The sequence below is a fragment of the Vibrio hepatarius genome (assembly GCF_043642085.1).
GTDB lineage: Bacteria > Pseudomonadota > Gammaproteobacteria > Enterobacterales > Vibrionaceae > Vibrio > Vibrio hepatarius_C.
This window is the reverse complement of the sequence record NZ_JBHZSA010000011.1, coordinates 1-101,554: the sequence shown is the minus strand read 5'-3', so window position 1 is coordinate 101,554 and position 101,554 is coordinate 1. Positions and strand designations below refer to the sequence as shown.

The 101,554-nt window shown below is 45.0% G+C and carries 82 protein-coding genes and 4 tRNA genes; 47 read left to right on the top strand and 39 right to left on the bottom strand.

The genetic code is table 11. The features are described from left to right. Positions 1–633 precede the first annotated feature (633 nt). Positions 634–1,899: a Rid family hydrolase gene (locus ACHUFZ_RS17745; protein WP_394128187.1), complete on the top strand. Its 1,266-nt coding sequence runs from the start codon at positions 634–636 to the stop codon at positions 1,897–1,899. Positions 1,900–2,008: 109 nt separating this feature from the next. Here ACHUFZ_RS17745 and ACHUFZ_RS17740 read toward each other — a convergent pair whose 3' ends face one another. Further along, positions 2,009–2,257, bottom strand: a complete 249-nt coding sequence (locus ACHUFZ_RS17740; protein ID WP_394128188.1) for a hypothetical protein — start codon at positions 2,255–2,257, stop codon at positions 2,009–2,011. Between the two features lie 238 nt (positions 2,258–2,495). On the opposite strand from ACHUFZ_RS17740, the gene ACHUFZ_RS17735 reads away from it, so the two are divergent. From ACHUFZ_RS17735 to ACHUFZ_RS17700, 8 genes are all read left to right on the top strand, one after another. After that, positions 2,496–3,140 (top strand): hypothetical protein, encoded by a 645-nt coding sequence (locus ACHUFZ_RS17735; protein WP_394128186.1) that lies wholly within the window; start codon positions 2,496–2,498, stop codon positions 3,138–3,140. Between the two features lie 9 nt (positions 3,141–3,149). Beyond that, positions 3,150–3,833, top strand: coding sequence for an ABC transporter ATP-binding protein (locus tag ACHUFZ_RS17730; RefSeq protein ID WP_394128185.1), 684 nt, complete (start codon positions 3,150–3,152; stop codon positions 3,831–3,833). Next, positions 3,821–5,080 (top strand): ABC transporter permease, encoded by a 1,260-nt coding sequence (locus ACHUFZ_RS17725; protein WP_394128184.1) that lies wholly within the window; start codon positions 3,821–3,823, stop codon positions 5,078–5,080. The genes ACHUFZ_RS17730 and ACHUFZ_RS17725 overlap by 13 nt, the downstream gene beginning before the upstream one ends. Next, positions 5,073–5,837, top strand: a complete 765-nt coding sequence (locus ACHUFZ_RS17720) for an outer membrane lipoprotein-sorting protein (RefSeq protein ID WP_394128183.1) — start codon at positions 5,073–5,075, stop codon at positions 5,835–5,837. The genes ACHUFZ_RS17725 and ACHUFZ_RS17720 overlap by 8 nt, the downstream gene beginning before the upstream one ends. Beyond that, positions 5,838–7,100, top strand: coding sequence for a hypothetical protein (locus ACHUFZ_RS17715; RefSeq protein WP_394128182.1), 1,263 nt, complete (start codon positions 5,838–5,840; stop codon positions 7,098–7,100). Between the two features lie 32 nt (positions 7,101–7,132). Continuing rightward, on the top strand, positions 7,133–8,134 hold the full coding sequence (locus ACHUFZ_RS17710) for a sensor histidine kinase (protein ID WP_394128181.1): 1,002 nt from the start codon (positions 7,133–7,135) through the stop codon (positions 8,132–8,134). A gap of 12 nt (positions 8,135–8,146) precedes the next feature. Next, the gene (locus tag ACHUFZ_RS17705) at positions 8,147–8,941 is read left to right on the top strand and encodes a LytR/AlgR family response regulator transcription factor (protein ID WP_394128180.1); all 795 of its coding nucleotides are present in this window, start codon (positions 8,147–8,149) and stop codon (positions 8,939–8,941) included. A gap of 88 nt (positions 8,942–9,029) precedes the next feature. Next, positions 9,030–9,644, top strand: coding sequence for a DsbA family protein (locus ACHUFZ_RS17700; protein WP_394128179.1), 615 nt, complete (start codon positions 9,030–9,032; stop codon positions 9,642–9,644). 9 nt (positions 9,645–9,653) lie between these two features. Here ACHUFZ_RS17700 and ACHUFZ_RS17695 read toward each other — a convergent pair whose 3' ends face one another. After that, positions 9,654–11,432 (bottom strand): alpha-amylase family glycosyl hydrolase, encoded by a 1,779-nt coding sequence (locus tag ACHUFZ_RS17695; RefSeq protein ID WP_394128178.1) that lies wholly within the window; start codon positions 11,430–11,432, stop codon positions 9,654–9,656. Positions 11,433–11,708: 276 nt separating this feature from the next. Here ACHUFZ_RS17695 and ACHUFZ_RS17690 point away from each other — a divergent pair, with 276 nt between their 5' ends. Beyond that, on the top strand, positions 11,709–13,145 hold the full coding sequence (locus ACHUFZ_RS17690) for a serine hydrolase domain-containing protein (RefSeq protein WP_394128177.1): 1,437 nt from the start codon (positions 11,709–11,711) through the stop codon (positions 13,143–13,145). Positions 13,146–13,352: 207 nt separating this feature from the next. Beyond that, positions 13,353–13,547: a hypothetical protein gene (locus tag ACHUFZ_RS17685; protein ID WP_004412124.1), complete on the top strand. Its 195-nt coding sequence runs from the start codon at positions 13,353–13,355 to the stop codon at positions 13,545–13,547. Between the two features lie 62 nt (positions 13,548–13,609). Here the strand turns inward: ACHUFZ_RS17685 and dgcA are convergent, their stop codons facing one another. From dgcA to ACHUFZ_RS17670, 3 genes are all read right to left on the bottom strand, one after another. Continuing rightward, positions 13,610–14,575, bottom strand: coding sequence for an N-acetyl-D-Glu racemase DgcA (gene dgcA / locus ACHUFZ_RS17680; RefSeq protein WP_394128176.1), 966 nt, complete (start codon positions 14,573–14,575; stop codon positions 13,610–13,612). Between the two features lie 9 nt (positions 14,576–14,584). Continuing rightward, entirely contained in the window at positions 14,585–15,589 is a 1,005-nt protein-coding gene (gene dgcN / locus ACHUFZ_RS17675; protein WP_394128175.1) for an N-acetyltransferase DgcN, read from the bottom strand. Between the two features lie 90 nt (positions 15,590–15,679). Further along, the gene (locus ACHUFZ_RS17670) at positions 15,680–16,549 is read right to left on the bottom strand and encodes a LysR family transcriptional regulator (protein WP_394128174.1); all 870 of its coding nucleotides are present in this window, start codon (positions 16,547–16,549) and stop codon (positions 15,680–15,682) included. A 151-nt stretch (positions 16,550–16,700) separates the two neighbouring features. Here ACHUFZ_RS17670 and yegD point away from each other — a divergent pair, with 151 nt between their 5' ends. Next, on the top strand, positions 16,701–18,053 hold the full coding sequence (gene yegD / locus ACHUFZ_RS17665) for a molecular chaperone (RefSeq protein WP_394128173.1): 1,353 nt from the start codon (positions 16,701–16,703) through the stop codon (positions 18,051–18,053). A gap of 246 nt (positions 18,054–18,299) precedes the next feature. After that, a complete protein-coding gene (locus tag ACHUFZ_RS17660) occupies positions 18,300–20,210 on the top strand; it encodes a methyl-accepting chemotaxis protein (RefSeq protein ID WP_394128172.1) in 1,911 nt (636 codons plus the stop codon). 60 nt (positions 20,211–20,270) lie between these two features. On the opposite strand, the gene ACHUFZ_RS17655 is transcribed toward ACHUFZ_RS17660, so the two are convergent. Continuing rightward, a complete protein-coding gene (locus tag ACHUFZ_RS17655; RefSeq protein WP_394128171.1) occupies positions 20,271–21,476 on the bottom strand; it encodes an MFS transporter in 1,206 nt (401 codons plus the stop codon). Between the two features lie 95 nt (positions 21,477–21,571). On the opposite strand from ACHUFZ_RS17655, the gene soxR reads away from it, so the two are divergent. Beyond that, on the top strand, positions 21,572–22,039 hold the full coding sequence (gene soxR, locus ACHUFZ_RS17650; RefSeq protein WP_394128170.1) for a redox-sensitive transcriptional activator SoxR: 468 nt from the start codon (positions 21,572–21,574) through the stop codon (positions 22,037–22,039). Here soxR and ACHUFZ_RS17645 read toward each other — a convergent pair. After that, positions 22,010–22,885: an AEC family transporter gene (locus ACHUFZ_RS17645; protein ID WP_394128169.1), complete on the bottom strand. Its 876-nt coding sequence runs from the start codon at positions 22,883–22,885 to the stop codon at positions 22,010–22,012. The genes soxR and ACHUFZ_RS17645 overlap by 30 nt on opposite strands. Before the next feature lie 159 nt (positions 22,886–23,044). Next, positions 23,045–23,524: a peptide-methionine (S)-S-oxide reductase gene (locus tag ACHUFZ_RS17640; RefSeq protein ID WP_394128168.1), complete on the bottom strand. Its 480-nt coding sequence runs from the start codon at positions 23,522–23,524 to the stop codon at positions 23,045–23,047. A gap of 259 nt (positions 23,525–23,783) precedes the next feature. Between ACHUFZ_RS17640 and ACHUFZ_RS17635 the strand changes: the two genes are divergently transcribed. The 3 genes from ACHUFZ_RS17635 to ACHUFZ_RS17625 all read left to right on the top strand — a co-directional run bounded on the left by ACHUFZ_RS17635 (position 23,784) and on the right by ACHUFZ_RS17625 (position 26,939). Beyond that, on the top strand, positions 23,784–24,782 hold the full coding sequence (locus ACHUFZ_RS17635) for an ABC transporter substrate-binding protein (protein ID WP_394128167.1): 999 nt from the start codon (positions 23,784–23,786) through the stop codon (positions 24,780–24,782). Between the two features lie 3 nt (positions 24,783–24,785). Further along, the gene (locus tag ACHUFZ_RS17630; protein ID WP_394128166.1) at positions 24,786–26,153 is read left to right on the top strand and encodes a diguanylate cyclase domain-containing protein; all 1,368 of its coding nucleotides are present in this window, start codon (positions 24,786–24,788) and stop codon (positions 26,151–26,153) included. A gap of 177 nt (positions 26,154–26,330) precedes the next feature. After that, on the top strand, positions 26,331–26,939 hold the full coding sequence (locus ACHUFZ_RS17625) for a YitT family protein (RefSeq protein ID WP_394128165.1): 609 nt from the start codon (positions 26,331–26,333) through the stop codon (positions 26,937–26,939). Between the two features lie 101 nt (positions 26,940–27,040). Here the strand turns inward: ACHUFZ_RS17625 and gltS are convergent, their stop codons facing one another. Beyond that, entirely contained in the window at positions 27,041–28,240 is a 1,200-nt protein-coding gene (gene gltS, locus ACHUFZ_RS17620; RefSeq protein WP_394128164.1) for a sodium/glutamate symporter, read from the bottom strand. A gap of 659 nt (positions 28,241–28,899) precedes the next feature. Between gltS and ACHUFZ_RS17615 the strand changes: the two genes are divergently transcribed. The 4 genes from ACHUFZ_RS17615 (at position 28,900) to ACHUFZ_RS17600 (ending at position 35,155) form a co-directional block, all read left to right on the top strand. Further along, entirely contained in the window at positions 28,900–29,985 is a 1,086-nt protein-coding gene (locus ACHUFZ_RS17615; protein ID WP_394128163.1) for an efflux RND transporter periplasmic adaptor subunit, read from the top strand. A 1-nt stretch (position 29,986) separates the two neighbouring features. Beyond that, a complete protein-coding gene (locus ACHUFZ_RS17610) occupies positions 29,987–33,043 on the top strand; it encodes an efflux RND transporter permease subunit (RefSeq protein WP_394128162.1) in 3,057 nt (1,018 codons plus the stop codon). Between the two features lie 187 nt (positions 33,044–33,230). After that, positions 33,231–34,217, top strand: a complete 987-nt coding sequence (locus ACHUFZ_RS17605) for a LysR family transcriptional regulator (RefSeq protein ID WP_394128161.1) — start codon at positions 33,231–33,233, stop codon at positions 34,215–34,217. Positions 34,218–34,219: 2 nt separating this feature from the next. Then, positions 34,220–35,155 (top strand): LysR family transcriptional regulator, encoded by a 936-nt coding sequence (locus ACHUFZ_RS17600; RefSeq protein WP_394128160.1) that lies wholly within the window; start codon positions 34,220–34,222, stop codon positions 35,153–35,155. A gap of 63 nt (positions 35,156–35,218) precedes the next feature. Here ACHUFZ_RS17600 and ACHUFZ_RS17595 read toward each other — a convergent pair whose 3' ends face one another. Beyond that, positions 35,219–36,523: a MipA/OmpV family protein gene (locus ACHUFZ_RS17595; protein WP_394128159.1), complete on the bottom strand. Its 1,305-nt coding sequence runs from the start codon at positions 36,521–36,523 to the stop codon at positions 35,219–35,221. A 280-nt stretch (positions 36,524–36,803) separates the two neighbouring features. On the opposite strand from ACHUFZ_RS17595, the gene ACHUFZ_RS17590 reads away from it, so the two are divergent. After that, complete coding sequence (locus ACHUFZ_RS17590; protein ID WP_394128158.1) at positions 36,804–37,736, top strand: LysR family transcriptional regulator; 933 nt, start codon at positions 36,804–36,806, stop codon at positions 37,734–37,736. Positions 37,737–37,790: 54 nt separating this feature from the next. On the opposite strand, the gene ACHUFZ_RS17585 is transcribed toward ACHUFZ_RS17590, so the two are convergent. Continuing rightward, a complete protein-coding gene (locus tag ACHUFZ_RS17585) occupies positions 37,791–38,744 on the bottom strand; it encodes a DUF2860 family protein (protein ID WP_394128157.1) in 954 nt (317 codons plus the stop codon). A gap of 429 nt (positions 38,745–39,173) precedes the next feature. Here ACHUFZ_RS17585 and ACHUFZ_RS17580 point away from each other — a divergent pair, with 429 nt between their 5' ends. Further along, positions 39,174–39,332, top strand: a complete 159-nt coding sequence (locus ACHUFZ_RS17580) for a hypothetical protein (protein ID WP_394128156.1) — start codon at positions 39,174–39,176, stop codon at positions 39,330–39,332. A 91-nt stretch (positions 39,333–39,423) separates the two neighbouring features. Here ACHUFZ_RS17580 and ACHUFZ_RS17575 read toward each other — a convergent pair whose 3' ends face one another. Together ACHUFZ_RS17575 and ACHUFZ_RS17570 are read right to left on the bottom strand one after the other, a co-directional pair. Continuing rightward, positions 39,424–39,927: a flavodoxin family protein gene (locus tag ACHUFZ_RS17575; protein ID WP_394128155.1), complete on the bottom strand. Its 504-nt coding sequence runs from the start codon at positions 39,925–39,927 to the stop codon at positions 39,424–39,426. A gap of 74 nt (positions 39,928–40,001) precedes the next feature. Beyond that, the gene (locus tag ACHUFZ_RS17570) at positions 40,002–40,475 is read right to left on the bottom strand and encodes an HAD family hydrolase (RefSeq protein ID WP_394128154.1); all 474 of its coding nucleotides are present in this window, start codon (positions 40,473–40,475) and stop codon (positions 40,002–40,004) included. Between the two features lie 169 nt (positions 40,476–40,644). On the opposite strand from ACHUFZ_RS17570, the gene ACHUFZ_RS17565 reads away from it, so the two are divergent. From ACHUFZ_RS17565 to ACHUFZ_RS17555, 3 genes are all read left to right on the top strand, one after another. Further along, positions 40,645–40,718: transfer RNA gene (locus ACHUFZ_RS17565), tRNA-Cys, on the top strand. Between the two features lie 61 nt (positions 40,719–40,779). Beyond that, a tRNA-Leu gene (locus ACHUFZ_RS17560) sits at positions 40,780–40,866 on the top strand. 32 nt (positions 40,867–40,898) lie between these two features. Then, a tRNA-Cys gene (locus ACHUFZ_RS17555) sits at positions 40,899–40,972 on the top strand. 111 nt (positions 40,973–41,083) lie between these two features. Here the strand turns inward: ACHUFZ_RS17555 and ACHUFZ_RS17550 are convergent. The 4 genes from ACHUFZ_RS17550 to ACHUFZ_RS17535 all read right to left on the bottom strand — a co-directional run bounded on the left by ACHUFZ_RS17550 (position 41,084) and on the right by ACHUFZ_RS17535 (position 45,004). Continuing rightward, positions 41,084–42,106 (bottom strand): DUF4382 domain-containing protein, encoded by a 1,023-nt coding sequence (locus ACHUFZ_RS17550; protein WP_394128153.1) that lies wholly within the window; start codon positions 42,104–42,106, stop codon positions 41,084–41,086. 165 nt (positions 42,107–42,271) lie between these two features. Next, on the bottom strand, positions 42,272–43,480 hold the full coding sequence (gene emrD / locus ACHUFZ_RS17545) for a multidrug efflux MFS transporter EmrD (protein WP_394128152.1): 1,209 nt from the start codon (positions 43,478–43,480) through the stop codon (positions 42,272–42,274). Between the two features lie 211 nt (positions 43,481–43,691). Further along, positions 43,692–44,000, bottom strand: a complete 309-nt coding sequence (locus ACHUFZ_RS17540) for a cysteine-rich CWC family protein (RefSeq protein WP_394128151.1) — start codon at positions 43,998–44,000, stop codon at positions 43,692–43,694. Positions 44,001–44,077: 77 nt separating this feature from the next. Beyond that, a complete protein-coding gene (locus ACHUFZ_RS17535) occupies positions 44,078–45,004 on the bottom strand; it encodes a DMT family transporter (protein WP_394128150.1) in 927 nt (308 codons plus the stop codon). Between the two features lie 146 nt (positions 45,005–45,150). Between ACHUFZ_RS17535 and ACHUFZ_RS17530 the strand changes: the two genes are divergently transcribed. Further along, the gene (locus ACHUFZ_RS17530; RefSeq protein WP_134836419.1) at positions 45,151–45,621 is read left to right on the top strand and encodes an Lrp/AsnC family transcriptional regulator; all 471 of its coding nucleotides are present in this window, start codon (positions 45,151–45,153) and stop codon (positions 45,619–45,621) included. Here the strand turns inward: ACHUFZ_RS17530 and ACHUFZ_RS17525 are convergent. Next, on the bottom strand, positions 45,599–46,654 hold the full coding sequence (locus ACHUFZ_RS17525) for a GGDEF domain-containing protein (RefSeq protein WP_394128149.1): 1,056 nt from the start codon (positions 46,652–46,654) through the stop codon (positions 45,599–45,601). The two genes, ACHUFZ_RS17530 and ACHUFZ_RS17525, sit on opposite strands and share 23 nt — an antisense overlap. A gap of 91 nt (positions 46,655–46,745) precedes the next feature. Continuing rightward, positions 46,746–47,222 carry a MarR family winged helix-turn-helix transcriptional regulator gene (locus ACHUFZ_RS17520; protein ID WP_004412088.1) on the bottom strand — a complete coding sequence of 159 codons (477 nt, stop codon included), beginning with the start codon at positions 47,220–47,222 and terminating at the stop codon, positions 46,746–46,748. Between the two features lie 367 nt (positions 47,223–47,589). Here ACHUFZ_RS17520 and ACHUFZ_RS17515 point away from each other — a divergent pair, with 367 nt between their 5' ends. Continuing rightward, a complete protein-coding gene (locus tag ACHUFZ_RS17515; protein ID WP_394128148.1) occupies positions 47,590–49,161 on the top strand; it encodes a BCCT family transporter in 1,572 nt (523 codons plus the stop codon). A gap of 85 nt (positions 49,162–49,246) precedes the next feature. On the opposite strand, the gene ACHUFZ_RS17510 is transcribed toward ACHUFZ_RS17515, so the two are convergent. The 7 genes from ACHUFZ_RS17510 to ACHUFZ_RS17480 all read right to left on the bottom strand — a co-directional run bounded on the left by ACHUFZ_RS17510 (position 49,247) and on the right by ACHUFZ_RS17480 (position 58,773). Next, positions 49,247–49,966: a 3'-5' exonuclease gene (locus tag ACHUFZ_RS17510; RefSeq protein WP_394128147.1), complete on the bottom strand. Its 720-nt coding sequence runs from the start codon at positions 49,964–49,966 to the stop codon at positions 49,247–49,249. A 7-nt stretch (positions 49,967–49,973) separates the two neighbouring features. Continuing rightward, positions 49,974–51,863 (bottom strand): DUF294 nucleotidyltransferase-like domain-containing protein, encoded by a 1,890-nt coding sequence (locus ACHUFZ_RS17505; RefSeq protein ID WP_394128146.1) that lies wholly within the window; start codon positions 51,861–51,863, stop codon positions 49,974–49,976. Positions 51,864–52,000: 137 nt separating this feature from the next. Next, positions 52,001–53,749 carry a formate--tetrahydrofolate ligase gene (locus tag ACHUFZ_RS17500; protein ID WP_394128145.1) on the bottom strand — a complete coding sequence of 583 codons (1,749 nt, stop codon included), beginning with the start codon at positions 53,747–53,749 and terminating at the stop codon, positions 52,001–52,003. A gap of 243 nt (positions 53,750–53,992) precedes the next feature. Next, positions 53,993–54,181 carry a hypothetical protein gene (locus tag ACHUFZ_RS17495; protein ID WP_394128144.1) on the bottom strand — a complete coding sequence of 63 codons (189 nt, stop codon included), beginning with the start codon at positions 54,179–54,181 and terminating at the stop codon, positions 53,993–53,995. A gap of 38 nt (positions 54,182–54,219) precedes the next feature. After that, positions 54,220–56,577 (bottom strand): fatty acid cis/trans isomerase, encoded by a 2,358-nt coding sequence (locus tag ACHUFZ_RS17490; RefSeq protein ID WP_394128143.1) that lies wholly within the window; start codon positions 56,575–56,577, stop codon positions 54,220–54,222. A 109-nt stretch (positions 56,578–56,686) separates the two neighbouring features. Further along, entirely contained in the window at positions 56,687–57,694 is a 1,008-nt protein-coding gene (locus tag ACHUFZ_RS17485; RefSeq protein WP_394128142.1) for a DUF2955 domain-containing protein, read from the bottom strand. Positions 57,695–57,705: 11 nt separating this feature from the next. Beyond that, positions 57,706–58,773, bottom strand: coding sequence for an HlyD family secretion protein (locus tag ACHUFZ_RS17480; protein WP_394128141.1), 1,068 nt, complete (start codon positions 58,771–58,773; stop codon positions 57,706–57,708). Between the two features lie 100 nt (positions 58,774–58,873). Between ACHUFZ_RS17480 and ACHUFZ_RS17475 the strand changes: the two genes are divergently transcribed. After that, positions 58,874–59,734 (top strand): LysR family transcriptional regulator, encoded by an 861-nt coding sequence (locus tag ACHUFZ_RS17475; RefSeq protein ID WP_394128140.1) that lies wholly within the window; start codon positions 58,874–58,876, stop codon positions 59,732–59,734. 33 nt (positions 59,735–59,767) lie between these two features. On the opposite strand, the gene ACHUFZ_RS17470 is transcribed toward ACHUFZ_RS17475, so the two are convergent. The 3 genes from ACHUFZ_RS17470 to ACHUFZ_RS17460 form a co-directional block, all read right to left on the bottom strand. Continuing rightward, complete coding sequence (locus tag ACHUFZ_RS17470) at positions 59,768–61,387, bottom strand: VRR-NUC domain-containing protein (protein ID WP_394128139.1); 1,620 nt, start codon at positions 61,385–61,387, stop codon at positions 59,768–59,770. 64 nt (positions 61,388–61,451) lie between these two features. Continuing rightward, positions 61,452–62,684 carry an L-lactate MFS transporter gene (locus ACHUFZ_RS17465; protein WP_394128138.1) on the bottom strand — a complete coding sequence of 411 codons (1,233 nt, stop codon included), beginning with the start codon at positions 62,682–62,684 and terminating at the stop codon, positions 61,452–61,454. 337 nt (positions 62,685–63,021) lie between these two features. Continuing rightward, positions 63,022–64,482 carry a DUF3360 family protein gene (locus ACHUFZ_RS17460; RefSeq protein WP_394128137.1) on the bottom strand — a complete coding sequence of 487 codons (1,461 nt, stop codon included), beginning with the start codon at positions 64,480–64,482 and terminating at the stop codon, positions 63,022–63,024. A 366-nt stretch (positions 64,483–64,848) separates the two neighbouring features. Between ACHUFZ_RS17460 and ACHUFZ_RS17455 the strand changes: the two genes are divergently transcribed. After that, entirely contained in the window at positions 64,849–67,398 is a 2,550-nt protein-coding gene (locus tag ACHUFZ_RS17455) for a DUF294 nucleotidyltransferase-like domain-containing protein (protein ID WP_394128136.1), read from the top strand. Between the two features lie 27 nt (positions 67,399–67,425). Here the strand turns inward: ACHUFZ_RS17455 and ACHUFZ_RS17450 are convergent, their stop codons facing one another. After that, on the bottom strand, positions 67,426–69,084 hold the full coding sequence (locus ACHUFZ_RS17450; protein WP_394128135.1) for an electron transfer flavoprotein-ubiquinone oxidoreductase: 1,659 nt from the start codon (positions 69,082–69,084) through the stop codon (positions 67,426–67,428). Between the two features lie 107 nt (positions 69,085–69,191). Between ACHUFZ_RS17450 and ACHUFZ_RS17445 the strand changes: the two genes are divergently transcribed. Together ACHUFZ_RS17445 and ACHUFZ_RS17440 are read left to right on the top strand one after the other, a co-directional pair. Further along, positions 69,192–69,944 (top strand): electron transfer flavoprotein subunit beta/FixA family protein, encoded by a 753-nt coding sequence (locus ACHUFZ_RS17445; protein ID WP_394128134.1) that lies wholly within the window; start codon positions 69,192–69,194, stop codon positions 69,942–69,944. 9 nt (positions 69,945–69,953) lie between these two features. Next, positions 69,954–70,913, top strand: a complete 960-nt coding sequence (locus ACHUFZ_RS17440; RefSeq protein ID WP_394128133.1) for an electron transfer flavoprotein subunit alpha/FixB family protein — start codon at positions 69,954–69,956, stop codon at positions 70,911–70,913. 14 nt (positions 70,914–70,927) lie between these two features. On the opposite strand, the gene ACHUFZ_RS17435 is transcribed toward ACHUFZ_RS17440, so the two are convergent. The 4 genes from ACHUFZ_RS17435 to ACHUFZ_RS17420 form a co-directional block, all read right to left on the bottom strand. Then, complete coding sequence (locus ACHUFZ_RS17435; protein WP_394128132.1) at positions 70,928–72,064, bottom strand: dihydrolipoamide acetyltransferase family protein; 1,137 nt, start codon at positions 72,062–72,064, stop codon at positions 70,928–70,930. Next, positions 72,061–73,044, bottom strand: coding sequence for an alpha-ketoacid dehydrogenase subunit beta (locus ACHUFZ_RS17430; protein ID WP_134836400.1), 984 nt, complete (start codon positions 73,042–73,044; stop codon positions 72,061–72,063). Before ACHUFZ_RS17430 ends, ACHUFZ_RS17435 begins: the two co-directional genes overlap by 4 nt. Further along, positions 73,037–74,143: a pyruvate dehydrogenase (acetyl-transferring) E1 component subunit alpha gene (pdhA, locus tag ACHUFZ_RS17425; RefSeq protein WP_394128131.1), complete on the bottom strand. Its 1,107-nt coding sequence runs from the start codon at positions 74,141–74,143 to the stop codon at positions 73,037–73,039. Before pdhA ends, ACHUFZ_RS17430 begins: the two co-directional genes overlap by 8 nt. 474 nt (positions 74,144–74,617) lie before the next feature. Then, a complete protein-coding gene (locus ACHUFZ_RS17420; RefSeq protein ID WP_394128130.1) occupies positions 74,618–76,165 on the bottom strand; it encodes an alanine/glycine:cation symporter family protein in 1,548 nt (515 codons plus the stop codon). A 558-nt stretch (positions 76,166–76,723) separates the two neighbouring features. Between ACHUFZ_RS17420 and ACHUFZ_RS17415 the strand changes: the two genes are divergently transcribed. The 6 genes from ACHUFZ_RS17415 (at position 76,724) to ACHUFZ_RS17390 (ending at position 85,586) form a co-directional block, all read left to right on the top strand. Next, positions 76,724–77,263, top strand: a complete 540-nt coding sequence (locus tag ACHUFZ_RS17415) for a DUF3332 domain-containing protein (RefSeq protein WP_053439852.1) — start codon at positions 76,724–76,726, stop codon at positions 77,261–77,263. A 216-nt stretch (positions 77,264–77,479) separates the two neighbouring features. Then, positions 77,480–79,480 (top strand): HAMP domain-containing methyl-accepting chemotaxis protein, encoded by a 2,001-nt coding sequence (locus ACHUFZ_RS17410; protein WP_394128129.1) that lies wholly within the window; start codon positions 77,480–77,482, stop codon positions 79,478–79,480. A 147-nt stretch (positions 79,481–79,627) separates the two neighbouring features. Next, a complete protein-coding gene (locus tag ACHUFZ_RS17405; RefSeq protein WP_394128128.1) occupies positions 79,628–80,986 on the top strand; it encodes a transporter substrate-binding domain-containing diguanylate cyclase in 1,359 nt (452 codons plus the stop codon). 139 nt (positions 80,987–81,125) lie between these two features. Beyond that, positions 81,126–81,200: transfer RNA gene (locus ACHUFZ_RS17400), tRNA-Gly, on the top strand. A gap of 440 nt (positions 81,201–81,640) precedes the next feature. Next, positions 81,641–84,967 (top strand): ImpA family metalloprotease, encoded by a 3,327-nt coding sequence (locus ACHUFZ_RS17395; RefSeq protein ID WP_394128127.1) that lies wholly within the window; start codon positions 81,641–81,643, stop codon positions 84,965–84,967. Between the two features lie 259 nt (positions 84,968–85,226). Then, on the top strand, positions 85,227–85,586 hold the full coding sequence (locus ACHUFZ_RS17390) for a hypothetical protein (RefSeq protein WP_394128126.1): 360 nt from the start codon (positions 85,227–85,229) through the stop codon (positions 85,584–85,586). Positions 85,587–85,737: 151 nt separating this feature from the next. Here ACHUFZ_RS17390 and ACHUFZ_RS17385 read toward each other — a convergent pair whose 3' ends face one another. From ACHUFZ_RS17385 to ACHUFZ_RS17365, 5 genes are read right to left on the bottom strand one after another with little or no spacing between them, the layout of a single operon-like run. Further along, positions 85,738–86,631, bottom strand: a complete 894-nt coding sequence (locus ACHUFZ_RS17385) for a hydroxymethylglutaryl-CoA lyase (RefSeq protein WP_394128125.1) — start codon at positions 86,629–86,631, stop codon at positions 85,738–85,740. Positions 86,632–86,638: 7 nt separating this feature from the next. Further along, a complete protein-coding gene (locus ACHUFZ_RS17380) occupies positions 86,639–87,439 on the bottom strand; it encodes an enoyl-CoA hydratase-related protein (protein ID WP_394128124.1) in 801 nt (266 codons plus the stop codon). 9 nt (positions 87,440–87,448) lie between these two features. Further along, positions 87,449–89,050: a carboxyl transferase domain-containing protein gene (locus ACHUFZ_RS17375; protein WP_394128123.1), complete on the bottom strand. Its 1,602-nt coding sequence runs from the start codon at positions 89,048–89,050 to the stop codon at positions 87,449–87,451. 10 nt (positions 89,051–89,060) lie between these two features. Then, the gene (locus tag ACHUFZ_RS17370; RefSeq protein ID WP_394128122.1) at positions 89,061–90,230 is read right to left on the bottom strand and encodes an isovaleryl-CoA dehydrogenase; all 1,170 of its coding nucleotides are present in this window, start codon (positions 90,228–90,230) and stop codon (positions 89,061–89,063) included. Positions 90,231–90,288: 58 nt separating this feature from the next. Then, positions 90,289–90,666: a MerR family transcriptional regulator gene (locus tag ACHUFZ_RS17365; protein WP_134836391.1), complete on the bottom strand. Its 378-nt coding sequence runs from the start codon at positions 90,664–90,666 to the stop codon at positions 90,289–90,291. Between the two features lie 209 nt (positions 90,667–90,875). Between ACHUFZ_RS17365 and ACHUFZ_RS17360 the strand changes: the two genes are divergently transcribed. The 9 genes from ACHUFZ_RS17360 to ACHUFZ_RS17320 all read left to right on the top strand — a co-directional run bounded on the left by ACHUFZ_RS17360 (position 90,876) and on the right by ACHUFZ_RS17320 (position 101,437). Continuing rightward, a complete protein-coding gene (locus ACHUFZ_RS17360; RefSeq protein WP_394128121.1) occupies positions 90,876–92,087 on the top strand; it encodes a thiolase family protein in 1,212 nt (403 codons plus the stop codon). A 29-nt stretch (positions 92,088–92,116) separates the two neighbouring features. Then, positions 92,117–93,610 carry a CoA-acylating methylmalonate-semialdehyde dehydrogenase gene (locus ACHUFZ_RS17355; protein WP_394128120.1) on the top strand — a complete coding sequence of 498 codons (1,494 nt, stop codon included), beginning with the start codon at positions 92,117–92,119 and terminating at the stop codon, positions 93,608–93,610. A gap of 9 nt (positions 93,611–93,619) precedes the next feature. Beyond that, a complete protein-coding gene (locus tag ACHUFZ_RS17350) occupies positions 93,620–94,774 on the top strand; it encodes an acyl-CoA dehydrogenase family protein (RefSeq protein WP_394128119.1) in 1,155 nt (384 codons plus the stop codon). Between the two features lie 11 nt (positions 94,775–94,785). Next, entirely contained in the window at positions 94,786–95,574 is a 789-nt protein-coding gene (locus ACHUFZ_RS17345) for an enoyl-CoA hydratase (protein ID WP_394128118.1), read from the top strand. A gap of 17 nt (positions 95,575–95,591) precedes the next feature. Next, a complete protein-coding gene (locus ACHUFZ_RS17340) occupies positions 95,592–96,722 on the top strand; it encodes an enoyl-CoA hydratase/isomerase family protein (RefSeq protein WP_394128117.1) in 1,131 nt (376 codons plus the stop codon). A 52-nt stretch (positions 96,723–96,774) separates the two neighbouring features. Continuing rightward, the gene (gene mmsB, locus ACHUFZ_RS17335; RefSeq protein WP_394128116.1) at positions 96,775–97,671 is read left to right on the top strand and encodes a 3-hydroxyisobutyrate dehydrogenase; all 897 of its coding nucleotides are present in this window, start codon (positions 96,775–96,777) and stop codon (positions 97,669–97,671) included. A gap of 10 nt (positions 97,672–97,681) precedes the next feature. Then, complete coding sequence (locus ACHUFZ_RS17330; protein WP_394128115.1) at positions 97,682–98,440, top strand: SDR family oxidoreductase; 759 nt, start codon at positions 97,682–97,684, stop codon at positions 98,438–98,440. 223 nt (positions 98,441–98,663) lie between these two features. After that, positions 98,664–100,976, top strand: a complete 2,313-nt coding sequence (locus ACHUFZ_RS17325) for a methyl-accepting chemotaxis protein (protein ID WP_394128114.1) — start codon at positions 98,664–98,666, stop codon at positions 100,974–100,976. A gap of 113 nt (positions 100,977–101,089) precedes the next feature. Further along, positions 101,090–101,437: a HopJ type III effector protein gene (locus ACHUFZ_RS17320; RefSeq protein ID WP_394128113.1), complete on the top strand. Its 348-nt coding sequence runs from the start codon at positions 101,090–101,092 to the stop codon at positions 101,435–101,437. The last annotated feature ends 117 nt before the right edge of the window (positions 101,438–101,554 follow it).

Below are 101,554 nucleotides of genomic sequence, written 5' to 3'. Positions count from 1 at the left end.
GGCTACGATGATTAACTGATGTAGCCGATCAGATCGTAACTTCCTGATTTAGTTCCATCGAATTACGCAACAAAGCCCTTTGATACCGCACTGACTATTAACAAGAAATAAATAACGTCCACATGCTCTCAGTACATTTGATGGTGGCGAATATCAGAGCCACTGTTGTTAAGTCTTTGGGGTGAATGTAGAGAGACTGTTTAAATAGCCGACGTAAAGTCGGCTTTTTTGTATCTACGATATTTCACACAAAAATCTATTCACTAAATGCGGTTATCAAAGCACTCTATTTGGTGGGGAGCTACTCGTTTGTTTAGTATGTTGTGAAGCCGCCGTCACATTTGAACATTTCATCTTAAATAAACCGCATATTTTAAATGCTATATATTCATTTTTAGAGAATGAATACGCTTGTTAAAGAAATATAGTGAGATTTAGCCTAGCTTGTTTGGATAATTAGTCTTGCCCTGACTAATTATCCAAAGAGTGCAGGGGTGCTAGTAAAATTGAATTTTGAATTTCATCACACTCACGAAAATAGCCTTGAATTACCATCAGTTCTCTTAGAAAGATAAGCCCTAAATAATAACTATCAAAATACCCTACAAATCTATTATAAGGATACCTATCATCATGAGCGGTAAGATCATTAAGCTGTCTAGAAATACAGACCAAGCGCCAATCAATGCACTATCTACTCAAAGTGTTGCTTTCTCTCACTACAACAATATTTCGGCACAGCTGCCGATTGATCCAACAAGTGGTGAGCTGGTGGTCGGGGACATCAAGGCGCAAGCTAAGCAGTGTTTTGAAAACATCAAATCTATCGTAGAGAGCATTGAGCACGTGATGGATGATGTGGTTAAAGTTAACGTATTCCTCAAGAACATTGATGATGCAGAAGCGGTAAATGAAGTGATGACGACCTTCTTTACGGAATACTTCCCAACTAAAACAGTGTCTGCAGTGGCTGAACTACCAAACAGTGATGCACTGATCCAGGTTGACGCTTTAATCTCTAACGGTGAAGGTACTCAGCCTCAAGAACCATGCGCGTTGATTAAACAGGTAAGAAACTGCGATAGTGTGACAACAAGCGTGACATCGACTCATTCGGTTGCGTTCTCGCACTACAACAACTTATCTGCGCAGCTGCCAATTGACCCTAGTACAGGTGCTTTGGTTGAAGGTGGAATCAAGGCTCAAACTGCTCAATGTTTGCGTAACCTAAAGACTGTTTTAGAAAGTATTGATGTGCCGTTTGACGATATTGTTAAAGTGGGCATTCAGGTAACAGACCTTGCCGGCATTGAACTAGTGAACGAAGTGTACATGACTTTCTTCCCTGATTCGGCTATCGCTCGCAGTGTAGCTTATGTTCCAGCGCGTACAGTTACCCAAGCGGCGGGCCTGCCTATGAACGCATTGGTTCAAATTGATGCAGTGATTTCTCATGGCGACGGCACACCACCACAAGAAGTGGAAGATAGACACGGGATTGTGATTCGTGCGAACAATACGGATTCAGCACCGACTAGCACGCTTTCAACGCAAACTGTTGCTTTCTCTCACTACAACCATATCTCAGCTCAGCTTCCAGTCGATGTACAGACAGGGAATCTTGTTGAGGGGAATACTGGTGAGCAGGCTAAGCAGTGTCTAACTCACATTAAGTCCATCGTTGAAAGCATTGGCCATGAAATGGATGACTTGGTGAAGGTTAATATTCAGCTAACCGACATGGCTGACCTGAATATGGTTGATGAAGTATACACGACGTTTTTCAATGGTAAGCTGCCTGCGAGAACAGTGATTGGTGTTGAAAAAATTCAGTCAGGTGCATTGATTCAAATTGATGCTGTTGTTTCAAATGCTGAAGGAACACCGCCAGCAAAATAATAGCATTGAGTTTGCCGCTTTAAATCCTGATAGATAGCTATAGCTAGTAAAACATCGGGAAAGTGAAAACAAAAAAGGAGCCAATGTCGGCTCCTTTTATCTATTGGGTTTAGTGCTTGCGCTTTGGGCCATTTTTCACTAAGTCTTGGCCAGTTTGGAACACTTCTTCCGTTACCCAGCGGCCTAACAACAGTTGGTTGTTGTCGTCTAATACTGCGACAAAGCGGCGACCGTCGGCATTACTTGTTGCCAATACGATACCTGCAGCATTGTTTAGACCTAGCATGCCACTTTCAACCGCCACCAGAAACGATTCTAGCTCTTCCAAATCCGAAATAATTCGGTCGTCTTTGATCATCATAATGTTCTCTTATTTCTGCTCCTGTATCTGTAAGGAGCCACAGCAAATTACCGGCTACTTTAACGATCATAGTGACGAATTGCCACATCTGCACGGTGATGAGTTGAACAATTAACACCATTCAATCCATATTTCTTCCATTCACTCCTTAAATTGCCCGTTTATCGCAATCATCAGCGAGTTGTTTTTGTCCGGAGTATTGTTACAGCATCAAAACAGACAAGGACAGATTCAGATGAAAACCAATACGTTAGCAAGTCTATTCGCCGTAAGTTTACTGACAGTCACGCAGGCGCTCGCCGCACCTTCAGAAGCAATCATTGCTCAGTACAATATGGCCGCTGAAGGGGATGAGGACAAAGTTGAGCTTGTTTATCAGCAGTTGGATGAGCAGATAAAAAGTGACGGCGCGGATCCGCTTAGTTTGGTGTATTTGGGCAGCACTCAAACACTAATGGGACGTGATGCGTTCATGCCTTGGAATAAGATGAAATACACCGAGCAAGGTCTTGCGACAATCAGTAAAGGGCTTGATTTACTTAATAGCCAATCAACGCCACTTGAAAGCCAGCAAATTCGTCAGGGTCTACCTGAATCGCTTCTGGCTAAATCAATCGCAGGCGCAACCTTTACCTCGTTGCCAGACATGTTTAATCATTTTGACCGTGGTTATGACATCTTCCTTGAGCTTCTTTCAGATGAGTCTTTCTCAGCTCAACATTACGATGCCATTTCATGGGTTTATATCTACGCCATTCAGGCTGCTTTGCGTGCAGAAGATAAGCCGCAAGCGCAAAAATGGCTCGCTGAAATGCAAGCGCACAATGCCAATCACCCAATGACGATTCAAGCTCAAGCCATTGTCGATAAAGCTGCTTAAGGGGGCGTTATGATTCAGTTTAACCAGATCAGTAAGCAGTATCAGATGGGTCAGCAGCAAGTTGCGGCCCTTAATCAAGTCAGCGGCGAGATCAAGCAAGGTGAGATGGTCGCTCTATGTGGCCCTTCAGGTTCAGGCAAAAGTACATTGCTCAATATTTTAGGGTTACTTGATATGGACTATCAGGGAGAAATCTCACTATCAGGCAAGGCTTACCCCAAAGATCCTAAGCAAGCAGCGTTATCGCGTCGAACTCAGCTCGGGTTTGTGTTTCAAAAATTCAACCTTGTGCCAGTAATGACTGCTTGGGAAAACGTCGCCTATCCATTGATGCTAAATGGCTACTCAGTCAAAGAGCAAAAGATGATGGCGAGTGAGTTGTTAGAGCAAGTTGGATTAGCAAATTTTAAAGATCATCGACCAGATAACTTGTCGGGCGGTCAGCAGCAGAGAGTCGCAATAGCAAGAGCTTTGGTCCATAAACCACAGCTTGTGATTGCCGATGAACCCACCGCCAGCCTAGATAGCCGCACCGCAGGAATCGTGATTGATTTGATGAAAAACTTAGGTCATCAAATGGGCACGACGTTTGTGGTCGCCACCCATGACTCGCGTATGGCGTTGCACTGTGACCGTTCGATTGATCTTGTTGATGGCCGCATAAATGAGGAGGCAATCAAATGGGCAAGTTAATTCCAGACTCACTACGCATTGCCTTTCTTAACCTGAAGAGAAACGGACGTCGTAGCACCTTATCCATCTTGATCGTAGCGATTGCGATTTTTGCTCTTACATCGGCGGGTGGCTTTGGTCTATATACCTATGACTCACTGAAAGAATCGACCGCTCGCGATACAGGGCATCTAACCATTAGTCAGCCAGACTACTTTGAAAAAGATGAAGAGATGCCGCTCGCAAATGGATTAGCAGGCTCAGCGAGTATTACCCAGCAGCTTATCGCCAATGAACACGTGCGCGGCGTGCAGCCAAGAATAGACTTCACGGGCTTAGTGTCTAATGGCAGTAAATCGACCATCTTTGTTGGTATTGGCGTCAACGAGCGTGAGTTCGATATGAAAGGGCCGTTCCTTGATGTGCGTGAAGGTAAAACATTGTCGAGTCCTCAATCATCGAGTTATGACCCAAGTGAGCCGCAAGTGATGTTAGGTGTCGATCTAGCAAGAAACTTAAGTGTACAGCCGGGGGATTGGGTGACGTTATTAGCAACCACCAGTGATGGCGCATTGAACGCGTATGACTACAAAGTGCGCGGTATTTACTCTACAGGTGTGCCGGAGCTCGATAAGCGTCAGCTGTATATTCACGTGACTTCGGCGCAAGAACTGTTATCTAGCGATAAAGTCAGCACCTTATCGGTGTTCTTATTCGATACTGCCTTAACGAACACGATGCAATCTTGGGTTGAGCAAACTCTGGCTCAAGTTGACTTATCACAAGCGGTTGAAGTGACCCCTTGGCAAGAGCGTGCCTTCTTCTACACCAAAGTCAAAGACTTGTATGACCGTATCTTTGGCATCATGGGCGCGGTGATGGCAATGGTGGTTTTCGTGGCACTTTTCAACACTATGACCATGTCTGTGACAGAACGCACTCGTGAAATTGGTACGCTGTCAGCGCTTGGAACTTACCCTCGAGAGATCGTTTTAGGCTTTGTCAAAGAGTCAGCCTTGCTAGCTTTAATTGGGGCAGCCATCGGTGGACTATTAAGCTTGTTAACCAGCGGATTACTAATGATGGTTGATGTGCAAATGCCACCGCCACCAGGGCGCAGCGACGGATATCCACTTAACATCTATTTCTCTCTTGAGTTATTTGCTGTAACGGCGTTAGGCGTACTGCTGATCTGCGTGGCAGCGGCATGGTTGTCGGCATCAAAAGGCGTTAAAAAACCAATCACCGAGGCACTTATCTATGTTTAATCGAATTCAATCTATTCTAGTGTTGAGCGCCTTACTTACCTCAACAGTTACCTCAACCGTGTATGCCAGTGATGTTGAGCAGATGGTCAAGAATGCTGATAAATACCGCTTAGAATCTAAGTCGGCCAAAGTGGTGTCATTGGTGAGCTTGTACGAGAACGAGCAATTAGACAAAACCCGTCAATACAGCGTATACACACGACCAAACCGAGAATCTCTAGTTCTGTTCAAGTCGCAAGTCGAAGCAGGGCAGAAAATGCTAATGCTTGGTGATAACTACTGGTTAGTGATGCCAAAAAGTCGCCGCCCAATTCGTATTACGCCGATGCAGAAGCTGTTAGGCGAGGCGTCGGTGGGGGATATCTCGACCCTAACTTGGAGCGAAGATTATCAACCGAGCCTAATTACTACCGAAATGGTTGAATCTGAAGGGCAACAAATCGAAACCAATCAACTGCAGCTGAAGGCGACCACTAAAGGGGCGAGTTACCACCGAATCGATTTATGGCTCAATCAAGCCAACGATTTCCCGGTTAAAGCGGATCTTTATCTGCGCTCAGGAAAACTGGCAAAACAAGCTTGGTTTACGCAAGGGGAGCGCGATGGCCAAACGCGTGTCGTGGCTATGACCTTACTTGATCAGATCCAACCGGCGAAAAAGACCGTGATTGAGTACCAAGAGGTGACCGACGCTGCGTTAGATGACAAGTACTACAACCCAGCTTACTTAACTCGTAACGCATTGTCGGAGCTATAAATGAAGATCAAAGCAGCGTGCGTCGCTGGGCTCATCTGGTCAGCTTCAAGTTATGGCCAACCAGTGACATTCGCTTGGGATTACATGCTAAGTGCCAGCACCACAAACCATCGAGATTCACAACTACTGGGCGCAGCGGCAGCATCCAACAGCCAAGTGGTTGATGCGCTGCTTGATGTTCAGTTTGAGGGTTACGGAGTGACGGGTTTAGTGGCACTGAAAGCCAATGACATCTATCACTCGGACTCGCAACGGTCATACGATGATGAACTGATTGTTCAAGAACTGTTTTGGCAAGGTAGCGTGTTTGATAGCAATGTCGATGTGACCTTAGGTAAGGTTCGACTCGATTGGGGTGTTGGTTATGGCTATCGACCGCTCGATGTGTTTAAACCGTACCGTCGTAATCCCGTAGGCATACAGGTTGAAGAAGGCACGGGCACCGCGATGGCCTCTTACTTTGATATGGCGGGTGAGTGGTCACTGGTCTACACCGATTCGAGTTGGACCCAGCAAGAAGGCAGCGAGTTAGAGCAAGCTTCGGAGCAGCAAGGGGTAGGCCTTCGTCGCTACGCGTTATTGGACGATTCTGAGTGGCAGGCACTGGTTTACTATGATGACGTTCGTGAAGGTTTAGTCGGCGGGTCTGTGGTAACTGTGCTTGATCCAGCTTGGTCGGTTCATGGCTCGGCGCTGTATCAAAGAAAGTATCTTGGCTATCAACAATCGTCATTGTATCAGCCAGTATCGCTAGAGACAGAGAAAAATGGTTATCAAGCATTGATTGGTTTGAACTGGGCTAATGCTATCGGAAATAACGTCATTTTAGAGTATTGGTATGACAGCAGAAGTTGGGGAAAAAGTGACTGGCAGAATGGTTTTGAACGCGTCGAACAGCTGACAGCTACTCAAACGTGGGCTTCACTGGCGAACTCATATGCGCAAGGCCTAAACAATGCCAATTTAGTTGAACACAACATCATGTTTCATTGGTCGCTTGATTCAAGCAGTTGGAGCCAATGGGATTGGTCGCGTGACTGGTTGTGGCTAGGCGATCTGACTCCAACGTTTGACGTGCTTTACTCGCCACAAGACCAAGGTGTTATTGCGACCCAGTGGCTTGAATATGCATTCTATGACTCCGGTTCCGCGTCGTTTGTTGCTGAGTTTGCAGCACGTTTTATGACAGGGGATAGCGACTCGTTGTATGCAAATCTACCTGATAAGCGTATGATTTTTATAAACCTAAAAGGGAAGTTCTAATGGCGACACAGTGCAACACAAGATTAGAGGTAATGAAGAGTTTTGTATACACAGCCGCTTTTTGTGCCGTCATTGCTTTTGTCACTCAGACAATATGGCCAAGTGCGTACATAGAGCACCTTGTGATCAGTCTCGGCTATGGTTTTAGCTCTGTTGTTGGTTCCATTACTATTAGTCGTTGGAAGCCTGACTTATCCGCAAGATTAGTTAACCTCTTTTCGTTGACGATTGCGATGTTAGTCGGGACATCAAATGCTTACTTTTGGCTCAATAGTTACGATAACTTCAGTGAATTGAGTCAGCTAAAACCGATCGCGGTTCTCGGCCTGATTTTCACTATTACCTGCTTTTCATACTTTTACATTTATGAACAAAAGCTGCTGGCGCAAAAAGAGTTAGAGAAAGCCAAGCGACTACAATCCGAGCAAGAAAAAGCTTTGGTGCTAAGTCAGTTACGTCAATTGCAGAGTCAAATTGAGCCTCATTTCTTGTTCAATACGCTCGCCAACGTCAACGCCTTGATCAGTCATGACCCAAAAGCGGCGCAGCATATGCTAGACAAGCTCACCGAGCTGCTTAGAGGGGCGTTAATCAACAGTCGTCAAGAAAACTCATCGGTTGGCGCTGAACTGAGTTTGGTTGATGCGTATCTTGCGATTCAAAAGATTCGCTTAGGTGACCGTTTAGAATACCGAATTGATAATCAGCTTACTGAACCAATGATGTTAGCGCCGTTACTGATCCAACCCTTGGTAGAAAATGCCATTCAGCATGGGATTGAACCTAAGGTTGATGGCGGTGAAATTGATATAAAAGTCTCACAAAAAGAACAGCTTGTATGCATAGAGGTCAACGACTCTGGTGTAGGATTAACTCAAACCCAAAATAGCAGCGGCCATGGTATTGGTTTACAAAATACCAGAGAAAGAATCGCAGCGTTGTATGGGGAAAGTGCAGAGTTGTCGATAAAGCAATCTCACCTTGGTGGTGTGATATCGTCGATTTGTATTCCGGCTGAAAGCTTACGCGTATAGGGAAGTAAAGTTATGGTGGATAAGGGGTACCGCGCAGTTATCGCAGATGATGAACCATTGTTGCGCCATCATCTTAATAAGCTCCTTGCTGATGCGTGGCCTGAGTTAGATATTGTCGGTTTAGCGAAAAACGGCCAAGAGGCGCTTGAACTCATCGAACAGCATCAACCAGAGGTGATATTTCTCGATATCAAAATGCCTCAGCTCGATGGCATGTCAGCGGCGAAAGCCATTGCCAAGAGTGGCAGCGAGGCTCAAGTTGTTTTTGTCACCGCTTACGATGAATATGCTTTACAAGCGTTCGAAGCCAACGCCGCCGATTACCTGCTTAAACCCTTGTCTGAACAACGCCTTGATCAATGTGTCGATAAGCTTAAACGTCGCTTGAATAGTCAGCAGGCGCCATCCTCTCAGCCAGATGTCTCTGCGCTTATCAATCAAATACAGCAGCTTGGTAGCCAAAATACGCCAAGCTATCTGAGCTGGTTACGCGCAAGTAAAGGCGATGATATCCACCTTATTGCTGTAACAGATGTACTCTATTTTAAAGCGGAAGATAAATACGTCTCTGTTTTTGCTAAGAGTGGCAACAAAACAACAGAATACTTGCTCAGAACCTCTCTCAAGGAGCTGATTCAGCAGCTCGACCCGAATCAATTTTGGCAGATTCATCGCTCAACGATTGTGAATGTTTCGGCGATAGAAAAGGTCAAGAAAGTGATTACTGGAAAAATGGTGGTGATGGTGGGTAATGAAAAACTGCCTGTTAGCCGCGCAATGCAGAGTCAATTTACCAATTTATGGTGATGATGACGCACTTTTTGGCGCTCGTTAGTAGAGTGAAATACTCAACTCGAAGTATGCTGGAACGATGCTGACCAAAAGGAAAAAACTCATGAATCAGGCCAATAAACTCTACTACGTCTATGACCCTATGTGTTCTTGGTGCTGGGGGTATAAACCCGTTTGGACGCAGATCATGGCTGCGCTGCAAGATAAATTAGCAGTGCAATATGTGGTGGGCGGTTTAGCACCAGACTCAGATGAGCCGATGCCTGAAGCCATGAAACAGCAGATCGCTTCTTATTGGAAAAAGATTGAAAACTACCTTGGTACCGAATTTAACTACGATTTCTGGACCCAATGCACGCCTAGGCGTTCGACGTATCCTTCTTGCCGTGCGGCATTGGCAGCCCGCAAGCAAAATGCAGAGCAGCAAATGGTTGAGGCGATTCAGGCGGCCTACTACCTAGAGGCGAGAAACCCAAGTGATAGTGATGTGCTTATCTCAGTGGCGAAAGAAATCGGCTTAGATGCCACGCAGTTTGAACAAGACTATCGTTCACCCGAACTCAATCATGCATTTGCTCAAGAGCTGCGCTTTGCGCGCAGTATTGGTGGGAATAGCTTTCCCTCGCTGTTTCTGCAAACTGAGTCTGGCATCGTCGGGTTACCAATAGATTATCAATCTGCCCAAGCGACACTTGAGCAGATTGAAACCATGCTTTAACGGCTGTCATTAAGCAGGGAGAGGCAGGCAAAGAAATAGGGTTGCCAGTGGTGTAAAGCGCAATGCAATTCGTCCTTCTCCCGCCTTAACGACAAGTTGGTGATTGCATTGGTTGAGTTTATCACGCAAGGTGTAGTCGCCATCGTTTAACAGCCAATGAGCGATAAGTTCTTTTGGTAGAATCAATTCGATTTCGCATGCTTGATTGCCGCTAAAGTTAGTGGCAATAACGAGTGCTTGATGGCTATCTGAGCGTGCAAAGGCATACAGTTTGTCCTGCATATGACCGAAGTTATCATAGTTAGCCGCATACAAATCATGATATTCCCCAGTCAACGCTGAATGGTTTAACGCTAGGTTAAGCAGCGTTTGATAGTACTCTCTTAGCTGTTTTTCACTTTGGCTTAACAGACCGCCATCGAAAGCCCCATCGTTCATCCATCTCTGATGAGCGGGTACGCCGATGTAATCAAAAATGGATGTGCGCGTTGGAAGCCCAAAGCCTGCATTTTCTTCCGCCTTTTCTCCCACTTCTTGACCGAAGTAGATCATCGTTGGGGCAGAAGATAAGCATGCTGAAATCAACATTGCGGGCTTACCGTTTTCGCCGCTGCCGGCAAACTCAGAGCAAGCGAGTCTTTGCTCGTCATGATTATCTAAAAAATGCAGCATGTGATGCTCAATATCGCGCAGTTGATATTCAATTCGGCCAATCTCTGCGGTGGATGCTTGGCCGCGAATAATGGCTTTTAAGGTGTCGTAAAGATCGACCTTATCGTAGAGGTAATCCATTTTGCCAAGCTGGATATAGTCACGATAGAGCTCGGGTTGGTATACCTCTGCCATTAATAACGCGTCAGGGTTGTGATACTTGATGGATGCGTTTAGGTAGCTCCAAAACTCAACGGGCACCATCTCCGCCATGTCATAGCGAAATCCATCAACCCCTTGTTCTAGCCAATAGAGAGTGATGTCGCGAAACTTGCGCCATGAATCGGGTACCGATTTATTTAACCAGAACTGGTGGTGCTGCTGCGAAGGTAAAGTTCGAAACTCATCCGGCAAGGTATCAAAGTCTTTGGTGCCATCAGGCTTAATGCCGTAGTTGACCTTAACGGTCTCATACCAATCATCATGGTTCGGTTTCGCGAGTCGAGAGCCATTGCCCGTCCATTTCGCCGGGGATTCAAGGTAAGGCTCCTTCAGCAGAGGGTGCTGTTCCCCACCAAGCGGCGGAAACTGCGTTAGTGCATCGGGAAGCTCAAATGCCTGCTGCGGGATGTAGTAAAAGTTATTGTCACGGTGATATTCAACCTCGGTATTGTCACCAGCGCCAAAATCGTCGACACCGATTGGATTATTTAAACCTTGATAAACACGAGCGATATGGTTGGGCACAATATCGATGATCACTTTCATTCCGGCGTTATGGGTGCGTTTAATGAGCTCAGCAAACTCATGATGTCTATTCGCTGGGTCATCGGCCAAGTCTGGATTGACGGAGTAATAGTCTTTGACCGCGTATGGAGATCCTGCACGCCCTTTGACAATACTCGGGTGATCTTGGCTAATGCCATACTTTGAATAGTCATTAATTAAAGCGTGATGAGGGACACCGGTATACCAAATGTGAGTGATACCGAGTTTGTGTATTTCATCTAATGCCGTGTCGGTGAAGTCACTGAATTTGCCAACGCCATTTTCCTCTAGGGTGCCCCAAGGTAAATTGACTTGTTTTTTATTGCCAAAGAGTCGGGTGAAGACTTGATAGATATTGTGCTTTTTCATCAAGGTTAGCGCTAATAAAGTCGGTTTATTTAGGCTAGTTTAATCGCTACAAGGTTAACTCATCCCTAGCTGCTTAATTTGGGGCGTAGTGTTTGAAAGTGTGAGCTTAATGGCATATTTGCTTCCAGTTCAATTACTCTGTTTTAGATTTAAGAAAGATAGGTTTATACCCTATACATAGTGAGGTCTTTGTCGCAATCACGATTTCTAACCTATTGTATTTATGTTGGATTTTATAGAGTGTGAGCGAAGTGATTTCAAAATGGAGTTAGGCTTATGCTTACAGCTAAATGTCGTATTACTCGTCACATAAAAGCCATCGCTGTCACTGGTTTTAGTGTGTTGTTTGCCCATCCTTTATTCGCTGCGCCTGATGATGCTCATCATGGAACCTATGAAGCAGGCGTCTCAGATGCACAGAATGTCTATTTCTACGAGCAAGGTGACCAGCAGTACCTCTACAGTATGTGGGGAGTCGTTCCTATTGTTGTGAACGACAACGCGGAGTTTAAAGCAGTTAACCCGGAACTCGGCTTAAGTGGTAACTTCTACCATCTCGATTCAGGGGAATACCAATCAGGCAAGCTAAACTACAACAGCTTCAGCATGACTTTTGGTCGAATTAAGGATTTGCCTGACGAGGAGCGTATTGCGACGCTGTTTGATGATGCTTTTTGGGACTCGATTAGCTCATCGCAAACTTGCCCACATAATGACTGGAAACGTGCAACCAAAGTCGCTTTTGACCGTTCTTTGATCAAGGGGCTTATTGAGGCTTCGCAGCAACAAGGTTCTAAGTATTCTGACACCAATAGCCTTTTGATCGCTAAAGATGGCAAGTTGGTTGTCGAAGAGTATTTTAATGGTTGGCAGCCAGAATTCCCCCATATGATCCAGTCGATTACCAAAAGCCTAACATCGTTGGCATTGGGAGCCGCCATTCAAGATGAATTGATCTCAGGTTCAGAGGCCAAAATGGCCGAGCTAATGCCAAATTACAGCGCACTACTAAAAGGGGACAAGGCGCAGTTATCCATGCACCATTTCTTAACTATGTCAGCAGGTCTTGATTGGGATGAGTGGAACATTCCTTATGAAGACCCGAACAATGTCCGTCAGCAAGAAATCGCGAGTATTAAACCAATCGATTTTATTCTAGATAGAGAGCTGATTAGCAAGCCGGGTGAGCAGTTCCGCTACAATGGTGGTTTGGTGACGGTGGTTGGTCAGGTCGTTGCTGACAAGAGCGGCCATGACAATCTTTCCGGTGTGCTACGTGAAGAAGGCTTGAATAAGCTCTGTCTGCAAAGCGCGTACTTAATGAAGCAAAATGGCGAGGTCAGTAACGCTGCTGGTGGCGCTTATTTACGTCCGAGAGACATGCTTAAGCTCGGCCAGTTAGTCGCACAGAAAGGTCAATGGCATGGCAAGCGGATTGTCTCACAGCAATGGATAGAACAATCGGTTAAAGGGTATGTTTCAACTGGCGTAGGGCCGCACAGTTACGGCTACTACTGGTGGACGAGTGATGCCTTTATCGATGGCACTGTTTATCCGATTACTTATGGACTTGGTTATGGTGGTCAAGTGGTGGCGATTGTTGATGAGCTCAACCTTGTGGTGGCGAGAACAGCCAATCACTTTTCTGGCCCTACACCAAATCATGAGATGATGAAGGAATACATCATTCCTGCATTTTTGTCTGCAAACTAGAGTGACGTTACCAATTCTACTGGGGAAAGGCTCACAGAATTACAATCTCTGTGAGCAGTGTTATTGATGGTTTTTTCTTATAACTATCTGATTTCAAGTCATTATTTACTAGGCTGTTGGTTTTTTTGCTCCCAAAGTTAACTTTGACAGCAGCCGACCTCTTCCTAAGCTTAAAGTGGTACAACGTCAGCTGAAAAGGAGAACATAATGGCGAAATTCCAGCAGGATATTCCCAATCGAGTCACTGTTTATCATGATGATATCGACCAAGAGAAAGCACTCAAAAATGCCATGTTGCCTGAGAAACCACGCTACTTTAACGGCTCACCAACATACGAAGCGTCTAGCGTTGATGAATTCAAAACCAAACTCAGCCAAATTGGAATGTCTTTTGATGGATAAGGCTTAATTAATAAAACAAATAAAGGCAGCGATAGGCTGCCTTTATTTTTTGTTGGGAGTGATTATAAGCGTAAAGTACCGTTCAAGTATGTGAGACCATTTTCTACGTCTTGGCCGAGCAACACTGGCCCATCTAAGTCGACGATTTCTGCTCTGGTCGCGATAGGTAGGGCCGCCTTCATTGCCAAAGATGAACCAAGCATACATCCCACCATAACCGAGAACCCTAGCGCTCTTGCTCTGCTTTCTAGCTCAAGTGCCTCGGTGAGCCCCCCTGTTTTATCAAGCTTTATATTGATCATTTCATAACGTCCAATCAGCTCGGAAAGGTGTTCTGCTGTGTGGCAGCTTTCATCGGCGCATAATGGAATAGGGTGCGTGACGTCGGCTAACCTAGCGTCGTTATTTGAAGGAAGTGGTTGCTCGATCATGGCAATATCGTATTGCGTGAGCATCGTAAATAGCTCATCAAGATCTAACTCTGACCAAGCTTCATTGGCATCAAGAATGATTTTGCATTTTGGCGCGGCTTGACGCACCGCCGCGACTTTCTCAATCACTTGCTCTGCATCCAGCTTAACTTTTAGCAGGGTAGCACCTTGTTCTGCGTAATCTCTAGCTTGTTTAGCCATTGACTCTACGTCACCAATTGACACTGTCATCGCCGTTTCAATCGTTGGTGAAATATCAAAATAAGGGGCAGGAAAGCGGCTCCCCTCCATTTGTCCGATAAGCTGCCATAGAGCGCAATCTACCGCATTTCGAGCAGCGCCAGCAGGCATCATTTGTAACTGCTGCTTTGCTTGGAAAGGCGACATATGTTCAAGCTCGGGGCTCCAGCTAGAAATTTGCTCCATGACAGACTCAACACTTTCACCATATCGTGCGTAAGGGGTACACTCTCCAACCGCTTGCCACTGGTTATGTTGGATTGTCACTCGCACAACATGGCAATGTGTGCGTGCACCGCGAGAAATGACAAAAGGCGTGGCGAGCTTGATTGAGTGAGAGTGAGCCTGTATTTGCATGAACTTTCCTTAGTAAGATGACAGTGCATCCGCGATGGATTGAATACCAAAACGAACGGGATCAGTCACTGGGACTTGGTATTTTTCCTGCCAATCTGCACATAAAGCCTGAGCCTCTTCCTTATCGATTGCAGAGGTATTAAGGCTGATCCCGGCGAGCTTGACGTTTGGATTGGTTAAACGTGCTGCATTTAGATTGGCTTCGATGCTAGCGGAAATCGATGGCACCTTACAGTGCGGCAGGTGACGTATATGAGCACGGTTCAATTCATGGCATAAAACCAGAGCATCTGCTTGAGCGCCGTGCAATAAACCTAAGCTGACGCCAGCAAAAGAAGGATTAAACAAGGAACCTTGCCCTTCGATGATATCCCACTCATGGTCATCGAAACTTGGGCTGATCGCTTCCGTAGCGCCTGAAATGAAATCGGCTACTACAGCATCAATGGAAATACCACTGCCTTCGATCAATATCCCAGTTTGTCCGGTCGCTTTGAATCGAGCGTCCACTCTGTTGGACTGCATCGCTTTCTCTAACGCTAGAGCAGTAAACATCTTCCCAACGGAGCAGTCTGTACCAACGGTCAGGATTCTTTTTCCTTGGCGTGGCTTTCCATTACCGACAGCCAAAGGCGCATCATAATGGCGAACATCATGTAAACGGGTCACTCCTGCCTCCGCGAGTTCGGCGAGCTCAGGAATATCGCTTAAGCGAGTATGCATTCCCGAAGCGATCTCAAAGCCCATTTTAGCAGCTTCGATAAGGGTATTACGCCAAGTTTCAGGAATGACGCCTCCAGCATTCGCTGTGCCAATCACTAAGGTCTTTGCGCCTAAGTCTTGCGCTTGCTGTAGGCTTAAGTCTTTGAGCCTAAGCGAGACAGTTTCGTCTGTGAGTCTAAGCTGACCAATACAGCTATCAGGTCGCCAAAGCGCTATTCCTCGCGCCGTTTTTGCTGAAATAGGGTCAGTGACATCGCCAAGAAAAAGTAGATAGGGTTGAGCAATCGACATAAGCATCCTTGTTACAAAATAGGTGGTTTTAGATATCCTACTCTGCGCTAAAAACTGCGACGAATGCTTATATGTTTGTATAGTATAACGTTAGGTTATGGCTTGAGTAAGTTGGTCAACAAACCATTTCGCGGCGATGCTAAGTGGCCGATGTTCGGCATGCAGCAAAGAGACTGAGACATTAATGGTTGGCTCTAGTCGATGTCGATTCACCTTGTGTTGGTATTGGTTCGCCGTCCATGGGTCAACAATCGCATTCCCAGCACCTACAACGACCAACTCTGCTGCGGCGCTATAGTTTCGCATCGTGACTTTTGAATGATAACTAGGATCTAGAGCATGGATAGCTTGATGAAGGTACAAGCCAAGTGGATCGCGGGTGTCTAGGCCGATTAAGGTGGTTTGTGATTCTAGAAGGTCGCTCAATGTTAACGGGCCATTCAGTGGACTCGATAGCGGCGTTAGTACCTCAAGCTCGGTGTCCAATAGGGTTTGCTGGGCAATAGACGCCGGGGCTTCATCGCCAAAGCCGATGGCAAGGTCGAGCTTGTTTTTAAGTAGAGCATCGCATAGCTCATCGCGGTTAGCGGTCGAAACTTCAATGGTATAGTCAGTCTCGTGACAAATTTTGGCGATCAGTGGTGCAAGTAATCCTGCAGCCAAAATGGGCGGAGCACCCACCATCAAATGTTTTTCGCCTGCTTTTATTTTGTTGGTCAAGTTTCGAAACTGGCCAAGTTGCTGATAAACCTTTTCCGCCTCAGGTAACAGTAATTGTGCTTCCTGAGTGGGGATTAAGCGACCTTTTACGCGCTCAAACAAGGCAAAGCCCAATTGTAGCTCGGTATGTGATAGCACCCGAGTGACATTGGGTTGTGAAACGTGCAATTGCTTTGCTGCACCCGAAACCGTGCCTGATTTCATTACTGCGTAAAACACTTCGAGTTGTCTTAGATTCACCGCCAATCCCCAATTTCCTTTTGAACGCTATTACTCTAAAGGAAATCAGCGATTTAAAAAAGAATGCGAGCAAGCGGTTGACCCATCTACTTGTCTAGGCTTTACTATGCGACCCCAAAATAAGGTCAACGAGAAAAGAGAGGTCAATAACATGTCTATCGGTTTTGATTATGGCACAGCTAACTGTTCGGTAGCTAAATTAGTCAATGGACAAGTCAAGTCAATCCCGTTGGTCGGGGAAGATTACTACATTCCTTCAACGCTTTGCGCCCCAACGTCAGAAGCGGTCTCTGAGTATCTGTTTCGTGTTTTAGATATTAAGCCGTTAGATTCAGTAGGTGAGAATGTCTTAAGACGTGCGATTCGAGTCAATGATGAGGAAGGGCTTGATATTCGCAGTGATGATGTCAGATTTGGCCATGAAGCGCTGAATCTTTATCTTGAAGACCCAAAAGATGTCTATTACGTAAAATCGCCTAAGTCCTTTTTAGGCGCGATGGGCCTGCGTGATGTTCAACTGTCATTTTTTGAGGATCTGGTATGCGCGATGATGGCGAACATCAAACGCAACACCGAGCGTGCGTTAGAGCAAGACGTTACCCAAGCCGTAATTGGTCGCCCTGTTAACTTCTTAGGCCGCGGAGGCGAAGAGTCCAACATCCAAGCGGAAGGTATTTTGCGCCGCGCTGCAAATCGCGCAGGTTTTAAAGATGTTGAATTTCAATTTGAACCTGTTGCAGCCGGTCTAGACTATGAAGCGTCTTTAACCGAAGACAAAAACGTGCTGGTAGTGGACATTGGTGGTGGTACGACTGACTGTTCGTTTCTTCGTATGGGGCCTAGTTGGGCGGGTAAGCTAGACCGTCGTGACTCACTTTTAGCGCACTCTGGGCAAATGGTCGGTGGTAACGATCTTGATATCTTTACCGCTTTCAAACGCTTTATGTCTGAGTTTGGTATGGGCACACAGACCTTAGCAGGACTAGAGATCCCGACCACACAGTTTTGGAATCCGATCGCGATCAATGACGTTCAAGCGCAGCGTAAGTTCTATGCACATGACAACTTGAAGCAGCTTAAACTGATGCTCAAAGATGCTAAACAGCCAGACAAACTGCGCCGTTTGATGGAGCTTCACCAAGGCACTATGGGTTATGCGGTAATTCGTGAAGCGGAGCAGACTAAGATTGCTTTGGGTGAACAAGAAAGCTATCTAGCCAACATTCAACTTCTCAGTGAAGCGGTATCCATCCCAGTTCTTAAGTCTCAAATGGAAGAGGCGATTGCGATACCAACCGCTAAGATTCAGGCCTTGGTTGAAGAAGCGATTGACCAAAGCGGTATTAAGCCAGATGTGGTTTACATGACCGGCGGCTCTGCGCGTTCGCCAATTTTGACCGGTGCGGTGAAAAATATCCTGCCAAATACTGAGATTGTCAGTGGTAACTACTTTGGTTCAGTAACTGCAGGCTTAGCGCGATGGTCGAGTTTAATTTATAGTTAAGCCGTAAATGGTGGCATTGTTCGTTTGTAAACCACCATCACCAATCCCTTATGATATTAAGCGCTCCCTCTAATAAGGAGCGCTTTTTTAGTGTCTGTTGTTTTTCTTTCTTATAGGCATCCTGAGCAAATCATGCACCTGACTGGATTTTTACCATATAAACGCCACACTTACTGATATAAAAGTTAACAGCAAACTTTCGAACCACAATTGCTGAAAATAGGGCTCACAATAAGGAATTGGGTCATGCGAAACCTAGGATTTAGAAAACTACTATTGATCTCAATTGTAGCGCTGGTTGTCGTCTCGGTATCGGCATCTAGCTACATTGCATACGTAAAGCAGAAATCAAATCTGGTTAAGTTGATCACTCAGACCAATCAAGAGTATGTAAAAAGCGAAGCAGAACAAATCGCGGCACAACTGAACGAAAAGGTGCACGGCCTTGATAAGTTAGGTCAGCATTTTGACAATAAACCCATCACCGGGACTGAAGAAGACTTCATTGAACTGACTCATCTTTTTTCTAAGGCAATGAACTTAAATAGCTCAGTGGTTGCGTTTACTAATGGTGATGCCTACTGGAATCAGACGGCTAAAACTTGGCCTAACCACAAATTTGAAGGGGATGTTACGACTAGAGGTTGGTATCAACTCGGTCGACAAAGTCCTTCCGCCGCGATTTCAGAGCCTTACCTTGGCAGTGAAGGCGATGTTTATTGGGTGTCGATTGTGCGAAAAACTATGAGTGGCATGATTTCAGCGGACATGCAATTAGGTTTCTTAAATGACATTGCTAAAAATGCCAATGAGATACCAGGGGCAGTAGCGGTAATCCTTAATCACGATACAACCGTGCTTGCCTCATCGTTCAGTGAGGTAAAAGCGGGTACCAAAGCTGACAGTGTCGATTGGCTAAATACCGTTGCAAAACAAGTGATTGGTAATGTTGATACCGTGTTTGATGGTGCGATAGGTGACAAGGATGAGCTGTTTTTCTCTCACCAAGTCAAAGTCGCCGATAAGAATTGGTATTTTGTTATAGGGATTGAAAAAGCCGTCGCGTTTTCGGCGCTCGCGTCTGCCAAACAAGCGGCAATAACGACGGCAATCATTGCGACCGTTATCAGCATCATTCTTGCTCTTATCATCATGAACATACTTTATCGCCCAATCCTTGTATTGAAAGAGACGGTCATGGGGCTTAGCGAAGGTAATGGAGACTTAACGCAACGTATAGAAGTGAAAACTCACGATGACCTTGGCCAGATTTCTGAAGGGGTCAATGCCTTTATCGCTAACCTTCAATCCATGATGCTTGAGATTCGGGAGGTGACAAACCACCTTAATGAGAATGTCGATCGGATGAAAGATCAGAGCCAGAGAAACAGCGTGATCCTTCAAAACCACGTTCAAGAGACGGAACAAGTTGTTACTGCGATTGAAGAGATGAATTCTACCGCCGAATCGATGGCAACCGATGCCGCTAATACTGCTCAACTGACGCATAAAGCGAGTGAAGCCGGTAACGCGTCAAAAGATACCGTAACTCAAGCGCAGAACAACGTAAATGAGCTGGTAGAAGATGTCGGTGTTGCGTCTGAAAATGTGAACAGTATGGCCTCTGAGACAGATGGTATTAACACCATCTTAGGGGTGATAGGGGATATTGCGGAGCAAACCAACTTACTTGCATTGAATGCGGCGATTGAAGCGGCAAGGGCGGGTGAGCAAGGACGAGGCTTTGCGGTGGTTGCGGACGAAGTTCGTAACCTTGCAAGCCGCACTAAAGCTAGCACCGAAGAAATTGAGGCCGCATTGGCGAGCTTATTAAAAGGCAGCCAGTCGGTTGTTGATTCTATGGACTCGACCAAAGAGAAGTGCGCGCAAACCGCAGAGGGAGCCGGAGAGGTTGCCAGCAGTCTCGATGTGATGACCGACTTTGTCACCGATATTAATGATCTCAGCACACAGATAGCGACTGCGGCGGAAGAACAAAGCAGTGTGACTCAGGAACTGAGCCGAAACATGACTGCGATTAATGACATCGTTGGTGAGCTTGATGCCAATGGTCAAACAGCGCTAGAAGAGGCTCAAGCCATATCGGATATGAATCACACCCTCACGTCGATTGTTGGGCGATTTAAGCTCTCCTAACCGGTGAAATATCCATGAAGCTTGAACATAGTCTGTTCAGGCTTCTTTCTCTCAAGTCTGTTACGTATAAACCAGCTGTTTTTGCCCGCTCGTGCGACCGAGTAGCGCCATTATGACCACTGCAATCATGACGATGAGCGCAGCGATGGCAAAGCCATACTGAGTCGCATCAAAGTGCGCCAGTATCGCGATAACAACGTAGCTCAGGCTTTGGACTGAAGTCGAAAACATCGCTAGGCCACCTTCAACTCTGCCACGTTGACCAACATCAATGGTGTGGTGCATCCAGTTTGTGCGCGCAATACGGTTAAGTGCATTAAAGAATCCAAAGAATAGTGTGAACAAAAGAATATACCCTGGGTGTGTCGACAGACTCATGCCTATCAAGGTTAAACCGACGACTGCCATTGAATATTGAATCGTTGCTTTGTGTGTCGTCAACGCCAACAATTTAGCCAAGAAAACACCCGTAAGCAGCGAACCTAAGCCAAAGGTAATGTTATAGCCTGCGTACCAATCTCCTGACACGTCGTTCTCAGAAAACCAGATTGGCACCAGCTTACCCAAGAAGGTAAGAATTGGGTAAGAGAGGCAAGAGAGCATAAGAAAGGCGTAGAAACTTGGTTGTTTGGCGAAGATATCCTTACTCTCTTTCAGTTGCTGGAGAAACGGTGTGGACAGACTGTCTCTAAGTTGCTGTCTATATGGCGTGACGATGTAACTTATCATGGCGATGAACGAAGCCGCCGCAGCGAAAACCGCAAATTCCAGCATCCCCCACGTCTGAAGAAGCACCACCCCCAATGCTCCCGCGCCTAGGGTTGTCGCTTGCATGACTATCTCTTGCTTACCTGAAATGGAGGCATACTCATGTTGATCATAGTTCTCTTGCGTGAACGCATTGTTAGTTGACCAAGCCAAGTTACTGGTGACCCAAAAAACCATTTGAGCCGCGGCAAGTAACCAAGGCGAACCGGATGAAAAGTAATAGATGATCAAAACGGCAGCAGCGGTTGCCGATTGAATGCCTTGCACCACGACTAATAACGTTTTACGCGAGTGTCTGTCGATCAAAGTTGAGAAAAATGGAGTTAAGACAAACGAAGTCGCGGTACAGGCAAGCGCTGTCATGGCAACAAAAGTGCCCATGTTTGGCTCAGCTAAGATGATCCAAGGTAGTGCCATCATGAATAAGCCAGAGGAAATCCCATCAAAAAAGCGTCCAGAAAGGTATGGGAGAGTTCTGTGTTTTGAGAGTCGCATCATTATTATTCCTTATCTAACCTGCCAACTTGGTGCTACTCTAAAACCTCAAGTTAACTTTAGGTAAAGTGCTTTTTGAACACTTTTTGGAGTAGATAATGGAAATGAGCGTCGGGGAAGTCGCAAAACGCGCGGGAGTAAAGGTCTCAGCACTGCACTTCTATGAGCAAAAAGGGTTGATCCACAGCTGGCGAAACCAAGGCAATCAGCGGCGTTATGATCGCAGTGTATTAAGGCGTATAGCCGTAATTAAAGCGGCGCAAGAGGTTGGTTTGACCCTAGAAGAGATTGTCGATTCGCTGTCTTATTTACCCAAGCACCATGCGCCGAATAGAAAGGAGTGGGAGCAGATGGCCTCCGGCTGGAAGGCATTGCTTGAGCATCGTATTCAACAGATGAAAGCATTACAAGAAGATCTCGGTGGCTGTATAGGTTGTGGCTGTTTGTCGATGGAATCCTGTGCCATCTACAACCCGCAAGATATTCGTGCGGAAACCTTTAAAGGCAAAACCATGCTGACTAACCCTGAGGAGTGGTCACAAGGAGAGGGCGAATCCAAGCAGTAACGGCAGCGTAATGATGCTAAAGAAGTTACCAAACAACACCATAGAGGCGACTTTGGTAGGTTCAATTTGAAAACGCTCCGCGAATAGATAGTTCATCACTGCGGGTGGCAGCATGGTAAACAGCACCATCATTTGCAGTTGCATGGTTGGCAGAGGAATAAAGAAGTAGATAACACTAAACGCGATCGCTCCGGTGAAGAGTGAAAGCATCGTGGAGACAACGCCAACTTTTAATCCGCTTAGACGCATGTTACACATTTGAGCGCCGAGAGATAGCAACATCACAGGTACCGCAGCTTGGCCTAATAAACTGGTTGCCTCATAAAGTGGCGCCCACACTCCAATACCTGATAGGTTGAGTAGCAAAGCGGCAGAAGCAGCAAGGAAAATTGGCATTCTGACGATTTGTTTAATTGGGTTACCTTCGCTAAGGAGTGCAAGTCCAATACTGATATGAAGACAGGCGGAAACGACAAACAGTAATACCGCAGGAGCAAGGGCGGTGTCACCAAAGGTGTAGGTGAACAGAGGTATCGCCAAATTGCCGCTATTACGGAACATATGTAAAGGCGCCCAAGCTTTAAATCTGACCTTCATGGCATAGCATAATGGCACCATCACCAACCCAGGAACCAACACTGCGACAATCGATGCACTTAATAAAGGTACTTGCTCAGTATCCAGTGGCATTGCCACGAGTGATGAGAACACCAGTGCGGGAGTAAACGCATCCATATTGATTCGGTTGATTGGCTTAAAGTCTGGTTTCAACCAACGACCGACCGAAAAGCCGACAGCAATTAAGGCAAAGACTGGGAAAAGAATACCGACGACTTGTTCTAACATGCTGACCGTAAGGAAGAGTTTATTGAGATTGGTGATTCCAAGTTAACGGATTCTTGGCTAATTAAACAGCGAAAACATGCCTGATTTGGTGATTTAGTGATGTTAAGACAAAGGTCGATAGGTCAGTTGCCTATCGACTTGATATGGACAGCAGTAAAGCTAGTCTTGTTGGCGATACTTATGCAGTAAGTCAATTGGGATATGGCAGTAATCATCAGGGCAGCGCGTGAGGCGGTCTTGATGTTCTTCATCGCTCTTTACATAGTTGATGAGTGCTCTAACTTCGACGGCGATCTTATCTCTATCTGGTCTACTATCGATATAGTGCTGAGCTTGCTCAAGGTGCGCTGTCACTTGGCTGTAGATACCTGTGCGGTACTTCTCACCAATATCTTCACCTTGCTGGTTAACACTGTATGGGTCAATGATCTCAAACAGACAGTCCATCAATTGACTGACCGACACTAGGCTCGAATCAAACTGAGTACGAACACATTCGGCGTAACCATCATAAGGCGCTGATGTGGTATCACTTTGTCCATTAGCTCGGCCTGCTTCAGTCTCAATCACTCCGGGAATATGTTTGATGAACTCTTGTACTCCCCAAAGACACCCGCCTGCAATATAGATTTCTTCCAATGCTCTATCACTCTTAAGACAATTAAGTTATTCGACTATTAGAGCAGATCCTGTTGCCAATCGACAGTATAAAGGCGGTGTTCTCTGCTGATATACGTACTGCCTCGTTCAATAATTGACCGAATAAATGTGACAAAGTACATACTTTTAGTGTGTATATATCAACTTTCTCTAAATTAATGAGTTTCTGATGCCAGTTTGTATAGCCATAGTCTAAGTTTATATGTGCTAGGTTTCTTATTGTTGGGGTGAACAGAACGTGCCGGTTGTGACAAAACCAAAATTGGTGCTTCTAGTCTCTGTCATTGTGTTGTGTGCGGTGGCTTGGAGCTTATTAACAAAGCATAACAAAACGCAGTATCAGCCATCGTCTCAGATCAAAATAGGCGTGTCGCTTACGCCTTTGTCATCTCCATTTCTTATTGCCGATCAGCTTGGGATATTTAAAGAGTTCAATCTCGATGTCACTCTCTACCCATGTTCTAGTGGTGCTGCCTGTACTGAATTGATGATTGAGCGCAATGTTGACTACGCAACCGCCTCTGAATCTGTGGTGATGTTTCAAAGTTTCGAAAGAGATGATCTTTCCTTGCTCGCGAGTTTTGTTGAATCAGACAACGACCTAAAGCTATTAACCTTGGTTCCTTTTAAAATAGGGGGAGTGAAAGATTTAGCGGGTCGAAAGGTTGGGGTGGTCAAAGGTACCGCCAGTGAGTTTTATCTCGATTCCGTACTTATCAGCAATAATGTTGAGAAACAGCTGATCGAAAAAGTCTATTTGCAGCCTCATGAGTTAGTCCCAGCGTTATTGTCTTATCGGGTCGAAGCGATTTCTGCATGGGAACCGATGGGTTTTCAGGCCGATCTTCTCTCTGTTGCTGAAGTGACTAACCTCGGTGTAAAAGGTATCTATCAACTCTCTTTTAACCTTATCTCTCGATCACCCTATTTGGAGTTTGTTGGTGATGAACCAGTGCGACTATTGCAAGCGCTGGATATAGCAATAGAGTGGATCAACACCAACCCTGATGAAGCTCTGAAGATGATTGCGTCGCGTTTAGATATTCCGCATAACCAAGTCGAATGGTCTTGGGAAGATTATCTATTCCGCTTGTCGTTAGGTAACTCGCTACTTTCCAACCTTCAACTGCAAGCTCGGTGGGCAATTGAAAGCGAACTTGTCTCGGCAGATCCTCCGGATTTCAGAGAGGTTTTTTATAACTATCCCTACCAACAGCTTATTGCACAAAGAGATTAGATTATGTTGGATTCACTGTTTAAGAAAATGTTTATCTTATCGACGACAACCATGATGTTGACTCTGTTTATCGTGATTTCATTTTCCAAGATTAACAGCCAGCAAAATACGACTAAGCTGGAGTTGGACCAAATCATCGATCTGCAACTGTGTGTCGACTTATTAAGAAGCCAACTGTGGGTGTTCAAGCAGTTTGGCGATCAGCCGAGTTTAACGCAGGTTGAACTTGCTCAAGCTGAGCTAGATACAAAACTTACGGCATACAAAAATAGCAATATTCAGCTAGATAATATCCAACGTATGAACAGAAGTTTGCATACCCTTATCCATCAAGAAAAAGGATTGAACTCATCAGCGGTCAGCGATGTGACGCGCGCATCAGACTCGAACATTAACGCCAGAGGGTTACTTCACTCGCGGTACAACATGCTCGTTCAGAATATGACAGAGGAGCTCGCTTATGTGCATCAGGCCGTGTTGAACCGCAACGCTGAGAACCTTAAGAGTGTTATGTCGACGGCGGCGGCTTGGTTGATCATCTGTTCAATTTTAGTCAGCGTCACCGCATGGTTGATTTTGTTTAGGTTTAAGTCGGGCGCAGAAGCGATGAAAACCGCCATTTTGGGTTTAGCAAAAGGCCAGTTAGATACCAAAGTCGAAGCGGTGAAAATGGACAGCGAGTTTAGAGTGATTGCGAGTTTCTTCAATCAAATGACGGTTTCATTACGCCACTCAACCGTTACCAAGAAAGAGCTCGAAGAAGAAGTCCTTCGCCAGACGCAGCAATTAAAGCACAAGCAAGAGCAGCTGATATTTTTATCTGAACATGATCCACTGACCAACTTAGTCAATCGACGCGCGTTCGATAAGCAGTTAGAGAGCGCGATTGTCAAAGCCAATCGAACCGAATGTAAGCTGGCCCTGTTGTTTATTGATTTGGATGACTTTAAACAAATTAATGATACTTATGGCCACGATGCTGGCGACTTTGTCCTGATTCAAGTAGCGAACCGTCTATCAGAATGTGTTAGAGAGTCAGACTTTGTCGGCAGGTTAGGCGGTGACGAGTTTGTTATCTGTCTCGATCTGCTCAATGACTTTAGTATCGTATCTGCCAAAGTGGCTCAAATTGAGCAAGCGATACGCCAGCCTATTACTTTCCACGACCGCACACTGCAAGTAGGAGCGAGCATTGGCGTGAGTCATTTCCCTGATGATACCAAAAACAAGGACGCACTCATTTGTTTGGCCGATGAGGCGATGTACAACTCGAAAAATGATACCCATCAGGGAGAAGTGCAACGTGAGTGCTTAGGCTCAAGTTTTACACAAAGAGAGAACGTGATTAATTTGGTTTGGCAGAATAAGTAATCGCTATATCAACGGATGATTTTATTGGCCACTTAATCAGCAAGTGTAAAATTCGCTTAACACTCCAAACTTGAGGCATTTAGGCCCATTTCTCGACATTTTTATCAATTATCCGCATCTTATGCGTGTTTGATTCACATCAACTTTTAGTGAATCGTAAGGGATAGGAAGTCTAAAATGGATAAAGAACATAGCCTACGCGAGAACATGCTCGCGTTAATCTTAGGTAGCGCGCTGGTTTCTCTTGGCGTTATCTTCTTCAATAAAGTCGGTCTTCTAACTGGCGGTACTGCGGGTCTAGCCATCTTCTTAACTAAAGTCAGTAGCTTTAGTTTTGGTCAGATCTTTTTCGCGTTAAATCTACCTTTCTACATTTTATCTGTGGCTCGTATGGGGTGGCGCTTCACGCTCAATACCTTTATTGCGGTCACCATTGTTTCGTTTGCAGTAGACCATTTGCATCACGTGATTGAGATTGCTCGAATTGACCCGTTTTACGCAGCTTTGCTAGGCGGGGGAATGATCGGTATTGGCATGCTCGTTATCTTCCGTCACAAGATGAGCCTAGGTGGATTCAATATTCTTGCGCTGTTCCTTCAAGATCGCTACGGGATCCGAGCGGGTAAAGTACAGATGGCGTTAGATTGTACGATTGTAGTGATGTCGCTATTTATCGTTGATATTACGCTGATCCTGCTTTCGATTGGTGGCGCTGTGGCGACAAACTTAATCTTGGCCATGAACCACAAACCAGGTCGATACCAACCCCAAGCAACAACGGCTTAGAGTGATTCAAGAATAAATGATAAGGCTTAGCGTGATGCTAAGCCTTTTTTTATTAGATGTTTCTAAGTTCTGCCTGTCCATGTTGAGCTTGTTACTTTGTTTTACAGCCCGCTGGTTATGAAGGCGTTAATGATTAGCGCGTTTGCGATATCAATGAAGAAACCACACACCAAAGGCACAATGATAAAGGCTTTGTGGGCTGCACCGTGTTGCTGTGTTACTGCGGTCATGTTGACGATTGCCGTTGCTGTTGAACCTAAGGTTATACCACCAAATCCGGAGCCGATAACCGCGGCTTCATAATCTTTGCCCATAAAACGAAACACAACCCAGATGGTAAAAGCAATAGACATCGTGACTTGGAAGAACATGACGGTTGCTAGGAAGCCGAGAGTACTTTGTAATTGCCAAAATTGTAGTCCCATTAAGGCCATCGTCAAAAACATCCCCAAACAAATATCAGAGATCAGGGCGTGACCGAGTTGTACATTCTTACTCTGAGTTTTTCTTAACAGCAATGATTTTCCGTTACCAATTAGTATCCCCGCGACTAAGCATGCGACAAACATAGGAAGCTGCAATCCGATAGCCTCAAAGCCTATATTGACAAAGTGACCTAGTATTAAGCTTAGATTTAGCATCAACCATGCGTACAAATAGCCAAAGTGATCCAATTTAGTCGTTTCATTGTGGCAGACACCGATGTCCAAATTATGATCAGGGTTTGGGGTGAGTTTGTGGCGTTTTATTAGGTAATTTGCAATAGGTCCGCCAATCAAACACGCTGCAATCAAGCCTAAAGTATTAGCAGCAAGCCCTACTTCGGCGGCTCCATCAATTCCCATCTCTTCAAATGTCGGAGACCAAGCCATTGTCGTTCCGACTCCTCCAATTAATGAAATTGAGCCCGCAAGCAACCCAAGCAATGGCTCCAAACCCAACATAGAAGCAACGCTTACTCCAATTACGTTTTGTAGAGCAATGTAGATTATTGCAAGTAGGGTAAGAATAAGGAGAGGTTTCCCGCCTGAAACTAGCGTTTTGAAACTTGCACTCAACCCGATTCCCGCAAAGAAATAGAGCAATAAAGTGTCTCGAATAGCGAGATCAAACTGAGTCGTTATATCAAAAAAGAAATATAGGATAGCGACGATTAGGGCGCAAATGAAACCGCCGATAACGGGTTCGGGAATGCTGTACTTCCGTAGCACTTCATATCGCATGGTGGCAAATTTGCCAATAAACAGCAGAACGATGGCGAGAGTAAATGAGATAAACGCATCTATTTCAATAACGTGCATATTTAATTTACCAGTCTATAACCTGTAGGTGTGGAATATTAGTTAGGACAGTGAAGTCGCAATGCCAAAAAAGAACATGCAGTAAGCAAAAAATAAAAATATTGCAGAGACGTAACCTTTCATATTGAACTCCAGCTGAGATAGTGATGAACAGTTTGACGTAACTTGACTCTTGGCAAAATGAATAGGAGGTATTCATTTTTGAATTTAACTTGATGCCAAATATGAATATCTCTAAACCATAGTTTCTACCCTTGATTGTCATTTAGTCTTCTCTTATTCCAACGAGCTCTGTTTATTAAGAGGGGTAGAACATGCAGTCTTTGAAAAATCTAATCTCGACTCTTGCATCGGTGATATACAACAGTGGAAGCAATGAGTTGCTTGATGACCACTTATTACCGTCGTACACCGCATTTGGGGCTAGAGAGCCTCTCTCAACTAAGCAGGACGCTAACTTGGTAAAGGAAACTGAGTTGAGCTCTTATTTGTGCAGCAAATCATTAACAGCGAAAGGGAGTTATTCAGAAATGAATAACTCTTATCCGTCGAGTTAGTCAGTACGCATAAGTACACTGCTCAGCAAAGGAAAACGGTCAAAGGGACGAATAGCGTGAATAGCACGCGTGGATAACTAATTAACTCATCGGGAGATGATTGTGAAATACTCAAAAACCTCAACAGAAAAGAAATTTCGACCAGCAGCGCTGGCGCTGGCGATGTCTTTAACGGTCGTTCTTACTGGTTGCAAATCCGATCAATCCCTTGCTATTTCAGAGCCTGTTATTCGTCCTGTATTTGTTGAAGTTGTATCCAATATTGACGTGGCAGATTTGTCATTTAATGGCACTATCCACTCTGCAAGTCGCGCGGATTTATCATTTAAAACAGGTGGCCGCTTAGTAGATATGTTAGTTCAAGAAGGTGACTACGTAGAGCAAGGTCAGACAGTGGCAAGGTTAGATTCTGCAGACGCTAAAATTGCCCACACTTCAGCGAGAATCGAACGTGATAATGCACGTGCAGAGTACCAACGTGCAAAAAAGCTATATGAAAGCCGTCAATCTATTTCTAAAAGCCAGTTTGAGGAATTAACTCTACGTTTTCACTTAGCTCAAAATCGTTTTGAAGAGGCTTCTCGCCGTTTAGATGATACCAACCTCATCGCACCATTCTCAGGTGTTGTGAGTAGAACATTTGTGAATAATCATGTATTAGTTCAAAGCAATCAAACGATTATTACCCTACATGATCTCAATGAACTTGAGGCGGTGATTCATGTTCCTGAAAGTGTAATGATGCGCAATTCGACTGCCGAAAAGGTATTTGCTCAAGCAACGACGGCGCCGTATCAGATTTACAATCTGACACTGAAAAAGTTTGAGACCGAGCCAGATCCGGTGTCAGGAACTTATGCGATTACTTTTAATGTTGAAAATGCCGAGACACCTCAGTTATTACCAGGCATGAATGTTCAGGTCTACTCAAGTACAGTGAAAAGTGACTCTCAGTCGATTCAAGTGCCTCTAACAGCGGTGAGTCCAGATAATATGGGCAACCAGTTTGTCTGGGTAGTGGATGATGAAAACCGACTACACAAACGCAATGTATTTACAGGCACTCTCAATGGCCAACGTGTAGAAATTACCTCTAGCTTGCGAAAAGGAGAAGTAGTCGTTGTATCAGGGACACAGAATCTAGAAGAAGGATTAGTCGTTCGCCCTAAGACAGTAGAGGTTTACTAAGATGAACATCGCTCAATATACAATTGCAAAAAGAACCAGTGTTTGGGTCATTGTGGCATTGATGCTCATAGGTGGTTACATCAGTTACCTAAAGCTTGGACGATTTGAAGATCCAGAATTTGTTATCCGACAGTCAGTCATTGTCACACCTTATCTGGGTGCGACCGCACAAGAAGTTGCGGACGAAGTGACTGATGTCATTGAAGGTGCGGCGCAGTCGCTACAAGAAGTCCTAGAAGTGACCTCTGTATCCAAGCAGGGTGTGTCAGAAGTTACGGTTGAGATAAAGCGAGCGTTTTCTAATACTGAAGCTGAGTTGCAGCAAGTGTGGGACAAGCTGCGAAGAAAGATTGAAGATGCCCAACGCTCATTGCCTCCTGGAGCCGCCCCTTCGATTGTTAATGATGATTTTGGCGATGTTTACGCTCAGTTTTACGCAGTGACGGGTGACGGTTTTACTGACAAACAGCTTCAAGATTATGTGGATAAGCTAAAGCGAGAGTTGGCGCTTGTACCCGGAGTTTCAAAGACCGCGACACTAGCAGAAAAACAAGAAACGATTTTTGTTGAGATCTCTAGCGCTCGTTTAGCCAGCTTTGGTGTGTCTGCACAGCAAGTTTACCAAGTGCTTGAAAAGCAAAATGTAGTCACAGTAGCAGGATCGTTGGACAGTGACGGTATGCGAGTATCGGTTATGCCTCGCGCAAACATTGGCTCGTTTGAACAGCTCAAGTCGTTGCAAATTGCAGTGGGTGACAACAACACCATCATGCGCTTGCAAGATATTGCGACGGTAACACGTGGCTATGAAGAGCCAGCGTCTGTGCTGATGCGATACAACGGTGAGCGTGCGATTGGTTTAGGTATTTCGAATGTTGCTGGTGGTAATGTTGTACAGATGGGGGATGCAGTAAAAGCTCGCATTGCTGAGTTAGAAAGTCAGCGTCCCCATGGTATTGAGCTGCATGAAATTTCAATTCAGTCAGACTCAGTGCGAGATTCAGTCTCTGATTTTATTAATAACCTAATTGCCGCTGTTGTTATCGTATTTGTCGTGCTCTTGCTCTTTATGGGAGTCCGAACTGGCGTAGTTATTGGCTTTGTACTTACGCTTACGGTAGCGGGCACGCTGGTGGTGATGCTGATAGACGATATTGCAATGCAACGTATCTCTCTGGGTGCATTGATTATTGCCCTAGGTATGCTTGTCGACAATGCGATCGTTGTGACTGATGGTGTGATTACGCGTCTACAAAAGAATCCAAAAGCCGATAAACAAGCCGTCATCAACAGCATTGTTAATGAAACGAAATGGCCTTTGTTGGGTGGAACGATTGTTGGTATCTGTGCATTCAGTGCGATAGGCCTGTCACCGTCAAATATGGGTGAATACGCTGGCTCGCTATTCTGGGTAATCTTGTACTCAATGCTATTGAGCTGGGTTCTCGCTATCACGGTAACACCATTGCTATGCCATGACTTCTTAAAAATCCAGGCCAACAAAAAGGAGAAGGCGCCGAGCAAAATTTCAAACTGGTACAAATCAGTATTGGAATGGGTTCTGAGTAACCAGAAAACAGGCCTTGCGATTGTGGTGGTGGTATTCGTTTTAGGTGTGAAAATGTTTAGCTACGTGCCGCCAGGCTTTATGCCTGAATCGCAAAGAGAGCAGTTTGTCATTGATGTATTCTTGCCTCAAGGTACGGATATTCGCACAACTGAAAGAATGATGTTGGACATTGAGCGTGATGTGCAAAGTAAAGAGGGCGTAACAAATACAACCAGCTTTATTGGTTCAGGTGGTTTGCGATTTATGCTGACTTACTCGCCTGAAGCACAAAATACAAGTTATGCGCAAATGCTGGTTGATGTTGATGACTTTGGTGTTATTGAGCCTCTAATTGCAGAACTACACGTTGAATTGAATGATAAATATGAGCAAGCCTCTATCAATGTTTGGAAGTTTGTATTGGGTCCTGGTGGCGGTAAGAAAATAGAAGCAGCTTTTAGCGGACCAGATAGTGTTGTTTTAAGACAGCTCGCGGAGCAAGCAAAGCAGTTGATGAATGAAACTCACGAATTAGTGGCAGTTCAGGATGATTGGAGACAGCAAGTCCCGGTTGTAAGACCTGTTTATGCTTCAGAACGAGCTCAACAGTTTGGATTAACAACTCAAGAATTAAACCAAGCATTAGAGCAATCATTAGTGGGTAAGCAAGTCAGCGTTTATCGAGAAGGTCATGATTTGATTCCAATCGTTGTTCGCTCACCAGAACATGAGCGTAGCCATGATCGCAGTATTGAAAATACACAAGTGTTTAGTCCTACTGCAGGCCGCTATTTGCAACTATCACAGTTTGTAGAGAAAGTTGAGCTCGACTGGCAAGACTCTATGTTGCGCCGCATTAACCGAGTGCCAACGATTATGGCTCAGGCTGACCCTCAAACTGGTGTTTTAACCTCTGAGGCTTTGGAGGTTATCAAAGCGAAAATTGAAGCGATGCCGCTACCGGTTGGGTATCAGTTGGAATGGCATGGTGAATATAAAGATGCAAAAGATGCGGATGAAGGCTTAAAAGCTTCAGCGCCATATGGGTTCGCTGCGATGGTGTTGGCTGTCGTGTTTATGTTTAACGGTATTCGCCAGGCTCTCGTTATATGGTGTACGGTGCCACTTGCTGTTTTAGGTGTTGCCGTGGGGCTTGTTCTGTTCCAAACACCGTTTGAATTTATGGCGACATTAGGGTTCTTAAGCCTTATCGGAATGATGGTGAAAAACGCAATTGTGTTGGTTGATCAAGCTGAAAATGAAATTTCTAATGGTAAGTCAGAGTACGATGCCATTATTGATGCAGCAATGAGCCGTGCTCGTCCGGTAATTCTGGGAGCAACGACAACCATCCTTGGTGTTGCGCCACTGCTTGTTGATCCGTTCTTCAAGAGCATGGCGGTAACAATTATGTTTGGTTTAACATTTGCGACTGTTTTGACGCTAGTCGTGATTCCATTGAACTACGCGCTATTTTTTAGAGTAAAACCAAAAATGGCGAATGCTTAAGTCATAATATTACGTTAGAAAGCCCACACGAACAGTGGGCTTTTTTGTTTCCAAGCAATAACTTAGTCAAGAATCAGGGAGAGACGTCTTAGCACTAAATTCCCTTTTTTAGAGCCACATCAGAAAATAGTGTCTCGTATAATTAGTGCGTTAGGGAGATTGGTTCGAATAGATTAGAGTTTATACGTTGTTTATCGATACAGGGTCTACTATTAGTAGAGTTCGTAATGTTGAGGGTAATGCTATAAACATCAAAGATTTAGATCTAAACCTTTTGAAAATTCTGCAAGCTGTAGTGGAAACGAGAAGTACAAGCTCCGCTGCAAGTGTTCTCGGCATCTCTCAGACTAGTGTTAGTCGTGGTGTTGTGAAACTCAAAGAGTGCTTTGGCCCGCAGTTGTTCGTACGAAAATCTCATGGCTTGGAGCCTTCAGAGTTGGCCATCAAACTCGCCCAAGCATCAAGTGAAATGCTCATCCCCGTAGAAAAAGCCGTTGAGGCTTATCTTGACTTCAATGCGGAACGCTATACCGGGCATCTAACTATTTTAGTTAACACGTTTTTGCTCGAATTCTTTGGGGCCGATTTAATTCTCTCGCTAAGACAATCTTTCCCTAAAGCCACGTTTAATTTTGCACAGTGGCAAAAAGACTCTCTGCACGACACGCTCAAAGGCCATGTTGATTACGTGATACAGTTTGGTCACTATACTTTTCCTCATCAGTTGCATTCTCATCGGTTGGCGAAGATTGAAAATTCGATTATTGCTCGAAAAGATCATCCAGTTTTGTCAGAAGGGAATGAATGGGAGAAGATAGGGACACTGCCAATCACGCGTTTGTTTTTAGAGGGCATCAATCCAAATAAAGGGGCTCTTGAAAGCATTTACGAGCAAAATGGCTATCAGGCTAAGTTTTTATTAACCACGCATAGCATTAGTTCCGCGGTTGCCGTGTTGAAAAATAGTGACGCTATTTTGTATTCCAATACCATTATCAGTGCTCGTGACTCTGAATTGAGTCATTATCCTCTTCCTTTGAATTCAGATCCCCTGAGTTTCTTAGATATTAGTGGATTGTATCTACAGACGCGCAGAGGTAACCCTCTAATTCAGCACCTTCATCAAACGATTCAGACGTTTTTTGATACTCAGTATTCGCAACAGGAGTATTAAGGATGAGACTACAAAACTTGGATCTCAACTTGCTCAAGTATCTCGAAGCGATAGTGGAAACTGGCAGCACCGCAGGGGCTGCAGAAAAGTTGGGGGTATCTCAAACGAGTGTGAGCAGAGGGATGGCCAAACTCAGAGAGACGTTTGGGGATCAATTGTTTATTAGGAGGGCACACGGCGTCGAACCGTCAGATCTTGCGATAAAGCTAGCAGAGGCGAGCGAAGAGATGCTTAAGCCTCTAAATCAAGTAATTGAATCCTATCAGCAATTCGATGCTTTACAATTTAGTGGCAAGATAAAAATAGCGATGAACATTATCATTCTTGATCTTCATGGCGACGCGATATTCACTAAGTTAAGAGAGGCATTCCCTAAAGCTGATTTCGAGTTAGTGTACTGGCAAGAGAACTCTCTAGGAGATGTATTGAGTGGCGACATTGATTATCTTATTCAGTTTGCTTCTCATGTGCTGCCACAAGAAGTGTATCGACACTCTCTAAGAAAAGTTGGCCTATGTTTGGTGGCAAGGAAAGGTCATCCGATCTTGAGTTATAGTAGTCTATGGGAAGATATCCACCATCTACCGCTGGCGAGGGTCATTATTGATGGTGCGAAAACCAAACACACACTGATTGAAGATTACTATTGTTTTAAAGGCTTTAATGAGCCCCGGATATCGTTAGCAACGCATAGTATTCGAGCCATCTGTACTAAGCTTGTTAATTCTGATGCCATCATGTTTGGTACGCAGTTCGTGAGTATGCTCGACAACAGGCTTCAGAGTTACTCTTTACCGCCGTTACCCATTGAGTTGAGATCGAGTGAAGTGTGCGGAGGATACTTGCAATCAAAGCGAGGCTATCCACTCAATATGGCACTGCAGCAAGCGATTCAGGAATATTTTCAAACGATCCCTAGTTTTGATAGTAGTGATTAATAAACGAATCTAGAAGCTAAAGAAGCGGCTTGTATCAAGCCGCTTATTCATTTCAGTGAACAGTTAGAAATGCCATTGAAGATAGATAGAATTGTAGTCACTCCCACCTTTAATTCGTCCAAAAGCGGATGTTGAAGTAAAGATCCCCGACCTGTGATGCAAACTGTAACCTAGCCATAAATCTTTGATGGAAGAATTATTGAATACGTCTCCGAGATTTACATCATAACTAAAATCTAAGTAGTTCATTAATTTACTGGGTTCATAGTCATGCTTCCCGACGCTTTCTCGTTCAATATGGCTAATCTGGGTACTATAAGAAACCCCTTCGGCAAACCCGAGTCGTGAACGGATTGGCCAGTTAAAGGTATAGTATCCTTTGATGGCCATTACGTACTCTCCGAATGTTCCTTGAACATCAGAGCTATGATGCTGAACATAACCTGGCGTCAAATAGAAATCGATCGGAAGGTTAAATACGGTTCCATTGAGTGGGTGGCCGTAAAACACGGACGTCATTGAGTTTCTATGTGGGTCTGTTTCGTTATTAAATAGAAATATGTCAAACGGTCCTGACTGAGTCGCTATACCATGTGCGACTCTCATGTAGGCACCTTTTGGGATCTCTGGCTGTTGCCATGTATTGGCCGAGCCAAACATTGCAATGCCTAAGTAGCTTTCGAGTTGGCCATGGGAATCCATGTATTGGCTCGAGTAAGTCTCATGATCATAAATCGTTGCTCCTAAGTGGCCAACGGCGTATAGATTCTGATAGATCTGTTTTCGTCCTTTGAAGCCTATTTGATAATCGATTTGTGCGCCAAGATCCTCCGTTTGAAGGCCATAGTAGGTGTTATTAAATCGAGAAGATTTTGCTCTGAGTGATGCATACATTGAACTACTCCAATCCTCGCCTGAGAGTTTGTATTCACTCGTTAGCAGAGAATAAACTCGACCATCATGGTCACTAAGTACGTCGAATTTAAAATCAACGCTGTCAGAGTAGTGCCAGGTCATATTCCCGCCAACATCTAATTGCGTACCTTGTATCGTATTTTGCGCATTACGAGGAATATCGAAAAAACGAATTTGAGCAATTGGGCCTGCACTAACATTATCGCTTAAACCGAACTTGTACCCGCCAGAAAATCCATCGAGATAAAAGTTTTCTCCTTGATAAAAAAGTAGAGGAAGAACATCATGTACGGTGTCATCTCCCGTCTGGAAAGGGATAGTAGCGCTGCGAAATCCAATCCCAACACCCCATTCAGGAGATGTGGTTGTATTTGGCATATTAGCGGTTGCGGATTCTTGAGCTTGAAGAGATGATGCGGACACTAATAGAGCTAAGGTCAATGTGTGTTTCATAGTTTGCACGTCTTCTAAAAGGTTGAGTGCTGAACGGTGTGGCGCACCCAAAGTAAGTTCTCGTTCTCCTTTTTCCTGCTTCGATAAGAAGTGCCTATCCATCGACGGATCTAATTTTATTTGCCTCAGGCAACAAATGTTATGTTTTACAGTTATTCATATTTGCAATGCATTTCAGTTTGTCGGTATACATTTTGTTTCTATAAATCAGTTACGTATTTTCTACGAAAGCGTTTATTCTAAGGTGAGGTGAATAGCGATAGAGAGTAGAAAGTGCAGTATGGAAAATAATCTTGATAGCCTAGATTTAAATTTGTTACGTCTTTTGAAAGTGGTGGTTGAAACGAGAAATACCTCTGTCGCTGCAGAAAAGTTGGGTATCTCTCAAACGAGTGTGAGTCGGGGGATGGCGAAACTTAGGGAAACGTTTGGCGATCAACTCTTTATTAGAAAAGCTCATGGCGTTGAGCCTTCTGAACTGGCAGAAAAGTTAGCGGAAGCTGCCGAAAATATGCTGGTTCCTTTCAGTCAGGTATTGGAATCTTATCAAGAGTTTGAGCCAAAAGAGTACACAGGAGAAATCGTAATCGCGTGCGAGTTGACTCTGCTAGATGTATTTGGACGAGGGGTGTACCAATCACTGATTAAAGCGTTGCCTAATGCGCGATTCAAATTAGTTTACTGGCAGCATGGATCATTACAGCAAATGTTAGATAAGAGAGTGGATTATATGATTCACTACACAATGTTTCCGCTTCCGCAAGATATATATACCCACCATTTATCCAATATCGAAATAAACCTCGTGGCGCGAAAAGATCACCCGGTGCTGAGTCAAGGTTCTGATTGGGATGAAGTGAAACACTTGCCTTGGGTTAAGTATGCAACGGATTCGAGTGTCGGTAAATATGACATTTACGATGAATTAATTATTAATGAAGGTGTTGAGCCTAACATAACCTTAGTGAGTCATAGTGTACCCGTCATGGTCGACAAATTAGTCAGTTCAGATGCCGTTGCATTTAGCTCTAGTTACCTTCTTAAACATAATGAAGCGCTTGCGTGTTACCCGTTGCCGAAAATGCCAGAAAGGCTGAAGAATATCAGTGTTTCGGGAGGTTACTTACAATCAAGGCGTGGTTACCCTCTCAATCAGTGTGTCCATCAGGCAGTACAAGATTTCTTTAATACCATTGTTCAGCCATCAATATAGCTATAGTTAAGCCTCTATAATTTTTTAACAGAATATAGAGGCTTAGTTTTTAGATTAGAATTTGTAGCTTAGACCGACCGAGGCTAAGTAGTCTTCACTTTTATAGAAATTAATATTTGAGTCTGTGTAGTTTACGCCTGCAAATGAGACAAAATTCCAATTGTCGAATCCAGGGATATTAGCGTACTCGTAAGCGACGAACAGTTTGTGCTTATTATCTGCGCGAGTCTTATTGTAAAGCGAATTGTGACCATCATAATCGCGGTATGCATAGCTACTTGTTACCGCTAATGAATGGGCATTCATGTTCATAAAATAGGTCATTTCTAGTTCATACTGATCAAAGGTTTCTGCTTTACCCTCTGCATCGTTATGTAAGTAGCCTAAGCTTGTACTGAGACCCATACTCGGAGTGAAATAAGTGACATAGCCACCTTTCATGTAGTACCTGTTACTATCACGCAGCAGTTCTTGATTGATGATTTGTTCATCATCAACCTCAGTGTTTGCGTACGCCATATCAAGTGAGAAATTCGAGCCAAATATATTGCCTAATTTCAATCGGTAAGCTTCGCCATCGACATCGGTCTTTGTACGATGTCCTTCCAAATATGGGTTGGCCCAAGCTTCACCGGATAAGACGGTTGGTAAGTAAGCAATATCAATGTGTGTGCCATTTAGCATACTGTATTGGTAACCAATTTCGAAAGCGAGGTCACCTACGGCTAAGTCATCACGAGATGTACCTAAATAGACTTTTTGATTGTTATTGCCCCCAAGTTCGTAAGCAACACTACCTAATGGCACGACAATAAAGTCATCATTGTGAGAGCCTTTTTGGTTTCTATCATTTAAGAAAGCCTCACTTTTTGTACTCAAATTAGAATTGGTCGATACGTAACCGGTACCTAGCATTAGCTCACCACTTAGACGTGAAGCGTCAAATGCGAACGCGCTTGTAGTTACTGTTGATAGGATTGCTACTGATAAAATGCTTTTTCTGTTCATGTTTATATCTCTCTTTCAATATATAACTCCTTTTTTCTGTTCATCCCTTTGACGAGATGAATATTAAATAGATTTATTTGAGAGGGGTATGGATAACAGTTATGCATATTTGCACGTTATGGCCGCAAAATGGAATATCTCATATTCATATTCAAAAATGAGTTAGTGACCTAGATTAAATGAACGAAGAGGTATAGAGAGGTTTTAATCTTGGAGACTATGATATTTGAGAATCAATACAAAAAGACAATCTATTTAAATGATCGGCCCTATGACGTGCTAGATGTTGGTGAGGGGCGGTGCTTAGTTGTTGTTCAGAATAATAATGAACTGACTCGAACTAGGGGAGTTAGTTCAACGAGGCATTGTCGTACTATCTATGTTGATATATCAAGGCTTTGGCTAATCCATTCAGAGCAGGTGTCAAGCTTGGAAGAATATCTAGAAAGTGATTTGCATTTACTGTTTGATGTTTTTTGGTTGGAAAAAATTGATTTTAAGTCTGAATTAAAAGGTGTAGATCTTGATAAAGTGCAGCGAATGGTCGCTCTTAGAAACAGAGCATATTTAGCGGATGATGTGCAATGACATTGGAAAATCACAAAGAGAATTGCTATCAATTTACAGTTAAGGCTTAGCGTGATGCTAAGCCTTTTTGTTTTTACTGAGTTTGTTCCGTTTACTGAGCTAGAGTTTGGTTAAATCCTTCCAACTTCGTTGGTTCAACGTAAAAGCCTTCACGGCACGGTGCGTGTAATGTACCTGCTAATTCCATATTGAAGTACTTAAACACGTTCTTGAAGAATCCGTGGTAAATAGGGCAAATCTCTGGGCTTGCTGAACTTGCCATTATGTAGCCGCGTTTTCCCTCTAGTTGACGCGCTTTGGGTTTAAGTTCAGCCACATCGAGAAGTTCGGTCATACGGTCGATTAACGCTTTCATTGGCGCGGTGACAGAGTGCCAATAAACGGGGGAGGCAAATACTAAGTGCTCGGCGGCCAGCATTTTCTCAACCAGTGGATAGAAATCGTCGCTAGGGTAGTCGTTGTTGTAGTTGTAAGGCGTAATACTGAGAACATCGATGTCAATGACTTCAGTTTGGTGGCGTGCAGAAACCTCAGAAACCAGTTGTGCCGTATTGCCTTGTTTGTTGGCACTTGAGAATAAGACTAGGGTTTTCATTTATGATCCTTTCAAGAGAGTAAAGCGTTAAAAGGACTATAAAACCTCAACCTAGGTAGAGGTAAAGAGTGAATTTACAGTTGTTTTATGAGTTGTCGTAAGCAATCAATATGTACGGTATCTTCAGGTAACACTGACGCCGGAGTATGGAACAATACGGTGTTTAAGCCCACTTCTTTAGCTGGGTAGATATCTTTCTCTAAACTATCACCAACCATCGTGACATCACTTGCTGGTTGGCCAACAGAATTAATGATAGCCCGATAAAACTCAGGATCTTGTTTCTCTAGTCCGAGATTGGCTATGCAGAAATAGCCGCTGATATATGTGTCTAGACCGACACGTTGAAAGGCTTGCTGTATTTCAGACTCACTTGAATCTTGCGCGCTGGTGGCAATGTAGATAGCTGAAGACTGACTAAGGTGTTTTAGTGTTTCTTCGGCTCCTTCGACGGATTCGACATGCGGCCATAGATACATTTTCCCTTCTTGACCGGGGAAATCGATCATTAATGTATCCCCCCAATCGAACAAATAGACCTTACTCATAGAGACTTCCTTGTAGTAAAAACCAACAAACGCGATCAAACAACCATCATATTGCTTCAAAACCCATCAAACAAAAGAAAAACGCATTTTTTTGTTTGACTCTCAAGGCTTAATCCGTAAAGTATGCAGCGAACGCAGCGGTGGGTAACCTAACGCGTTGAAAGAAAAGGGCGCCTTGGCAGAGTGGCTATGCAGCGGATTGCAAATCCGTGGACCTCGGTTCGATTCCGGGAGGCGCCTCCATTCTTTATTCAATTTTAGATGGTGTTTATTGTTCTAAACGGCATCACAAAGAAATTTGTGTGCCCTGGTGGTGGAATTGGTAGACACAAGGGATTTAAAATCCCTCGACGTTCGCGTTGTGCCGGTTCAAGTCCGGCCCGGGGCACCATCTCAATTTAGCTCTAAGAGCAACCAAATAATGGCGCCTTGGCAGAGTGGCTATGCAGCGGATTGCAAATCCGTGGACCTCGGTTCGATTCCGGGAGGCGCCTCCATTATTTCGATTAAACCAGCCTAGCGCTGGTTTTTTTGTATCTGCTGTTTAACAAGCAAATAAAAAAGCCACCTGCATACACAAGTGGCCTTAATCTGAAATATCGGTGATGTTAGAAGTTAACTGTGGTCTCTGAGCCCGCAATAACACTTAAACCACTATTTGCAGCGTGGATATCAAAGTTTCCTGTTAGGCCTTCTTCTGAATCATTATTTGCGGTACACGTATAGCCCACTGAGTATGTGCCCGGTTTTACAAAGCCAAACTCATATTCGTAGGTTACGCCATCACCATCTAGTGTTACGTTTGCAGCCGTAATTGGTGCTACCGTGTTTGAATTACCAGCAAATGAATCCATTTCTGCTTGAGTTACATTGCCCTCATATAAGTAAACAGCGTGGCTGTAAGCAGACGAAGAAGTACTGCTTTCACAGGTCCCCATTGTGCTACCCGCAACATTGCCAGCAATCTCGCCAACTTCAGTCGTATTCACAAGTGCAACAGAGGTGCGTTGGATTGTATAGGTATCAGAGCTGTTCTTAGGCTCTTTTAGGCCGCGACGTAAATCAAATTCAACTACATAGTCATTGTTGTCGTTGTTTACAGTGAACGTGTCGTTGAAGTACAGCACACCCGCATTGTCGATAGAGCCTACGCCTTGAGGGCATTTACCTTCGCCTTGTACGGTTAAAGGGTGATTACCAGTACCAACTGCTTCGACGTAAGAAGGGTATGTAGGGTGGTCGCCGTCATTGGCAAACAGGCACAGTTTGTAATCTCCCGTCGGGATGTTTTGGTTTTCAATCAGCTCTTGAGCATCGCCACCTTGGAAATCAAGTAGGTTAACGCTTAATGGGATTGGGTCTTCGCCATCAGGAAGAGGGTTACCATTTTCATCAACTGGATTCCCTTCATCATCGGTTTTATAGACATCAAATAGGATAGGTTTATCGGAACCTAGCGGTAAAAATGCAACTTTGCTGTAGGTGACCACAACTTGGGATACCTCATCAACAGGCGCATCAGAGACAGATAGCGTGACCGGAGTGGTACCTGATGACGAATCATCTGAGTTACACCCAGATAGAATTAGAGCGATGGAAGCGCTGAGTAAGCCCAGTTTAGTAAGTTTCATTCTATTTGACCTCATTGGTTTTGTTGCGCGGCAGTATACAGTGAGGTCTAGGATGCGATAGTGAGCGAAAAGTTAATAATGACGGCGAAATGTCAGGGAAAAGTGGAGAAAAGTCCTACATTGATGACCGTTCCAACCTAGGTAGCTGGAACGGCACTTATTACACTAAACGGCTAAAGGCATTTGATCATTAGACTGATCGTGCTTACGGTAGACGCGAATCAACCCGATTAACGCCAATAGCGACATTAGTAGCATGAGTGCTCCTAGTGGCATCTGGTCCGTAGTAGGAATCACTGAAGCTGTAAGCGTTGCTAGGCCAGCTCCAAGGTTTTGCATACCGCCAAGGACGGCGCCGCCAGTACCTGCGTGATACGGTAAAGGAGAAAGCGCACCTGTGGTCGCAGCTGGGAACAAGATACCAGCACCCAAAAAGTAAATAGTTGCACCGCCAATTAAGGTTAGTGCGGTTGTTTGCCCCATTAAACCAGGGATAAGAACAATCAATGAACCCGCCATGGTGGCAAACAGTCCAAACGTGAGTGCACTTTTTTCGTTCTTTTTCGCTGCAATGATGCTAGAAAGCGCTGCGCCAACCAAATAACCCGGAATTGGCAATACAAACAATAAGCTGACTGTTGTTGCAGGTAGCTGCAGTACGCCACCTAGCAGTACACCAGCTGCTGCTTCAAAGATTGCGACACCCGAGAAGATTGCAACTAAGCAGATCAAGTAACCCTGAAAGCGACGATCTGACAATACATAACGGTAGCTGTCTGTTACACGTTCGTAGCGGCGGTTTTCTTTTGGTAATGTCTCTTTAAAGCTCGTCATCATGGTGATCACAACAGCGATACCAAACAAGGCTAAAAACATGTAGCTAGAACGCCAGCCAAATGCTTCAGATAAGTAGCCACCTAATACAGGTGCAACCAATGGTGAAAAGATCACGCACATGCTGATTAGGCTATTCACTTTATGCAATTCCGAGCCAGAGAAAACGTCACGCGTTAATGTACGCGACATCGCGCCGCCACAGCCGATACCAAGACCTTGAATAAAGCTACCAGCAAGGAACCATTCGTACTGGTGCGCGAATAGGGCTATGAGCGTACCAATGATATAGATAAACAGGCCAACAACGATGATGGGCTTGCGGCCCAAACGATCAGACAGCGGCCCATAAACAAACTGAGATAAGCCGTAAGGGATTAGGTAACACGCCATTACTGCTTGCAAAGCGGCTGGTGATTCCAAAAACTCACTTGCCATGTAACCAATAGAAGGTACATACATGGTCTGAGTCATTTGACCAACGGCAGTCAAAATAGCGATTAAGAATGTTAATTTAATGACTTGGGAAGAAGCGGACATTTCCAACCACACCTAAATTTAAAGCGCAAAAACGGCTAGCTTTGCGGTAACAAAGCTAATAAATAAAATATAAAAGGGAACTTTCAGGCGCGAGATATTAGAGGGAGTTGGAGATGCGTGCAATGAAAAAGTGTGATCTTACGCAGGATAAATATTTTGGTTTTGGATTAGAAAAGCTAATCCAAAATTTTATCATTGAAAACGCCAATAATTATGCGGTTGGAAGCTTTGATAAGCATTTTCGACACAGGCAAGTGCTGTTATTTGGCAAAGCTGAAGTATCCCTTTTCTCGATTGAGAAACACCAACAAGTCTCTTTGCCTTGGCTAATATCGCATTGCGCTGGTTGTTGACAAGAAGGGCATGTATGACTTGAAAGAGTGCCATTAAGCTTATTGATGGCTTCTTCTCGTTCATCATCAGTGATGTGACGCCAGTTAACAATTTCATCCATCGTTCTGTGGCAACCACTGCAGATTCCATCGTTATTTTTGCATGCCGCAATGCATGGTGTTTTCACGTTACATCGTCCATCTCATTTAAAGTTGGTGGGACTATACCTCTATTATGGACACACAGCAAAGTGTGCCCGGCTGGTTACTTTTCAAAGCTAGGTGGCTGATAGTGCAGCGAGCGATCTTGTTTCATAAATATGTTACTCGCAATAACGCTCCCCAAGCTGATAAGGGTCAATGCTAGCCACACGGTACTACTTGGCTGTTCTGCGAAAATCGGCATGGCAAGTAATGTTGCAATAGCCGGTGTTGCAGCGCCGAACGCTGCGGTTCGCTCTGCGCCTAGGACGGATATTGCATGCAGGTAGGTAAAGGCGGCGATTAAGCCCGCTCCTACACCCTGAAGGAGGGTATGCCCTAATAGTTCTTGTAAAGGCCAAGAAGAGAGCTCAGTCGTTAGGAGATGGCTGTCTAACACGCCAGTGAGCGTTAGGAGAAGCAAACTACACAGTGACATCAGTGATACTAGGCCAGACGTTACAAGTGGGTTTAAATCAGAAACGCGGGCACAAATGGTAAACACAGCCCACATCGCGCTCCCAGTTAGAAACAGTAGATGCCCCTGTAATAACTGAGGTGACGGGTTAGTGATGCTATGAGAAAGAAACGTACCTATACCAACTACGACTAACCCAAGACCAAAGATACGGTGGGAGCTAAGAGGCTGTTTAAACAAAATGATTGCTATGCCAGATACAAATAAGGGTAGCGTTCCAGGGATAAGTGCACTGCCGTCGGCAACTGGCGCAAAACTCATGCCCGTACCGGCAACAAGAAGATAGGGAAGCCCGCTACCAATGAACATGCCTAACAGGTAACGTTTAGGCACCGCAGCGATAGCTTTGCGTGACTTAATTACAATCGGTAGCAGGATAAGGCAGGGGATCACAAAGCGTGTAAACGCAATATCTGATGTAAGTAACTCTGAATGAGCGCCGCTACGTAAAGAGAGAAAAAAGCCAGACCACAATAATAGCGTGGCGGCCATTGCCAAGTATCCAGAAATCATGTTCATCCGTGAGCTATGTTTTAGTTCTTACTATTATGATGCGTAAGCGAGGGTTAAATCTGGCAATATTACTCATGTAATGATTAAAGTGTGGCTGAAAACATCAATAGAAATGGTAGTTGCGCTAGAAACGTGCGGTATAGGGTATGGATAAAATAGATAAACACATTTTGAGTCTGCTTCAGCAAGACGCTCGACAATCAACGGCAGACATTGCAGATAAAGTGGGGCTGTCAGCGTCACCTTGCGCAAGAAGAATAAAGCGGTTGGAAGAGTCGGGGATCATTGCCAATTATCGAGCTAGCTTAAACAAAGAGCTGATTGGGGTTGGAATGACGGTTTTCGTTGAAGTCAGTCTCAATAATCACCAAGCAAGCAGTATCGATGAGTTTGAATTTGCTGTGAGAGAAATGGATGAAGTGATTAGCTGCCACGTTGTATCTGGCGCGTATGATTATTTGTTGGAGGTGGTGAGCCACGACCTTGCAGGATACGAGTCATTTACTCGCAAACTGCAACGGCTTGAAAACGTCAAAGACATTCATACCCATTTGGCGATTCGCCAAGTAAAAGGGGAGAGTGAACTGCCAATTTTTAAGTCGAGCTCGCGTGACTAATGGTATTTTGCTCGCAAAGTTCGAACGGTGGCTCAATATGGCTTACGTTGACAGAAGTGCGATCTCTACCTTGATGTTTTGATTGATACAGCGCTAGGTCAGCACGTTTCATCCACTCTTTTATCTCTTCGAATGGTTGTGATTGAGCAATGCCAGAGCTAATGGTCATGGATAGATCTTGTGGGTATTCTGCCTGGCGAATTTTTTTATTCAGTCGATTCATCAAGGTCAGCACCGAATCTTGTTCTTGCCCTTGCACAACCAGCAAAAATTCATCCCCACCAAGCCTAAACAATAGCTCTTCGTCACTCGTATGAGCTCTGATGATGTCTACGATACGGATAATCACTTTGTCACCGACATCGTGGCCGTAGTGATCATTGACGGCCTTAAAGTTATCAATATCGATGATGACAATACACGAACAAGGATGCTTCTTGAGAGTGCGAGTGAGGATCGTTGGCAGTTCATGGCGATTGTAAGCGCCTGTCATAGCATCGGTTACCAGCAGACTTCTAAGTTCTTGCTGAAGATTACGAATAGCACCTACGACCACGTGAACGATAATTGCTGTTACGATCAGGGAAAACACGTAGCGGATCGTTATGGAGAAATCTTGATGCATCAGCGCGGCAAAACCTGAAGCAGTAATCATAATAAAGTTAGCGGTAATGGCTTCACTTCTGGGCAACAGAAAGATAATGCTGATTATGATGGGGTAGAGCCAATAGGTCGCCAGTGTGCCGAACACTTTCACTGATAAAACTGCAGAGAAGACCAGAAGGGCAAGTGGTATGTAATGCCCAAACAAGGTTTTCTTATTGTAGATGAGAGCTGTGATTTCTAGCAGTAATGAGATCTCAAAAGTAAGCAGAACCAAGCCAAGCATAATCTCCCCAATCAGAATGTTTTTAATTCCAAGGGGGATAAAGACCACTAGGGTTATTGAAGCGATAATCTTAAGTACTTGCTTTTGCTGCTGTACGTCGAGAATCGCTTCATCATTTAGGTTTTCTAATCTGCTTTTTGTCATTCATGACGCCTTTTTAGCGCGTGGAACAAAGAGGGCTGTTACCTAAATAAACGTAAGCGTAAAAACACAGTTAGGCAAATAAACTATAGGACTACTCGGGCTTAGTAATACTGCCTAGTTCTAGCACTGGAGCTACATCGATGTCTTCTGCATTCATCATTGATGAGATGCGCTGTACTGACGAAAGCAATAGAGACTGCTCCCACTCTTCGAGGCGTTGAAACTTAGTAATAAAGCTTTGCTGTAACGGTGTCGGAGCACTATTTAGTAGCTCTTGGCCTTGTTCGGTAAGGTAGGCGTGTACTTTTCGCTTATCTTTACTGCTGCGAACACGCTGAACTAACCCGTTACGCTCTAAGCGATCGAGGATGGTTGTAGCGGTCGCTTGACTCATATTGGTATGGTCGGACAATTGTCGAATTGTCACTTCCCCTAACTCACGGATAGAGCGCATTAATATAAGCTGCGGGCCTGTTAATCCTGACTCTTTACTTAACTTTTTAGAGTGTAGGTCGATTGCTCGAATGATTTGGCGAATCGATATAAGGACTTCTTCGTGCTTTTCCAATGCGCTGCCTTTATTAACTAGTGATGAGAAGTAGGCGAAAATACATCAAATGAGTGATGAAAAAAAGCCTCATACCTAACAAAATTTGATAGCGGTTATCCCACCATGATGGAAAGTCTTAGTAACTTACTTAGAGTACGAACGGTATTGTTGAAATAGTGTAGAACGCATTGTTGGTTATTCCATCACTTGTGTGGCAATTTTCTGAAAATATGGCTAAAAAACAGCTTATTACTGGAACAATGCAGCAATAAGCGTACAATAATGAGAGGTGTATCAGGTTATTGTGTTTAGATAATCATTTTTAGCTCTAATGATTTGTTTATAGAGAGCTGATACCAAATAGGAAAAATGCTAGAGAGGAACGATGACTAAAGGCATAGATAAGTACAGTATCGATAGTACCGATTATACAATCGGTCAAGATAACGTACAGAAGTGGGGATTTGACGTGCACAACCCGGTGTTTGGGTGGAGTGCAGGTCTTATAGCAGTTTTCTTAATCGCCGTTTTGGTTATGGATGCCGAGTCAGCCAAAGCGACTTTAGATGGCATAAAATGGCAAATTATAGGCAGCTTTGACTGGCTGTTCATTTGGTCTGGCAACATCTTTGTTATTTTCTGTTTAGGCTTGATCGTATCTCCATTAGGTAAAATTCGCCTTGGTGGTACTGACGCGACAGCAGATTACTCATACGTATCGTGGCTATCGATGCTGTTTGCTGCGGGTATGGGTATTGGTCTGATGTTTTGGAGTGTGGCAGAGCCTGTCGCTTACTTCACCGGTTGGTACGAAACGCCACTGGGTGTTGAAGCGAATACTCCTGAAGCGGCTAAATTGGCTCTGGGTGCGACTATGTACCACTGGGGCCTTCACCCTTGGGCAATCTACGGTGTAGTAGCGCTGTCATTGGCATTCTTTGCTTATAACAAAGGCTTACCTCTTTCAATCCGCTCTATTTTCTACCCAATACTTGGCGATCGCGCTTGGGGTTGGGCGGGTCATATCGTTGATATCTTAGCGGTACTTGCGACACTGTTTGGTCTTGCGACCTCATTAGGTCTAGGTGCTCAGCAGGCAGCAAGTGGTATTCACCATGTCTTTGGTATTGAATCTGGTCTTGGCTTGCAGGTTATTGTTATCACAGTTGTGACGCTACTTGCGGTTGTCTCAGTACTACGCGGTATTGACGGCGGTGTTAAGGTCATCAGTAACATCAACATGATCGTGGCGTTCTTGCTACTGATCTTAGTTGCTTTGATTGGTTACGCGATTGTGGTTGGTAACATTGGTACGACATTGATGGCGTACGTTGAAAACCTAATCCCATTGAGTAACCCGCATGGTCGTGAAGATGAAGCGTGGTTCCAAGGCTGGACAGTATTCTACTGGGCTTGGTGGATCTCTTGGTCACCATTCGTAGGTATGTTTATTGCGCGCGTTTCTAAAGGTCGTACAGTACGTGAGTTCATTACAGCGGTTCTACTTGTACCGACAGCTGTAACGCTACTTTGGATGTCTACATTCGGTGGTATGGCGATTGATCAGGTTGTTAATGGTGTTGGTCAATTGGGCTCTGAGGGCTTAACGGATGTATCACTGGCGATGTTCCAGATGTTTGACGTGTTGCCATTTGGCTCAATTCTATCAATCATTGCGGTGGTGCTAGTACTGGTATTCTTTATTACTTCATCGGATTCAGGTTCACTGGTTATCGATAGTATTACTGCTGGTGGTAAAGTCGATGCGCCAGTGATCCAGCGTGTATTCTGGGCCTTCATGGAAGGTGCGATTGCGGTGGCACTACTATGGATTGGTGGTTCTGAAGCAGTACAAGCGCTGCAAGCGGGTGCAATTTCTACTGCATTGCCGTTTACCATTGTTCTACTGCTGATGTGTGTTAGCTTGATTCTTGGTATGCGTACTGAGCGTCGTTAATATTAGCTATCAGATGAATAAAAAAAGGGACGTTAATCGTCCCTTTTTTATTGGCTTGTTTTCAAAGACTAGAGCCGCCTAATGATTACAGCCAGAGTTGCTTAATTGGCATCTTTCGATCGTAGTGATGAGCGATCTGCGCTTGCAACAGTTCAGCGGTTGCAACGGCGTCAGTTAAGGCGTGGTGAGGCGTATACTGCGGCAGTCCGTAACGAGTTCGGCTTGCGCCTAAACGAACAGACTCGGGCTTTTTACCCAGGATCTTATTAAAAATCCCTCCGGATTGCTTCTGTTGGAGCTGAGTTTCAATATGCATGGTATCAACAACCGGAAACTCAATGCCTTCCTTAATCCGTGCGATAAGTGCTTTATCGAAAAACTCCCGTTCAATACGCTGATAATGAACCACCATAATCTTGCCCGACATTTGCTCTAGCACTTGCTCATAGATGCCAGAAAGGTCAGGTGCATCCAAAACGTCTGAGTGAGTAATCCCATGAATCACGACCGACTCTTCAGCCAGTTGTTTACGCGGTCTTACCGTCCAGTGTTGAGCTTGGTTGATAAAGATACGATTTAAATTAAAAGGTACGGTACCTATGGTAATGATATCGTCGTTATCGGAATCTAACCCTGTGGTTTCAAAGTCCATCGCAAGAAACACAACATCTTCTAGCGGCGTGTTTGGATCAGGCAAACCAGCATCGTAGTAGTTTCTTAAGCCGCTATCTTGCACGACTTCTAGCTTACGACTGAACTTAGTAGGCCAGTCGATAGAGGGCGCTGACATAAGTTTATTAATCATTGACGCCTCACTTAAAGTTATTGCTAGCTTGGTAGCGGAACTTTAGGAAGTTTTGCGCGTTGCTTAAAATCTGGAACGCATCCTTAAGGTTACGGCGCTCAAAATCGGATAAGTGCTCTGGCTCGATGTTGTTATCTGGTTCGATTTGGTTCTCAACATCAAGCGCTTGGTGCCTGATACGAACCATTGAAATGAACTCAAGAGCATCACTTAAATCGCGCGCTTTGCCTTTAGGTAAGATGCCTGCTTCATTAATGTCATCAAGGCGCTCAAATGAGTTTTTCGAACGCGAGCCTACCGCGAGTGCATGAACGCGGATCAAATCGGCCAGTGGGGCAGTACCGCGGCGTTTAAGGTTGATGGAGTTTTTATGCTGACCATCTTTCTCCATCACGAAGTCTTTGAAGAAACCGAGTGGAGGGGTACGGTTCATCGCATTACGAGCTAAACAAGCCAAGAAACGGTTGTTCTTGCGCGCACGTCTGACAATAAAACCATTGAGCTGCTCAGCCCATTTTAGGCGGCCATAGACGCCGTCAAGGTCGAAAAAGATCGAAGCATTAAGTAGTGCTTTCGGGTTTGGGTTATCAATCCAATCGGCGAAACACTCTTCCCATTCAGAGCGTGTCATGCGCCAATCTGGGTTTGTCGCCATAATATCGCCAGTGCAGTATGTGTAGCCACACTTATCGAGTCCATCACAAACCAGCGCGGACAGCTTGGCAAAGTAAGTATCATGCTCTGCTTTGACATAGGTGTTGTCCAAGATAATGGCGTTGTCTTGGTCGGTCACCAGCAGTTGCTCATCTCGGCCCATTGAACCTAATGCCACAAAACAATACGGCACAGGAGGTTCACCAAGCTCCTCTTCTGCCAGCTCAATAATACGCTGCTTGAAACTACGACCGATAACCGACATCGCACTACCCACCATGTGTGAGTTAGCGTCTTCGTTAACCAAGCGCACAAAACTGTCTTTCACCTGCACAGATAGCGCGGAAAGTTCTTCAATGGATTGCTGCTGGAAGATACTGCTCACCAGTAATAGCGAGTTCTGCGATTCATAGCGAACAATATCGGTTGCTTCAATAATGCCGATAGGTTGTTTATCTTTAAGTACAGGCAGGTGATGAACGTTGTAGCGCAGCATGGTAAGCATGGCTTCATACACATATGCGTTGTGGTCAAGTGAAATGACTTCAGTGGTCATGACGCTGGATACATCATCGTTAGGGTCTAGGCCCTGTGCGAGTACTCGAGTACATAAATCTCGGTCAGTAATGATACCCACGAGCGGATTGTTATCATCTTCATCATCGTCGGCTACTTCTGGGTCAATAACGAGCAGAGATGAAACGTTCTCTTCTGCCATCTTAATTGCCGCATTTTGAATCGATTCTGTTTTTGGAATCGATGCTGCTTCTGTCGTAAGTAGCGTTCGAACTTTAGACGTGGTTAAGTCGTTTTGTTCATTGCTGTTTGAAACGGTCTGACGCAAGCGCGCATTGTCTTCCACCTCGACAAAGTCGGCAAATGACTCATGGTTGTCATACAGATCTTGGAATACTTCCGCAGGAATGCAATAGAGCAGGCTATCCTTGGTCGCCTTAGCAGGAAAACGAACCTTATTGTTCGTTAATAGGCCCATTTGACCAAATAGGGCACCTTCATCTAAACGGTTATAGAGTTCACCTTTACGGCGATACACTTCAATAACGCCACTTCTCACCATGTAAAGGTCACGAATTTCATCACCAAAGTGGATCACTGGGGTGTCTTCGCGATAGTAGGAGATTTCTACGTGTTTGGTCACGTAGTTAAGGACGTCATCTTCAAGTTCGTCAAATGGAGGGTGTTGGGAAAGGAAGTTCTTAATTTCCAGTAGCTCTGCTTCCATGAAAAATCCAATTCTTCGAGGGTGTTACCTCAATGGTACATGATCTTAGGGCTAAGTTCATGACTTGTCCGTGTCGGAAAAATAAAAGAGGCTTAACCTGACAAGTTAAGACTCTAACATTGGGTATGGATGAGTGATTAGCTTAGGCCGATGATATTGCCGTTGTCATCAAGATCCAAATTCATAAATGCGGGTTTTTCTGGTAAGCCTGGCATGGTCATGACATTGCCACATAGAGCGTAAATAAAGCCCGCACCCGCGCATAATTTTAACTCGCGAATAGAGACATCAAAGCCGCTTGGCGCACCTTTAACACTGCCATCGGTAGAGATGGACAGAGGCGTTTTCGCTAAGCAAACGGCGAGTTGGTCGTAGCCATGCTCCTTTAGACTCTGAAGTTGCTGCTTGGCAGTGTCGCTCAGGGTGATGCTGGCTGCACCATAGCCTGCTTCTGCAACCGCCATCAATTTCTCTTCAGCGGCTTGTTCAAACTGATATAGAGGGGCGAAGTTCGGGGTTGTTGAACATTGAGCGATCACTTTTTCAGCGAGCTCTAATGTTCCTTCACCACCTTTGGCAAAGCCCTCGCTGATCGCCACTTCAACGTTATTCGGTAGAGATTCCACCAGTGCTTTTAGCTCTTGCAGTTCCGCATCGCTATCTTGCGGGAAACGGTTAATCGCGACGACGGCAGGCACTCCGTATTTATTGACGTTGTTAATGTGCCATTTGAGGTTTTCAAAGCCAGCTAAAAGCGCGTCTGAATCGTCTTCGAATAATGAATCAGGTATCGCTTGCCCCGGTTTAAGATCGTACCGACCAGAATTGGCTTTTAGGCCGCGTAATGTCGCGACGATGACCGCACAATCTGGCGCTTTGCCTGACACTTGCGCTTTGATGTTACACGCTTTTTCAAAGCCCATATCTGAGCCAAAGCCACCTTCAGTCACCGTAAACTCACTTAACTTAGTCGCGATATTATCGGCAATGATTGAAGAGTTACCATGGGCAATATTGGCAAATGGACCGGCGTGAATAAGGGTAGGGACGCCTTCAAGAGTTTGCATTAATGTTGGCTCAATGGCTTCCTTCATGCTGACTGCCATTGCACCGGCAACTTGTAGATCTTCTGTCGTGACAGGTTTTCCATCAAGATTGTAAGCAACGACAATTTGGCCGATGCGTTTGCGAAGATCTTTTAAGTCGTTAGCCAGAGCCAAAATCGCCATCAACTCTGACGCCGCAGAAATATCAAAGCCATCTTCACGTTCGTAGCCGTTAATAAGTTTGCCTGGTTCATTGTGACCAACCGTTACCATACGTAGTGCTCGGTCGTTATGGTCCATGACTCGCTTCCATACGACGCGTTTAGGATCAATACGCAGCGCAGTTAATCCACTGCGAGCTTCAAAGTCGTCATAGCCATTACGCTGTTCATGATAGATTCGAGCATCAATCGCGGCTGCCGCTAGGTTGTGAGCCGCCGTCACTGCATGAATATCACCCGTAAGGTGCAGGTTGAGCTCTTCCATCGGCGCAACTTGAGAGTAACCACCGCCAGCCGCGCCACCTTTTACACCAAATACAGGGCCCATTGACGGCTGACGAATACAGGCAGTCACGGTGCGATTCAGTTTAGCTATACCTTGAGCTAGGCCAATGGTGGTGACTGTTTTGCCTTCGCCAAGCGGAGTAGGAGTGATGGCCGTGACGAGTATTAATTTACCCGTATCGCATTGCTGCAAACGTTCTAGGCTTTTTAGCGATACTTTAGCTTTATACGCACCTTGGCTTGCGAATTCTCCTTCGAGTAATCCTACACGGTGAGCAATATCAGTGATTGGTGACAGTGGTGTGTTTCGACAGATATCAATATCAGACAGCATAAAACCCTCGAAGTAGACACGGAATAAAGTTAAGCAAACGTTTGCGCAAAGATAATATCGACAAATTTGTCTTTGTAAAGTGGGGTGAAGCAGTTGGTTGTCTTTGTGGGGGATTATACGTTGTACATCTGATCTAAATCAAAAGAAACGTGCGCTGTTTCGAATAAAGCGCACGGTTTCTTTGGAAGTGTATAGATAGAAAAAGTGCCCATGGATGGGCACTTTCTTGCGTAAATTTCGGCGTTAAAACCAATCGTCATCAGGGAAGATCTTCCCTTCTGGAGCGTATGGATCATCATCAAAAGGATGTGATGCTTTACTTCGTAAGCTATCCAGTTGATGTTCAAGCATTTGGACGGTGTCATAATCACCTTCAGAACAAGCAACATATATCTGTTGCTCCAATGCTCTGATGCTATCTTCGATACCCATAGTGTCCTCCCTATGCGTTACCAGTGCCTTAAGCGGTTCTACCTATTCTCAAATCTATTGTAGTCAAGCAGGCCGAATTCGATAGGTTGATTTTCCTTATACCATGCATGAACTCTGTCACTGAATGGCCAGAACTCTTCAGAGCTGCGTCTAATTGCAAAGGTATCCAACAACTTAACGTAATCTTGTTCGGTTTTAATATTTTTCAGCATAGTGACCAGTTTTGGAATCTCTTTCTCATCAAGAGATAGATACGCGGCTGGGTAGCTTCCGATCACACCGCGGACCAAGGTTAAATCGTCATTCATAGGATCGCGATTACTCTCTTCGTCAAATAAGCTAGAGATATTGGTGTGCGCATTGTTGTGCAGTAGGGTGAACAATTGGTCTTCACCTTGTTCCGATTTAATCATCATCATTACGATTTGAGGGATATAAAATAGACCTTCACCTTTAATCGAATCGATAGAGCGCAGCAGTGCTTCATTACTGTGGCTAAAACCGGTTTGCTCGATTTGGTAGCGGTTAGTCAGTATTGGACTCATTTGCGTTTTAATGATGTCGTAAAGCTCAGCCTTAGGATCGTCAGTTTGATAAGGAACCTGAGTTGGCTGATCGAACGGCTTAACATTGCGTTGTAAAAAGTCACTCATTTGTGAACTTTGGTTCTGATACCAGCTAGATTGCTCGATGTGACGTACGTCACGCGGCAGTAGGGCAACAAAATTACTCTCGCCTTCAAGGCGCAAGAAGTCCATAAACATACGAGTAATCAACTGATGACCAAAGTTGCCATAAACGTCAAAGCCTGCCACAAGTAGGTAGTGAATGCGCTCGATCAAAGCATAATCGAGAATCCATGCCGTCTTAGGTGGCTTACCAATCATCCCTTGTACCACTGAGGCACTGTCGAAGTGTCTAAATACAGTCAGCGCCGCATTATGATTGGTCCCGTTACCTGTCCAAAGCACATCTGTGGTTAGGTATTGGCCACCTTCAAACCACTTGTTGATAAACTTAGACTTCGCTTCTAAGTAACGTGCTTGCTGACGAGAATAAGAGACCCAGTTTGAAATAGGTAAGGTGTTACTTTCTAGTTCGCCAGGCAGTTTCAAATTATCCGCTTGTGAGTGATAAAACTCGTTAATTTCCGGAAGATCAGCCTTTTCTGGGTCAATAAAGAATACCCAGAAACGATCGTTGATAACGTTTAGCGCTAGCTGACCACGACAAACAGGGCCTTTGATAAAGGCATTGATGGTGTTTTGCGCATTATCAAGCATGAACTTGAAGCGCGCGTTCACAGGCAGCTCAATAAACGCTGTCATTGGGTTGGCTGCTATCTGCGGTTCATATCCCGGTAGCTGAGCGACATGGTAGTCTGCATTAATAAACCACTCTTTCCAGTTTCTCATTCGTTGTTCATTCAATGCGAAAGGCATATGCGTTTTATCAACGATAGTGCCTTGCTCTGGGATCAGACGATAGTAAACACGATTAACACCTGGGTCATCGTAAGGACGTCTTGTGGTAATACGTTTAACTGGTTCGCCCGGTGGCGTACTTGAACGCACTAAGGTGAAGAATCGAGGTGTCGCTTCGTTTAAATCCGAGAAATAGAGGTGCGATAAGAACAGATGTTCGTAGATGTAGCGAGCCGTCAATTGAACTTTGCGCGATCCTTTATTCAGTACCGTCTCGTACTCGTTCACTAATGCCTGTTGCTCCAGCGTCAGTGGGATCTGCTTGTTCATGATGGCGCCATTTTGCAGCCAATCCATCAGCGTTGCGTACTCATTACTTGTCAGGTTAGGCATACCATAAGGCATTCCCCAAGTTGGGTAGTCCTGCGCATACTGATCGTATTCTTCGATCGTTGGGCAGACCTGACTGCGGTCAACGGCGAAGTCAAAACCTTCTAACTGTGTCTGATCTGGTAACGGGTGCGCTTCTTTTTGCTCAAGCATACGAGCAATAAGGCCAGCCTGCATATTGGCGGTTGGGTTTTGAATGCGCTCGTTCAGAATTGGGTGAAAACCCATCTCTCGCCATTGTTCTGTTGTTTCTGCGTCTTCAAATAGACGACTTGGTGTCGCGGCCGTTAGACGAGTTCCTTGATACACCAGCTCTTTACTTGCCCCGCGGTCGATGCCCTCAACAGAAGACATCTTAAGCTGACAAGGCGCGTCATAACAGGCATGGCAAACCACGCAGCGATTATCAATAATCGGTTTTACATCAGTTAAGAAAAGCTCACTTTCAGGGCTTAATACATCCACTCTGCGCTCACGGACTTGCTCCTGGCCGAAGAGTTGGTCGTAATTTAAGCCTGCGTAGGTTGCACATCCTGCGAATAGGGTGACCACTGCTAGCATCAAAAAGGTGCGTAAATTCATAACTATAATGGCTCTTTTATTGATTTTATCATGCACCAAAATGATAGACGTTTCGCAAATAAAACACCATGCCTTATTGTGTTTGAGGCTCTATACATGTAAAGGGTGTCTATTGATGATGGGCGTGTTTTAGTAAGCTCACACGTATGCTGTGATGAACGACCCACATCACCATTGCTGTTAGCGTAACAGCGACAAAAATTGAGCTAAAGCGATACAAGATGGAGAAAAACGCATCCTTTTGTTCTGGGACGAGAGAGGTTGTAAGCGGAACCGCAAGCGCAGACATCGCAGAAAAAGCGATTGCGGCTTTAGCTTGCCCTTTCGTCATCCACAGACAAAACGGGCCTGCGGCGATGGTGAAAGCCAGCCAAAATAGCAGGCCCTCACTGAACCAGCGTCCAAGGATAAGCTGAATAATCATACCCGCCAAACAGCCCAAGAAAGTGCCCAGTACACGGATCTTTGCAATCGCCATTGAGCCTGCAAGCGTCATGGGAGTTAGTACAATAAGGATCGACGCTTGCGCTGATAACGAGTCGTATAAGTCGGCGACTTGAAACAAAACAAAGGCCGCCATCGCGACGACCCAGCCCATTGCCACTTGGCTGATGTAATCTATGTCGCTTTTGACCGGAGTGGTAGGCAACTCGCTGATGTCTGACTTTGTTTCAGGCTCAGGGAACAGCCAATAGGCGAGGGCACAGACCGCAATGTTAGCGATAACAATCACCCATAGATTAACGTTAAACTCTTCAATGTCGATAAAGTCATAGCTGGCAAAGTTAAGCACAATCGCTCCCACTAACAGGCCCATATAACCAAACAAGTAGCTTTGTGGACGCATCATCGCGATACACTTCATCAGCATCATAATGCCGACTGCGACGAACATCAGCGTTGGGTGAAACTGCAAGTATTCAACGATAAATGTCGCTTGTAAGGTGGTCCAGATGGCCGATACCACCACCATCAATAAAGTCGGGAGGTGAAAGCGATCAGCGCGGCTCAATACAAACAGCGGCATCATCACTGCGAAAAAACCGTAAGACCAACCGAAGATCATGCTCAGCGCTAAGCCTAACGAGCATCCGAACCAGATTCGCATTGTTTTCATGCTAACACCCGTTAGTAAATGTAGTGGAACCAGCTTGCGATATGGATTTGTATCTTAGCTAACCAACGCCACAACGCGCTTTCTTGCGGATAAAGAACCACAGTGGCACGTGAGCCTACGAATAGGGCTGAAGGCAAGGTTTGCTCTGTCGCTAAGTTGACGCGTGTACGTTGTGCGTCACGAACCCAGCGGTTATTGACTTCAACTTTGGTTAACGCACCGTTAGGCGTTTGCTGAGCTGCCGCGACGCCGTAATCACGACTTGCTAGGGTGAAAGGGTAGACATCACCAGGCATAGCATCAAAAGCGACTAAGGCTTGATAGTCTTGATTGACGTTAGCGACCGATTTTTCACGAAAGTCAGCTGCGACCCATAAAGAACCAGTAGGAACAAAGGTGACTAATGGCATATTACTGTTGGCCATGGTACCGACATCGACCTGAAGGTTAGTCACCACGCCATCTTTCGGTGCTAAAACTAGAGTATTGCTCAAATCCAGCTCGGCCTTTTCAAGTGAGTTTTTCGCCACTTGAACTGGTGTGCTCTGGCCTTTACCGTTGCCAAGCTGCGCTTCAATCACCACCAAATTCTGTTGCTCAGCTTTAAGTACGGAGCCTGTCACTTGGTATTGCGCTAAGGCATTATCAAGCGCCGACTTTGAAGCGAGGTTTTGCTTTGATAACTTCTGCAGGCGTTGGTACTCACGGTGGGCATTGTTGTAAGTAGCCGAAGCGCGAGCAATATTAGCCAGTGCTGCTTCACGTTGAGCATAAAGAGTTTGCTCCTTCTCGTATGCAGAGTCGAGAGAGAGTTCAGCCTGCTTAAGCGCCAGACGATACTTACGATCATCAATTTTAAATAGCACATCACCTACGTTTACGTGTTGATTGTTTTGTACCTCAACATGGGTCACTTTGCCTGACACTTCTGGCGCTATTTGTACAACATAGCCTTGCACGCGGCTTTCTGTTGTTAAGGGAACTTGTCGGTCGGCGACAATAATATAGGCAAATAGAACTACGAATAGGACAATTAATGTACGCATCCATAAACGGAACTTTTGATCGGCTGTGGTCATGATAAGGCACTTATAGGTAAAACAAGCTTGAGATTATAGAGAAAGTGCTGTGCTTCGAGTAGAATGCAAGAATGAACACTTGTGCGCTAAAAGTAGGACAATGAAAGCAAGCTACGATGATCTTTATCTGTTTACTCAAACGGTTCTACATGGCGGGATTAGCGCCGCGGCGAATGCCAACAAGCTCCAGCGCTCTAAAGTGAGCCGACGACTACAGGAATTAGAGCAAGCCATTGGTTGTCAGTTATTGATTCGAACCACCAGAACCATAGAGCTAACTGAGAATGGCCAACGTCTGTTTGAGTTGGTTAATCAACCGCTAGAGCACATTCAACAGGGGCTTACCATTGTTGAGGAGTATCAGAAGGAGTTGGCCGGTACAGTCAGGCTCGCCATCCCATCAGCATTGATGACCTCCATTGCGTTTAATAGCATCATTTCTGATTATGCTGAGCGTTTTCCTGATATTTGCGTGGAGATAGAGAACCACCAAGAAAGTGTCGACCTAAAGCGTCAAGCGTTTGATTTGCAGCTATTGCCAAGTGTGGTCAAAGTGGCGGACGACAGCTATGTTCAATTTAGTCTGCTGCATTATCGTAGCCATTTGGTGGCATCGAGAAGCTATTTAGAATCTAACCCGACAATAACTCAGCTTGCTGACTTAGCTGGCCATAGAGTGATGACCAATCGCTACAACTCAGAGCTTATCCCAGATGAGATACAAATATCATTAAAGTCGGATGACCTTAATCTGCTGCGTTCAATGGCCATTTCGGGGGCAGGGGTTGCGCTACTTCCACAAGTACACTCAAAACCGGCTTTGGAATCAGGTGAACTTGTTGAGGTGCTGCCAGGGCTAGAACATCCACTTCAACACCTCACGCTTATCTATCCTTCGGCGGCCTTTTTGCCGAATAAGGTCAGAGTGTTGATTGATCTGTTTAGAGAGAAATTTCTCTAGCCTAGTTAGTTGAGCAAAATGGCTTGGCTAACGCTATGCCTCACTGTGTTTGACATAGCAAACACTGAAATTGATGCCCAGGCGGTTAAATTGCGCTATCCAACGCCACTGGTTATCTTGCAACTTATCGCCAGGACCTTTCACTTCGACCCATTGATAATCGCCATCTTTAAACAGCATCAAATCGGGCATGCCGTTTCTAAATAGCTTAAGGTCTTGCAGCATTACTTTGAAAAGCTCGGCGATTAATTGTTTTGGCATGGATTCGATACAAGTATCGAGCAGCGTTTTGCTAAACAAAGACCAGTGGACAAAAGGATTACTCAAGCCATATTTCTGCTCATACACCGAGCAGAGATGGTCAAAGCCATCTTGTTGAATAGTGTGTAAAACTTCTTCGATCTTCTCTTTTCGCTTAGCAATGAAATCCGAATGATAGAGATCCAAAGGACGATGTTGATATTGGTTGATGAATGCACCTTCGACGGGAGCAAAGATCGCATCCCAGAAGGCGAGTCCAAATAGGCCATTGAGTAGCATGTTTTCGGCGTAGAAAACTTGATAGCCCTGTTGCTCAAAATACTCTTTTACTGCGAGTTCAACTCTCTGTGAAGAAAGGTCTAGCTCTAAATGGTATTCCGATAATACAGGTTTCTTGTCTCGTGGTATTTTTTCACCTTGCTTGCGTTTTAGGCGCTGTTCCAACTTGTGTGCTACTTCGAGTTCTGCAATGTCGTGCGGGTGCTGCAATATGCTAGTGACAACGTCAACCATGCTGGCAATGTCGTCGAGTTTATCGTAGATGCGAGCCAGTCGCTCTTTCGCTGGGGGAAGTTTGGTTTGATTAAACCAGTAGATAGAATGCTCGTACTGCTCTAGGCGCTCAAGGTCACGAGCAATGTCATTAATAAGATGCTGCCTTTTTCGTTCAATGTAATGATGCTCTATCTCATGGGGAAGTGATTCTAGGAGAGCCAGCAAGTAGTGAGCATCTTTACGGTTTCCTTCGGCGTATTGGCTTTGCATATCCGCAAGCAGCAATAGCTGGTCTATTTCACTTCGAGCGGTAAAGAAGCGTCTTGTTTTACTTAACGGGTAGTTTTCAAATTGATGCAGCCTTAAATCATCCAAAACAAATTGGCTCAAGTCTTGATGGGTATTTGCAAAAAACAGTGTGAGTAGCAGCGAGATGATCTTTGGGTTGAGTAACTCAATGACATCAAACTCTAGTGATTCGAAATCCGAGTAGGGCTGTGGCGACAATTCAGCAATGAGTTGTTCCTTACGTAATGATTTATTGAGCGGAACAAACAGACTGACTAGCTCAGTTTTGGTTAACAATACCCGCCCAAGGTCTTGCTCAGATATTGTCGAGTTAATCGCGATAAAGCTGCTCAGTTCTAGCTGTTTAAGTGCGTCAGTTAGGTTGGGGATTTCATTGTATTGGAGTTTGTCTGAACGAAACCAATGCCCTCGGCGAGAAAGCAGCCTAACCAGCAAACATTGCGCGTAGTGTTCGAGTTGGTCAAATTGAGTTAACCACTCTGATTCGTCTGGTGAGAGGAAATCTGCATACCAATCCAGTGCGTGTTCGGTGAGCTTTTTGAAGTTATTGAGATAGTAATCTGCGGCAAGGTCGATAGGGTCAGACATAGGGTTTCAGATACAAAAAAGGCCTAACCCTAAGGTTAAGCCTTTCTCATCGTAATTCAATTAATTAAGCGTGCTTTAGCTCAGCAATTTTCGCTTCAGATAGCGGCTTAGTGATGAACGCAAGTACGATACATACTGCCATCATTACTGCTGATACTGTGTACGCTAGGCTGTAACCTTCGCCTGCAGTCATAGAGAAACCAACCACTGCTGCGCCGATTGCACCACCGATACCCCATGCAGTGTAAAGTACACCGTAGTTAGTACCGTAGTTCTTAAGGCCGTAGAACTCAGCGGTTAGAGTAGGGAATACTGCTAGAAGCGTACCGTAACCAATCGCAGCAATTGCTGTACCGATGATTAGCGTGAATTCAGTTTTGAATGTTGCAAACAGAACCATGTTGATGCCCTGAAGAACGAACGCTAGAAGTAGAGTACGAACGCCACCAATCTTGTCAGCAAGCATACCAGCAGCAACACGACCGCCTGAGTTAAATACCGCTAGGATAGACGCTAGGTAAACCGCGTTTGGTAGGTTTGCCTGAACACTTGCGATAGTTGTGATGTTACCGATGATCATAAGACCAACAGAAGCTGCGAATGCGTACATGATCCATAGTGAGTAGAACTGTGGAGTTTTAAGCATTGCTTTCCAAGTTAGGTCGTCAGATTTCTTAACCGCTTTAGGTGCTTGGCCTTCTTTTACTTTAGGTTCAGCAGGTGTGTAGTCTGCTGGTGGGTTATTGATCGTTGCCGCTAGCGGAACTGCGATAGCTAGGATACCCACACCAAGGATCATGAAGCTTGTTTGAATGCCCATGTTAGTAATAAGAGCAGACGTTACTGGCGCTAGGTAGATAGCTGCAAGACCAAAACCTGCTGCGATAATACCGTTAACCATGCCTTTCTTAGACGCGTGGAACCACTTCATTGCTGAAGGAGATAGACATGCGTAGCCGAAACCGATACCAGCACCTGTGATCACACCGAAAGTGATGTTTAGCATCATCGGAGTGTCAACGAAGCCAGATGCAATCATACCTAGACCTGTAAGAACAGTACCTAGGATTAGGATCAGACGTGGCCCCATACGGTCTTGAAGGATACCTGCTACAAGAAGACAGATAGAGAATGTGATAGTAGCAGTCGCGTAAGGAGCAGAAGCTTCCGCAGCACTCCAGCCAGACTCAGTGACTAGCGCTTTGTTAAATACACTCCAAGCATACAGGATGCCAAGACACAGGTTGATACAGAAACCTGCTAGCAGAATGCGCATTGCTTTATCAATCTTGCTCATTTTTCTTCTCGTTTGTCCCCTAAAAAGAGGATGGGTTAACTGGTCATTTTTTCAAATTAAGTTTGCGTTTATCAACATAAAGCGCAATGGGCGCGAATTATAACCAATTAAAATGTGATTGGAATCTCTTTTTAAACGAATTCTGACATTTTTTTGAATTGTTATTTTTATGTTTCTTGTTTGGGTGAAAATTAGGCTGGCTTATAACAAATAACTGAATGGTTATTATGGCTTTTTTAAGCAGGGAATTGAGCCTAAAGTTGAGATGAATAGTGGGATTGTAGATATGAAAAGGACGCATCGAAATGCGCCCTTTTAAGTAGAAAAAGAGGTGAGATTAATTGCCAATCAGCGCAGGAATACCCGGTAATTGACCAACAATCGCAAGTGAACCAACACAGATAACGAATGCTAAACCAGGGATAAGGTATTTATCTTTTACTGACAGCTCTTTTGCACGTTCGTGATCGCCAATAAGACCCATGTTATCGAGTAGCATTGTTGTTGCCCAACCAAATACTGGGTTAACGAATGCACATGCGAAGATACAGATGCCCGCACTTAACGAGTCTTTGTGTTTGTGGATCATCTGCATACCTGCTTCAAGCAGTGGCAAGAATACACCGACGATAAGCGCGACACGCAGAACAGGTTCCCACATGGCAAGATCCATTGGGTAACCAATAACCGCGGCTGCGATACACATAATACCGGTTAGCAGTGCGCCACCTGGGATAGGGCGCTTAGCGATAGCCGCAGGGATCATGTAAGTACCCCATGAAGACGCTAGGTTACCACCGCCAAGGAAAGAACCAATACCTTGACGAATTGACGCAACCATCATGGTGTCATCGACGTCCATAAGCACGCCTTTTGCGTCTTTAGGGTAGTTCAGTTCTTGGAATACGCGGTGACCAAGGTAGTCAGGTGACCACATCGCAACCGCTAGCAAAGCAAATGGCGTAACGGCGATGAAGTGTTCCAGATTTGGCCAACCTAATTGCCAACCGGTATCTTCACCCCACCAGTAGAATGGGCTGAAGTGCGGAAGACCTGGCTCGGTAGTAAAGGCGAACTCTGCCCCTAATACATAGGCAACAATACCTGCGATAAGAGAACACAGAGGGATAGCCAGCCAGCGTTTATTAATTTTAGCTAGGTAGGCATAGACGGCTAGGGTCACCCCAATGACGGCAAACGAGATATAGCCTTGATCGGTACTTGAAGCCCAAGCTTCGGTCTTATTGATCTGACCAATCAGACCTACCGCCCCTAAGTAGATAAGCAGACCGCCCCGAACGCCAACGCCAGTGAGCGTCATCAGTTTCGAGCCCCCTTTGGTATACGCAAGGATAAAGCCAAACATACACACCATGATACCCAGAGCCAGCGGGTGTCCTCCCGCAGCGGCAATCAAGGGTATCAACGGGATCATTGGGCCGTGAGTTCCTGCTAGGTTAGAGTTTGGGTTCAAAATGGCAGAGAAAAGGATAACAAACAGGGCACCAGCGATCAGGAGCTCATAACGGACGTTTTCTGCAACAAACTCTGGAGATAAGCCAAACTGTGCGGCAAAGACTGCAACCATCGCGGTTACCATAACGACTTTACCGATTGTTGCTGCGAGTGCTGGAACTAAGTCTTCAAGCTCAACACTGTAATCGCGTGAAGGTAAGTGAATCCCCCAACGACGAAAGCTCATGATTTTAAGATCGTGGTTTAGAAACTCCTCTCGGCTATCAAACTCCTGCGCTTTGCGGCGCATATCCCTATAAAAGGTCTTACTTTTGTTAGACATCGTGTCTTCCTATGTAATGTGCCGAAGTTGAACCATGTCAATTAGGGCTCCGCTTTCGCTTGGTATACTAGCCTTCGACTAGTACGAGACGACATCCCAGACGCTACCAAACATCTCTATCTTATTGATAAAGAGGGAAAACATGGCTTTTCTTCGGTGATGAAAACAAGATGAACGACTCGTCACCTTGTCAAAATTCGAATCAAAACAATGGACACATACTAGGAAAGTGGCAGTTTATAAATATTGATTTGAATTAATTAACGGGTCGGCACTATAGGCGTGGTGATTGGTGGTTAATAAAAATGCAACGCACATCACGTTATGAGTGTTTTATCAATATGATGCTAGGTTAAGTGAAACTGAATGAAAATTTCTGAACATGCAGATCGTACTGAACGACTATTTGGTGTACGTGGCGAAGATATTCACCGCTGGATCGATGGCTTTTTTGACCATAATGGCCAAGAGCATGGCGAAACCATGGCAAAGGAGCTTGATTTTGATCCGTACTCCCACCGCCGTTTCCGTCACTGTAAAGAGGCGTTCTCTGAAGCTATCAAGGAATTTGGTGGCAAATACACGAATCAACAAATCCGCGATGTCTTTGAAGCTCATATACGTGATGATTACCATGGATATTTACCTAGCCGAGCTGACTTTGAGAATGGCTCGTTTGCCGCGAAATACCACGATGTAGACCAAGATGAAGCATTAGGTGATGTGCTTGATGAGAGTGAATTGGCGGACTATTTTAACGGACTAAGTCGAGAGGATGACGAACCGAGCACGCCTTTGAGTCAGTTCAACTTGCGCATTATCTTGCCGACCATCACAGCTATCGTGCTATTCATTACCGCGATTGTTTACGTGATTCTTCCTCTTGTAGAAAACTCAATGATGAGTCAAAAGCGTCAGATGCTGCAAGAGCTGACCTCAACAGCGGTAAGTGTGATTGATAGCTACGTCGCTCTAGAGCAGCGCGGCATCTTAACCTTGCCAGAAGCACAGCAAAAAGCCGCCATGGAAATCAAATCCATGCGCTATGGACCTGAAAATAAGGACTATTTCTTTATCACTGACATGCAGCCGAAAATGGTTATGCATCCTTATCGTAGTGATCTCACCAATCAAGATTTAACTCATTATGTTGGCAATGACAGCGGTCGCTCAATTCCTGTCTTTGTCGAAATCACCAAGCTCGTCAGAGCGTCGCAACATGGATTTATTGAGTACCAATGGCAATGGAAAGATGACCCAACCATCACCGCACCAAAGATGACCTATGTTGAAGGGGTAGAGGAGTGGCAATGGATCGTCGGAACAGGGGTCTACTTTAATGACGTTCAGCATGAAATAGATAAGCTTGAAGGGACTTTGTTCCGCATTTTCGTCGCAATTACGCTTGGGTTAGTGGCGATCATGTTTTATGTGATTGGTCAGTCAAAGGTGATAGATCGCCGTAAAAAGCGCGCAGAACGTGCTTTGCATGAAGCGAAAAACCGCTATAAAGCCTTAGTTGAGTCGTCAAATGAAGGCTATATCCTAGAGGCAGACGGAAAAATCATCTTTTCTAACAGTCGTTTACACCAACTGCTTGGTTATACCGACACGGAACTGAAATCGGGGTCAATTTGGCAGGAGCTGTTCTCTGACTTACCGCAAAATAGCCGCGTATTACGTCATTTAATGAAGCTGTTTAATCATGAAACTGAGCCTGCTGAATTCGAGGCGCAGATCGTGACTAAAAGTGGCCGCACCATCGACATTATTTTGAGTACGTCACGTATCTTTTTGTCGGAAAAGCTTGGCCATGTAATTTCATTTCGCCCAATTGTGCGCAAAATTTACGGTGGCAGCTTTGGCTCGGTAAATCCTACATCAGATTATCAAAAGACCAGTGCCAGTATCGTCGTCGACATCGAACAAGGTGAGAGTCACAGCCACGTCATTGAATCTTTGAATCGATTGACGGACTTAATCCGAGAGATGATTTCCGCCGGTACTCGTCCAGATTATCTACGCCGTTTGATTGGCAGTACCTATGATGCTGCCATATGTCGATTTATTGATTTAACCATTGAAGAGATCGGCGAGCCTCCGGTACCTTTCTCTTTTCTATCCTTTGGTAGCAATGCGCGCCACGATATGACGCTGTTCTCTGATCAAGACAATGCGATTGTGTTTGAAACGCCGGATGATCAAGACTTGAAAGCAATACGCCGCTACTTTTTGCACTTAGCTGAAAGAGTCTGTGCGATGCTCAACCAAGCAGGTTACAGCTATTGTGACGGATTGATCATGGCGTCTAACCACCAATGGTGTTTAAGTGAAAAAGAGTGGAAACACAACTTCAGCCAATGGATTGAGCAAGCGACACCCGACTCGATCTTAGAACTTAATGTGTTTTTTGATATTCGCTCGACTTATGGCGAAAGCGTGTTGGCTGACAATATTCAAACTCATATACAACAGACACTTAAAGACACTCCTAGCTTTTTACTGACCTATGCACAGCACTGTTTAGCGCATCAAGTTCCTACATTGGATGAGGCGGGATCTACAGCCATTAACCTTAAAGAGTGTCTAAGGCCAATTGAACTGTTTGCTCGCTTATATGCGTTAAAACTCAATATCAGAGAGAGCAATTCGTTATCACGCTTAAAAGGTGTACTTGCCGCGGGTGAAACAGATGCCAAGATATATCGTGAAATGGTTTACTTGTTTGATCATATTTGGCAGTTACGCTTTATGAACCAAATCATTGAATACAGCGACTTACGTCAAGTGAATGACCTATTACCCCTCAATGACTTAACCGTTATTGAGCAGCAGTTATTTAAGAACGTGCTGAGCCGGTTGTCACTGTTCCGAGATAAAATCCGCGCTGATTTTGAGATTGAAGAGGCGCAATAGCCCGCGAGTTGGAACTCAAAACCTAGATTACATGGCGTTGTAGTTAGGCCCACCACCTTCTGGTGGACGCCATGTGATGTTTTGCGATGGGTCCTTTATATCGCAGGTTTTACAGTGTAAACAATTGGCCGCGTTGATCTGAAATTTGCGTTTGCCATCAACTTCGATCACTTCGTAAACGCCCGCCGGACAGTATCGCTGGCTTGGCTCATCAAACAGCGTCATATGACTAGACAGCGGCAAGTCTGAGTCGGTCAAAATCAGATGGCACGGCTGATTTTCCTCATGGTGCGTTGAAGACAAATAGACCGACGACGTTTTATCAAAGCTGAGCACGCCATCAGGCTTATTGTAGTGAATCGGTTGGCAGCGTGAACGTTCATGAAGGTCCACGTAATCAGCTTGAGGATCTGATAAGTTCCAAGGGCTAGAGTCCCCACTTAAACGTTGCCACAGGTTTTGCTCAAATGTCGCGAGAGCACCGCCCCAAATTGGCCCGAATTGATGAATCGCGCCTGGAAAGTTTCGATGTTGATTGAGTTCTTGATACAGCCAAGAATCGATAAACAGAGAGTGGTAGTCCGGTTCGGATTCTTCTTGATAAAGCGCGGTAAATATTGCTTCACCAGCCAGTAGCCCGGATTTCATAGCGGTATGACAGCCTTTGATTTTGGCTGAGTTGAGCGTGCCTGCATCACAGCCGATGAGTAAACCACCGGGAAACTGTTGCTTAGGCAGTGAAAGCAAACCACCTTTTGCCAAAGCTCGCGCACCATAAGCGATTCGCTCTGCCCCTTCTAAAAAGGGAGCAATGGATGGATGGTGCTTGAAGCGCTGAAATTCTTCAAAAGGGCTTAAATAGGGATTGTGGTAGTTAAGGTCTGTGATCAAACCGACCGCGATAAGGTTATCTTCTAAGTGATAAAGAAAACCACCTCCATTGGCTTGGGACTCGGTTAGCGGCCAGCCTGTTGTATGCACCACTTTACCCTGAGAATAGAGAGGGTGATCATCACTGACTTTCCAAACCTCTTTAATACCCAGCGCGTAGTGCTGCGGCTGTGAATCGGTCGCCAAATTAAACTGTGAAACCAAGCTTTTACCAAGGTGGCCCCGAGCGCCTTCGGCAAATACAGTGAACTTGGCATTTAACTGAACGCCAGCTTGAAAGCCATTTTTACGCTGCCTGTCTCTATCTAACCCCATATCTGCGGTGATTACGCCGCAAACTTGGCCAGACTCGTCATAGCAAACATCACTCGCTGGGAAGCCTGGAAAGATCTCTACGCCCATTTTCTCGGCTTTATCGGCTAACCATTGGCACAGTTTGCCGAGGCTAATAACATAGTTACTTGAGTCATTGTGCAAAGAGCTAGGACTAAGAAACTTCGGCACACCAACATGATTATGTTTACTGGTTAGGTAGAGTAATTGGTCACTTGATACTTGGGTTTGAACCGGAGCGCCTTGTTCTGACCAGTCAGGGAAAAGCTCATCAAGTGCACGGGTTTCAAACACGGCGCCAGACAATATATGTGCACCAACTTCAGGCCCTTTTTCGACCACACAAATAGAGACAGGTTGGTCGCGTTGCTTAGAAAGTTGTGCAAGCTTGCAAGCGGCAGATAGGCCAGCGGGTCCTGCACCAACAATCACTACATCAAAGTCCATGCTTTCTCGTTCCATCGCTCTATATCCAATACAAGTGATCAGTATCACTAAATATAGTTTCAGTTGACGTAAACGTAAACTTTACTAAGCTCAATTTATTGGATTGTATTTCGGAGAGTACGATGAAATTTCTAGTAGCGATTAAGCGTGTCGTCGACCCCTATGTCAAAGTCCGCATCAAGTCAGATGGGACGGGTGTCGAAACCGATAATGTCAAAATGGCGATTAATCCGTTCTGTGAAATCGCGGTTGAAGAAGCAATACGCCTGAAAGAAGCAGGTGTGGCTGATGAAGTGATTGTCGCTTCACTCGGTGGTGATGAGTGTCAGGAACAATTGCGCTCAGCATTAGCGTTGGGCGCAGATAGAGCGATTCATGTCAGTGTTAATCAAACTTGTCAGCCACTCAGCGTGGCTAAAGTGCTAAATGCGTTAATGGATAAAGAGCAAGCAGGCATCGTGCTACTTGGTAAGCAATCCATTGATACCGATAACAGTCAAGTGGCGCAGATGTTAGCGGCGTCAACCAGCCGACCTCAAGCAACGTTCGCCTCTAAGTTAACCGTTGATGGCGATTATGTTGAAGTAGAAAGAGAGGTCGATGGCGGCTTAGAACGGCTTAGGTTGGCGTTGCCAGCGATTGTCAGCACCGATCTACGTTTGAATGAACCGCGTTATGCCTCTTTACCCAACATCATGAAAGCCAAACGTAAGCCCATGGAAGTTGTGACTCCTGATGAGCTAGGCGTTGTGATAAAAGATTCTCAAACGATCATTGAAGTGATGGCTCCTCCGGTGAGAAGTGCTGGCGTGAAGGTAGCAAGTGTCGATGAGTTGGTCAATAAGCTGCGTAATGAAGCTAAAGTGATTGATTAAGGAGCTTCCATGAGTAATCGAATCCTTATTGTTGCCGAGCATGACGGTAAAGCATTATCCTCAGGCACGTTAGCGACCATAGAAGCAGCTAGCCAAGTTTCAAAGCATGCGAACGATGCGCCACTGGATTTACTGTTGATTGGTGAGATATGCGACGATCTGGTTCAGGCATGTACCAACTTACCGTTACTAACAAAAGTCGTGGTGGTATCAGACCCGCGGCTGAATACCCCATTGAGTGAACGTCTTGCGCCTATGATTGCTGCTATGGCCGGGGCCTATTCTCATATCCTCACATCCGCGAGTTCCTTTGGTAAAGATCTCTCACCAAGAATTGCTGCATTGCTCGATGTAGGACAGCTCTCTGACGTGATTGGGATAGAAGCAGCCGACACCGTGATTCGACCTATTTATGCTGGTAATGCTTTAGCACGGGTTTCTTCTCAAGATGCGGTTATCGTCATGACGATTCGTGAATCAGCGTTTGAGAAAATCAGCAGTGATCCACAAGCGAGTGTGTCTGTTGAAGCGATAGATGTTGATGTGCCATCCATTTACACCGAGATGTTAGGGCAAGTGGTGACTGAAAGTGCTCGTCCTGATCTTTCTGCTGCTGACGTGGTTGTTTCTGGTGGGCGTGGTGTGGGCAGTAAGGAAAACTTCGCGATGGTAGAAGCGTTAGCCGATAAGTTAGGCGGCGCGATTGGTGCCTCTAGAGCAGCCGTTGATGCCGGATTTGTTACCAATGATCTGCAAGTTGGCCAGACAGGTAAGATTGTCGCGCCTAAGCTCTATATTGCAATTGGTATTTCTGGCGCAATTCAACATTTGGCAGGTATGAAAGACTCAAAAGTCATCGTCGCCATCAATAGTGATCCAGACGCGCCAATTTTTGAAATAGCTGATTATGGCTTAGTCGGGGATCTATTTACCTTGTTGCCAGAACTGATTGAAAAGATCGACCGCTAAGGTTAGAAGTGTGTCTAAGATAAATGCTCGACCAGTTTTTTGGTAAACCTTGCGGCTTCACCGCCGGTACAGGCGCGGTGGTCAAAGGTGATCGATAGTGGCATCACTTTAATCGCTATTGGTTTGCCATTATCCATTATGACCCGTTCAATGATTCGTCCTGCGCCAACGATCGCCACTTGTGGTGGAGAGACCACTGGTGTGGCAAATATCCCAGCAATCGCGCCAAAGTTAGATAGAGTAATGGTTGCGTTTTGTAGGCTTTCTCGACCAATTTTACGCTCTCGAATCCCTTTGACGGTTTCATTAAGCCAGTTTCGTATATCATCATTGTTAAAGGTCTCCGCGTGTTTAAGTACCGGAACGTACAAACCGTGGCTACTGTCTACCGCGATACCGATGTTGACTCTGCTATGCACACACCGTGTCATGGTTTCTGCATCAAACCATGCGTTCATCGCAGGCTCTTGCTGACAGGCATAAACCACCGCTTTAATTAATCGGCCAGAAATGTCTTCAGAACTTGACCAGTTTGCGAGGCTCGCCTCTTCAGTGATCGTAACCGCAGCAACGTTATGGTGAGAGTCTGACATGGTCGACACCATGGTACGTCTCGCCCCTTTAAGGACTTCTGTCCCTGGGCTTTGTTTACGTGCTTCAGTGTAGATATCGGCATCGGTGATCATCCCATTTGCGCCGCTACCATCAACGGTATTCAAGTCGACGCCAAGCTTCTTCGCCAAAAGCCTTGCAGAAGGCAGCGCAGTCACGAGCTCTTCATTGCTGGGGTTATGAGTGCTGCCAATCCAAAAGTCATCGACATCGACTTGGTGTGTAGTGTGAGAGACATTACCTACCACAGTAGCAGCATCTGTTTTTTGATTTTGTTGTGTCGCCGTAGAACCCACCAGTTCAGGTTGCTCTTCTATTTCAAGCAGCAGTGCACCAATGTTGATGACATCACCCGCGTCACCATGACGGCTAACCACGACGCCAGAATAGGGGGCGGGAACCTCGACAACTGCTTTGGCCGTTTCAACCGTTAGTACCACTTGATCTAGCTCTACGCTGTCACCAACATTGATGTGCCATTCGACAATCTCAGACTCGGCAAGTCCTTCACCGAGATCGGGTAATAAGAACGTTTTCATTTCCATCCCTCCACGAGCTCTCTAGCAGCGAGCACAATGTCTTGCTCCTCAATCATGAAATAATCTTCGTTTCTGTAATAAGGCATGATGGTATCCATACCCGTTACACGCTTCGGCGGTGCTTTGAGTAAACACATCGCATGTTCGGCGGTGCGAGCCAAAATCTCAGCTCCTACGCCACAGGTCCGGCTCGCTTCATGGACAACAAGCAAACGTCCGGTTTTCTCTAACGAACGTAAAATCGTGTCCATATCAATCGGTTTGATACTGGCTAGATCAATCACTTCGACTTCAATCCCTTGTGATGAAAGCGTCTGTGCGGCTTGAAGCGACTCCACTACGCAAGCGCCCCAGGTTACTAACGTTATGTCGCGGCCTTTACGCAGGGTAAAGCAGGTATCGAGTGGCAGGGCTTCGCCACTGTCGATAACGTCAGATTTGACGGTGCGATAGATACGCTTTGGCTCAAAGAACATAACGGGGTCGTTACTACGGATAGAGGCGAGTAGTAAACCGTAGGCGCGTTGAGGCGAGGAAGGGATCACGACTTTAAAGCCAGGAATATGGGCAAATAACGCTTCAACACTTTCAGAGTGGTGCTCTGGTGCGTGTATACCGCCCCCAAAAGGAGCGCGAAAAACCGCAGGGCAGGTTAATCGTCCGCGAGTTCGGTTTCGCATTCGCGCTGCATGACACATTAAGTGCTCCATTGCGGGGAAGACAAACCCTTGGAATTGGAACTCAGCGATCGGGCGTAAACCTTGTGACGCCATGCCGACGGTAACGCCGCCAATCAGCGCTTCGGCGAGCGGTGAATCAATCACTCGTTTAAGGCCAAATCGTTCCTTAAGACCTACCGTTGCTCTAAAGACTCCGCCATTATCGCCAACATCTTCACCAAGGAGTACGACGCTCGGGTCTTTATCCATCTCATGATGCAGTGCAAGGTTGACCGCTTCTACTAATGTCAATTCAGCCATGTTTGCCTCCTTGCATTCGCATTGCTTTGTTTATCAATTGGTCGCGCTGTTGATTGAGCTCAAGTGGCGCTTGTTCATAGAGATAATCAAAGGCAGTTTCTGGCGCCTGTGGGGGCAGGTTCATGTAATGCTCGACAGCAGTTTCGACTTGCTCTTTACATGCTGTCAGCCACGCTTGTTCTTGCGCATCACTCCAAGCGTTCTTTGTAATAAGGTAGGCTTTTAGTCGAACGATGGGTTCGTACTGCCAAGCCTCGGTGAGTTCGTCATTACTACGATAACGGCTCGCGTCATCGGCAGTGGTGTGGTCGCTAAGTCGATAACTTATCGCTTCTATCAGTGTCGGACCTTTGCCTTTGCGTGCTCGGTCTAGGGCAGCCAGTACGCAGTCATGTACGGCGACCACATCATTGCCATCGACCGTAATGCCATGAATACCCGCGCCTTTGGCCTTGTCTGATAAGAACTCTGCGGCAGATTGGAGCGCGCGCGGAACGGAAATCGCCCATTGATTGTTATTGACGACAAACACTAAAGGCAAGTTCCAAGCCCCAGCACAGTTAATGCTTTCGAGAAAATCCCCTTTTGAGGTTGCGCCATCACCACACGTGACGAGGGCGGCGTGGTGTTGGTGCTCGATTTTGAGCGCAGCAGCGACACCGACGGCGTGAGTGCATTGAGTCGCGATAGGCACACAAAATGGTAAATCACGGCAATGCTCGGGTGATTCACCTTCGTTCGGTGTGACGTGAAAATCACTACCGCGTTCATCACCGCCCCAGTATTGAAGGTTTTTTTCCATTGGAATGCCTCTAACCCACATGGCGGGCATGTCCCGATAGTAGGGGATGAAGACATCTCTTGGGTGCATGGCATGGCCGATCGCCACCCCATAGGCTTCTGAACCTAAATGAGAGGGGTAGGTGCCAAGTTTACCGGTTCGTTGTAAGGCGACCGCTTTATTGTCATAGGTTCGAGTTAGTACCATATCTTTATAGAATCGTACTAAGGTTGATATGTCTGCCCATGCTGGTAGCTGGTTGACTGATTCTCCTTGAAAATCAATAAACCTTAGCATCGGAAGTGTCTGAACATTCATTACTATCTCCTTGATATCGCCAAAGGTGGATCGCACCGATAGCAATGTTCTTTGGCACACAAATCATGTTTCGATAGTGGGCCAAGATAGATACCTAAACTTCATACTTCTCTTGACGCAAATTGAAATAACCTACTGACTGCTTGTTGGTAGCGAAAGTTTTTGTCTGAAAACCTCCGATAAAGTAGCGAACAATTTCAAATGCGCTGGTTATTTATAAGTGTAACCAAAATGTTAAAAATGGCTAATCGACAGAATGAAATAGAGGGGAGGGGTTGGACCTTGGCAGAAAACGACTGGAGGATCATTCTAGTTTTTGAATTCGGCTTTGGCGAAAGCTAGAGCTTTATACTTATGAGTGATAAATCAGCGAAACAAAGGTTTGTTTGTTGTTAGTGAAAAAATGACAATAAAAAACAGCAGACCGAGGCCTGCTGTTTTGTTTTCAGTAATGATTAAGCGATGTGCTTAGAATTACTCTGGCTGTTGCGTTAGCTTGCCTTCTTGCTGAACTTTGTAAACCTTACCTGCGTTGAAACGCTCTAGGTAGTCAGCTAGGTCGCGCTTAACTTCTGGTACTAGGATGTAAAGACCAACAATGTTCACGAGTGCCATTGCAAAGATCATCGCATCAGAGAAGTCGATAACTGGACCTAGGTTCATTGCTGCGCCAATCACAACAAACACACAGAATTTAACTTTGAAGATAAGCTCTGCTGTTTTGCTCTCACCGAATAGGTAAGTCCAAGCTTTCAGGCCGTAGTAAGACCAAGAAATCATCGTTGAGAATGCGAATAGCACTACTGCGATTGCAAGTACATATGGGAACCAGCTAATTGCACTACCGAATGCTGCAGAAGTCAGTTCTACACCCGCAAGACCAGTGTCAGTGTCTAGGTAACCAGTGATGATGATAACTAATGCCGTCATCGTACAGATAACAACCGTATCGATGAAGGGTTCTAGTAGTGATACGAAACCTTCGGACATTGGCTCTTTGGTTTTAACTGCTGCGTGAGCAATAGCTGCAGAACCCACACCCGCTTCGTTCGAGAACGCTGCACGTTTGAAACCTTGAATAAGAACGCCGATTACACCACCGGCAATACCTTCACCAGTGAATGCACCGTTAAAGATGGCAGCAAAAGCGTCATCGATTCGATCGTAGTTCATCGCAATGATGATTAGAGCAGCGCCAACATAGATAGTTGCCATGAAAGGAACAACTTTCTCTGTTACTTTCGCGATTGACTTGATACCACCGATGATCACGATACCAACGATAACCGCAAGGATCAGACCAAACAACCAACCTTTATCTGCGAAGAATGATGCATCACCACCTGTTACGCCTACAACCTGTTTGAATGCTTGGTTTGCTTGGAACATGTTACCGCCACCAAGTGCGCCACCAATTGCAAATACAGAGAATAGAACCGCAAGAGTACGACCAAGAGCAGCATTACCGCGCTTCGCTAGACCTTTGCTTAGGTAGTACATTGGACCGCCAGATACCGAACCGTCAGGGTTGGTATTACGGTATTTAACACCCAGAGCACACTCTACAAATTTGCTCGACATACCAAGTAGACCTGCAAGGATCATCCAGAATGTCGCACCTGCGCCACCAATTGAAACGGCTACAGCAACACCTGCGATGTTACCAAGGCCAACCGTACCGGATAGTGCAGTCGTTAGGGCTTGGAAGTGTGAAACTTCACCGTCAGCTTTCGCTTTTGGATTAGAAAACTTACCAGAGACTAACTCAACCGCGTGTTTGAAACCGCGAACGTTAATGAAGCCTAAGTAGAAAGTGAAGAAAGTTGCTGCAACAACTAACCAAAGAACAATCCACGGCACCTGTACGTCTGTAAAAGGGAACGGAATAGTCGAAAAGATCATTCCTACAAAAGGGTTAACGATAGGTGCAACGACTTCGTTGATTTTGTCATCCAAACTGGATGCCGCAGCGCTACCTGCAAATAAACTCGCCAATACGGCCAGCGATATACGCTTTGTCATGCTTTTCCTGCCTGTGAATAGAGGTTTATATTATTAATATTTATATGAAGTTGTGTTTTGTTACATTTGTGTAACCTTGCCTATTATTCATTTTATAAATATCTAAGCAACATCATTGATGGAAAATATGATCCAGCGAGCAATTCTAAATTTCGCTAATTGAAGTGTGATTTATTGAAATTAATCACTAGTAATTTACTTTTATTTTAGATGATGTGTCTGTTAATTGTTTGTAGTAGTGGTTTTATATTTCGATCTTGGCTGTGACAGATAACACTAATTGATTACTACTTAACCAGATAAACATGATGGAGGAGGGGGATTAATTAGAGAGAGATATTATGCTGGTTGCGTATAAATTAAGCATCTTGTCCTAGTCTTTTGATTGGATATTAATCAGCGAGTTTACAAGCGATGATTTATTCATCTGTAGGAATAAACCCAACTAAAAACAGAAACTTAACACAGTAAACTTTGTGTAAAATGTTTAGTAAGAATGTGGATTTAGAAATATTCAGGAGTATTATCAGCCACCTCAAATAATGATGGTGGTAAATTATGAAATCTAACGTTTTGAAAGTGGCAATTGTTGCTGGTTTAGGTCTAACTTCGTTAACAGGTTGTATGGGTCAAATGGCGACAACTGGTCTAGTATCTAAGTTCAACCTAGAAGTCGTTGATAACCGTTACGCTCGTGAAGGTATGTTCCTACTTCTTTCTCCTGCATACGGTATCGCGGGTACAGTCGATCTATTCGTGATCAACGCAATTGAATTCTGGACAGGTACTAACCCACTTTCAGGCAAGTCTCCAGCTGTAGTTGATACTCCAACTAAAAACTACATCAAAGTTAACGGCAGCTTGGACAGTTCACTAAAAGACGTACCACTGTCAAACAACTCTAGTGTTGATCACGCTACGATGCAGCAGATTGATGAGAACACAATGCAGATGGACATCACTTACATCGACGGTACACAAAAAGTACTACGTGGTGAGAAAGCTGAAGATAGCGTTGCGTTCTACCTAAATGATGAGTACGTAACAACAGTTTCAAATGACGAACTGACTAACTACGTAGCAACAACGAACATCTAATTGTTCTAGGCCTTTATACGCAATGTATAAGGGCCTTTCCTTTTTCTCTCATCTTCTATCCCTTTCGTCCTCTTTTTACTTTCTCCCTTACATCTAGCTTTGCTTCGCGTAGGACTACACTTATAACTAAAGTTTAGAAAACGTGAATAACAACTATTTTACATAATCGTAATAGCCGTTATATTGGTGCCGAGCCAAATATTAGGAGTTAGATGGATGAAACTCACGATATCAGGGAAGTTACAGCTAAGTTTTCTGTCACTTGCAGTACTTTTTATCGTTTCCGCATTTTTTACCTTTCGTAGCGTCAGCACGGTTGAAACACAGACGAGGTCATTGCTTGACCGCGACCTTCCGACCGTTGATGCAGGCCGTACACTTCAGCAATCCATTCATGCCACGGTGTCCTCTTTAAGAGCGTACATGCTGCTTGGTGGTGAAGAATCGCTGCAACAAACTCAGCAAGACAATCTAACTCAAGCGATTGACCGCGTAGAGATACTACTGATTTCACTCGAAGAGTTAGTTGATGAGCAGAGCTACCAAGAGATTGTGGCCAAGTGGGGTGCGGTGTCTCAGTCACTCAGTGAAATATCTGAGATGAGTCACAGTGAAGAAAACCTTCCAGCGCATGCTCTCTTTATTAATGAAGCGGCGCCTATCGCTGAAGTTGCATTGGACCAACTTCAAGGTTTGATCAATGATGAAGCTGGCAACACAGAAGGTGGCGAGCGTAAACGCTTATTCAGACTCTATGCAGACAGCTATACCTCACTTGCTAACGCACTTTCCTCTATGCGCGATTTTCTGCTTTACGGCAAGCAGGAACATCTAGATAAATACCAAGATTTCTTGAAATCTCATGCCAAATCAGTCGCTGAAATTGATTCTAAGGTTGAGCTTCTATCAAGCAGTGATCAGGGGCTGTGGTCATTATTTAAAGACATGCAACAGCTCTATTTTCCGCTCGCTGACCAAGTCGTTGCGTTAAGAAAAGCGCCAGACTGGAACTTAGCGAACCAAAAAATGGCGAATGAACTCGTGCCAGCGGTAGAGTCGCTAAATTCAAGCTTAGAAACGGTCATCAATAAGCAGCAAGCGTTAGCCGATCGCTCAGGGGAAGGTATCTTCCAATCAGTGAGCACGGTACTGCAGCTGCTTATCGCCTCAATTGCCGTTGTCGTCGTGGTGTCTGTCTCTACGGCGCACTTTATGGGTAAGAGCATTGGTCGCCGAGTTTCGGTGATATCAAAACGAGCGGAATCTATCGCAGATGGCGATGTGTCCCAATCGCCACTGAGCGTTGAAGGCAGTGACGAACTGGCAAGCTTAACTCAATCGATTAATAAGATGAACGATGAGCTCGCCAACATCGTCAAAGGCGTAACCAGCAAAGCGAATACCGTCAGCGGCAGTATGAGTGAACTATTGAACGCAAATGCTCAGACCGTGACTCAAGTTGATAGCCAAAAAGCGACCATGGATCTCGTTGGCCAGCAAGTTGGAGAGGTAAGCCAATCTGCTATTAATACGGCGCATCAGGCAGAGCAGTCAGCAAGTACGCTGGCTGAATCAAAAGTGCAAATTGAAGCGGGTTCAAAGGCATTAGATTTAAACAAAACTACGATTGGCACATTGCATGACACGATCGGTAAAGCAAGCGTTCAGGTTGATGCATTAAGCAAAGAAAGTGAAGCAATCGGCCGAGTAACCGAAGTGATTGAAGGGCTAGCGGAGCAAACGAATCTTCTGGCACTCAACGCAGCGATTGAAGCGGCGCGTGCCGGTGAATATGGTCGCGGCTTTGCTGTGGTTGCTGATGAAGTGCGTATGCTCGCGACAAGAACCACTGAATCAACGACAGAGATAAACAATATTGTTAATGCGATTCAAACGTCAACTAGAGCAGTTGTGAGTGAAATTGAGAAGAGTAAAACTCTGGCAGAGGAAGGGGCGAATCATACTGAAGAAGCTTATGGAACACTGAGCTCAACCACCCATCAAATTGAAGCGCTGAACCAACAGATGCAAGATCTGCTCAGTTCTGCGCAGCAGCAATCACACGCGACGGCAGAGATTCAATCTCTTATGGGGCAGGTGATTGCATCCGTTGAGGGTGTTGCAGAGATCTCCAACTCATCTGCGCAGATATCAAGTCAGGTTCGTGGGCAAGTTGAAGAGTTGAATGGTGAAATGGCTCAATTTAAAACCAATTAAACATAGTTAGCTAAGTAATTGTTGATAAGGATCTCATATCAAAATTCAAGCACGCTTAGCTATTGATATCTATACTATACCTATTAGATAACTATATAGAAGCTCAAGGATTTATACCTTGAGCTTTGTTATTTTTGAAGGTTGGTAGTGAAACGAATTCTTGTTAGCTTTTTCATCTTTATATGCGCGACTGTTTACGCGCAAGAGCCAGAAGTGAAGCAACTCATTGTTGCTAATTCTAAGGCGTGGAAACCCTTTTCTTTCATCAATAGCGAAGGAGAGCCTGATGGGATCTTAATTGACTATTGGAAATATTATGGCGAAAAAAACGGGGTGGAGATTGAATTCCTACTGTTAGATTGGCAATCCTCGTTAGATGCAGTCACTGACGGCAGGGCAGATGTTCATGCCGGTCTACTTTGGTCTGAAAACCGCGAGAGCTTTCTCGACTATGCCCCGATTATCATGTCGATCGACACTCAACTCTATATTGGCCAAGAGTTAATTGGTATTGATCTCGATGAGTTCACCTTTGGTAAGCATGATTATGTTGTAGGCGTCGTAAGCGGGGGCTATGAAGAAGAGTTTACTCGTCGCCACTTTCCCCATCTCAAACTCCAGAACTTCGACAACAACCAAAAAATGATCGATGCGGCCTTCTCCGGCGGTATTGATGGCTTTGTCGCTGACTTACAAGTTGCCAACTTTTACTTATACAGTCGTAAAGAACCAAAACGCTTTGTCGGTGTGCGCCATTTGTATTCGGGTGATCTCATGGCAGCGGTCAAAGAGGGCAATAGTGACCTACAGCAACAAATCACTCAGGCAATGAATCAATTAGAATCTAAAGACATCGAGAAAATCTTTAATCGTTGGATGTATGTCAATACGGTTTACCCTGAATATCTCACTCACCTTATTATCGGTAGTATTCTGCTTGTCGGTGGGACCTATATTTTTGTCTTACGTATCTCTGTTAAGCGCAAAACTCAAGCATTGGAGCAGGCGAATAAGAAACTCAAGAAACTGTCTGAAACCGACCAGATGACAGGTATCAGTAATAGACGGCATTTTTTCATTGAGCTGAAAGCTCGCCTTAAACAGCCAGGCTCAATCGTGATTATGATTTTTGATATTGATGATTTTAAGCACATTAACGATAGCCACGGTCACAAAGTGGGCGATCGGGTCATTCGTAGCGTAGTACAGGCGACTTCTAACGTTGTCTCACACCGACATCTATTTGCACGAATTGGCGGGGAGGAGTTTGTTGTCGTCGCCAATAACCTTAGCTATGAAGGCGCTGTCGCCCTTGCTGAGAACATCTGTACCTCAATACGAAGTGTTAAGTTGGAAGAGGATAACGTTGATAAGGTAACGGTCAGTGTAGGCTGCGCATTTTATAGCACCAACGAATACGATATAAACCTTTCTACCGCCGATCATTTGATGTATCAGTCCAAACAATCAGGTAAAGACCAAGTCACAGCTCAACGCTATTCGTAAGCTACATTTAATCAAATCGATGATAAGAACAGCATACTATAGGTAAATTGATGCTTAGTTCGCCACTTAGTTCAATTGCCAAAGAAAACGCTTTTCTTTTCAGTCAGATGTGGCATATTAACTAGGTCTTCGACATTAAGCGTACTTCGTATAATGGCTATTACCTCAGCCTTCCAAGCTGATGATACGGGTTCGATTCCCGTAGTACGCTCCAATTCTTTTCTTGATCCCAACACACAAATCAACACCTATGATGTAGACAGTACGACTTAGTGTCACGATGTACATTTTTCGAAATCGTAATTCTATCTACTGCTTTCCCATTCAAAGCTTAACTTCCTCTATTCTAAAGATATGCGTTCGTCACTGTATTCAAAGAGCGTTCCATTATATTAAATACTGGTCATCTCATCTCCTTCAGTCAGTCCTTTTATTGTTTGGTGGAAGCACACATTTTAATTAAGTTGCCTATAAGCATTGCTGTATTGATAAGTCATGAGGTGCTAACAAAAATTAAATAACTCTATGTATTTTGTTTGATTCTGCGAGCAGATGTGTATTTGGACGATGACTAAACTATTTCAATTGTTACCCTTATTAATATTATTCTTTTTGTTGTCATCTTGTAAGGACGTTGTTACCGAGAATGAAATATTGGAAGGTAGTGAGTTCAAAGTAATTGTGGTACATAACCAAGGTGGTAGCGTTTCGCCAATGGAGGTTAATGTAAAAGAGGGGAGCGTAAGCCAATTTAAGGTAAAAGCTGATGAAGAATACATTATAAAGTCGATCGAAGGATGTGAAGGTACTTTAGCTGACAGTATTTATACTACTTCTGCTATTAGACAGTCATGTAGTGTGTTTGTAGAGTTTGCACATGTTTCACCTCCTCTGGAAGTAAGTAGATATCACTCAATCATTATCTCATCGAACATAGATAGCTCTAACGAGCCCAAGTCAGTACTGATAAAAGAAGGTGATATAGGATCATATATAATACCAGAAGTGGACGGTTACTACTTATACAAAACCTCTGGGTGCAGCAGTAAAATCGAAAAAAATAAGGTTGTAACTCCGCCTATTTTTGGCGGCTGTAATATAAAACTTGAGTTCAAAGATAGTGTCTCATTTGCGATTTTGAAAAGAGATCACTCTCTTGCAACAAATTCAGAACTAACTAATGACGTTATAAACAAGTTAAAAGATACGGATTTAAAACGAGTATCACTAATAGAAAAATTATACGATGATGTAGATGTACTATCCTATACACCAGGAAGGAATAGTCTTCTTCTAAACACTATTAATCTAGATAAAACCCATGCTGTAATGCGCTCAACTCATAGCAGTTCGCATAACCTAATTCTAGCAGGGGAAAAGAACGAACATAGGTATATGGTGATGGGGGGGAATATGCTAGCAACGCAAAGATCGGGGGATGCAAATAAATTCCTTCAAAACTCCATTAACTGGCTAACACGAAGAAATGTGACAGATTACAGTACACCTATTTCTATAGTTGTTTCTAACATCCCAAATTATGGGTCTTATCCCCATTTTCGTCGATTTAGAGAATGGTTAGAAAATCACTTTTCCAGCTACAGCACTAATACATATAGAGAGTGTGACTATATTAATTTAGTGCAATGCATTGATAAGTACTCACCTGACTTTGTACTTATTAGCTCTGATGATTACAAAAAAAAAGGTTATGATAGCCTAAAGTCATCTCTTAAAAAATTAATCGACACTAAAATACCTATAATGGTGACGAGTTTTCATGATGAACAGAAGGAAATTATAAGACCTTTTTTCGAATATACTGGAACTATTAGTTATAGCAATTATTGGAGTAATCATAAGACAGTGGATTTATCAATAGATGATATGCGAAATCCACTCCTTCTACCTAAACTAATAAATCTTTTTGAATCACTTAAAAGTAGAACCTTCGATATATCTACAGTAAATGGTTGCAGCCAGAACTTAATAGCTTGCAACAAAATTGAATTTAGTGATTCATTCAAATCAGCAGCAGATTGGTTAAAGAGCGCCATCATTAGCTTAGATAAAGGGGGAATTGATGCGCTAAAATATCCCGATGATTATCGGTTAATTAGTACGGCACTTTTATTGTCAGATAAGTATAGAAAGGATATCGACTATCCAATTTTGCATTCCGAACCAATCGAATGGTTAAGAGCAATGTTTTCAGATTGGACAGTAAGCTATGCTAGACATGATAACCTTATGCAGAATGACTTAGGCCAGTATGTAACTGATAAGAAGAATGTGAAAAAGGGAAGTTATTCTAACTATTTGCACCCTAATACAATTTCAGAAAGAAAAACTCTCTCAGTGCAATACCCTAACCAATGGACTACTACAGGTTGGTATGCATTACCTGGTAAAAAAATTACGCTTACACGTCATGACAAAGGCGGACATGCCGTAAAGATAAAGCTCAATTACCATAGGATTGGAACGAACAGAATTGGAAGTGAACGTCGTTATTTATCGCCGTTAGACCTAGCAACCGAGCGGCTAAGCATTCCAGCAGGTGGCTCTGTGTCCTTTTCAACTCCATATGGTGGGCCAATATACTTGTCATTTGTTCAAGTGGGAGGTACAAGCTCTCTTAGCTCAGATATCACTGCAAAAGGTGTTGCAAAACATCCTGCAATCATCGATTTCTCTGATATGGATAACATTAAAGAGTTTGAAGCATTAATAGAGACTACTGAACTACCTCATGTGGACTTAAAAACAAAAACTGCTGAACAACATTTACGTAGAGATCGATTCTTAGGTGCTATTAATGAAGTTTATGAAAATACTAGTGAACTACTAGCTGGTATTAAAGAAGATCACTTAGGTAATGTACATGCTCTAGCAGGTTTGAAAGTAGAAGGGAAATCACTATCAGAATCGCTATCGAGCGAGGTGTTGATTGCTTGCAAAAACTATTTTAATGATGATTGTACTGACGAAAGTATACATACCCGAAAGATTATTCAACATGCTAACTATGATCAAAATGCTCATTGTGGTATCGGGTGTAGCGGAAATCCTTGGGACTCAGCAAAAAACATTAGCCCTAGAGGGTGGCTAGATAATCATGAGTTAGGACATAATTTACAAGTCAAGCAGCTTGATGTTCACTACGTAAGTAATACAAATAAAAATGATTGGACTAAATATCAAAATAGAGCGGGTGAAAACTCGAATAATATATTTCCATATTATGTGGCATGGAAAAGTCATTATGTTGATGATGAGAAAATTCACGATATAAAATCGGGACAAAACCACAAGGAGTTGTTTTATCATTTTATGTCTGATGTAATTAAAGCCACGGACAAAAATGGTTATAGGGTCATTTTTAATAGTCAATGTAAGGTAGTGGATAAGGGCGTAAACCGATACGAAGCACTATGGAAAAGTAATGAATATGCAGCACATAATGATTATAGGATGATGTTTTATATACAAATGATGTTGAGGGTACATAATACAACACTATCTGATGGCTCTACAATTACTAATGGATTTGACTTGTTTCCATTTTTGTACCTTCACCAACGTATATTTTCCAAATATGCAAGTAGTGAAGAGGAGTGGCTCAAAAAAAGAAATTCTTTAGGTTTCAGTGAATTTTCTTATAAACATTCGGTTTATGGGAATGGGAACTCAGTGTCATTTATTCCCGGAAATGACTTTATTTTGGTGAGCTTGAGTTTGCTCACAGGAAAAGACTGGACACCTTATTTTGATATGTTTGGCCTCCGATATACGGATTTAGCAGCGCATCAAAGCTTTGTGAACAGCCATGGAGTAAAAGTCTCATTAGGTATGTTTGTTCTAGAAAACAATTACCCTGATAAAGATCTAGCAGAGAACCTTGATTTTCTCGAGCTAAATTTAGATGACGAGTCAACCGTATGGCCAATTGATAATTCCAGTCCTTCAAAATGTATTTAGATAACGGTTTGTATAATATTGTTATTATCAGTTAGATTGTTTTTAGTGCTAGTCCATATATGGTTTTCATAGCCCTATGGGACTTATGAGCAGGTATATCCGTAAATGAGCGTAGCGCAGTACTTAAAACTCATTAAAACACAATCAATGGGAAGCAGTACTGCTATATTCCCAACAGCTACAAGACATTACAACCCGACTACTGATGGTAACTACGGGTATAAATCTAACCGTACCTCTCTATAAGAAGGAGCCTTTTGTGACTTTACCTAGCCTGATAAAGCTACTCATACAAGTTATAGTATTGACCATATTAGTATTAACGCTTGTCGCTGCTGGTCAAATGACGCAATATATTCTTTCGACAAGGGAAATTCGTTTCGAAGCGCTGACTCATTGGAAAAACTCTAATCCCGAGCAAAGCGCATTAGTGGACAAATATGTTTCCCTTTGTCTCAGTGGAGAATACCATAAGCTAAAACACCCTAATGAGTCTCGACTCCCTGTCGATAACTATGATTGTGGTAACACTATTGGCGCCCATGAGCTTGTGCAGAAAATGCAGCAAGTTGATAGCCAGTTAGGTGAACTTGCTTGGCCGCTATCGCTTGTCGAATAAAGGTCCTCCGATTTCCACCTGTGTAGTCAGCCCTTTGAATGTTGTCTTCTCTAGAGCTTATAATTATTAATATGGCTAAGAACTTAACATTCTTAGGGAGTAGTAGGACTGAAGGTTAGGCTATTGAAGATTGAGCCAATGCGACTTTTGATCAGGGCGCTTTCGCAAGCTGCTGGCATATATAGCGGGTTGCACTGGCCAGCTTATCCATATCAACACTAGTCTCAACCCCAAGCCCTTCACACAAATACACCACATTTTCAGTTGCTACATTTCCTGACGCACCTTTGGCATAGGGGCAGCCGCCAAGCCCGGCAATGCTAGAATCTATGGTCGTAATGCCCATCAATAGGGCTTGATAGATATTAGCTATCGCTTGTCCGTAGGTATCGTGAAAGTGAACAGCAATCTGCTGTTTTGGACAGTGAGCTAACACGGCTTCAAGCATAGCAGCGACTCTTAACGGTGTGCCCGTACCAATAGTGTCGCCGAGAGAGATTTCGTAGCAGCCGATATCAAGCATCTGTCTAGTTAAGCTGGCAACGGAATTAGGGTCTGTCTCGCCATCATAAGGGCAATCTATCACGCAAGAAAGGTAGCCTCTTACCGGAATACTGTGCTCATTTGATAAATCTATTACCGGTTTAAAGCGCTCTAGGCTTTCGGCAATGGAGCAGTTGATATTGCGCTGGCAGAAGCTTTCAGAAGCAGAGGTGAATACGGCCACTTCATCGACATTGCTCGCAATTGCCTGCTCGAGCCCTTTGAGGTTGGGTGTAAGGGCAGAGTAACTCACATTCGCTGTGCGTTGAATTTGTTGAAATACCTCACCAGACTCAGTCATTTGCGGAATTTTCTTGGCAGAGACAAATGCGCCAGATTCGATATGGGTGAGACCTGTTTGAGAAAGTCGGTTTATCAGTTCGACTTTGACTTCTAGCGGTACGGCTGTTTCATTTTGCAGACCATCACGGGGCCCAACCTCGACGATTTTGACCGATTTTGGTAGAGCCGATGATAATGAATGAGCATAGCCGCCTGTCATTACGTACCTACTTAGCCCAATTTGGCGAGCGCTTATCGAGGAAGGCATTCAACCCTTCTTGGCCTTCTTCCGACACACGAACCTCAGCAATCAGCTCACTGGTATAGCGTTTCAATGGGCCATCGACCACCACTTGTTCGCAGCGAGCGCAAAGCCTTTTACTGAGGGCTAATGCATGTGGGGCAAGCGTAAGTATATTAGAGACCCATTTTTCGATGACTTGCTCAGTTTGATCGGGATTGCTCACTTGATGGATGAGCTCTAACTCAAGCGCACGTTGCGAATCGATCAGTTCCGCGCTCAGCATATAACGCCTAGTTTGCCGAATACCAATCGCGCGAATAACGTATGGTGCGATGGTGGCAGGAACCAGTCCGAGCTTAACTTCACTGAGGCGAAACTTCGCATTTTTCTGGGCGATTGCTGTATCACAACAACAAATAAGGCCAAGTGCGCCACCAAAGGCACAACCATTGACGACGGCGAGTGTCGGGTGAGGGAAGGTATCGAGTTTTTCTAATAGTGTTGCCAGTTGATAGGCGTCATGCTGATTGTCTTCTTTGCTTTTACTGACCATGGAACGCATCCAATGAATATCAGCGCCTGCTGAGAAATGACGGCCTTCGCCTGTGAGAACTAAGCCGCGAATATTGGCATAAGAGGCGAGGGTATCTAAAGTGACGATCAATTCGGAAATCATGTGATCGTTAAAGGCGTTGGCGACATCAGGGCGATGCAGACTAATGTGAGCAATACCGCTTCCGTCGACACGGCAGGCGATGGTTTTAGTGTTTGCGGAAGAAGACATCGTGATCACCTACATTCTAAATATGCCGAACTCGCTGTCGGCAATAGGAGCGTTAAGGGAGACTTTTAGCGCATGGGATAAGACATTGCGCGTCTGTTTGGGGTCGATAATGCCATCGTCCCACAATCTAGCGCTGGCGTAGTAAGGGTGACCCTGAGTGTTGTACAGATCTAAAATGTCTTGTTTGAATGCCTGTTGTTGCTCTGTTTGCCATTCGTTTCCCTCTCTTTGCATCACTTGGCTTTTTACTTGAGTGAGTACTCCGGCAGCTTGTTCGCCACCCATGACAGAAATGCGCGCATTCGGCCACATCCACATCATGGTTGGATTGTAAGCTCGGCCACACATACCATAATTACCAGCGCCGTAGGAGCCACCAATAATGATGGTGAACTTGGGTACATCGGCACAAGCGACGGCCATGACAAGTTTCGCGCCGTTTTTGGCAATGCCGCCTTCTTCATATTTTTTGCCCACCATAAAGCCCGTGATGTTTTGTAAAAATAGCAGAGGAATTTTACGTTTGGCGCACAGCTCAATAAAATGCGCGCCTTTTTGTGCCGACTCCGAAAACAAAATACCGTTGTTGGCGACAATACCAATAAGGGTTCCGTCTATACGAGCAAAGCCACACACTAGAGTGGTGCCAAATAGGGCTTTAAATTCATCGAACTCAGAGCCATCAACGATACGAGCGATCACTTCTCTTACATCAAACGATAAGCGTAGGTCTGAATTAACGATGCCGTACAGCTCAGAAGGGTCATAACGTGGAGTTAAGCCGTTGTTTTCTGCTTGTTCAATTAAGGAGTTGGTGTTGGATATCGCCTGTCTAGCGAGTTCCAAAGCATGCGGCTCGTTTTGCGCATAATAATCAGCAACGCCAGACTTGCGGCAGTGAACATCAGCGCCGCCAAGCTCTTCATCCGTTACCACTTCACCGGTTGCCGCTTTAACCAAAGGTGGACCAGCAAGAAAGATAGTGCCTTGCTGCTTAACTATAATGGAAACGTCGGCCATAGCAGGAATATAGGCCCCACCTGCGGTACATAAGCCCAGTACCACAGCGATTTGTGGAATACCTTGTGCAGACATTCGGGCTTGATTGTAAAAGATGCGGCCGAAGTGCTCTTTATCGGGAAAGACTTCAGCTTGATGGGGGAGGTTGGCGCCGCCAGAGTCAACCAAATAGACGCAAGGTAAATGGCATTGCTGAGCAATCTCTTGAGCTCTTAAATGCTTTTTCACTGTAAGAGGGTAATAGGTGCCCCCTTTAACAGAAGGGTCGTTGGCGATAACCATGCAATCGACGTTATGAATTTTACCAATGCCCGCAACTACGCCTGCGCAGGGGATATCATCTTCATAGACTTGCCACGCCGCAAATTGACCGATTTCTAAGAACGGACTGTTCTCGTCCAGTAATTGGCTAATCCTTTCGCGTACTGGTAACTTGCCTTTTTCACGCTGGCGCTCAATGGCTTTTTTACCACCACCAAGCTTAATCTTGTCGATATCAGACTCAAGCGTTGCAACCAGTTCAGACATGGCCGCCACATTCTTTTGATAGAGCTCAGAGTCAGGCTTGATTTTGGTTTTGATTATCGGCATCGACATTTCCTTATCGCGACTCTTCAAACAGTTCTCGGCCAATTAGCATGCGGCGAATTTCTGATGTGCCAGCTCCAATCTCATACAGCTTGGCATCTCTAAGTAATCGCCCTGAAGGGAATTCATTGATATAGCCATTTCCGCCAAGCAATTGAATCGCATCCAGTGCCAGTTGGGTCGCCAGTTCGGCGCAATAAAGAATGACACCTGCGGCATCTTTACGTGTGGTTTGTTGGTTATCACACGCTTTTGCCACGGCATACAAATAAGCACGTGCGGCGTTAGTTCGGGTATACATATCGGCGACTTTAGCTTGAACCAATTGGAATTCACCGATTGAGCGGCCAAACTGTTTACGGTCATGGATATAAGGGATGACCAAATCGAGACAGGCTTGCATAATACCGAGTGGACCGGCAGCCAGTACGACGCGCTCATAATCTAAACCGCTCATCAGCACTTTCACCCCCTGGTTAAGTTCACCTAAGATGTTTTCTTTTGGAACGGGGCAATTTTCAAAGACTAGCTCGCAGGTATTTGAGCCGCGCATGCCTAACTTATCGAGCTTTTGCGCATGGGAGAAACCAGTAAAACTCTTTTCGACGATAAACGCCGTAATGCCATGAGCGCCTTTTTCTGGCTCTGTTTTGGCGTAGACAACCGTGATATCCGCATCAGGCCCATTAGTGATCCACATCTTAGAGCCTGTTAGCAGATAGTGGTCACCATTTAACGTCGCTTTAAGCTGCATGCTGACCACGTCCGAGCCAGCATTAGGTTCACTCATCGCCAGTGCGCCGATATGGCTACCATCGATCAGCTTAGGTAGGTACTTTGCTCGTTGTGACTCATTACCGTTACGGAATATCTGGTTTACACATAGGTTTGAGTGAGCGCCGTAGCTTAAAGCAACAGAAGCGGATGCTCGACTGATCTCTTCCATCGCAATCACATGGGCAAGGTATCCCATGCTGGCGCCACCAAATTGTTCGTCTACCGTGACGCCGAGTAAGCCCATCTCACCGAATAGCGGCCAAAGTTGATTGGGAAAGGCATTATCTTGATCGATTTGACTAGCGAGTGGGGCAATGTGTTGCTGAGCAAAGCCTTGTACGTGCTCTCGTAACAAGTTGAGCTCTTCGTCTAGCCCAAAGTTGAGCGAGGTATATTGCGATAACATAATGCCTCCGATATCTCGGTCGTGACAACAAAATCGAAGACAGTATGTATGAGTTAAATTAGCTCGCTTTACGAGTCTCTAACGCTTGTTCACAGCGCTCTCTTGCGACCTTTAAGTCGCCTAGCATACTTTCAATGTCTTCCATTTGGCGCTTCAGCAGCGCTTCCTTTTCATCAATGATCTTCAGCATTTCAGTCAGCTGAGTCTCTCCTTGATGAGTATCGTATAGTTCAAACAACTCACGGATTTCTGCCAGTGAAAAACCTAATCGCTTGCCTCTAAGAATCAGCTTTAGGCGGGTTCTATCGCGGCGGTTATAGATGCGCATACTGCCTTTACGTTCAGGCTGGATCAGTCCCTCATCCTCGTAAAAGCGGATGCTTCGAGTCGTAATATCAAATTCCTTGGCGAGGTCGCTAATCTTGTATTTTTCCACTGAACTACAATTCCTATCTCTTGGGCAATTAGGTCGAATGTCACGATGAATTTATCTTTTGCTTCAAAGTTGACGTTTACGTAAATGTTAGTGCTATGCTTACGTAAACGTCAAGAAATTAAATCTGACCATAAACGGCGCTTGGTAAGGACAATCAAGGCAGTAACGGTACTTAGCCAAGCTGTAAGCAACGTCAAAGAGGGCGGAGCATGGAGCAGCAAGAAATATGGATAGTCGCAGCAAAGCGTACCCCTATGGGCAAGTTTCAAGGGGCGCTTTCTAAACTGAGTGCCCCTAAGTTAGGTGTGATTGCGATAGCCTCAGCTGTAGAGCAAGCAGGCATTAAACACGATGGTATCGACGAGGTCTTAATGGGTTGCGTACTTCCTGCGGGCTGTGGTCAAGCGCCCGCACGTCAAGCGGCAATCGGTGCCGGCCTCGCAGACAATATTCCTTGTACAACCGTCAACAAAGTGTGCGGTTCAGGCATGAAAACCGTCATGCTCGCCTATGATTTGATTCACTCAGGTTCGATTCAATGTGCGCTCGCGGGTGGTATGGAGAGCATGACCAACGCGCCTTATTTGATGAAAGAGTCGCGTAAAGGCATGCGAATGGGGCACAAGACCACATACGACCATATGTTCTTAGACGGATTACAAGATGCTTATGAAGGTGAGTTGATGGGTGTCTACGGGCAAAAAGTAGCGGATCATCTCGGCTTTACGCGCGAACAATTGGATCAATGGGCTGCATTATCCGTTGAGCGAGCGTTGGCTGCTCAGAGACAACAGCTGTTTCAATCTGAAATTGTTCCGGTTGATGTGGGTAATGACGTTTGTCTTGATTATGACGAGCTTCCTCCTTCAATCGATAAAGACAAAATCCCTAAACTCAAAGCCGCTTTTTCTGCTGATGGAACGATCACCGCTGCGAATTCGAGTGCGATTTCTGACGGTGCAGCCGCTTTGATGGTTATCGATTCCGCTGCGGCGAAGAAGCAAGGGTTAAAGCCTTTAGCGGTGATAAAAGCACACGCTAGCCACGCGAGAAAGCCGAGTGAATTTACTGTCGCCCCAGTTTACGCAGTACAGAACCTATTAGCTAAGCTTGATTGGGAAATCGAAGATGTCGATCTTTGGGAGATCAACGAAGCATTTGCAGTAGTAACTCAAATCGCCATCCAAGAGCTTGGCATCAACCCAGACAAAGTGAACTTAAAAGGTGGCGCGTGCGCTTTAGGTCACCCGATTGGTGCTAGTGGCGCACGGATCTTGACGACACTTATCTATGCGTTACGCCAACTCCAATCCATCGGCGTAAACGGCGACGCAGCAAATAGGAAAACCATGAAAGGGGTAGCGGCTATTTGTATCGGCGGTGGGGAAGCCACGGCCATTGGCATTGAAATCCCTTTGTAAGATAACTGGAAAACGGTAAGGAAATCGCAATGACACAACTTGTCCCTCTATTTATTGGTGGAGAGTTCTGCCAATCAAACAGTGATGAATGGCTAGAAGTGACCAATCCGGCTAACAACGCCGTTATAGCAGAGCTCCCGTGTGCGACGAATGATGAAATGGAGCGCGCGATTCAAAATGCGCACGATACTTTCCTTACATGGAAGGAAGTGGCGGTCTCAGAACGTGCGCGTTTGATGCTTAGGTACCAACACTTATTGAAAGAGCATCATGATGATCTCGCAGAACTGCTTTCGAAAGAAACGGGTAAAACCACCGTTGATGCGAAAGGGGATGTGTGGCGCGGGATAGAAGTGGTCGAGCAAGCTGCGAACATCGCCAGTAACATGATGGGAGAAACGGTCGAGAATGTTGCCACCGACATTGACAGTTATTCGCTCATTCAACCTTTGGGTGTGTGTTGCGGTATTACCCCCTTTAATTTTCCGGTAATGATTCCACTATGGATGTTCCCTTTGGCGATAGCGGCAGGCAACACCTTTGTACTCAAGCCGTCTGAACAAGTGCCTTTGACCGCAATGCGTTTAGCTGAATTGTTTGAACAAGCAGGCGCACCAAAAGGAGTATTACAAGTTGTTCATGGTGGTAAACCTCAAGTGGACTATTTGCTTGCTCACCCGACGATTAAGGCAGTGTCGTTTGTAGGCTCAGTTCCCGTCGCGCAATACATTTACCAAACGGGTACTTCTCACAATAAACGTGTTCAGGCGTTTGCTGGCGCGAAAAACCATATGGTCGTTATGCCTGACGCCAATAAGAATCAAGTGTTGAGTAATTTAGTGGGCGCTTCAGTCGGGGCTGCGGGTCAGCGCTGCATGGCGATTTCCGTGGCTGTTTTTGTCGGTAGTTCGAAAGAGTGGATTGGTGAACTCGCTGGTGAAATGGCCAAAGTGACGCCAGGTGCTTGGAATGATGATAACGCTGGTTACGGACCATTAATCAGTAAGCAAGCGAAAGCAAGAGTGGTTTCATTAATTGATGAAGGCAAAGCGCAAGGTGCCAAGTGTGAACTCGATGGAAGTGAGTGTGAGGTTGATGGCATGCCTGATGGCAACTGGCTTGGTCCAACTCTATTTAGTGGCGTGACGACCGATATGTCGATTTACCAGCAGGAGATATTTGGTCCGGTACTGGTTTGTCTTGAGGTCGAAACGTTAGAAGAAGCCATCGCCTTTATCAATAAAAACCCTTATGGCAACGGGACGTCGATTTTTACTGCCAATGGTGCGGCGGCGCGAAAATATCAGCATGAAATTCAAGTTGGCCAAGTTGGGATTAATGTGCCGATTCCAGTGCCTTTGCCTTTCTTCTCTTTTACTGGTTGGCGAGGAAGTTTCTACGGTGATTTACACGCCTATGGCAAACAGGCAGTGAGGTTCTATACCGAAACAAAAACCGTTACGGCGCGTTGGTTTGATGATGATATTCCAACCGGACCTAACATGACCATTCAGCTGCGATAAGGAGCGGATATGGACTTTGAACTGAACGAAGACCAAAGAGCCTTTGCGGATATCGCGACTCAGTTTTCACGAGATAAGCTTGCACCAATGGCTGAAGAGTGGGACCAGAAGCAAATCTTTCCTAAAGAGGTGATTCGTGAAGCGGGCGAGCTAGGCTTTCTCAGCCTTTACACACCAGAAGAGCAAGGTGGTTTGGGTCTGCCAAGATTGGATGCGTCAATCATATTTGAACAATTGGCGATGGGCTGCACTTCCACCACCGCATTTATGACTATTCACAATATGGTGTCGTGGATGGTCGCCAGCTTTGCGAGCGAAACGGCGCGCCAGACCTATTGTGAAAAACTGATCACAGGCGAATGGCTTGGGTCTTATTGTTTAACTGAACCTAATGCTGGCTCGGACGCGGCGTCGTTAGTGACCAGTGCTCAGCTAGTGGATGATGGTTATCTGATTAATGGTGCCAAGGTGTTTATCTCAGGTGCCGGGGAAACCGACGTATTAGTCGTGATGGCAAGAACCAGTGATGATGCAGCAAAAGGTATCTCAGCCTTTGTCGTTCCAGCAAATGCCCAAGGTATTAGCTATGGACGAAAAGAGCCGAAAATGGGTTGGAACTCCCAGCCAACGAGAAGTATTAATTTCGATAATGTGAAGATTCCGAAAGACCATTTGTTGGGGCAAGAAGGGCAAGGCTTTGTGTTTGCAATGAAAGGGCTGGACGGTGGACGAATCAATATCGCCACTTGCTCGATTGGTACCGCTCAGCAAGCACTGAATCAAGCGACTCAGTATCTAAAAGAGCGCAAACAATTTGGTAAGCCCATTGCTCAGTTTCAAGCACTGCAATTCAAGTTAGCCGATATGGCGACCGAGCTGGTAGCAGCACGTCAACTGGTGCGCCTTGCGGCGAGTAAATTAGATAACGGTGATGCAGAGGCGACGGCTTACTGTGCGATGGCCAAGCGATTTGCCACTGACGTAGGTTTTAAAGTGTGTGATCAGGCATTACAGCTCTATGGCGGCTATGGTTATATCAAGGAATATCCAATGGAAAGGTATTTCCGAGATGTGCGTGTTCACCAAATTTTGGAAGGCACCAATGAGATCATGCGAGTGATCATTGCGAGACGATTACTTGCTGAAGGTGCACAAATTCTTTAGGGGAAAGAGCGATGACACAGCAGAACAGTTTGGCATTGCCACATGAGATTAATGGTCATGTGGCATTGGTAACGATGAACAATCCACCTGCCAACACATGGACCAAACAAAGTCTGCATGAGCTTAAGCATCTGGTTCACGCACTCAATAATAATGCTGACGTATACGCGCTAGTGATAACAGGAAATGGGGATAAGTTCTTTTCAGCAGGGGCCGATCTTAAGGTATTTGCATCGGGTGAGAAGGACATTGCTTGGGAGATGGCCCAAGCGTTTGGGGAAGCGTTTGAAGCCTTGTCGGCCTTTCGAGGTGTCTCTATTGCGGCGATAAATGGCTATGCGATGGGTGGCGGTCTGGAAGTGGCATTAGCTTGTGATATTCGCGTTGCGGAAACTCAGGCTGTCATGGCGTTGCCAGAGGCTAAAGTCGGGCTTTTGCCTTGTGCGGGTGGGACGCAAAACCTAACCGCACTTGTGGGTGAAGGCTGGGCCAAGCGAATCATTTTGTGCGGAGAGCAAGTCGATGCCTCAAAAGCGCATTCGATTCGTTTAGTTGAAGAGGTTGTCGAGCAAGGTCAAGCGCTCGAAACGGCTTTAACATTGGCACAAAGCGTCGCTAATCAATCTCCATCATCTGTTACTGCGTGTAAGTCTTTGATTCAAAATAGCCGAACAGACCCAATTGCTCATGGTTTAGTTAAAGAGCGAGAGTTATTCATGCAGCTATTTGATACCCAAGATCAAAAAGAGGGGGTCAATGCCTTTCTCGAAAAGCGTCAGCCAAATTGGAGCAATAGCTAGCTCTAAGGAGTAACGATATGAGTGATACCGTTCTTTTTGTTGAACTGCCTTGTAGCGGTAGCCCTTATAAAATTGGCGTCGTGACTTTACATAATGAAGCGTCTTTAAATGCCTTAACGCTCGACATGCTAGTGTGCTTGAAAGCCAAACTCCAAACCTGGCATGAGGACGACAATATTGTGTGCGTAGTCCTTGAAGGGGCGGGTGATAAGGCGTTCTGTGCTGGTGGCGACGTACGCACCATGTTTAATGTTATGCAAGGCTCTGATCCCGATGAGATTGAAAACTTCTGTTCAATGTATTTCACCGTTGAGTATCAATGTGACTATCTGATTCATACCTACTGTAAGCCCATCATTGCGTGGGGGCATGGGATAGTCATGGGTGGTGGCATGGGGCTTTATATGGGCTCAAGCCACAAGGTTGTCGCGCCAGACTCTAGATTAGCCATGCCGGAAATCTCAATTGGCCTTTTTCCAGACGTAGGTGCGACATGGTTTCTTAACCGTTTAGATGCGGGGATTGGCTTGTTTCTGGGCTTAACAGGAATGATGGTCAATGCGGCAGATGCGGTTGAACTACACTTGGCTGACCACCTAGTACTAGAAAGTCATAAAGAGAGTTTTTTAGAGCAACTGCAAGTCGCGGATTGGGACTGTGTCGACGATACCTATGAAGTAGTGACTGAGTTATTAGAAGGGTTTGAAGCTCAGATAAGTGACCAAAAGCCGGAACTTCAAATCATGCCGTATTTTAACCACATCCAGCAAGCTTGCTCTGCTAATGATCTGTTTCATGTCGCAGACAACATTCTTGCCTTGGCAGGTGACGCTAAGTGGCTCAGCAATGCAAAAACCAACTTAGTTTCAGGTAGTCCAATTACCGCGCATATTTGCTTCAGGTTGATGAAAGATTACAGCGAGCTCTCCTTGGCAGAGTGTTTCAGGTTGGAATTGATTCTCGCAGTGAATTGCGCGCTCTTGGGAGAGTTCAAAGAAGGGGTTCGCGCGCGTCTGATTGATAAAGATGGTCAACCCAACTGGAAGTTTGCCAACATTTCCAAAGTGGATTCAAAGACCATTGATGATCTGTTTGTTTCGATATGGGACCAAGAGTTTCACCCATTAGCAAGATTGGGGCATTATTAACCGGCCCGTCGTAAAGGCCAAAGTCACACCAACGACTGAAGAGGGAAGTGTTATGGGGACGGTAGCATTCATTGGACTAGGCAACATGGGCGCACCAATGGCGCGAAATCTACTATCAGCAGGCTTTAAAGTGCAAGTTTATGACGTTGTTACTGAAATGGCCAAAGAACTAGAAGCATTGGGTGCTACGCGATGTGAGTCAATCAAAGCCGTAGTAAATAGTGTCGATACGGTGATTACCATGCTACCAGCGGGGGCGCATGTAAGAACGGTTTACCTTGGTGATGACGGTATTTTACAGCACGTGGGTGGCGACAGCTTACTGATTGACTCTTCAACAATTGACCCTGAGACAGCGAGACTGGTTGGTCAGCAAGCCCGTGAGAAAGGGATCAGTTTTACTGATGCGCCTGTTTCTGGTGGCGTGGCTGGTGCTAAAGCTTCGACGCTAACGTTTATCGTTGGGGGGAGTGAACAAGATTTTACAAAGGCGGAAAACATATTACGTCATATGGGCAAAAATATCTTTCACGCGGGAGAAGTTGGCTCTGGGCAAATGGGTAAAATCTGCAACAACTTAATGCTTGGCATTTTGATGTCTGGGACGTGTGAAGCCTTGAATCTGGGTATTGATAATGGCTTAGATCCCAAAGTGTTGTCCAATATCATGCTTCAAAGCTCAGGACGCAACTGGGCGTTAGAACTCTATAACCCTTGCCCTGGCGTGATGGAAAACGCGCCTGCCTCCAACCACTACCAACCGGGCTTTATGAGTAAGCTTATGCTCAAAGATTTAGGTTTAGGGCTAGAAGCCGCAACGAAAAGCCAGTCGTCAGTACCAATGGGCTCTCTAGCTCGAAACCTATACGCTTTTCATAACATGAATGGCAATGAAGAGCTCGATTTCTCAAGCTTGTTTGAATTCTATCAGTCGCAGTCAAAGTCATAGGAGAAGCGCTATGAACTTAAGAGAAAGCGTTGTTGCGATCACGGGAGCAGGGCAAGGACTAGGGCAAATGATGGCGGTAACGCTTGCCCATGCGGGGGCTGAGTTAGCATTGATCGATGTAAATGAACAAGCGTTGAAGGTGACTCAAGACCAGTGCCATATGCTTGGCGTAAAAGCCCTGACCTATATAGCCGATGTTACCAATGAGGCAGAGGTAGAACAAACCTTTAGTGACATTGTCACTGATTTCGGTCAGTTAGATGGTTTGGTGAACAACGCGGGAATATTACGTGATGGCCTTTTGGTCAAAGTAAAAGATGATCATGTTTCAAAGATGTCGTTGGAGCAGTTTACCTCGGTTATCGATGTAAACTTAACCGGAACCTTTCTTTGTGGTCGCGAAGCGGCACTGCAAATGATTCTAACCAAACGCCAGGGGATGATTATCAACATATCCAGTGTTGCGCGTGCGGGGAACATAGGGCAAACCAACTATGCTGCATCTAAAGCGGCGGTCGCGACATTAGCCACGACTTGGGCGAGGGAGTTGGCAAGGTATGGCATCCGAGCTGCAGCGATTGCGCCTGGGGTAATAGAAACGCCGATGGCCGCGCAAATGAAACCAGAGGCAATCGAACGCCTAGAAGCCATGATCCCGGTTGGCCGCATGGGGCACACCAACGAAATTGCTAGTACGGTAAAGTTCCTGTTTGAAAATGACTACGTAAATGGCCGCGTTATTGAAGTGGATGGTGGAATCAGGATGTAATTCAAGTGATGAATTCACTTAGTATGTCTGTTCAGAATAAAAAAGTTTGATTCTCGTCGAAAAGTTTAGGTTTTGTGCTTACAATTATATCACTAAGTGCATATTGGTGAGCCTCCAAGCCAAAGGCTTACTCATAGACGTATAAATAAAAGTTTGTCGCGTTGGTTGGCGATTTTCCTCAATTAATTATTTCGGAATGGGATTTCCGTATGAGGTTGTCGTTATGAAAATTGCAACAAAGATTGTTCTCGCTTCGACGCTGTTATGTACCTTAGCGGTCATTGCAACCGGAACAATTGTCGGCTGGCGTTCTTCGGATCTGTCAGAGCAGGCACTATACCAACGCGCGAATAGTCAGCTGATCTCTATTAGAGAAATTAAACGAAGTGAGATTGAAAGCTACTTCAAACAGATTAGTGGCCAAGTTGTTACGACCGCCAACTCTGTCGGAGTTCAAGGTGCAATCACCGCGTTTACTGAAGGTTTCAAAAACTACCCTGTCGAGAGAGTGTCAGACGGCGATGTCGACATGCTACGTAGCTATTATCAATCAAGCTTTGGTGCCACGTATCGGGATTCTAACGGCGGCGCATCAGCAGCAGAGATGCAAAAACTAGACAGCTTGTCCACTAAGGCTAGGGCATTGCAAGCGCGCTATATTGGTACTAACCCCAATCCTTTGGGCGAAAAACACCAATTGATGAGCGACTCTCTTAATACCGACTACGATAAAGCGCATGCGATGTATCACCCTAGTGTTAAAGGGTTTCTAGAAGAGTTTGGTTATTACGATATCTTCTTAGTCGATATGCAAGGGAATGTGGTTTATTCGGTATTCAAAGAGCTTGATTACGCGACAAACTTAAACAGCGGACCTTACGCGAATAGCGGCCTTGCCAAAGCGTACAAAAATGCCTTGTCGTTGTCCCACAATCAATATCGTCTAGAGGATTTTGCGCCATATTTCCCTTCCTATGAAGCGGCGGCCTCGTTCATTGCGACGCCAATTGTGCAAAATGGCACAACATTGGGTGCGTTGATCTTCCAAATGCCAGTCGATGAAATCAATAAAATCATGACGTTTCACCAAGACTGGAAAAATGAAGGGTTGGGTTTAAGTGGCGAAGCCTACCTAGTAGGCCAAGATGGATTGTTGCGTAGTGAGTCGCGCTTTTTGATTGAGGATCCGGACACTTATTTCTCAGCTTTACAAGCTGGGGGTGTGAGCTCAAATATCGTTAATCAAATCAGAGATAAGTCTTCCGCAATTGGTCGACAGCCAGTTAGCACTCCAACATCGAAAGCTTCTCTAAAAGGTCAACGAGGCTCTGATGTGATCAGTGACTATCGAGGTATAGATGTCCTGTCCGCTTATTCACCAGTTAACGCAGCTGGGCTTTCTTGGGGGATTATCGTTGAAATTGATAAGAGTGAAGCGCTAGCCGATCTAAGTTCGTTAATTAGTTCGCTAGCGGTAACCGTGATCACCAGTATCGCGGTTGTGGTGGTGGCAGCGGTTCTACTCTCATACTTCTTAGGTAACAGCATCGCCCGACCTATTAAGGTAGCCAGTGATAAAGTACAAATGATCAGCCAAAACAACGACCTTACCCAGCGCCTTGAAGTCACAGGTAAAGATGAGATGACCGACCTTGCGGTTTCACTGAATGGATTGTTTACCCATCTACAAGACATTATCGGCAAGTTTGCTCAAGCGACGAATAACTTAAACAGCAATACCCAAAGCATGGCGGGCAACATGAACAGTACTCGTGATGCGGTGACGGATCAAAATAATCGAACTGAATCGGTCGCGACCGCCGTAAACCAAATGAGCGCATCGATTTCCGAAGTCGCACAGTTTGCTGTTCGTGCAGCCGAGTTTGTGAAAAATGCCAATGATACCGGTAGCGCAGGGGTTAAAGTCGGTCAAAACTTGGGGAATGAAATCTCCCGTTTAGATAATGAAATGCAAACGGCCGTGTCGGCGATAGAACGTTTGAATACTGAAACAAATTCAATTGCTGAAGTTCTTGATGTTATACAAGGTATTGCTGAGCAGACCAATCTACTAGCACTAAATGCTGCCATTGAGGCGGCAAGGGCCGGCGAACAGGGCCGCGGCTTTGCGGTCGTCGCTGATGAAGTTCGCTCACTTGCCGGTCGTACGCAAGCATCGACAGAAGAAATTCGGGGCAAAATTGAGTCTCTTCAACGCGAAACGCAAAGTGTGTCTCAAAGCATCCAAAGTGCCAATAGTACGGTCTCTCAAGGCGTAGTGACTTGTGATGAAAACACTCAAATGCTAGAGCAAATCGTTTCGATGCTCGACCAGCTCAATGAGATGAACGTGCAAATCGCGGCCGCAACTGAAGAGCAGAAAGCGGTCACGGATGATATTAGCGGTAGCATCACCTCTATTGCCGATGCCTCTTCAGCTGTGTCGGTACAAGTGCGAGATGCAGACGATGTCTTGCAAGGGCTTTCAAATGAAGCGGAAAATCTCAATGGAGAAGTATCGCAATTTAAGTATTGATTGAGAGAGGTTTAACTAAGAAATTGAGTAATAGGCAGAAAATCGGACAAGCACCTTTTTTTCTGTTGGCCAGTATCATAGACTCGATGAAGATTTATCGGAGTATATGAAAAATGGAATTAAACAATTTCTTAGCAACCTTGTCAGAAACACCGACTGAGATTCAGTTTGAAGACACAATGGCTGTGATTGAGGCGAACTACGAGTTTGTCCCAACAGCCTTTGTTAATGGTGATACCAGCAACGAAGCGAATCAGAATAATGGCTCGTGCAAAATCTTCGCCTTTGCTCAGTTGAAACAACTTGATCAAGCAGCGACTCTTGCGTGTTTTGGCCGCTTCTATCGTGAAGATGTGCTGGGTAACCCTGATGGTGATGACCACGCTAATATCCGTAACTTTATCAAATACGGTTGGCCGGGCATTAAGTTTGAAGGTGAAGCTTTAAGCGCGAAAGCATAGCAAGCCGTCAAACACTCAATATAAAAAAGCCAGACATAGCGTCTAATGCCGATCGGTTTAGAGACTTGAATGATCCTCGGGACGTATGATAATCCCCACTAACAAAGTTAGTGGGGA

What these genes read in the sequence shown, in the direction of transcription:
- ACHUFZ_RS17655 (WP_394128171.1), bottom strand. Translation starts at nt 21,476, where the DNA reads ATGATGCGACTCTCAAAACACAGAACTCTCCCATACCTTTCTGGACGC.
- ACHUFZ_RS17575 (WP_394128155.1), bottom strand. Translation starts at nt 39,927, where the DNA reads ATGAAAACCCTAGTCTTATTCTCAAGTGCCAACAAACAAGGCAATACG.
- ACHUFZ_RS17495 (WP_394128144.1), bottom strand. Translation starts at nt 54,181, where the DNA reads ATGGGTATCGAAGATAGCATCAGAGCATTGGAGCAACAGATATATGTT.
- ACHUFZ_RS17710 (WP_394128181.1), top strand. Translation starts at nt 7,133, where the DNA reads ATGAAGAGTTTTGTATACACAGCCGCTTTTTGTGCCGTCATTGCTTTT.
- ACHUFZ_RS17735 (WP_394128186.1), top strand. Translation starts at nt 2,496, where the DNA reads ATGAAAACCAATACGTTAGCAAGTCTATTCGCCGTAAGTTTACTGACA.
- ACHUFZ_RS17510 (WP_394128147.1), bottom strand. Translation starts at nt 49,966, where the DNA reads ATGATTAATAAACTTATGTCAGCGCCCTCTATCGACTGGCCTACTAAG.
- ACHUFZ_RS17370 (WP_394128122.1), bottom strand. Translation starts at nt 90,230, where the DNA reads ATGTTATCGCAATATACCTCGCTCAACTTTGGGCTAGACGAAGAGCTC.
- ACHUFZ_RS17355 (WP_394128120.1), top strand. Translation starts at nt 92,117, where the DNA reads ATGACACAACTTGTCCCTCTATTTATTGGTGGAGAGTTCTGCCAATCA.
- ACHUFZ_RS17360 (WP_394128121.1), top strand. Translation starts at nt 90,876, where the DNA reads ATGGAGCAGCAAGAAATATGGATAGTCGCAGCAAAGCGTACCCCTATG.
- ACHUFZ_RS17685 (WP_004412124.1), top strand. Translation starts at nt 13,353, where the DNA reads ATGGCGAAATTCCAGCAGGATATTCCCAATCGAGTCACTGTTTATCAT.
- ACHUFZ_RS17725 (WP_394128184.1), top strand. Translation starts at nt 3,821, where the DNA reads ATGGGCAAGTTAATTCCAGACTCACTACGCATTGCCTTTCTTAACCTG.
- ACHUFZ_RS17600 (WP_394128160.1), top strand. Translation starts at nt 34,220, where the DNA reads ATGAGACTACAAAACTTGGATCTCAACTTGCTCAAGTATCTCGAAGCG.
- ACHUFZ_RS17595 (WP_394128159.1), bottom strand. Translation starts at nt 36,523, where the DNA reads ATGAAACACACATTGACCTTAGCTCTATTAGTGTCCGCATCATCTCTT.
- ACHUFZ_RS17450 (WP_394128135.1), bottom strand. Translation starts at nt 69,084, where the DNA reads ATGGAACGAGAAAGCATGGACTTTGATGTAGTGATTGTTGGTGCAGGA.
- ACHUFZ_RS17410 (WP_394128129.1), top strand. Translation starts at nt 77,480, where the DNA reads ATGAAACTCACGATATCAGGGAAGTTACAGCTAAGTTTTCTGTCACTT.
- gltS (WP_394128164.1), bottom strand. Translation starts at nt 28,240, where the DNA reads ATGCACGTTATTGAAATAGATGCGTTTATCTCATTTACTCTCGCCATC.
- ACHUFZ_RS17375 (WP_394128123.1), bottom strand. Translation starts at nt 89,050, where the DNA reads ATGCCGATAATCAAAACCAAAATCAAGCCTGACTCTGAGCTCTATCAA.
- ACHUFZ_RS17455 (WP_394128136.1), top strand. Translation starts at nt 64,849, where the DNA reads ATGAAAATTTCTGAACATGCAGATCGTACTGAACGACTATTTGGTGTA.
- ACHUFZ_RS17690 (WP_394128177.1), top strand. Translation starts at nt 11,709, where the DNA reads ATGCTTACAGCTAAATGTCGTATTACTCGTCACATAAAAGCCATCGCT.
- ACHUFZ_RS17380 (WP_394128124.1), bottom strand. Translation starts at nt 87,439, where the DNA reads ATGTCTTCTTCCGCAAACACTAAAACCATCGCCTGCCGTGTCGACGGA.
- ACHUFZ_RS17480 (WP_394128141.1), bottom strand. Translation starts at nt 58,773, where the DNA reads ATGACCACAGCCGATCAAAAGTTCCGTTTATGGATGCGTACATTAATT.
- ACHUFZ_RS17470 (WP_394128139.1), bottom strand. Translation starts at nt 61,387, where the DNA reads ATGTCTGACCCTATCGACCTTGCCGCAGATTACTATCTCAATAACTTC.
- ACHUFZ_RS17745 (WP_394128187.1), top strand. Translation starts at nt 634, where the DNA reads ATGAGCGGTAAGATCATTAAGCTGTCTAGAAATACAGACCAAGCGCCA.
- ACHUFZ_RS17485 (WP_394128142.1), bottom strand. Translation starts at nt 57,694, where the DNA reads ATGAAAACAATGCGAATCTGGTTCGGATGCTCGTTAGGCTTAGCGCTG.
- pdhA (WP_394128131.1), bottom strand. Translation starts at nt 74,143, where the DNA reads ATGAATGTTCAGACACTTCCGATGCTAAGGTTTATTGATTTTCAAGGA.
- ACHUFZ_RS17330 (WP_394128115.1), top strand. Translation starts at nt 97,682, where the DNA reads ATGAACTTAAGAGAAAGCGTTGTTGCGATCACGGGAGCAGGGCAAGGA.
- ACHUFZ_RS17715 (WP_394128182.1), top strand. Translation starts at nt 5,838, where the DNA reads ATGAAGATCAAAGCAGCGTGCGTCGCTGGGCTCATCTGGTCAGCTTCA.
- mmsB (WP_394128116.1), top strand. Translation starts at nt 96,775, where the DNA reads ATGGGGACGGTAGCATTCATTGGACTAGGCAACATGGGCGCACCAATG.
- ACHUFZ_RS17570 (WP_394128154.1), bottom strand. Translation starts at nt 40,475, where the DNA reads ATGAGTAAGGTCTATTTGTTCGATTGGGGGGATACATTAATGATCGAT.
- ACHUFZ_RS17515 (WP_394128148.1), top strand. Translation starts at nt 47,590, where the DNA reads ATGACTAAAGGCATAGATAAGTACAGTATCGATAGTACCGATTATACA.
- ACHUFZ_RS17740 (WP_394128188.1), bottom strand. Translation starts at nt 2,257, where the DNA reads ATGATCAAAGACGACCGAATTATTTCGGATTTGGAAGAGCTAGAATCG.
- ACHUFZ_RS17705 (WP_394128180.1), top strand. Translation starts at nt 8,147, where the DNA reads ATGGTGGATAAGGGGTACCGCGCAGTTATCGCAGATGATGAACCATTG.
- ACHUFZ_RS17550 (WP_394128153.1), bottom strand. Translation starts at nt 42,106, where the DNA reads ATGAAACTTACTAAACTGGGCTTACTCAGCGCTTCCATCGCTCTAATT.
- ACHUFZ_RS17420 (WP_394128130.1), bottom strand. Translation starts at nt 76,165, where the DNA reads ATGACAAAGCGTATATCGCTGGCCGTATTGGCGAGTTTATTTGCAGGT.
- ACHUFZ_RS17525 (WP_394128149.1), bottom strand. Translation starts at nt 46,654, where the DNA reads ATGACAAAAAGCAGATTAGAAAACCTAAATGATGAAGCGATTCTCGAC.
- ACHUFZ_RS17590 (WP_394128158.1), top strand. Translation starts at nt 36,804, where the DNA reads ATGGAAAATAATCTTGATAGCCTAGATTTAAATTTGTTACGTCTTTTG.
- ACHUFZ_RS17630 (WP_394128166.1), top strand. Translation starts at nt 24,786, where the DNA reads ATGTTGGATTCACTGTTTAAGAAAATGTTTATCTTATCGACGACAACC.
- ACHUFZ_RS17475 (WP_394128140.1), top strand. Translation starts at nt 58,874, where the DNA reads ATGAAAGCAAGCTACGATGATCTTTATCTGTTTACTCAAACGGTTCTA.
- ACHUFZ_RS17625 (WP_394128165.1), top strand. Translation starts at nt 26,331, where the DNA reads ATGGATAAAGAACATAGCCTACGCGAGAACATGCTCGCGTTAATCTTA.
- ACHUFZ_RS17435 (WP_394128132.1), bottom strand. Translation starts at nt 72,064, where the DNA reads ATGAAAACGTTCTTATTACCCGATCTCGGTGAAGGACTTGCCGAGTCT.
- ACHUFZ_RS17325 (WP_394128114.1), top strand. Translation starts at nt 98,664, where the DNA reads ATGAAAATTGCAACAAAGATTGTTCTCGCTTCGACGCTGTTATGTACC.
- ACHUFZ_RS17505 (WP_394128146.1), bottom strand. Translation starts at nt 51,863, where the DNA reads ATGGAAGCAGAGCTACTGGAAATTAAGAACTTCCTTTCCCAACACCCT.
- ACHUFZ_RS17645 (WP_394128169.1), bottom strand. Translation starts at nt 22,885, where the DNA reads ATGTTAGAACAAGTCGTCGGTATTCTTTTCCCAGTCTTTGCCTTAATT.
- emrD (WP_394128152.1), bottom strand. Translation starts at nt 43,480, where the DNA reads ATGTCCGCTTCTTCCCAAGTCATTAAATTAACATTCTTAATCGCTATT.
- ACHUFZ_RS17415 (WP_053439852.1), top strand. Translation starts at nt 76,724, where the DNA reads ATGAAATCTAACGTTTTGAAAGTGGCAATTGTTGCTGGTTTAGGTCTA.
- ACHUFZ_RS17700 (WP_394128179.1), top strand. Translation starts at nt 9,030, where the DNA reads ATGAATCAGGCCAATAAACTCTACTACGTCTATGACCCTATGTGTTCT.
- yegD (WP_394128173.1), top strand. Translation starts at nt 16,701, where the DNA reads ATGTCTATCGGTTTTGATTATGGCACAGCTAACTGTTCGGTAGCTAAA.
- soxR (WP_394128170.1), top strand. Translation starts at nt 21,572, where the DNA reads ATGGAAATGAGCGTCGGGGAAGTCGCAAAACGCGCGGGAGTAAAGGTC.
- ACHUFZ_RS17465 (WP_394128138.1), bottom strand. Translation starts at nt 62,684, where the DNA reads ATGAGCAAGATTGATAAAGCAATGCGCATTCTGCTAGCAGGTTTCTGT.
- ACHUFZ_RS17385 (WP_394128125.1), bottom strand. Translation starts at nt 86,631, where the DNA reads ATGACAGGCGGCTATGCTCATTCATTATCATCGGCTCTACCAAAATCG.
- ACHUFZ_RS17530 (WP_134836419.1), top strand. Translation starts at nt 45,151, where the DNA reads ATGGATAAAATAGATAAACACATTTTGAGTCTGCTTCAGCAAGACGCT.
- ACHUFZ_RS17695 (WP_394128178.1), bottom strand. Translation starts at nt 11,432, where the DNA reads ATGAAAAAGCACAATATCTATCAAGTCTTCACCCGACTCTTTGGCAAT.
- ACHUFZ_RS17345 (WP_394128118.1), top strand. Translation starts at nt 94,786, where the DNA reads ATGACACAGCAGAACAGTTTGGCATTGCCACATGAGATTAATGGTCAT.
- dgcA (WP_394128176.1), bottom strand. Translation starts at nt 14,575, where the DNA reads ATGCAAATACAGGCTCACTCTCACTCAATCAAGCTCGCCACGCCTTTT.
- ACHUFZ_RS17490 (WP_394128143.1), bottom strand. Translation starts at nt 56,577, where the DNA reads ATGAATTTACGCACCTTTTTGATGCTAGCAGTGGTCACCCTATTCGCA.
- ACHUFZ_RS17720 (WP_394128183.1), top strand. Translation starts at nt 5,073, where the DNA reads ATGTTTAATCGAATTCAATCTATTCTAGTGTTGAGCGCCTTACTTACC.
- ACHUFZ_RS17610 (WP_394128162.1), top strand. Translation starts at nt 29,987, where the DNA reads ATGAACATCGCTCAATATACAATTGCAAAAAGAACCAGTGTTTGGGTC.
- ACHUFZ_RS17535 (WP_394128150.1), bottom strand. Translation starts at nt 45,004, where the DNA reads ATGATTTCTGGATACTTGGCAATGGCCGCCACGCTATTATTGTGGTCT.
- ACHUFZ_RS17350 (WP_394128119.1), top strand. Translation starts at nt 93,620, where the DNA reads ATGGACTTTGAACTGAACGAAGACCAAAGAGCCTTTGCGGATATCGCG.
- ACHUFZ_RS17445 (WP_394128134.1), top strand. Translation starts at nt 69,192, where the DNA reads ATGAAATTTCTAGTAGCGATTAAGCGTGTCGTCGACCCCTATGTCAAA.
- ACHUFZ_RS17340 (WP_394128117.1), top strand. Translation starts at nt 95,592, where the DNA reads ATGAGTGATACCGTTCTTTTTGTTGAACTGCCTTGTAGCGGTAGCCCT.
- ACHUFZ_RS17430 (WP_134836400.1), bottom strand. Translation starts at nt 73,044, where the DNA reads ATGGCTGAATTGACATTAGTAGAAGCGGTCAACCTTGCACTGCATCAT.
- ACHUFZ_RS17500 (WP_394128145.1), bottom strand. Translation starts at nt 53,749, where the DNA reads ATGCTGTCTGATATTGATATCTGTCGAAACACACCACTGTCACCAATC.
- ACHUFZ_RS17320 (WP_394128113.1), top strand. Translation starts at nt 101,090, where the DNA reads ATGGAATTAAACAATTTCTTAGCAACCTTGTCAGAAACACCGACTGAG.
- ACHUFZ_RS17460 (WP_394128137.1), bottom strand. Translation starts at nt 64,482, where the DNA reads ATGTCTAACAAAAGTAAGACCTTTTATAGGGATATGCGCCGCAAAGCG.
- dgcN (WP_394128175.1), bottom strand. Translation starts at nt 15,589, where the DNA reads ATGTCGATTGCTCAACCCTATCTACTTTTTCTTGGCGATGTCACTGAC.
- ACHUFZ_RS17660 (WP_394128172.1), top strand. Translation starts at nt 18,300, where the DNA reads ATGCGAAACCTAGGATTTAGAAAACTACTATTGATCTCAATTGTAGCG.
- ACHUFZ_RS17730 (WP_394128185.1), top strand. Translation starts at nt 3,150, where the DNA reads ATGATTCAGTTTAACCAGATCAGTAAGCAGTATCAGATGGGTCAGCAG.
- ACHUFZ_RS17585 (WP_394128157.1), bottom strand. Translation starts at nt 38,744, where the DNA reads ATGAACAGAAAAAGCATTTTATCAGTAGCAATCCTATCAACAGTAACT.
- ACHUFZ_RS17440 (WP_394128133.1), top strand. Translation starts at nt 69,954, where the DNA reads ATGAGTAATCGAATCCTTATTGTTGCCGAGCATGACGGTAAAGCATTA.